The 113479-nt window shown below is 65.4% G+C and carries 105 protein-coding genes and 2 tRNA genes (2 of these 107 cut by a window edge); 53 read left to right on the top strand and 54 right to left on the bottom strand.

What is annotated here, in order from left to right:
* On the top strand, window positions 1–1925 hold the 3' portion of the coding sequence (locus EUV02_RS09740; RefSeq protein ID WP_135246034.1) for an nSTAND1 domain-containing NTPase. The gene continues 556 nt to the left of window position 1, outside the view; 1925 of the gene's 2481 nt are visible here — the last part of the coding sequence; its start codon lies beyond the left edge, outside the window; its stop codon occupies window positions 1923–1925.
* An 8-nt stretch (window positions 1926–1933) separates the two neighbouring features.
* Here EUV02_RS09740 and EUV02_RS09735 read toward each other — a convergent pair whose 3' ends face one another.
* Entirely contained in the window at window positions 1934–3925 is a 1992-nt protein-coding gene (locus EUV02_RS09735) for a TIGR03768 family metallophosphoesterase (RefSeq protein WP_135246033.1), read from the bottom strand.
* Window positions 3926–4024: 99 nt separating this feature from the next.
* Window positions 4025–4098, bottom strand: a tRNA-Cys gene (locus EUV02_RS09730).
* A 150-nt stretch (window positions 4099–4248) separates the two neighbouring features.
* On the opposite strand from EUV02_RS09730, the gene EUV02_RS09725 reads away from it, so the two are divergent.
* From EUV02_RS09725 to EUV02_RS09695, 7 genes are all read left to right on the top strand, one after another.
* Window positions 4249–4887, top strand: coding sequence for a protein-L-isoaspartate O-methyltransferase family protein (locus EUV02_RS09725; protein WP_243445848.1), 639 nt, complete (start codon window positions 4249–4251; stop codon window positions 4885–4887).
* Between the two features lie 19 nt (window positions 4888–4906).
* On the top strand, window positions 4907–6361 hold the full coding sequence (locus EUV02_RS09720) for a TolC family outer membrane protein (protein WP_135246032.1): 1455 nt from the start codon (window positions 4907–4909) through the stop codon (window positions 6359–6361).
* 3 nt (window positions 6362–6364) lie between these two features.
* Window positions 6365–6673, top strand: coding sequence for a DUF2497 domain-containing protein (locus EUV02_RS09715; RefSeq protein WP_135246031.1), 309 nt, complete (start codon window positions 6365–6367; stop codon window positions 6671–6673).
* Window positions 6674–6866: 193 nt separating this feature from the next.
* Window positions 6867–7070: a hypothetical protein gene (locus tag EUV02_RS09710; RefSeq protein ID WP_135246030.1), complete on the top strand. Its 204-nt coding sequence runs from the start codon at window positions 6867–6869 to the stop codon at window positions 7068–7070.
* Window positions 7048–7827 carry an ATPase gene (locus tag EUV02_RS09705; protein WP_135246029.1) on the top strand — a complete coding sequence of 260 codons (780 nt, stop codon included), beginning with the start codon at window positions 7048–7050 and terminating at the stop codon, window positions 7825–7827. Before EUV02_RS09710 ends, EUV02_RS09705 begins: the two co-directional genes overlap by 23 nt.
* On the top strand, window positions 7824–10517 hold the full coding sequence (locus tag EUV02_RS09700; protein WP_135246028.1) for a valine--tRNA ligase: 2694 nt from the start codon (window positions 7824–7826) through the stop codon (window positions 10515–10517). Before EUV02_RS09705 ends, EUV02_RS09700 begins: the two co-directional genes overlap by 4 nt.
* Before the next feature lie 766 nt (window positions 10518–11283).
* Entirely contained in the window at window positions 11284–11721 is a 438-nt protein-coding gene (locus EUV02_RS09695; protein ID WP_135246027.1) for a DUF1134 domain-containing protein, read from the top strand.
* A gap of 36 nt (window positions 11722–11757) precedes the next feature.
* On the opposite strand, the gene EUV02_RS09690 is transcribed toward EUV02_RS09695, so the two are convergent.
* Together EUV02_RS09690 and EUV02_RS09685 are read right to left on the bottom strand one after the other, a co-directional pair.
* Window positions 11758–14820 (bottom strand): efflux RND transporter permease subunit, encoded by a 3063-nt coding sequence (locus EUV02_RS09690; protein WP_135246026.1) that lies wholly within the window; start codon window positions 14818–14820, stop codon window positions 11758–11760.
* Window positions 14817–15851 carry an efflux RND transporter periplasmic adaptor subunit gene (locus tag EUV02_RS09685; RefSeq protein ID WP_166430586.1) on the bottom strand — a complete coding sequence of 345 codons (1035 nt, stop codon included), beginning with the start codon at window positions 15849–15851 and terminating at the stop codon, window positions 14817–14819. The genes EUV02_RS09690 and EUV02_RS09685 overlap by 4 nt, the downstream gene beginning before the upstream one ends.
* 93 nt (window positions 15852–15944) lie before the next feature.
* On the opposite strand from EUV02_RS09685, the gene EUV02_RS09680 reads away from it, so the two are divergent.
* Window positions 15945–16592, top strand: a complete 648-nt coding sequence (locus EUV02_RS09680) for a TetR/AcrR family transcriptional regulator (protein WP_135246024.1) — start codon at window positions 15945–15947, stop codon at window positions 16590–16592.
* 34 nt (window positions 16593–16626) lie between these two features.
* On the opposite strand, the gene EUV02_RS09675 is transcribed toward EUV02_RS09680, so the two are convergent.
* Together EUV02_RS09675 and EUV02_RS09670 are read right to left on the bottom strand one after the other, a co-directional pair.
* Complete coding sequence (locus tag EUV02_RS09675; protein WP_135246023.1) at window positions 16627–16893, bottom strand: hypothetical protein; 267 nt, start codon at window positions 16891–16893, stop codon at window positions 16627–16629.
* Window positions 16894–17024: 131 nt separating this feature from the next.
* A complete protein-coding gene (locus EUV02_RS09670) occupies window positions 17025–17222 on the bottom strand; it encodes a hypothetical protein (protein ID WP_135246022.1) in 198 nt (65 codons plus the stop codon).
* 128 nt (window positions 17223–17350) lie between these two features.
* Between EUV02_RS09670 and EUV02_RS09665 the strand changes: the two genes are divergently transcribed.
* Window positions 17351–18031 carry a S24 family peptidase gene (locus EUV02_RS09665; RefSeq protein ID WP_135246021.1) on the top strand — a complete coding sequence of 227 codons (681 nt, stop codon included), beginning with the start codon at window positions 17351–17353 and terminating at the stop codon, window positions 18029–18031.
* 4 nt (window positions 18032–18035) lie between these two features.
* On the opposite strand, the gene EUV02_RS09660 is transcribed toward EUV02_RS09665, so the two are convergent.
* Window positions 18036–18197, bottom strand: a complete 162-nt coding sequence (locus EUV02_RS09660; RefSeq protein WP_243445847.1) for a hypothetical protein — start codon at window positions 18195–18197, stop codon at window positions 18036–18038.
* 178 nt (window positions 18198–18375) lie between these two features.
* Between EUV02_RS09660 and EUV02_RS09655 the strand changes: the two genes are divergently transcribed.
* Both EUV02_RS09655 and EUV02_RS09650 read left to right on the top strand, forming a co-directional pair.
* Window positions 18376–20301 (top strand): autotransporter assembly complex protein TamA, encoded by a 1926-nt coding sequence (locus EUV02_RS09655; protein ID WP_166430585.1) that lies wholly within the window; start codon window positions 18376–18378, stop codon window positions 20299–20301.
* Window positions 20301–24512, top strand: a complete 4212-nt coding sequence (locus tag EUV02_RS09650; RefSeq protein WP_135246019.1) for a translocation/assembly module TamB domain-containing protein — start codon at window positions 20301–20303, stop codon at window positions 24510–24512. The genes EUV02_RS09655 and EUV02_RS09650 overlap by 1 nt, the downstream gene beginning before the upstream one ends.
* 58 nt (window positions 24513–24570) lie before the next feature.
* On the opposite strand, the gene EUV02_RS09645 is transcribed toward EUV02_RS09650, so the two are convergent.
* The 5 genes from EUV02_RS09645 to EUV02_RS09625 form a co-directional block, all read right to left on the bottom strand.
* Window positions 24571–25605, bottom strand: coding sequence for a Leu/Phe/Val dehydrogenase (locus EUV02_RS09645; protein ID WP_135246018.1), 1035 nt, complete (start codon window positions 25603–25605; stop codon window positions 24571–24573).
* A 207-nt stretch (window positions 25606–25812) separates the two neighbouring features.
* Window positions 25813–26595 carry a hypothetical protein gene (locus tag EUV02_RS09640; protein ID WP_135246017.1) on the bottom strand — a complete coding sequence of 261 codons (783 nt, stop codon included), beginning with the start codon at window positions 26593–26595 and terminating at the stop codon, window positions 25813–25815.
* A gap of 33 nt (window positions 26596–26628) precedes the next feature.
* A complete protein-coding gene (gene grxD, locus EUV02_RS09635; protein WP_135246016.1) occupies window positions 26629–26964 on the bottom strand; it encodes a Grx4 family monothiol glutaredoxin in 336 nt (111 codons plus the stop codon).
* On the bottom strand, window positions 26961–27209 hold the full coding sequence (locus EUV02_RS09630; RefSeq protein ID WP_135246015.1) for a BolA family protein: 249 nt from the start codon (window positions 27207–27209) through the stop codon (window positions 26961–26963). The genes grxD and EUV02_RS09630 overlap by 4 nt, the downstream gene beginning before the upstream one ends.
* A 25-nt stretch (window positions 27210–27234) precedes the next feature.
* Window positions 27235–27552: a DUF1476 domain-containing protein gene (locus tag EUV02_RS09625; RefSeq protein ID WP_135246014.1), complete on the bottom strand. Its 318-nt coding sequence runs from the start codon at window positions 27550–27552 to the stop codon at window positions 27235–27237.
* Window positions 27553–27819: 267 nt separating this feature from the next.
* Here EUV02_RS09625 and purC point away from each other — a divergent pair, with 267 nt between their 5' ends.
* Window positions 27820–28599: a phosphoribosylaminoimidazolesuccinocarboxamide synthase gene (purC, locus tag EUV02_RS09620; protein WP_135246013.1), complete on the top strand. Its 780-nt coding sequence runs from the start codon at window positions 27820–27822 to the stop codon at window positions 28597–28599.
* Between the two features lie 3 nt (window positions 28600–28602).
* On the opposite strand, the gene EUV02_RS09615 is transcribed toward purC, so the two are convergent.
* Complete coding sequence (locus EUV02_RS09615) at window positions 28603–29841, bottom strand: MFS transporter (protein ID WP_166430584.1); 1239 nt, start codon at window positions 29839–29841, stop codon at window positions 28603–28605.
* A 141-nt stretch (window positions 29842–29982) separates the two neighbouring features.
* On the opposite strand from EUV02_RS09615, the gene purS reads away from it, so the two are divergent.
* The 5 genes from purS to EUV02_RS09590 all read left to right on the top strand — a co-directional run bounded on the left by purS (window position 29983) and on the right by EUV02_RS09590 (window position 33201).
* Window positions 29983–30213, top strand: coding sequence for a phosphoribosylformylglycinamidine synthase subunit PurS (gene purS / locus EUV02_RS09610; RefSeq protein WP_135246011.1), 231 nt, complete (start codon window positions 29983–29985; stop codon window positions 30211–30213).
* Window positions 30210–30875 carry a phosphoribosylformylglycinamidine synthase subunit PurQ gene (gene purQ, locus EUV02_RS09605; RefSeq protein WP_135246010.1) on the top strand — a complete coding sequence of 222 codons (666 nt, stop codon included), beginning with the start codon at window positions 30210–30212 and terminating at the stop codon, window positions 30873–30875. The genes purS and purQ overlap by 4 nt, the downstream gene beginning before the upstream one ends.
* A 21-nt stretch (window positions 30876–30896) precedes the next feature.
* Window positions 30897–31670, top strand: coding sequence for a COG4705 family protein (locus tag EUV02_RS09600; RefSeq protein ID WP_135246009.1), 774 nt, complete (start codon window positions 30897–30899; stop codon window positions 31668–31670).
* 230 nt (window positions 31671–31900) lie between these two features.
* Complete coding sequence (locus EUV02_RS09595) at window positions 31901–33121, top strand: RtcB family protein (protein WP_135246008.1); 1221 nt, start codon at window positions 31901–31903, stop codon at window positions 33119–33121.
* A gap of 6 nt (window positions 33122–33127) precedes the next feature.
* Window positions 33128–33201 (top strand) — tRNA-Gln (locus tag EUV02_RS09590).
* 50 nt (window positions 33202–33251) lie between these two features.
* Here the strand turns inward: EUV02_RS09590 and EUV02_RS09585 are convergent.
* Window positions 33252–34313 carry a linear amide C-N hydrolase gene (locus tag EUV02_RS09585; protein ID WP_166430583.1) on the bottom strand — a complete coding sequence of 354 codons (1062 nt, stop codon included), beginning with the start codon at window positions 34311–34313 and terminating at the stop codon, window positions 33252–33254.
* A 243-nt stretch (window positions 34314–34556) separates the two neighbouring features.
* Here EUV02_RS09585 and EUV02_RS09580 point away from each other — a divergent pair, with 243 nt between their 5' ends.
* The gene (locus EUV02_RS09580) at window positions 34557–35402 is read left to right on the top strand and encodes a bestrophin-like domain (RefSeq protein WP_135246006.1); all 846 of its coding nucleotides are present in this window, start codon (window positions 34557–34559) and stop codon (window positions 35400–35402) included.
* Between the two features lie 8 nt (window positions 35403–35410).
* On the opposite strand, the gene EUV02_RS09575 is transcribed toward EUV02_RS09580, so the two are convergent.
* Window positions 35411–35875 (bottom strand): GNAT family N-acetyltransferase, encoded by a 465-nt coding sequence (locus tag EUV02_RS09575; RefSeq protein ID WP_135246005.1) that lies wholly within the window; start codon window positions 35873–35875, stop codon window positions 35411–35413.
* Between the two features lie 16 nt (window positions 35876–35891).
* Window positions 35892–36644: a queuosine precursor transporter gene (locus tag EUV02_RS09570; RefSeq protein WP_135246004.1), complete on the bottom strand. Its 753-nt coding sequence runs from the start codon at window positions 36642–36644 to the stop codon at window positions 35892–35894.
* Between the two features lie 76 nt (window positions 36645–36720).
* On the opposite strand from EUV02_RS09570, the gene EUV02_RS09565 reads away from it, so the two are divergent.
* From EUV02_RS09565 to EUV02_RS15920, 4 genes are all read left to right on the top strand, one after another.
* Window positions 36721–38016, top strand: coding sequence for a Y-family DNA polymerase (locus EUV02_RS09565; RefSeq protein WP_135246003.1), 1296 nt, complete (start codon window positions 36721–36723; stop codon window positions 38014–38016).
* 96 nt (window positions 38017–38112) lie between these two features.
* Window positions 38113–39354 (top strand): threonine ammonia-lyase, encoded by a 1242-nt coding sequence (locus EUV02_RS09560; protein ID WP_135246002.1) that lies wholly within the window; start codon window positions 38113–38115, stop codon window positions 39352–39354.
* 89 nt (window positions 39355–39443) lie between these two features.
* Window positions 39444–40178, top strand: coding sequence for an arginyltransferase (locus EUV02_RS15925; RefSeq protein ID WP_135246001.1), 735 nt, complete (start codon window positions 39444–39446; stop codon window positions 40176–40178).
* Window positions 40175–40588 carry a GNAT family acetyltransferase gene (locus EUV02_RS15920; protein ID WP_243445846.1) on the top strand — a complete coding sequence of 138 codons (414 nt, stop codon included), beginning with the start codon at window positions 40175–40177 and terminating at the stop codon, window positions 40586–40588. The genes EUV02_RS15925 and EUV02_RS15920 overlap by 4 nt, the downstream gene beginning before the upstream one ends.
* A 4-nt stretch (window positions 40589–40592) precedes the next feature.
* On the opposite strand, the gene metH is transcribed toward EUV02_RS15920, so the two are convergent.
* From metH to EUV02_RS09530, 4 genes are read right to left on the bottom strand one after another with little or no spacing between them, the layout of a single operon-like run.
* Complete coding sequence (gene metH, locus EUV02_RS09545) at window positions 40593–43217, bottom strand: methionine synthase (protein ID WP_135246000.1); 2625 nt, start codon at window positions 43215–43217, stop codon at window positions 40593–40595.
* 4 nt (window positions 43218–43221) lie between these two features.
* A complete protein-coding gene (locus EUV02_RS09540) occupies window positions 43222–44280 on the bottom strand; it encodes a homocysteine S-methyltransferase family protein (protein ID WP_135245999.1) in 1059 nt (352 codons plus the stop codon).
* Window positions 44277–45209, bottom strand: coding sequence for a methylenetetrahydrofolate reductase [NAD(P)H] (gene metF, locus EUV02_RS09535; protein ID WP_135245998.1), 933 nt, complete (start codon window positions 45207–45209; stop codon window positions 44277–44279). The genes EUV02_RS09540 and metF overlap by 4 nt, the downstream gene beginning before the upstream one ends.
* On the bottom strand, window positions 45206–46189 hold the full coding sequence (locus EUV02_RS09530) for an ArsR/SmtB family transcription factor (protein ID WP_135245997.1): 984 nt from the start codon (window positions 46187–46189) through the stop codon (window positions 45206–45208). The genes metF and EUV02_RS09530 overlap by 4 nt, the downstream gene beginning before the upstream one ends.
* Before the next feature lie 120 nt (window positions 46190–46309).
* Here EUV02_RS09530 and EUV02_RS09525 point away from each other — a divergent pair, with 120 nt between their 5' ends.
* Together EUV02_RS09525 and EUV02_RS15655 are read left to right on the top strand one after the other, a co-directional pair.
* Entirely contained in the window at window positions 46310–47128 is an 819-nt protein-coding gene (locus EUV02_RS09525; RefSeq protein ID WP_166430582.1) for an MlaA family lipoprotein, read from the top strand.
* 11 nt (window positions 47129–47139) lie between these two features.
* Window positions 47140–47316: a hypothetical protein gene (locus EUV02_RS15655; RefSeq protein WP_166430581.1), complete on the top strand. Its 177-nt coding sequence runs from the start codon at window positions 47140–47142 to the stop codon at window positions 47314–47316.
* 147 nt (window positions 47317–47463) lie between these two features.
* Here the strand turns inward: EUV02_RS15655 and groL are convergent, their stop codons facing one another.
* Both groL and EUV02_RS09515 read right to left on the bottom strand, forming a co-directional pair.
* The gene (gene groL, locus EUV02_RS09520; RefSeq protein ID WP_135245995.1) at window positions 47464–49122 is read right to left on the bottom strand and encodes a chaperonin GroEL; all 1659 of its coding nucleotides are present in this window, start codon (window positions 49120–49122) and stop codon (window positions 47464–47466) included.
* Window positions 49123–49182: 60 nt separating this feature from the next.
* Window positions 49183–49473 (bottom strand): co-chaperone GroES, encoded by a 291-nt coding sequence (locus tag EUV02_RS09515; RefSeq protein WP_135245994.1) that lies wholly within the window; start codon window positions 49471–49473, stop codon window positions 49183–49185.
* 306 nt (window positions 49474–49779) lie between these two features.
* Here EUV02_RS09515 and EUV02_RS15790 point away from each other — a divergent pair, with 306 nt between their 5' ends.
* Both EUV02_RS15790 and sppA read left to right on the top strand, forming a co-directional pair.
* Entirely contained in the window at window positions 49780–50736 is a 957-nt protein-coding gene (locus tag EUV02_RS15790; protein WP_207790152.1) for a DUF2853 family protein, read from the top strand.
* A 168-nt stretch (window positions 50737–50904) separates the two neighbouring features.
* On the top strand, window positions 50905–52797 hold the full coding sequence (gene sppA / locus EUV02_RS09495) for a signal peptide peptidase SppA (RefSeq protein WP_135245993.1): 1893 nt from the start codon (window positions 50905–50907) through the stop codon (window positions 52795–52797).
* Between the two features lie 44 nt (window positions 52798–52841).
* Here sppA and EUV02_RS09490 read toward each other — a convergent pair whose 3' ends face one another.
* The 9 genes from EUV02_RS09490 to mdh all read right to left on the bottom strand — a co-directional run bounded on the left by EUV02_RS09490 (window position 52842) and on the right by mdh (window position 63410).
* The gene (locus EUV02_RS09490; protein ID WP_135245992.1) at window positions 52842–53474 is read right to left on the bottom strand and encodes a trimeric intracellular cation channel family protein; all 633 of its coding nucleotides are present in this window, start codon (window positions 53472–53474) and stop codon (window positions 52842–52844) included.
* Window positions 53475–54185 carry a hypothetical protein gene (locus tag EUV02_RS09485; RefSeq protein ID WP_135245991.1) on the bottom strand — a complete coding sequence of 237 codons (711 nt, stop codon included), beginning with the start codon at window positions 54183–54185 and terminating at the stop codon, window positions 53475–53477.
* Window positions 54185–55594: a dihydrolipoyl dehydrogenase gene (gene lpdA, locus EUV02_RS09480; RefSeq protein WP_135245990.1), complete on the bottom strand. Its 1410-nt coding sequence runs from the start codon at window positions 55592–55594 to the stop codon at window positions 54185–54187. The genes EUV02_RS09485 and lpdA overlap by 1 nt, the downstream gene beginning before the upstream one ends.
* 11 nt (window positions 55595–55605) lie before the next feature.
* On the bottom strand, window positions 55606–56892 hold the full coding sequence (gene odhB / locus EUV02_RS09475) for a 2-oxoglutarate dehydrogenase complex dihydrolipoyllysine-residue succinyltransferase (RefSeq protein ID WP_135245989.1): 1287 nt from the start codon (window positions 56890–56892) through the stop codon (window positions 55606–55608).
* Window positions 56889–59732: a 2-oxoglutarate dehydrogenase E1 component gene (locus tag EUV02_RS09470; protein ID WP_135245988.1), complete on the bottom strand. Its 2844-nt coding sequence runs from the start codon at window positions 59730–59732 to the stop codon at window positions 56889–56891. The genes odhB and EUV02_RS09470 overlap by 4 nt, the downstream gene beginning before the upstream one ends.
* A 135-nt stretch (window positions 59733–59867) precedes the next feature.
* Window positions 59868–60269: a VOC family protein gene (locus EUV02_RS09465; RefSeq protein WP_135245987.1), complete on the bottom strand. Its 402-nt coding sequence runs from the start codon at window positions 60267–60269 to the stop codon at window positions 59868–59870.
* A 15-nt stretch (window positions 60270–60284) separates the two neighbouring features.
* A complete protein-coding gene (sucD, locus tag EUV02_RS09460; RefSeq protein ID WP_135245986.1) occupies window positions 60285–61160 on the bottom strand; it encodes a succinate--CoA ligase subunit alpha in 876 nt (291 codons plus the stop codon).
* Between the two features lie 3 nt (window positions 61161–61163).
* Window positions 61164–62363 (bottom strand): ADP-forming succinate--CoA ligase subunit beta, encoded by a 1200-nt coding sequence (gene sucC / locus EUV02_RS09455; RefSeq protein ID WP_135245985.1) that lies wholly within the window; start codon window positions 62361–62363, stop codon window positions 61164–61166.
* An 84-nt stretch (window positions 62364–62447) separates the two neighbouring features.
* Window positions 62448–63410: a malate dehydrogenase gene (mdh, locus tag EUV02_RS09450; RefSeq protein WP_135245984.1), complete on the bottom strand. Its 963-nt coding sequence runs from the start codon at window positions 63408–63410 to the stop codon at window positions 62448–62450.
* Window positions 63411–63560: 150 nt separating this feature from the next.
* On the opposite strand from mdh, the gene EUV02_RS09445 reads away from it, so the two are divergent.
* Window positions 63561–64256 carry a hypothetical protein gene (locus tag EUV02_RS09445; protein ID WP_135245983.1) on the top strand — a complete coding sequence of 232 codons (696 nt, stop codon included), beginning with the start codon at window positions 63561–63563 and terminating at the stop codon, window positions 64254–64256.
* On the opposite strand, the gene EUV02_RS09440 is transcribed toward EUV02_RS09445, so the two are convergent.
* From EUV02_RS09440 to EUV02_RS09425, 4 genes are read right to left on the bottom strand one after another with little or no spacing between them, the layout of a single operon-like run.
* Window positions 64207–65811, bottom strand: coding sequence for a DHA2 family efflux MFS transporter permease subunit (locus EUV02_RS09440; RefSeq protein WP_135245982.1), 1605 nt, complete (start codon window positions 65809–65811; stop codon window positions 64207–64209). The two genes, EUV02_RS09445 and EUV02_RS09440, sit on opposite strands and share 50 nt — an antisense overlap.
* Complete coding sequence (locus EUV02_RS09435; RefSeq protein ID WP_135245981.1) at window positions 65811–66893, bottom strand: HlyD family secretion protein; 1083 nt, start codon at window positions 66891–66893, stop codon at window positions 65811–65813. Before EUV02_RS09435 ends, EUV02_RS09440 begins: the two co-directional genes overlap by 1 nt.
* A 32-nt stretch (window positions 66894–66925) precedes the next feature.
* Window positions 66926–68053 carry a cell division protein ZapE gene (zapE, locus tag EUV02_RS09430; RefSeq protein ID WP_243445845.1) on the bottom strand — a complete coding sequence of 376 codons (1128 nt, stop codon included), beginning with the start codon at window positions 68051–68053 and terminating at the stop codon, window positions 66926–66928.
* Window positions 68050–68523 (bottom strand): PaaI family thioesterase, encoded by a 474-nt coding sequence (locus tag EUV02_RS09425; RefSeq protein WP_135245980.1) that lies wholly within the window; start codon window positions 68521–68523, stop codon window positions 68050–68052. Before EUV02_RS09425 ends, zapE begins: the two co-directional genes overlap by 4 nt.
* A 139-nt stretch (window positions 68524–68662) precedes the next feature.
* Here EUV02_RS09425 and EUV02_RS09420 point away from each other — a divergent pair, with 139 nt between their 5' ends.
* On the top strand, window positions 68663–69064 hold the full coding sequence (locus tag EUV02_RS09420) for a GatB/YqeY domain-containing protein (RefSeq protein WP_135245979.1): 402 nt from the start codon (window positions 68663–68665) through the stop codon (window positions 69062–69064).
* Between the two features lie 21 nt (window positions 69065–69085).
* Here EUV02_RS09420 and EUV02_RS09415 read toward each other — a convergent pair whose 3' ends face one another.
* Window positions 69086–69754 carry a glutathione S-transferase gene (locus EUV02_RS09415; protein WP_135245978.1) on the bottom strand — a complete coding sequence of 223 codons (669 nt, stop codon included), beginning with the start codon at window positions 69752–69754 and terminating at the stop codon, window positions 69086–69088.
* A gap of 165 nt (window positions 69755–69919) precedes the next feature.
* Here EUV02_RS09415 and EUV02_RS09410 point away from each other — a divergent pair, with 165 nt between their 5' ends.
* Window positions 69920–71137 (top strand): polyhydroxyalkanoate depolymerase, encoded by a 1218-nt coding sequence (locus EUV02_RS09410; protein WP_135245977.1) that lies wholly within the window; start codon window positions 69920–69922, stop codon window positions 71135–71137.
* Window positions 71138–71362: 225 nt separating this feature from the next.
* Here EUV02_RS09410 and EUV02_RS09405 read toward each other — a convergent pair whose 3' ends face one another.
* The 5 genes from EUV02_RS09405 to EUV02_RS09385 form a co-directional block, all read right to left on the bottom strand.
* Window positions 71363–72148, bottom strand: coding sequence for a succinate dehydrogenase iron-sulfur subunit (locus EUV02_RS09405; RefSeq protein ID WP_135245976.1), 786 nt, complete (start codon window positions 72146–72148; stop codon window positions 71363–71365).
* A gap of 10 nt (window positions 72149–72158) precedes the next feature.
* Window positions 72159–73946, bottom strand: coding sequence for a succinate dehydrogenase flavoprotein subunit (gene sdhA / locus EUV02_RS09400; protein ID WP_135245975.1), 1788 nt, complete (start codon window positions 73944–73946; stop codon window positions 72159–72161).
* 3 nt (window positions 73947–73949) lie between these two features.
* On the bottom strand, window positions 73950–74330 hold the full coding sequence (sdhD, locus tag EUV02_RS09395) for a succinate dehydrogenase, hydrophobic membrane anchor protein (RefSeq protein ID WP_135245974.1): 381 nt from the start codon (window positions 74328–74330) through the stop codon (window positions 73950–73952).
* Window positions 74331–74333: 3 nt separating this feature from the next.
* Window positions 74334–74738: a succinate dehydrogenase, cytochrome b556 subunit gene (gene sdhC / locus EUV02_RS09390; RefSeq protein ID WP_243445844.1), complete on the bottom strand. Its 405-nt coding sequence runs from the start codon at window positions 74736–74738 to the stop codon at window positions 74334–74336.
* Window positions 74739–74848: 110 nt separating this feature from the next.
* Entirely contained in the window at window positions 74849–75286 is a 438-nt protein-coding gene (locus EUV02_RS09385) for a DUF1330 domain-containing protein (RefSeq protein ID WP_135245972.1), read from the bottom strand.
* An 85-nt stretch (window positions 75287–75371) separates the two neighbouring features.
* Between EUV02_RS09385 and EUV02_RS09380 the strand changes: the two genes are divergently transcribed.
* From EUV02_RS09380 to EUV02_RS09360, 5 genes are all read left to right on the top strand, one after another.
* Window positions 75372–76616 (top strand): cytochrome P450, encoded by a 1245-nt coding sequence (locus tag EUV02_RS09380; protein WP_135245971.1) that lies wholly within the window; start codon window positions 75372–75374, stop codon window positions 76614–76616.
* 34 nt (window positions 76617–76650) lie between these two features.
* Complete coding sequence (locus tag EUV02_RS09375) at window positions 76651–77871, top strand: cytochrome P450 (protein WP_135245970.1); 1221 nt, start codon at window positions 76651–76653, stop codon at window positions 77869–77871.
* Complete coding sequence (locus EUV02_RS09370) at window positions 77871–78512, top strand: GNAT family N-acetyltransferase (RefSeq protein ID WP_135245969.1); 642 nt, start codon at window positions 77871–77873, stop codon at window positions 78510–78512. The genes EUV02_RS09375 and EUV02_RS09370 overlap by 1 nt, the downstream gene beginning before the upstream one ends.
* Before the next feature lie 114 nt (window positions 78513–78626).
* Window positions 78627–79160: a hypothetical protein gene (locus tag EUV02_RS09365; RefSeq protein WP_135245968.1), complete on the top strand. Its 534-nt coding sequence runs from the start codon at window positions 78627–78629 to the stop codon at window positions 79158–79160.
* Between the two features lie 256 nt (window positions 79161–79416).
* On the top strand, window positions 79417–79950 hold the full coding sequence (locus EUV02_RS09360; RefSeq protein WP_135245967.1) for a hypothetical protein: 534 nt from the start codon (window positions 79417–79419) through the stop codon (window positions 79948–79950).
* Between the two features lie 50 nt (window positions 79951–80000).
* Here EUV02_RS09360 and EUV02_RS09355 read toward each other — a convergent pair whose 3' ends face one another.
* Complete coding sequence (locus tag EUV02_RS09355; protein WP_166430580.1) at window positions 80001–82106, bottom strand: toll/interleukin-1 receptor domain-containing protein; 2106 nt, start codon at window positions 82104–82106, stop codon at window positions 80001–80003.
* 208 nt (window positions 82107–82314) lie between these two features.
* On the opposite strand from EUV02_RS09355, the gene EUV02_RS09350 reads away from it, so the two are divergent.
* The gene (locus EUV02_RS09350; protein ID WP_135245965.1) at window positions 82315–83460 is read left to right on the top strand and encodes a ribosomal protein uL16 3-hydroxylase; all 1146 of its coding nucleotides are present in this window, start codon (window positions 82315–82317) and stop codon (window positions 83458–83460) included.
* A 132-nt stretch (window positions 83461–83592) separates the two neighbouring features.
* Here the strand turns inward: EUV02_RS09350 and EUV02_RS09345 are convergent, their stop codons facing one another.
* Both EUV02_RS09345 and EUV02_RS09340 read right to left on the bottom strand, forming a co-directional pair.
* A complete protein-coding gene (locus tag EUV02_RS09345; RefSeq protein ID WP_243445843.1) occupies window positions 83593–85794 on the bottom strand; it encodes a penicillin acylase family protein in 2202 nt (733 codons plus the stop codon).
* The gene (locus tag EUV02_RS09340) at window positions 85761–87236 is read right to left on the bottom strand and encodes a M20 family peptidase (RefSeq protein ID WP_135245964.1); all 1476 of its coding nucleotides are present in this window, start codon (window positions 87234–87236) and stop codon (window positions 85761–85763) included. The genes EUV02_RS09345 and EUV02_RS09340 overlap by 34 nt, the downstream gene beginning before the upstream one ends.
* 189 nt (window positions 87237–87425) lie before the next feature.
* Here EUV02_RS09340 and EUV02_RS09335 point away from each other — a divergent pair, with 189 nt between their 5' ends.
* Window positions 87426–88922, top strand: a complete 1497-nt coding sequence (locus tag EUV02_RS09335; protein ID WP_243445842.1) for an MFS transporter — start codon at window positions 87426–87428, stop codon at window positions 88920–88922.
* Window positions 88923–89003: 81 nt separating this feature from the next.
* Here EUV02_RS09335 and EUV02_RS09330 read toward each other — a convergent pair whose 3' ends face one another.
* Complete coding sequence (locus tag EUV02_RS09330; protein ID WP_135245963.1) at window positions 89004–89552, bottom strand: pseudouridine synthase; 549 nt, start codon at window positions 89550–89552, stop codon at window positions 89004–89006.
* A gap of 104 nt (window positions 89553–89656) precedes the next feature.
* Between EUV02_RS09330 and EUV02_RS09325 the strand changes: the two genes are divergently transcribed.
* Window positions 89657–90346, top strand: a complete 690-nt coding sequence (locus tag EUV02_RS09325; RefSeq protein WP_135245962.1) for a DUF4336 domain-containing protein — start codon at window positions 89657–89659, stop codon at window positions 90344–90346.
* On the opposite strand, the gene EUV02_RS09320 is transcribed toward EUV02_RS09325, so the two are convergent.
* Together EUV02_RS09320 and EUV02_RS09315 are read right to left on the bottom strand one after the other, a co-directional pair.
* Entirely contained in the window at window positions 90343–90705 is a 363-nt protein-coding gene (locus EUV02_RS09320) for a DUF6285 domain-containing protein (protein ID WP_135245961.1), read from the bottom strand. The two genes, EUV02_RS09325 and EUV02_RS09320, sit on opposite strands and share 4 nt — an antisense overlap.
* Window positions 90705–91703, bottom strand: coding sequence for a phosphotransferase family protein (locus tag EUV02_RS09315; protein WP_135245960.1), 999 nt, complete (start codon window positions 91701–91703; stop codon window positions 90705–90707). Before EUV02_RS09315 ends, EUV02_RS09320 begins: the two co-directional genes overlap by 1 nt.
* A 192-nt stretch (window positions 91704–91895) precedes the next feature.
* Here EUV02_RS09315 and EUV02_RS09310 point away from each other — a divergent pair, with 192 nt between their 5' ends.
* The 6 genes from EUV02_RS09310 (at window position 91896) to EUV02_RS09285 (ending at window position 98654) form a co-directional block, all read left to right on the top strand.
* Complete coding sequence (locus EUV02_RS09310) at window positions 91896–93167, top strand: MFS transporter (RefSeq protein ID WP_135245959.1); 1272 nt, start codon at window positions 91896–91898, stop codon at window positions 93165–93167.
* Window positions 93168–93328: 161 nt separating this feature from the next.
* Window positions 93329–94156, top strand: a complete 828-nt coding sequence (mutM, locus tag EUV02_RS09305; protein ID WP_135245958.1) for a bifunctional DNA-formamidopyrimidine glycosylase/DNA-(apurinic or apyrimidinic site) lyase — start codon at window positions 93329–93331, stop codon at window positions 94154–94156.
* Between the two features lie 136 nt (window positions 94157–94292).
* Window positions 94293–94556, top strand: a complete 264-nt coding sequence (gene rpsT / locus EUV02_RS09300) for a 30S ribosomal protein S20 (protein WP_135245957.1) — start codon at window positions 94293–94295, stop codon at window positions 94554–94556.
* A gap of 786 nt (window positions 94557–95342) precedes the next feature.
* Complete coding sequence (dnaA, locus tag EUV02_RS09295; protein ID WP_243445889.1) at window positions 95343–96686, top strand: chromosomal replication initiator protein DnaA; 1344 nt, start codon at window positions 95343–95345, stop codon at window positions 96684–96686.
* A gap of 125 nt (window positions 96687–96811) precedes the next feature.
* The gene (locus EUV02_RS09290; protein ID WP_166430579.1) at window positions 96812–97723 is read left to right on the top strand and encodes a DMT family transporter; all 912 of its coding nucleotides are present in this window, start codon (window positions 96812–96814) and stop codon (window positions 97721–97723) included.
* A gap of 151 nt (window positions 97724–97874) precedes the next feature.
* Complete coding sequence (locus EUV02_RS09285; protein WP_135245954.1) at window positions 97875–98654, top strand: SDR family NAD(P)-dependent oxidoreductase; 780 nt, start codon at window positions 97875–97877, stop codon at window positions 98652–98654.
* 213 nt (window positions 98655–98867) lie between these two features.
* Here the strand turns inward: EUV02_RS09285 and EUV02_RS09280 are convergent, their stop codons facing one another.
* On the bottom strand, window positions 98868–99146 hold the full coding sequence (locus EUV02_RS09280; RefSeq protein ID WP_135245953.1) for a 4a-hydroxytetrahydrobiopterin dehydratase: 279 nt from the start codon (window positions 99144–99146) through the stop codon (window positions 98868–98870).
* A gap of 35 nt (window positions 99147–99181) precedes the next feature.
* On the opposite strand from EUV02_RS09280, the gene EUV02_RS09275 reads away from it, so the two are divergent.
* The gene (locus EUV02_RS09275; RefSeq protein WP_135245952.1) at window positions 99182–99580 is read left to right on the top strand and encodes a metallopeptidase family protein; all 399 of its coding nucleotides are present in this window, start codon (window positions 99182–99184) and stop codon (window positions 99578–99580) included.
* A gap of 13 nt (window positions 99581–99593) precedes the next feature.
* On the opposite strand, the gene EUV02_RS09270 is transcribed toward EUV02_RS09275, so the two are convergent.
* Entirely contained in the window at window positions 99594–100313 is a 720-nt protein-coding gene (locus tag EUV02_RS09270) for an NAD-dependent deacylase (RefSeq protein WP_135245951.1), read from the bottom strand.
* 41 nt (window positions 100314–100354) lie between these two features.
* Here EUV02_RS09270 and dapB point away from each other — a divergent pair, with 41 nt between their 5' ends.
* The gene (gene dapB, locus EUV02_RS09265) at window positions 100355–101137 is read left to right on the top strand and encodes a 4-hydroxy-tetrahydrodipicolinate reductase (protein ID WP_279379514.1); all 783 of its coding nucleotides are present in this window, start codon (window positions 100355–100357) and stop codon (window positions 101135–101137) included.
* 11 nt (window positions 101138–101148) lie between these two features.
* Here the strand turns inward: dapB and EUV02_RS09260 are convergent, their stop codons facing one another.
* Window positions 101149–101685: an SRPBCC family protein gene (locus EUV02_RS09260; protein WP_135245950.1), complete on the bottom strand. Its 537-nt coding sequence runs from the start codon at window positions 101683–101685 to the stop codon at window positions 101149–101151.
* Between the two features lie 188 nt (window positions 101686–101873).
* Here EUV02_RS09260 and EUV02_RS09255 point away from each other — a divergent pair, with 188 nt between their 5' ends.
* From EUV02_RS09255 to EUV02_RS09245, 3 genes are all read left to right on the top strand, one after another.
* Window positions 101874–102803, top strand: coding sequence for a LysR family transcriptional regulator (locus EUV02_RS09255; protein ID WP_135245949.1), 930 nt, complete (start codon window positions 101874–101876; stop codon window positions 102801–102803).
* A 186-nt stretch (window positions 102804–102989) separates the two neighbouring features.
* On the top strand, window positions 102990–104492 hold the full coding sequence (locus EUV02_RS09250; protein ID WP_135245948.1) for an arylsulfatase: 1503 nt from the start codon (window positions 102990–102992) through the stop codon (window positions 104490–104492).
* A gap of 219 nt (window positions 104493–104711) precedes the next feature.
* On the top strand, window positions 104712–105569 hold the full coding sequence (locus tag EUV02_RS09245; protein WP_135245947.1) for a bile acid:sodium symporter family protein: 858 nt from the start codon (window positions 104712–104714) through the stop codon (window positions 105567–105569).
* Window positions 105570–105579: 10 nt separating this feature from the next.
* Here the strand turns inward: EUV02_RS09245 and EUV02_RS09240 are convergent, their stop codons facing one another.
* Window positions 105580–105963: a DUF1622 domain-containing protein gene (locus EUV02_RS09240; protein WP_243445841.1), complete on the bottom strand. Its 384-nt coding sequence runs from the start codon at window positions 105961–105963 to the stop codon at window positions 105580–105582.
* Window positions 105964–106113: 150 nt separating this feature from the next.
* On the opposite strand from EUV02_RS09240, the gene EUV02_RS09235 reads away from it, so the two are divergent.
* On the top strand, window positions 106114–106572 hold the full coding sequence (locus tag EUV02_RS09235; protein WP_135245946.1) for a YidH family protein: 459 nt from the start codon (window positions 106114–106116) through the stop codon (window positions 106570–106572).
* A gap of 149 nt (window positions 106573–106721) precedes the next feature.
* Here EUV02_RS09235 and EUV02_RS09230 read toward each other — a convergent pair whose 3' ends face one another.
* Window positions 106722–107654, bottom strand: a complete 933-nt coding sequence (locus EUV02_RS09230) for a fatty acid desaturase family protein (RefSeq protein ID WP_207790151.1) — start codon at window positions 107652–107654, stop codon at window positions 106722–106724.
* Between the two features lie 173 nt (window positions 107655–107827).
* Entirely contained in the window at window positions 107828–108982 is a 1155-nt protein-coding gene (locus EUV02_RS09225; protein WP_135245945.1) for an acyl-CoA dehydrogenase family protein, read from the bottom strand.
* Window positions 108983–109151: 169 nt separating this feature from the next.
* On the opposite strand from EUV02_RS09225, the gene EUV02_RS09220 reads away from it, so the two are divergent.
* Together EUV02_RS09220 and EUV02_RS09215 are read left to right on the top strand one after the other, a co-directional pair.
* The gene (locus EUV02_RS09220; RefSeq protein ID WP_135245944.1) at window positions 109152–110405 is read left to right on the top strand and encodes an acetyl-CoA C-acetyltransferase; all 1254 of its coding nucleotides are present in this window, start codon (window positions 109152–109154) and stop codon (window positions 110403–110405) included.
* Window positions 110406–110409: 4 nt separating this feature from the next.
* Window positions 110410–111657: a metal-dependent hydrolase family protein gene (locus EUV02_RS09215; protein WP_135245943.1), complete on the top strand. Its 1248-nt coding sequence runs from the start codon at window positions 110410–110412 to the stop codon at window positions 111655–111657.
* 12 nt (window positions 111658–111669) lie between these two features.
* Here EUV02_RS09215 and EUV02_RS09210 read toward each other — a convergent pair whose 3' ends face one another.
* Window positions 111670–112848, bottom strand: coding sequence for a potassium channel family protein (locus tag EUV02_RS09210; RefSeq protein ID WP_243445840.1), 1179 nt, complete (start codon window positions 112846–112848; stop codon window positions 111670–111672).
* Window positions 112849–112874: 26 nt separating this feature from the next.
* Here EUV02_RS09210 and EUV02_RS09205 point away from each other — a divergent pair, with 26 nt between their 5' ends.
* Window positions 112875–113479, top strand: the 5' end (the start) of a protein-coding gene (locus EUV02_RS09205) for a TonB-dependent receptor (protein ID WP_135245942.1). The gene runs 1477 nt beyond the window's last position; the window shows 605 of its 2082 coding nt (coding positions 1–605); its start codon is at window positions 112875–112877; its stop codon lies beyond the right edge, outside the window.

Below are 113479 nucleotides of genomic sequence, written 5' to 3'. Positions count from 1 at the left end.
CCAGCGACTTTGTCGACCTGCTGCTGACGCTCGCCGACCAGCGCGAGCTGCCGGTCTATGTCGTGCTGACGATGCGCACCGACTTTCTGGGTGACTGCGACCTGTTCTTCGGACTGCCCGAAGCGCTCAACCGCGGCCGCTATCTGGTGCCGCGGATGACGCGCGAGCAATTGCGCGATGCGGTTGAATGTCCGGCGCTGCTGGCGGGTGCCGAAGTTGCGCCGCGGCTGCTCGACCATGTCCTCAACGCGCTCGGCGACCGCTTCGACCGACTACCGGTGCTCCAGCACGCACTGATGCGGACCTGGGACGCCTGGCTCGCCGAAGGCGCCACCGGCCCCGTCGACCTGCGCCATTTCGATAGCGCTGGCGGACTGGAAGGCGCGCTCAATAAGGACGCCGAGGCGGCGCTGGTCGGGCTCGACCTGGTCGCCGTCGAACGCATCTTCAAGCGCCTGACCGATACCGATTCGAGCGGCCGGCGCATCCGCAGCCCGGCGCGGACCAGCGAACTCGCCGCCGCCGCCGGCGTCGATCGCACCGCCGTCGAAGCCATCATGACGCGCTACGAAGCCGATGGCCGCAGTTTCGTCCACCCGTCGCCCGACGGCCGCCCCGACGATCCGCGCTACGACATTTCGCACGAAAGCCTGATCCGCCAATGGGTGCGGCTGCGCGACTGGGTAGATGAAGAACGCAAGTCGCGCGACAGCTATGTCGAACTCGTCGACCGCGCCGCACGCTATGCCCGCAAGGACGCCGACCCGCTGCAAGGCCCCGAATTGCGGCTGGCGCGCGATTGGAACAAAGCCGCCAAACCGTCCGAAGGCTGGGCCGCGCGCTATTCGAAACACGACGGCGATTTCGCGGCAGCGATGCGCTATCTCACGCGCAGCGTCAGGGGCATGTATGCGTGGCGCGCCGCCCGCGTCGGCCTGGTCGCCGGCACGGTGCTGTTCCTCAGCATTTCGGCGTACAAGCTTCAGGAAACCATCAAGAAGGCAACGACGCAGAACAGCGAGATGGTCGCATCGGTCTATCGCAAGCTCGATCCGATCGATGGCACCGCAGCCGCGCGCAAGGACCTGCTCAAGCGCACCAGCGATCTCAATCGCGATCTCGCCAATGGCAACCTCACCGACAGCAACAAATTCTGGCAAATGATCGTCACCGGCGATGACCATGGCAGCAACGCGATCGATAAAAACGCGGCAATTCTCGATGCGCAGACGGCAGCAGACGCCGATGCTGGCACAAACGAGCAAATCATCAAGCTGACCGATGAGATGCATGCCGAAACCAATCAGGCAGCCAAAAGCTATAGTGGCGCAGCCGATTTTGCGCGCGCCAGAGCAATTGAAACGCATGATTTTAGCTGGTTTGAAAATCTTGGCACGGCGCTCACCAAATACGCAGAGATTGCCGCATCCGACCGGGCCGACACGGTCTATCAGGCTGTAATCGCTGTCGATCGCTATCTCGTCGCGAAGCAGCCGGCCAACAAGAGCTACCTTTTCAACCTCGCCACAGGCTATCGGGCGTGGGGTGATTGGCTGTCTGCTGACCAGCCCGACGCACCTGAAAAGGCAAAAGCGAAGTACCAACTTGCCGAGTCGACGGCGCGACAGTTGCTCGCGAAAGATGCCAATAGCGTCGAAGCAATGTCGCTATACATCGATATTGCCACTGCGTTGTGGTCAGTCATCGATCCGGAGAAAGATGCCGAACTCGATAAGCGCATCACTGATGAAATGACGACCCAGGCCAATCGGCGTATCGCCGTTGACAAGATCAAGAAGCAGCAATGGACCGACGCGCGGGATGCGCTCTACGACATGCTGGGCATTGAAAAGCCCAAGGCAGAAGGGCGACCCGCCAAGCGTGGCTCGGGCGGTGCCGTACACATGGCCGAACCTATATCCTGATCCAGAATTTACGGCCCGACCGGAAATACCATTCTGAGGTGACTGACCATCGCCGGGCTGAGCGGCAGCACCAGTTCGACGTTGCACGATGCATGATACGGCACCGGCGGCGTCGCGGCCGATAAATCGACGAAGCGGTTGCTCGGGTCGGTGGCCTTGGGGTCATCGCTTTGCGGGCGTGTCGGATCCATGCTGGCGATGGGCAGCGTGCCGCGACCGCCGGCGGTCGCGAAATTCGGGCTGTTGAAGCGCAGGTCGTTGCCGATGATCTGCTGTGCGGCGACCGCATATTTGCGCGACTGCGCCGCCGGTGTACCCTCGGCCACCGCGATGTCGACATTGAGCGCCTCGACCGACACGCTGTAATCGCTGTTGAGGCTGATTTCGAACGTCCGGAACTGTTGCGGGAAGTCGCGCAGCGATGAGGTTTCGACCTGCCAGAACCCCTGCTCGGGCGGCTTGCCGGCGGCGGCGGGGAACGCCTTGACGGTGTTGAAATGGCGGTGCCCGGCAATCCACATCAGCAGGTTCGGCGTCGCCTGCAATGTCGCGACCAGCCCCGCCAGATCGACGGCATTTTCGAACCCGGGCTTCATGTCGGCGTCGCCCGCCCACCATTCCATCTTCGACCCGACCGGCGACACGCCGATGGGGACATGCGCGGCGATGATCATCAGCTGGTTGTCGGCCTGCCCGCGCGCCAGCTCGGCCTGCAGCCACGCCCAGCGCCGCGCATCGAGGTAGCCATGACCGTGGATATCGACCGACCCGTCGGCTTCGGATTGGGTGACATCGAGCACGATGATCTTCAGCGGCACCCCGGCCTTGGGCACGAAGCTGTAGCAGGTGAAACCGGCGTCCGCCCCGGCGCCGCGGTTGAAACCATGCCCGGCCGGGTGCGACTGGGTATCGAAGAAGCTGTTGACCCATTCGGCCCGCAGGATCGGCCGGCGCGCCGGATCAGGCGCAATGCGCGGCGTGCCACCCGCAAATGCCGGATCACTGGCGCTGCCGGCATGAATGATGTCGGCGTTCGCGCTGGCGCCGTCGAGCACGCCCGGAAAGTAACGCGGCGCAGCCCCGAGCTTCCGGTAGTCGAACATCGGCGGAAAGCTCGAAAAATCGGGCTTGAGCGCGTTGCCGACCGACCACACGCGGTCGGCGGTATAGGATTGCCGGAACCCCAGCGCCGGGTCGGCATCGAAGGGGAACGAGCCGATGAGGAAATGATCGTGGTTGCCCATCACCTGATACCAGGGGATGGACTTGTCGAGCCCGGCGGCCTGGAACGGCTTCTGGAAACCGATGCTGTCGGTACCGAGATGCGCGCCCGAGCTCGGCACGATGCGCTGGCCGTCGAGGACATCGACATACCAGCGGATTTCGTTGAACGCGGTGTTGTTGCAGGCGTCCCCGAGCATCAGGCCAAAATCGAACGGCGCGCGGCTGTGCAAGTCGTTGACCGTTTGCACTGCCGCATCGAGCACCTGCGTGGTGTAGGGCATCACCGGCGAATAGATCGACGTGTTGGTCGCCGCCGTCGGCTCGGTCTGCTGGAACAGGATCAGCTGGTTGGGGGCTTCCTTGTCGGTGATGTGGACATCGGAAAATGTGAAGAACCGCCCCATCCGGGCCTTGGCGCCGCCCGCGGGTCGCGCGTAGCCGGCGGGCATCAGGTCGAGCCGCTCCATAACCGGCAGACCGGCACCGAACGACCATTCGCCGTAGCCCAGCGCGTCGTAGCGCGAAATCTGGTTGAGTTCGGTTTTCGCAAGGCCGGGCGTCAGCTTCGCCGGAAACGTCAGCATCCGCTCGCGCGTGGTGACGGCAGGTGTGGCAATCGGGTAGCGCGCCAGTGCGCCTGCCCATGCCTGAGCAGGCAACACGCCGCCAGCTGCAGCAACCCCCAGCACTGCACCGGTCGAGCGCAGAAAAGCGCGCCGGCTCAGCCCGCCATGGCGCCGTTCAATTGACAGGTCGGAACTGACATCCTGCGGCATACGCAGAGGCTACTGCAAAACCGCTGCCGGGAGAAACGATCAATCGGTGAAGGCGCGGCGACTCGCACACACTTGCCGATTCAACAGGCTGGAAAGTCTTGGAGGCCCGACCGGGAATCGAACCCGGGTTCACGGATTTGCAGTCCGTTACGTCACCACTCCGCCATCGGGCCAAGCTGCCGCTGGCGCGACAGAGGCGCTCCCTTAGCAATGCCGCTTGGCGAGCGCAACCTAGACCGCTAATGCACTGTGACACGCGATATTTTGATTGCCGCTCAGCTGTATTACACGTATAAGTCACCTTCAGACAGACAGGACGCTCCGTGAACGCCGATTTTACCGCCCAGCGCAGTGCGATGATTGACAGCCAGATGCGCACCGTGGGCGTCAATGATCCCGACGTGCTTGCCGCTGTCGCTGCGGTGGCGCGCGAACGCTTCGTGCCGGCAGCCCGCGCCGCGCTCGCCTATGTCGACGGCGCCGTCGCGCTCGGCGGTGGCCGCAGCTTGGTCGAACCGATGATTCTGGGGCTGCTGCTGACGCACCTGCGCATTGCGCCCGGCGAGAAGGTGCTGATCGTCGGCGCTGCTACCGGCTACAGCGCCGCCGTGGTCGGCGAACTGACGTCGGATGTCACCGCGCTCGAATGCGACGCGGCGCTCGCCGCACACGCGCGCAGCGCCGGCATCAATGTCGTCGAAGGTCCGCTGGCGGCGGGCTGGGCGGCGGCTGCGCCGTATGACGTGCTGCTGATCGACGGTGCCGTGCCGGCGCTGTCGGCGGCGCTGATCGCGCAGCTGCGTGAAGGCGGCCGCGTCGGCATGGTGTTGATCGGCGAAGACGGCGTCGGCCGTGCGACGGTTGGCCGCGTTGCCGGCGGCCACTTTGGCGGGTCGAGCATCATCGAGACCGCTGCAACACCACTGCCGGGATTCGAAGCGCCCGCGCGCTTCATATTCTGATTTCCAGGGAAAAGACTCGATGAATTCCGAAATCGCCCGCCGTATCGCAACCCGTACCCTGCCGCTGGCCATGATTGCACTGGCGCTTGGCGGCACCCCGCTGCGCGCCGACACGCTGGCAGCGGCACTCGCCAGCGCCTACGAAACCAACCCCGAGCTGCAGGCGCAGCGCGCCGTGACGCGGCAGGTCGATGAAACCGTGCCGCAGGCGCTGTCGGGCTACCGCCCCGGCGTCGGCGCAACGGTCGGCTACAAGGCCAATGGTGACAATTTCAACGAGGCCGGCCAGGTCTTCACCGCCGGTGGCACCATCACCCAGCCGCTCTACACCGGCGGCCAGACCAAGGCCGCGGTCAGCGCCAGCGAAAACCTCGTGCTCGCGTCGCGCGCCCAGCTGCGCGCTGCCGAAAACACCGTGATGGTCAGTGTCGTCACCGCCTACGCCAATGTGCTGGCGCTCGAACGCGTCGTCGAACTCACCAAGAACCAGGTCAAGGTGCTGTCGCGCGAACTGCAGGCGAGCAAGGACCGCTTCGAAGTCGGCGACCTGACGCGCACCGACGTCGCGCAGTCCGAAGCCCGGCTGGCGCGGTCGCAGAGCCAGCTGATTGCCGCACAGGGTACGTTGACGCTGGCGCGCGAATCGTATCGCCGCGTCGTCGGTCGCCTGCCCGTCGACCTCGAACCGCTGCCGCCCTTGCCGACGCTGCCCGGCACGCCGGCGCAGGCTGTCGATATCGCCGACCGCAACAACCCGTCGCTGATCGCCGCGCGCTTCAACGAAGCCGCCGCGCGCTACACCGTGCGCCAGCTCGAAGGCCAGCGCCTGCCGAGCGTCGCCGCCAGCGCGGGCCTCGGCTATGCCAACTATACCGGCGCCGGTGGCGTCGTACCTAATGGCGATTATTTCACGCAGAACATCGGCGTCTCCGCGACGGTGCCGCTGTATCAGGCCGGCGCCGTCGGCTCGGTCATCCGCCAGGCGCAGGAAGTCCGCAGCCAGCGCCTTGAGCAGATTACCGCGACCGAACGCGTCGTCGTCGAAACCACGACCAATTCCTATTCGAACGTCCAGACCGCACGCGCCACCATCCAGTCCGCCGAAGTCGGGGTGAAGGCCAACACACTGGCACTCGAAGGCGTCAAGCAGGAAAACCAGGTCGGCAGCCGCACGCTGCTCGACGTCCTCAACGCCGAACAGGAACTGCTGACCGTGCAGGTCGATCTCGTGCAGGCCAAGCGCGACGAATATGTCGCGTCGTACCAGCTGCTCGCCAGCATGGGCCTTGCCGAAGCCACCGTGCTCGGCGCGCCGGTGACGCCGTACGATTCGACCGCCAACGGCAAGCGCGTCCGCGGCATCTGGAGCGACTGGGCGACCAACCCGAACCCGGCGGCGCAGCCGCTTCCGCAGCCGGTCGCGGCCAGCCAGTCGGTGTCGGACTTCGTGCCAGTACCCGTCGCACCGCGCTGAGCCATGGCGGGCGACAAGAACCTCGACGATATCCTCGCATCGATCCGCAAGATCGTCGTCGAGGATCCGGCCGCCGAGGCGCCCGCGACCGAACCCGATATCGATGACGCGCTGCTCGACCCCGATTTCGATTCGCTGCCGCTGACAGAGTTAGCCGAAGAGCCCGCCGCGCTGCCGACCGAGGCAGGCATCGACGCCACCGCACGCGCCCTGCTGCAGCCGATGTTGCAGGCGTGGCTCGACGCGAACTTGCCCGAAATTGTCGAGGCCGCTGTCGCCGCCGAAATCAAGCGGCTGACGGGGCACGGTTAAAGAGCCTCCGGCGGGCAGGGGCTTGCCCCTGCACCCGTAAATTTGCGGCGCGTGTCACGATCACCGCCGGCACCGCTTGGGCGCGACCAACATATGGGTGCAGGGGCAAGCCCCTGCCCGCCGGAGGCTCTCCCCGCTAATGGCCGTGCATCGCAGCGCGACATTTGCTACGGTAGCCCCCAAGGAGTTTTGCATGGCCACCAAAGCCGATGTTTCGCCCAGCAAGTTGAAAACCAAGCGCGTCCGCGCGCCCGACGGCAGCATCGTGCAGATGAAGGTCGTCCAGTCGGACAGCGCCACGCTTGAGCTCGACCTGCTTGCCGCTTTCCGTTCGAACGTCCGCCGCATCCGCGCCGAACAGCGAAAGCGCGCGCGTGCCGCCACAGACCCCGCGTAAGCCCGAACGCCCGGTTCTCTGGATCATCGCCGGCCCTAATGGCTCGGGAAAATCGTCGCTCTACAACCGTTCGGACATCGAAGGCTGGGGCGGCTCGGTGTGGATCATCAATCCCGACCTGCTGACGCAGCACATCGTCGAGCATGAAGCGCAAGAACTGCTCGCGGCGAACCTCGCGGCGGTCCAGCGCATCGAATCGTGGTTGCTGACGTCGCTCGATGTCTATCAGACGATCGGCGTCGAAACCGTGCTGTCATCGTCCAAATACCGCGCGCTGGTCGAAAAGGCGCGCGCGCAGGGCTTCGAGGTCCGCATGCTGTTCGTTCTGCTGCGCAACGCCCAGATGCAGATCGAGCGCGTCCGCATCCGCGTCGCCACCGGCGGGCATGATGTGCCCGAAGACAAGATCCGCGCGCGCCGCACGCGCTCGTTCGAACAGCTGGCGTGGTTTGCCGACCATGTCGACCTGCTGGCGATCTTCGACAATTCGGGCGGCAGTCCCGAACTGATGGCCGCCAAGCGCGGCGACAAGCCGATCGTCTGGCACCGCCAGCCCGGCAGCGCGCTGCGCGCCGAGCTTTTGGCGGCCGGGCTGACGGGTTTGCCGCAGCCGGTTGCCAAAACCCGGCGCAAGCCGGTAAAGCCGGCCGCCGACGCCACGCCGACCGCAAAAACGCCGCGTCCGCGCCGGCGCGGCCGCCGGACCCCGCGCAAAAACTTGCCCTCGCCGCCACTATCCGCAAAAGACCCCGCATGACGAATCCAGACACCACCTCCGCCAATATCATCGACAAGACCTTCGATCCCGCCGAGATCGAGGCGCGGCTGTACAGGCATTGGGAATCGACCGGCGCATTCCGCCCGGCGCGGCCCGACGCCAAGCCGTTCACCATCGTCATCCCGCCGCCCAACGTCACCGGCTCGCTGCACATCGGCCATGCGCTCGACAACACGCTGCAGGACGTGCTGATCCGCTATCACCGGCTGAAGGGCGAGGATGCGCTTTGGGTCGTCGGCACCGACCATGCCGGCATCGCGACGCAGATGGTGGTGGAGCGCCAGCTCGCCGAAAGCACCCAGGCCGTGACCCGCCAGGAGATGGGCCGCGCAGCGTTTTTGCGCACGGTGTGGGACTGGAAGGAAGTGTCGGGCGGCACCATCACGCGCCAGCTCCGCCGCCTCGGCGCCAGCTGCGACTGGTCGAACGAGCGCTTCACGATGGACGCCGGCTTCAGCGCCGCGGTCACCAAGGTGTTCGTGCGGCTGTACAACGAGAAATTGCTCTACCGCGACAAGCGCCTCGTCAACTGGGACCCGAAGTTCAAGACCGCGATCAGCGACCTCGAAGTCGAAACGCGCGAGGTGCAGGGGCATTTCTGGCACTTCCGCTACCCGCTGGCGGACGGCGTCAAATTGGCCGACGGCCGCGACCATATCGTGGTCGCCACGACGCGCCCCGAAACGATGCTCGGCGACATGGCGGTGGCGGTCAACGCCGCCGACGCGCGCTACGCCTCGGTCATCGGGAAATTCGTCGAGCTGCCGATCACCGACCGCCGCATCCCCATCATCGCCGATGACCATGCCGACCCCGAACTCGGCAGCGGCGCGGTCAAGATCACGCCCGGCCACGACTTCAACGACTTCGAAGTCGGCAAGCGCGCCGGCATTGCCGCCGCTGACATGCTCAACATCTTCGACGCCGAAGCGCGCGTTGCGGCGTGCGACGGTGTGCCCGCGCGGCTGGTCGGCATCGACCGCTTCGAAGCGCGCAAGACCATCGTCGCTGAAATGGAAGCGCTCGGCCTGCTCGACCGTGTCGAGGACAAGATCGTCCAGATGCCCTACGGCGACCGCTCGGGCGTCGTCATCGAACCGTGGCTGACCGACCAATGGTATGTCGATGCAGCCACGCTCGCCGCACCGGCGATTGCCGCGGTGCGCGAGGGCAAAACCAAATTTGTCCCCGCCAACTGGGATAAAACCTATTTCAACTGGATGGAAAACATCCAGCCGTGGTGCGTGTCGCGCCAATTGTGGTGGGGCCACCAGATTCCGGCATGGTACGCCGATGACGGCCGCGTGTTCGTTGCCGAGACCGAGGCCGAGGCGCAGGCCCAGGCCGGCAACATCGTGCTGCGCCGCGACGAGGACGTCCTCGACACCTGGTTCTCCTCCGCGCTCTGGCCGTTCGGCACGCTCGGCTGGCCCGAGCAAACCCCGCAACTGGCGCGTCACTATCCCGGCGACGTGCTCGTCACCGGCTTCGACATCATCTTCTTCTGGGTCGCCCGCATGATGATGCAGGGCATCCATTTCATGGACGATGTGCCGCCGTTCGCCACCGTCTACTGCCACGGCCTCGTCCGCGACGCCAAGGGCATCAAGATGTCGAAGTCGCGCGGCAATGTCGTCGATCCGCTGATCCTGATCGACAAGTACGGCGCCGACGCGCTGCGCTTCACGCTGACCGCGATGGAAAGCCAGGGCCGCGACATCAAGCTCGATGAAAAGCGCATCGAAGGCTACCGCAACTTCGCCACCAAGCTGTGGAACGCCGCGCGTTTCGCGCAGTCGAACGGCATCGTCGGCAGCACCTCGGCAATGCCACCCGCCGCGACCGCACCGGTCAACCGCTGGATCATCGGCGAAGTCGTCGAAACAGCGCGCGCGCTCGATGCCGCGATGACGGCGTTCCGCTTCGACGATTATGCCAGCACGATCTACCAGTTCGCGTGGAGCCGCTTCTGCGACTGGTATCTCGAACTGACCAAGCCGCTGCTCGCCGAGGGTGCCGACGCCGGCATCGCGGCCGAAACCCGCGCCGTCACCGGCTGGGCGCTCGACCAGATTCTCGTGCTGCTGCACCCGGTGATGCCGTTCCTGACCGAGGAGCTGTGGCACAAGCTGGGGAGCCGTGACCATGACCTGATCGTTGCGGCGTGGCCGGTCACCGATGCCAGGCTGGTCGACGCCGACACTGCTGCCGAAATCGACTGGCTGATCCGGCTGGTCAGCGAAATCCGTGGCGGGCGCGCCGAGCTCAACGTCTCGCCCGCCGCGAAACTGCCGCTGCACGTCCGTGACGCCGACGCGGCGACGCAAGCGCGCATCCGGCGCCAGACGCCGGCGCTCGAACGGCTGGCGCGCATTGCGGCGATCAGCTTCGAAGCTGCGCCCGCGGGTGGTGCGGCGCAGATCGTCGTCGATGCGGCAACCTACACGCTGCCCTTGGAAGGCGTCATCGACCTTGCCGCCGAGCGCGCCCGCCTCGAAAAGGCAGCAAGCGCGGCGGAGAAGGAAGCCGCTGCACTCAGCGGCCGCCTCGCCTCCCCCGGCTTCACCGAAAAGGCCAAGCCCGAGGCGGTCGAAAAGGCCCGCGAGGATCTGGCAGCACGCAGCAGCGAAGCGACACGCCTGCGCGCGGCACTGGCGCGACTGGGCTAAACCCCTCTCCCCACCGAGGAGAGGGCGCCGCGTACGTGATTTTACTTGACATTATGAACCGAATCGGTTAGTAGGTTCATCAAGGCGACGGGAAATGGGTGTTTCCCGTCCAACCTGTCCGGGCTCACGATCGCCACTTGCGTACCCGGACGTGTCGTTTCACCGCCGCGCTTTTCAGCCCCGCGCTCTGTCAGGTCGAGGACTTCAGCTCCAAGTGTTCCAAGGAGGGCACGTCTATCAAACGCGTACGTCAACCGCGTCAAACACGCGTCCAAACCGCGTATGCGGCCTAAGAAACCGCAAAAACGCCCTCCGCCCCCGGCTACCTCGACCAACGACACAAAGCCTGCCTCTTCCCGATGACCCAGCAACCTACCACGGAAGCCGTCATCGGGAAGAGGATTACATCTCCACCGTGGCGGTGGGGGTCAGTACCCAAGGACGATGGACCGGGGCGGGGATATCCGCTGGCCGGAAATTCGTCGTGCGTGCGCGCCATCGACTCCTGCCGTGCTGACAGGGGCGCAGAAAACAATCGGGTGCAGGGCTCAGCCCTGCCCCGCCGACAATGAGCGGGTCGAGCACGGCGTAAAGCGCCCGGCGCGGCCGAATCTCCCTCCACAGTGCAAACCTCGCGTCGCGGCAATTACGGGCATGCCTTGTGCGCGATTGCTTGCTACTTGTCGGGCCAAGCGGAATGGCCGTATGTGAGCCAGGGCTTGAGTCTGCGTTTGATTACCAACACAGTTTTTGAAAGGTTTTCCCCATGTTCAGCACCCGTTTCCTGGCACCCGTCGCAATCGCTTGCGCCATGGCCTTTGCCGCACCGATGTCTGCGGCAACGCTGCACCCCAGCGGCACCATTGCAATCGACGAAGCGCAATTCGGCTTTCTCGTTGGCGGCAGCACCGGCGGCGGCAAGCTCAACTTCAACGGCAAGACCTATGACTTCAAGATCGGCGGCCTGACGGTCGGCGACATCGGCGCATCGAAGGTCAAGGCGAGCGGCGAAGTCTATAACCTGACCAAGCTGTCGAACTTCCCCGGCACCTATTCGAAGATCGATGCCAGCGCGACGGCCGTCGTCGGCGCCGGTGCGATCCGCCTGAAGAACGAACATGGCGTCATCCTGCACCTGCAGACCAACTCGAAGGGCCTGCAGGCCAGCGCCGGCGCCGGCGGCGTCAAGATCACGATGAAGTAAGGACTGGTGCGGCGCCCGCCCCGCGGCGGGCGCCGATCAGGTTGCGGCCGCCGGTGCCACCACAGGCGCGACATGGCCGCGCACGATGAGCAGGTACATCACCGGCGTCACGACACGCGACAGTATCGTTGACGAGACCAGCCCGCCGATGATCACCCAGGCGAGCGGCGAATAGAGACCCGACCCCGAGAACGCCAGCGGCAGCAGGCCGCCGATCGCGGTGATCGACGTCAGCAGCACCGGCAGGAAGCGGATCTCGCCGGCACGTTCGATGGCCGGGCGCAGCGCCATGCCGTCGCGGCGCAACTGCGTGGTGAAATCGACCAGCAGGATCGAGTTCTTGATCTCGATACCGATCAGCGCGATGAAGCCGATGACCGCGGTGAAGCTGAATGAGTTGCCCGACAGATACAGCGCGACGATGCCGCCGAACATGCCGAGCGGGATGACGCCGGCGACCACGGCGGTTTCGCGGAAGCGGCCGAATTCGATGACGAGCACGCCGAGAATCCCGAACAGCCCGAACGCGATCACCGGCCCCAGCCCGCCGAAGCTTTCGGCCGCAGCTTCGGCTTCGCCACCCTGCTTGAAGCTGTAGCCGACGGGTAGCTTGATCTTGGCGAGTGCCGCGAACACGTCGGCATTGACCTTCGACGTCAGATAGCCCGGCTGCACCTGCGCCGAGATCGAGACGCTGCGCTGCTGGCGGTCGCGGCTGATTTCGGCGGGCGCAGATTCGAGATAGGGACGCGCAATCTGCAGCAACGGCACCGCGCCGCCATTGGTCGACGGCACATGGATGCGTTCGAGCGCCGAGATGTTCTGGCGGTCGGCCATCGGCAGCCGCACGACGACATTGTAGCTGTCGCCCTCATCGTCGCGGAAGCGCGCCGCCGGATCACCCGCCACCGCAAGGCGCACCGCACGCTGGGCTGCGCCGGGGGCGACGCCGAGCAGCGCCGCCTTGTCGGCATCGACGCCAAGTTCGAGGTGGATGCGGTCGACGGCGACGGGGTTCTTGACGTCGCGCGTACCCGGCGTGTTGCGCATGATTGCCTCGGTCTCGGCGGCGATGCGCTTCAGCACCGCGAGGTCGGGGCCGCGCACGAACACCGCGACCGGTGCGGAGACCGGCGGGCCATTCTGGAAGATCTTGATGACGATCTGCGCGTCGGTGTTGGTGGCGAAGCGCTGGCGCAGTCGCTCGACGAGCTTCGGCCCTTCGACCGAGTCCCAGGTGTCGAGCACCGCAACGGTGGTGCCGATGTTGCTGCGCTGGTCGGTCTCGCGGACGTTGTAGAAGACCTGCGGATTGCCGCGCCCGACGTTGGCGAGCACCTTCTTGATCAGCGGCTCCTTCTTGAGCTCGGCTTCGACAAAGCGCGTGGCACGGTCGGTCTGGGTGATGGCGGCGCCTTCTGGGGCGTTGACCTCGACAATGAAATACGAGGCATCGGCGGGCGNGATGCGGGGGATCAGCAGGAATGCCGAGAAGGTGACAACGGTGGCGATGCCGAGCGCGCGCCACGGCCGTTCGAGCGACCAGTGCAGCACCGGCGCATAGAAGCGGTGGATGCCGGTCTGGATGAGCTGCAGGAAGCGGTTGCCATGTTCGGGCGTATCGCGCGGCAGCAGCCGCGACGCGAGGAACGGCACGACGGTCAGCGACACCAGCAGCGATGCGGCAACAGTGCCGAGCACGGCAATCGGCAGCGAGCGCGTGAACTTGCCGGCGCCGCCGGGCAGGAACGCCAGCGGCAGGAACGCCAGCAGCAACACCGCGGTGCAGCCGATGACGGCGACGGCAATCTGGCGCGTGCCGGCGATGGCGGCGGCCTCGCGGTCTTCACCGCTGCGCAGGTGGCGGGCGATGTTTTCGGTGACGACAATCGAATCGTCGACGAGCAGCCCGAGCGCGATGATGAACCCCGATATCGCCAGTTGGTTGAGCGTGAAGCCGGCGAAGTTGAGCACCGCGACGCCCATCAACAGGCTCAGCGGCACCGACACCATGACCACCAGCGACGCGCGGAAACCCAGCGGCAGCAAGGTCAGCAGCACGATGGCGAGCGCAATCAGAAAGTCGCGTTGCAGATGCGCCAGCTTGACCGCGATGTCGCGCGACTGGTCGAAGCCGATCTCCAGCTTGACGTCGGGCGGCAGCGTCTTGGCATAGGCATCCGCGACCTTGAGCGCCGCCTTCTGGATATCGAGGACGTTGATATTGTCCTTCTGCGTCAGCGTTACCCAGATCGCGCGCTTGCCGTTGAAGCGCGTCAGCTGCGGCTGTTCTTCATAGTTCCAGCCGACCTGCGCCACGTCGCGGACACGCAGCACGCGGCCGGTACCATTGTCGGCGACGGCACGCACCGGCACGTCCGCCACGGCTTCGACCGAGCGATAGGCCCCGCCGGCTTCGATATTGAAGCGCTGGTCGCCGGCATGGACGGCGCCGGGCGGCAAGTCGGTGCCGCCGGCGCGCAGGGCATCGGTCAGCGCCGTTGCCGGCAGGCCAAGTTGCGCCATGCGGCCGCTGTCGATGGCGACGCGGACTTCGGGTGCGGGGATGCCCCAGGCGCGCGAGCCGCGTACGCCGGGGACCTGGTTGAGTTCTTCGCGCAGGCTCTTCGCGATCTTTTCGAGCCGGCGGTACGACGCGGTATCGCTGACCAGCGCGAACTGCACGACGGTGGTTTCGGTGGTGCGGGTCTTGCGGAATTCGAGCCGCTGCAACCCTGTCGGCAAGGTGCCACGAATGGCGCTGACGTCGCGCACCAGCTGGTCGTAATCCTTCTCGGGATCGCTCGACCAACTGAACTCGGCAGTGATGACCGCGGTGCCGTCGGTCGACCGCGACGAGGTGCGGACGATGTCATCGAGGCCTTGCAGCACATCCTCGATCGGCTTGGCGATCGTCTGCTCCATCTCGGCCGGATCGGCGCCGGGCTGCGTCGCCACGATGACGACGAACGGCGACGGGAAATGCGGATCGACCGAGCGGGGAATCGTCAGCAGCGCCGACAGGCCGATGGCGGCCATCAACGCGAACAGGACGAGCGTGATCTGCCAGCGTTTGACCGCGAAATCGATGAAGTTCATGCGCCGACCTGGACCTTGAGCCCGTCGCGCAACCGGTCGACGCCCGAGCGCACGACCTTGTCGCCCGCCGCCAGCCCCGAGACGATTTCGACGCCGTTGTCGCTGATGTTGCCGATGCCCACCATCCGCGCATGGACGGTGCTGGTCTTGGCATCGAAGACATAGACAAAGCCTTCGTCGGCGCGTGCCGCGAAGATCGCGGTGGCGGGCACCTTGAGCGTGCCGGCGGCGAGCGGCGCACCGCCGAGCATCGTGGCACGGCCGATCAGCCCCGAACGCAGGCCGGGCGTCGGCGGCAGTTTGACTTCGACCTGGAAGGTGCCGGTGCGATCATCGCTGCGCGCGCCGACTTCGCTGACGGTGGCGAATATCGGCTGCGGCGACAGCGCCAACAGCAAGACGCTGGCGCGTTGGCCGAGGTGGACACGCGCCATGTCGGTATCGGTCAGCGGCACGCGCAGCACATAGCCGCTGGCGATTTCGCCGATGGTCACCACCGGCTGCCCGGCGGCCACAACCTGGCCGGGTTCGAGGTGGCGCTTGAGCACAATGCCCGCCGTCGGCGCGACGATATGCCCGAAGCGAACGTCGAAGCCGGTCTGTTCGACACGGGCTCGGGCGGCCGCCGCAGCGGCCTCGGCAGCTTCGAGGCGCGGGCGGGTAATCCAGCCTTGCGCGGCGAGCTTGCGCAGGCGTTCAAGGTCGGCACTGGCGCGCGCCGCTTCGGCGCGTGCGGCGGCACTCGCGGCATCGAGTCCGGTCGGATCGAGCCGTGCCAATGGCTGGCCGGCGACCACGGCCTGGCCTTCGACGACATTGACCGCTGCGATGCGGCCGTTGGTGTTGAACGACAGCGCGGTTTCGCGCTTGAAGCGTACTGTACCGGTCGCGGAAAATTCGGAGGTCGCATTGGCTGCGCCGACCTGCGCCAGCGACACGGTGATGATCTGCTCGGCCGGCGCCTTGGTCTCGGCGGCAGGCTTTGAGCACGCCGACAACAGCGCCAGCGCCAGCAACGGTGCCCAAGTCATTCCAGTTCGCAACGCGCGCATCAGGCCCCCGAATTTGATTGCGACTCATATCTATAACTGGACTGGTGAGTTTACAAATCATATTTGCCGGACATGTCGCCGCAGCACACCACACTCCGCCCCGGCACGCGTGGCCGTCCGACCGACATGGCCAAGCACGCCGCGATCATGGCGGCAGCACAGACGCTGTTCATGGAAAATGGTTACGCAGCGACCAGCATGGAGCGCATCGCCGATGCCGCGCAGGTGTCAAAGCTAACGGTGTACCGGCATTTCCAGAGCAAGGACGCGCTGTTTGCCGAAGCCGTCGCGCGCAAGTGCCGTGCGATGCTCAACGACCTCGGCACCGAAGCGACGCGGGCACAGGAGCCGGCCGCGATGCTGCAGGCCGCCGGCGAAGCGTTTCTGGGCCTGATCCTGCACCCTGAAGCGCTGGCGATGCACCAGATCATCGTCAGCGAACGTCAACGCTCGCCCGAGCTTGGCGCGTTGTTTTTTAACAACGCAATTGCCTTTACCCAAGCGCAGGTGACCGCGCTGGTCGAAATTTTGGTAGAGCGTGGTGTGCTGGCGGGTGATGCCGCGGAGATTTCCGGCGACTATCTGGCGCTGTTGCGGCACCGGCCGGTCCTGCATCAGGAATTCGGCATACCGCCATTCGAAGGGACAACGCGCAGCGCCCATATCGCGCGCTGCGCCGGTGTTATCCTGCGCGCCTATGCCCCGGTATCGGCACCGTAGCGTTCCCCCGCGCCACGGTGCCGGACACGGGTGGTCAATCCTCGATCGTCAGGATCTCGAGCCGCAGATTGCATGACGTGATGCCGTCCGCGGCCGTCACTGGCAGTGCGGCCTCGACCGCGACATCGGCAACGATATGGCCGGCGACATCAAACTCGGCCTCGCCAAGCTCGGCTTCAAGGCGCCGGCAGGTTGCCGCTACTGCGTCGGCATGGCCCTCGAGCTGTAGTTGGATCCAGTGCGTCTGGCCGACAAAAGTGGCGCTGGCCCAGGGCTCGCTGCCGATCGATTCGACCAGCATCAGCGGCGGTGTCGCTGGTGACGGCGGAAGCGCATCGAGCTTCGCCGACAGCCCGACGACGGTGTCGCCCAGCCCGATAATCTAGCGTAGCGCCTGCATCAGCGGGCGGTGCGCATCGCGGGTCAGCGGCCTCACTGCGACACCTGCGGTGCCCGGGTGGCAATTTCGGCGATATAGGCAAGAACCTTGGCTTCGGTTTCGGCGCGTGGCTGGCGGCCACGGCGCAGATCGTAAACCAGTCGCGGATCGCGTGCCGCCTGGCGACCGAATCGCGAGGCGGGAAGTCGGTGGCTACGCAGACAACGCTCGACAGCGGACAATAGTGTCATATTGGATATACTCCCTAACCGAATCGGACCCATAAGCGACTATCCGTTGCAATTTCCTACTAGTCTAGGTAAAAAACTATTTGTAGTATATGTAGTGCCTTGGGATCGGGAGAGGAGGTTCCAGGCGAATGGATAACACCGCCATCCGCTTGCGGTTGAATGCGTTGATCACCGCGGCGGGCGAGGATTATGCCTCGTTGTCACGACTGCTCGGTCGCAATCCGACCTATATTCAACAGTTCGTCAAACGCGGCGTCCCGCGGCGTTTGAGCGAGGACGACCGTCGCCTGCTGGCGCAGCATTTCGGCATTGCCGAACGGCTGCTCGGCGGACCGGAGGAGCACGCCGGTCGCGCGGTGATGGCGCACGCCGGCACGTCGGCGGCGGCGAACGACTATGTGCTGATCCCTTACCTCAACATCGGCGCTTCGGCCGGCGCTGGCGCAGTGACCGAAACCGAAGTGCCGGTCGCGGTGTTGGCGTTCCAGTCGCAGTGGGTGCGTTCGATTGCCAGCGGTCGCCCCGAAGCGCTTTCGGTGATCCGCGTCGAGGGCGATTCAATGCTGCCGACGCTGGCGGACGGCGACAACATCCTTGTCGACACCGATGACCGCGAACGGCTGCGTGACGGCATCTATGTGCTGCGCACCGATGATGCGCTGCTGGTCAAGCGGCTCGGCGTCAATCCGGCGACCAAGCGCCTGATGATTCGCAGCGACAACGAAGCCTATCCGAGCTGGGACAATTGTGACCCCGCGGAGGTCAGTGTTATCGGCCGCGTAGTATGGGTCGGACGGCGACTGAACTAGGCCGCTATTTGCGCTGATCGTCGCGGCGCGCCATGAGCCAAGCCGCTGCCGCACCCGCAACCAGCCCGCCAACCATGCCCAGCGCGCCATTGCCCGCAAACAGCCCGACAACCGCGCCGATGATCAGCCCCAGGGCAATCAAAATGCCGCCACCACGTTCGACCATGCGTGCCTGTCTCCATGCAATCCGCGCCATTTGCCACGGCGTCGCGTGCGGCGCCAGAGCCACGCGCGCACCGCGACATGATGACGGAGCGAATTCGCGCCTTTGCGCGCACCGGCACCTCGGGTAGACGGGCACGATGGTCAATCGCGTTGTTGTATCCGGGACAGTCCTGGCGCTGATGCTGTACCCGGTTGCAGCAATGGCGGCGGCGCCGGTTGCGACCGCTGTGCCGACTACGGCCACGGTGCCTGAAACCCCGACGGCGCCAACCGAATCGCCGTTCTTCGATTCGATGGCACCGTTGCCCGGCAATGCGGTGCCATGGCCGACGCTTGAGAATACCGCCGCGCCTGCCGATGCTACACCGATCACCGACGCTGATGTCCGCTATGTTGTCGTCGTGACCGGGCTAAGCCAGCTCAACCTGATGGCGCGCTTCAATGAAACCTCGTTGCTCCACAAGGGCCGCAACGAGCCAAGCAACATTGCGCAGATCCGCCGACGCACTACTGCCGATGTCGCGCTGATCGACCAGTTGTTACGCTCGGTCGGCTATTACGGCGGTACCATTACCCCCAAGATCGTCCCGCCCGCTGCCGGCGGCACGTTGCGCGTCGAAATTACCGTCGAGCCCGGGCCGCTCTACAAATTCACGCAGATCGACATTATTTCGCCTACCCCGGCCGATGTCATCGTTGCAAGCAGCGCGCTCGGGCTGACGGCGGGCACTGTCGTTGCCGCCGCGCCGTTCGATGCGGCGCAAGCCGGTCTGCGCGGCCAGCTTGCGGCCAAGGGCCATCCGTTCCCCGAAATCGGCGACCCCGACATTGTCATTGATCATGCCGCGGCGGCAGCGCTCCTGACGCAGAAGATCGACCCTGGCCCGCTGGGTCGATTCGGTGCGGTCAAAAGCGAGGGCAGTGCGCAAATCACCACGCGCCATATGCAGCGCATGGTGCGGTTCAAGCCGGGCGAAGTCTATAGCGCCGCCGAAGTCGAGGATCTGCGGCGCGCGCTGATCGCGACCAACCTGTACGGCTCGGTGGTCATCAAGCCGGTCAACGCCGGCACCAACCCCGATGGCACGGCGATAGTCGACCTGATCGTCACCGGCGAAACTGCGCCGCTGCGCACCGTATCGGCGAGCGCCGGTTATTCGACGGGCGAAGGCTTCCGCGTCGCCGGCAGCTGGCAACACCGCAACCTGTTGCCGCCGCAGGGCCAGGTCACCTTCAGCGGCCTTCTCGCGCAGCGCGAAATCGGCCTTGGCGCCGAACTGCGCCGCCGCAACTGGCTCAAGCGCGACCGGACTCTCGTGCTCGCGGGTGCATTGACGACGCAGAACCAGGATGCGTTCGATGCAACGACGGCCACCATCGGCGGCCTCGTCGAGCTCGAGACCAACCTGATCTGGCAGAAGAAATGGTATTATTCGCTCGGCGTCGAGTTCGCCGCATCGAACGAAGCCGACCTCAGCGCCTCGACCGGCCCGAACACGCCGCGGACGATGTATTACATTCTGTCGGCCCCCTTGAGCCTGAGCTATGACGGCTCGAACGACCTGCTCAACCCTGAGCGCGGCTTCCGGATCAACATGCGCGCCTCGCCGCAGGTCTCGTTCGAAAGCGGCTCGTTCGCTTATGTCCGGGCCCAGCTCGAAGGCACCTACTACCAGCCGGTGGCGAGCAGCGTGACGCTCGCCGGACGGCTGCACTTTGGCTCGATCATCGGGGCATCGCGCGGCAACATCGCGCCAACGCGGCGCTTCTATGCCGGCGGCGGCGGCTCGGTGCGCGGCTACAACTTCCAGCAAGTCGGCCCCAAGGACGCCCAGGGTGTGCCGACCGGCGGCAACTCACTGACCGAAGTCAGCGTGGAGGCGCGCATCCGTTTCGGCGACTGGGGCGTCGTGCCGTTTGTCGACGCCGGTCAGGTGTTCACTGGTACCGTGCCCGACTTTTCGGGGATGAGTTTCGGCGCCGGCATCGGCGTGCGCTATTACACCAGCTTCGGGCCGGTGCGCGTCGATGTCGCGACGCCGCTCAACCCCGGCCCGAATGACCCCAAGGTCGCGTTCTACGTGTCGATCGGGCAGGCGTTCTGATGATCGATACGCCCAATCCCGCGACCGGCGCCTTGCGCAACCTGGCTGTGGCCGCCCGCAGCATCTGGCGGTTTATCGTGGCGCTGGTGCTGATTGTCGCGCTGCTGGTGGGCGCAGTGGTTTTGCTCGACCAGCCGGTCGGCCATCGCTTCCTGGTGTCGCAGTTGCACCGGTTGCGGCTCGACAACGGCATCGGCTTCAGCGTCGGGCGCGTCGAAGGCTCGCTGTTCAGCGACTTGCGTGTTCACGATCTCAAGCTCAGCGACACCAAGGGTGTGTTCCTCGAAGTGCCGGTTGCCGATTTCGACTGGCGGCCGCGCGACCTGATCACCAACCGGGTCACCGTGCGCAGCGCCGTCGCGCCCGATGTACGGCTGCTGCGGCTGCCCGACCTGCTGCCGACCTCCAACCCCAACATCCTGCCCGACATCGATATCTTCATCGGACGCCTGCAGATCGACCGGCTGAGCTTTGCCAAGGACGGCGCTGCAAATGGGCAGGTTTTACGCGTTGCCGGCAATGCGGACATCCATGATGGACGCGCGCTGGTCAATCTGACCGCGTTGTCCGAAGCCGGCGCCAACGGCAGCGGCGACAGGGTCCTGCTCAAGCTCGATATCGAGCCCGACCGCGACCGCTTTGATGTCGAGGCGACGGTCAATGCCGTCGCCGGCGGTGCGCTGCTGGCGCTCGCCGATTTCAAGCATCCGACTGACCTGCAATTGACCGGTGACGGCAGCTGGCGCAGCTGGTCGGGCAGCCTGCAGGCGAGTTCGCTGATCGCCAATCGGCGCACGTCGCTGGCCGATGTCAAACTGCAGGCGCGCAGCGGCAGCTTCACCGTCAACGGCAACGTCATGCCGGCGGCACTGCTCGACGGCGCGGGAGCGCGGCTGCTGGCGCCGGCTGTCGCGGTGACCGGCGAGCTGACCATGGCCGACAAACGCGGCGACACACAGTTGCGCCTGACCAGCCGCGCGCTCGACGTCGTGGCGGCCGGCGAGCTCGATTTCGCCGACGAGCTGTTCAAAGGATTCACCGTCGATGCCCGGCTACTACGCCCGCAGGACGCTGACCCCAAACTCGGCGGTCAGGACATCCGGTTGCGCGGCCGGCTGGCGGGCAAGTTCGCCGCACCATTGCTCGATTATCTGGTGACCGCCACCAGCCTGCGCTACGACAAGACCGTCATCACCACGCCGCGCGTTTCGGGCGTCGTGCAACTCGGCCGGTCGCCGCTGGTCGTGCCGGTCACCGCCAGCGCTAGCCGCATCAGCGGTGCGGGTGCGGCCACCGACGCGCTGCTGGGCAATCTGCACCTCGATACGCAAGTCGCGCTACTGCCCGACCGCATTGAAGCCCGCGCGCTCAACCTGCGCACCGACCGGCTGACGGCGCGCGGCAGTGCGGCACTCAACCGCAGGACCAACGCCTATACTGCGACCGTCGCCGCCGAACTGCCGCGCTACGCGTTGCAAGGCATCGGCGTCGCCGACGTCGCGGCCAATGTTACCGTCGCGGGGAACAGCGCCGGTGTGCGTGTCGGCGGCAATGCGCGCGCGACGATGACGCGGCTCGACAGCGCCGCAACGCGCGACTTCTTCGGCGGTCTGCCGGTGGTTGTGGCGAAATTCGACCTTGCCCCCGACGGTGCACTGGCATTGCATGACGTGCGCTTCACCGCCCCCGCGTTGACCTTGAACGGCAGCGGTGCCGTCGCCGCCAATGGCGCCGTGCGGCTGACCGGCGGTGGCAATTTACGCGACTATGGCCCGGTGACGTTCGCGGTCAACGGCCCTGCCGACCGACTGGTGTTCGACCTCAAGCTGCCGCAGCCGGGGTTGGCGGGCGACATTCGCAACATCGGCGCGCGCGTCGCCGCAACGCCGCGCGGCTGGAGCTTCGAGGCGACCGCCGATTCCAGCGCCGGGCCGATAGTCGCCAATGGGCTGGTGCTGACCGGCGAAGGGCCGCTGACGGTCGAACTCACCAAGCTTGCCGGCGCCGAAATGGTCGCGCATGGCCGCCTGGTGCAGACCCCGGCGGGGCCGTTTGCCGGGCGGCTTGATGTCGATGGCCGCGGTATCAATGGCGCGGCGTTGCTGAGCACCGTTGCCGGGGCGCAGCATGCCGAAATCAACCTCGACCTCAACAAGGCGACGCTGGCGCTGGCGACGCCGGTCACGGTCGCCCGCGGCAGCGCCACCGCCTCGATCCAGTTCGACAGCGGCTCCGGCCCCCCCGACGTGCGCGGCAGCTTCACGGTCACAGATCTCGAACGCGGCACTACACGCTTCAGCAGCGCGACCGGCAAGATCAATTATCTGAACGGGGTAGGCACCACCGAAGTCACTTTTGCCGGTGATGCGGGTGCACCGTTCGGCGGCACCATAGGCGCGCAACTGACCAGCGACCGCGTGACAATCTCGGCAGTCGGCAACCTCGGCAATGCCCCGCTCAAGCTCGACCATCCCGCCGTGCTCAACCGCGTCGATGGCAGCTGGAAACTGGCACCAACAGCCCTGCTCATCCGCAACGGCCGCATCGAAGCCAGCGGCAGCTTCGGCAAGGACATGGCGCTGCACCTGCAACTCGACCGCGTCAGCCTCGGGCTGGCACGCCTCGTCAACCCCAGCCTCGACCTGTCGGGCTATGTCTTTGGCGGCATCGACTTCCGCTACGGCCCGAATGACCAGTTACCCGAAGCGCGTGCCGACCTGCGCGTCAACGGCCTGTCGCGCGCCGGCGCCGGCACCGCATCGAACCGCATCGACCTTGGCATAAACGCCGTGATGTCGAACGGCAGCGCCAGCGCCCGCATGGTCATCGCGCGCGAAGGCCGCATCGAAGGCCGCGCGCAAGCGCAGCTCGCGGTCATCCCCGGCAGCCGCGCCGATCCGGTGCTGACCCGGTTGTTCGCTGCACCGCTGTTCGCGCAGTTACGCTGGGCCGGCCCCGCCGAAGCCATCTGGCCGCTGGCCGGCGTCGACCGCATCGACGTGCGCGGGCCGCTGACCATCGCCATCGACGGCAGCGGCGTGCTCGGCGATCCGCGCTTTGCCGGCGCCTTCAAAGCCAGTGGCGCGCGTATTGAAAGCACCGGCATCGGGCTGGTGCTCGACAAGGTCGAGCTCGACAGCCGCTTCGTCGAATCGCGGCTCGAGCTCAAATTCTTCACCGCCACCGCCGGCCGCGACGGTACGCTCAGCGCCAGCGGCGGCATCGACCTATCGGCGGTGCGTGGCTTTCCGATGGAGTTTGCGCTCGACCTGAAGAACGCCCAGTTGATCAACCGCGACGACCTGCGCGGCAGCGCCACCGGCAAGGTCCGCATCCACAAGGGCGACGACGGCGCGCTTATCAAGGGGCAGCTCCATATCGAGCAGGCGCGCATCAACCTCGGCACCACCTCGGTCGCCGATGTACCGGTCTTGCCGGTCACCGAAATCAATGGTGCCGCTGCGCACCGCCCCGTCGTGCGACCGGCCAAGCCGACGATCTGGCAGCTTGATCTGGGGGTCGAGGCTGACAACCGCATCGCGGTGCGCGGCATGGGGCTCGATTCGGAATGGAGCGCCAATGTCCGCGTCGCCGGCAGCATCGAAGCGCCGCGTGTCACCGGCAAGGTGTCGTTGGTGCGCGGCGACTATGACTTCGCCGGCAAGCGCTTCGCGCTGACCCGCGGCGATGTACGCTTCACCGGCAACTTCCCGCCCGACCCGATCATCAACATTACCGCCGAAAACTCGAGTTCCGACTTCACCGCGACGCTCAACATCACCGGCACTGCGCAGCGCCCGCAGATCAGCTTCAGTTCGGTCCCGGCACTCCCCGAAGATGAAGTGCTGTCGCGCGTGCTGTTCGGGTCATCGGTGACGAACCTGTCGGCACCCGAAGCGCTGCAACTGGCGGGCGCACTGGCGACGCTGCGTGGCGGCAACGGCGGGCTCAACCCGATCAACGCGGTGCGCAAGGGGCTGGGCATCGACCGGCTGCGCATCCTGCCCGCCGATGTGGCACGCGGCCGCAAGACCTCGATTGCCGCCGGGCAATACATCGGCGACCGCGTCTATGTCGAAGTCACCACCGACGCGCAGGGCTTCACCGCGACCAGCGTCGAGGTGTCGCTGACACGGTCGCTGTCGATCCTCAGCGAAATCGCGACGTTGGGCGGCACCAGCCTGAATGTGCGCTGGAAGCGCGACTATTAGCGGCGCACTAGAGGCAAGCTAGCCAGCCCCGGCGGCCCCTGCCTCAGCGGCCCCGGCCTCAGCGTCCAATAAGCGTCCGCGCCATTGCATCGGCTACAACGTCGGTGCTGCGGCCATCGGCGTCGGCGGTGGCGAAGATGTCGGCCAGTCGCGGTTCGATCTTCGCAATCGCCGCAGTCACCGAAGCTGCATCGCCGGCGCCGAGATATTCGGCAGCGACGTTGATGATGCCGCCGGCGTTGATGACATAGTCGGGCGCATAGAGGATGCCGCGCGCCTGGACGCGCGCACCATCGGCGGGCGTCGCGAGCTGGTTGTTCGCCGCACCGGCAACGATCGGCACATTGAGCGCCGCGATACTGGCTTCGTCGAGCACCGCACCCAGCGCGCACGGGCTGAGCACATCGGCCGTGGTCGCGAGAATCGCGCGGATATCGGCGACGTCCGCGCCAAGGTCGCGCGCCGCGCGTGCGGTGCGGTCCGGGTGTATATCGGCCACCGTCAGCTTGGCGCCCGCCGCGTGCAGACGTTCAGCCAATGCCATACCGACGCTGCCGAGGCCCTGAATCGCCACATGGACGCCGTTGAAATTGTCGCGGCTCAGCTTATGGCGGATCGCCGCGCGGATGCCGAGGAACACGCCCTCGGCGGTCGACGGACCGGGGTTACCACCCGCCGCCGCAGCGCTGACCGGCAAGCCCGACACATGGCGCGTCTTGCGTGCGATCACCGTCATGTCATGGTCGGTCATGCCGACATCCTCGGCGGTCACATATTTGCCGCTAAGCGACTCAATCGCACTGCCAAATGCTTCAAGCAACGCATCATCCTTGTGCTCGCGCTTCAGGATAACCGCCTTGCCGCCACCCAGCGGCAGCCCCGCCATGGCGTTCTTGTAGCTCATGCCGCGCGACAGCCGCAGCGCATCGGTCAGCGCCGCACCATCGCTCGCATAATCCCAGAACCGGCAACCACCCGCCGCCGGCCCGAGATGCGTCGAATGCACCGCAATAATCGCGCGCAGACCCGTCGCACGATCGGCAAACCAGTGGACTCCCTCGTGCGCGTCAAAGTCGGGTGCGTCGAACAACATGGCAGACCTCTGTAATAATAGAATGCACGCGCGCAATAATCTAATAACGACATATTGGGAAGGGGTGATTGCAAAGGGCCTCCGGCGGGCAGGGGCTTGCCCCTGCACCAAACAGTTGAGTCCGCGCTGCAACGAGCGGCGCCGGCTGATTGGACACCGTCATATTCATATGGGTGCCAGGGGCAAGCCCCTGCCCGCCGAAGGCCCTTAAGCCAGCGCCCGACCGCGTAACTGCAAATACACATGTGCCACCAGCACCGATGTCACCACCGACATCGCGGTCACAGCCGCCGCGGGCAACGCCAGTTGCACAAAGCGGCCCAGGCCGCCGCCGAACAATTGACCGAGGCCGCCGCCAACAACGCCGCCGAAGGCCGAGACGATCAATATTACCATACGCAGCACCAGTGCGACGCCGAACAGCCGCCAGCCGTTGCCGATGCCGAGTGCCCAACTGCGTTGCAGCGCATCGAACGGCGCGCGTGGTTCGACGCTGAGCAGCGGAATCAGCGGCAGCATCCGCGCCATCAGCACCAGCCCGATCGGCATCGCGATAAGTAGCGCTGCGGTCATGCCGAGCGGCGTTGCAAGAAGTGCCACACCCATGACGGCGATGAACAGCGACGCAAACGCCAGCAGCAACAGCGGCCAGGCGCGCAGTGCCAGCAGCAGCGCGGTGCGTGGCGGCGTGGCGCGACCATCGGCAGCGTCGATGACCAGGCGCGAGATCGTCAGGTCGGCAATCAGCCCGATGAACGCCGGCACCAGCAGGCTGAGCAGCAGCGGCCACGGCGTGGCGGTCAGCAGCTTCATCATGGCATCGGTGGTGGCCGGCATCTGCGCGCCGAACAGCATGGCGCCGAGTTGCGGCAGCAGCACGAACGCCCCGGCAATCGGCAGATAGATGCTGCCGTCGCGCGCCACCGATTCACGTGTCGCGTCGAGCGCGCGTGCCGGATCAAGCGCGGCAGGAACCGGCGGGGTCGTCATCGGCAGGCTTCAGGGCTGGAAATGCGCGCCGGATCAATCTTCGCGCGCGACGCCGAGCTCGTCGAGCATCGCGTCGAGTTCGCCGCTCGAATACATTTCCATCATGATGTCGGAACCACCGACGAATTCGCCCTTCACGTAGAGCTGCGGCACCGTTGGCCAGTCGGAGTAGGTCTTGATGCCAGCACGGACTTCGGGATCGCTCAGCACATCGACGCTTTCGTACTGGTTGACACCGAGCCGGTCGAGAATTTGCACCGCGGTCGATGAAAAGCCGCACTGCGGGAACAGCGGCGTGCCCTTCATGAACAGGACGACGTCGTTGTTGCCCACGAGGTGCGCGATACGGGCCTGGACGGGATCAGTCATGCCTTGTCTCCGGAAGCGGGGATTGACGTGGTCAGTTGCAGCGCGTGCAGCTCGCCGCCCATGCGGCCGCCGAGCGCGTTGTAGACCATCTGGTGCTGGCGCACGCGCGGCACGCCGGCGAACGCCGCGCTGGTCACGCGCGCTGCGTAATGGTCGCCGTCACCGGCGAGGTCGGTGATCACCACCTCGGCATCGGGTAGCGCGGCGCGAATCGCCGATTCGATGGCTTCGGCGGTCATCGCCATTCTGAAATTCCGGCGCCCTTCCGCCTCACGCCATGATCTGGCGTTTGGCGGTGTCGAGCAGCGCGTCCATCTGGGCGCGCACTTCATGTTCGGTGACCGGCACGCCGGCGGCGGTAATGTCGCCGAACACCTTGCGGAACACGTCTTCGTCGCCGACTTCCTCGAAATCGGCGGCGATCACCGACTTGGCATAGGCATCGGCTTCTTCGGGGGTGAGTTTCAGGCGTTCGGCCGCCCACATGCCGAGCAGCTTGTTGCGGCGTGCATTGACCTTGAACTGCATGTCCGCATCATGGGCGAACTTGTCCTCAAAGGCGCTTTCGCGCTTGTCGAAAGTGGTCATGGCGTCGGTCTCCGCTAAACTGATGGCCTGTAGATAGAGAGCGCGGGCGGTTCCTTCAACGCCCATGTGCGCGATTGTCGCGACGGGCTCGCAAAAGGCGTCTCGGACAGTGTCGGTGTTGCAGAATCATTGTCATTGTGCGGGCGTCGCGCTATGGTCGCCAGCGTCCGCCTCGGCCGCGCGCGATTTTCGCTGGCGTCCGGGGCGATTTGTCTTTTCGCGCGTCGCTTCGCTTGGCGGCGTGCCGCCCCGAAGGAGGCCAGAGCCATGACCCGCCGCCGCCAGATCTACGAAGGCAAGGCCAAGATTCTGTATGAGGGCCCCGAACCCGGCACCATCATCCAGTATTTCAAGGACGATGCGACAGCGTTCAACGCGCAGAAAAAGGGCACGATTTCGGGCAAGGGCGTGCTCAACAACCGCATCTCCGAACATTTGTTCACGCTGCTTGGCACCATCGGCATCCCGACGCACTTCATCCGCCGCCTCAACATGCGCGAGCAGCTGGTGCGCCAGGTCGAAATCGTGCCGATCGAAGTCGTCGTCCGCAATGTCGTGGCCGGTTCGCTGGCGAAGCGCTTCGGGCTGGAAGAAGGCGCGACGCTGCCGCGCACCATCCTCGAATATTATTACAAGGATGACGCGCTCGGCGATCCGCTGATCACCGACGAGCACATCTCGGCGTTCGGCTGGGCGACACAAGACGAAATGCACGACATCGCCGACATGGCGATCCGCATCAACGACTTCATGGCCGGCCTATTCGCCGGCGTCGGCATCCGCCTTGTCGACTTCAAGCTCGAGTTCGGCCGGTTGTTCGACGGCGACTTCAGCCGCATCATCCTGGCCGATGAAATCAGCCCCGACGGCTGCCGGTTGTGGGACCTGAAGACCGACGAAAAGCTCGACAAGGACCGCTTCCGCCGCGACCTCGGTGGCGAAGCCGAAGCCTATCAGGAAGTCGCGCGTCGCCTGGGCCTGCTGACCGATGGGACGGTATCGACCGTGCTCGACATGGACGAGCATCGGAAGTCGCGCGGCAAGTAAACGTCAGCCGCGCTTTCCCCATTTGATGGGTTCGATGCGCGGCACGCCAACGGCGAAGGCGATCACGCCGCCGATGATGATCGCGGCGGTCAGGTAGAATGCCGGGCCGTAGCCGGCCTTGTCGACGATCATGCCGGTGATGACCGGGCCGGTGATGCCTGCAAGGTTGCCGATGGCGCTTTGCACGCCGGTCCAACGGCCGGCCGATGCCGGGCCGGCGAGCATCTGTGCGACGCTGAACAGGAAGCCGGTGTTGGCGCCGTAGCACAGGCTGGTGAGCAGCAGCCAGAACACCAGCGCCGGCGTCGATTGCACTTGCCCGATGGCGATGACGCCGAACGCCGCGATCGTGTAGAGTATGATCATCGAGTAGCGCCGCACGTGCGACGGCGAGCGGCCTTTGGCGATGGCGCGGTCGGTGAGCACCCCTGCCATCACTGCAGCGAGCGTCTGCCCGGCATAGAACATCGAGGTCAGCAGCACCATGTCGGTAATCGAGTAGCCGCGCGCCTTGACGAGGAACAATGGCAGCCAGGCGATGACGAAATACAGCGCGTAGGTGCCGGTGAAATGGATTGCCGACATCGCCCATAGCGACGGCGTGCGCAGCACCTGGCCATAGGTTGCCGACACCGCGAGATGCTCGTCGGGCAGCGGCACATCGACCTGGTGGCGGATGCGGTACCACGGTAGCAGCCACAGCAACGTCACCGCGCCGAAGATGAAGAACATCGGGCGCCAGCCGAAGCTTTCCATGATCGCACCGCCCGCCAGCGTGCCGACCAGCGGGCCCATAGCGAGCCCACCGGCAATCGCGATATTGGCGACGCCGCGCCGCGCATCGGGGGCGCGCGCCATCAGTTTCGACGCGGCGGGGAAGGCGACGCCCTCGCCTACGCCCATTGCCAGCCGCATGATGACCAGCGACACCAGCCCGCCAGTGAAGCCGGTGAGCAACGTCGCCAGCGCCCAGATGCCGACGCCAGCGGCCATCAGCCAGTAAACCGAAATCTTGTCCGCCAGCCAGCCGGCGATCAACAACATCGGCACATAGGTCCAGAAAAACGCCGACACGGCATAGCCATAGCCGGTCGCCGACAGCCCCATTTCGTCCTTGATCAGCGGTGCCGCGATCGACACCGCGCCGCGATCGACATAGTTGAGCATGACCGCGACGCCGACCAGAACCGTCAGGCCGATCGAGAGCGTTGCTTGCAGGGGAGCGGGAGAATTTCGAGCCATGGCCGGAACTTGCAGTGAGGCTGCCAGAGTGTCAACCGGCGCGACGAAATGCATGGCTGCTTTGCGCCCGCCGCACTTGAGTTTGCGCGTGGCTTTGCGCATAAGCGCGCCCAGCAGACTCGCCGCCAGAAAGAGCCGCCCATGAAAGCCCGTGTTTACGTGACGTTGAAGCCCGGCGTGCTCGATCCGCAGGGTCGCGCCATCCAGCATGCGCTCGAAAATCTCGGCTTCGGCGGTGTCGAGGGCGTCCGCCAGGGCAAGTTCATCGAACTCGAGCTCGCCGACGGCACGCCGCGCGAAAGCATCGACGAGATGTGCCGCAAGTTGCTGGCGAACACCGTCATCGAAAACTTCAAGGTCGAAGTCGCGTGAAGTCGGCGGTCATCGTCTTCCCCGGTTCGAATTGCGACCGTGATCTTGCGGTGGCAATCCGCGACGTCACCGGCACTGCGCCGACGATGGTCTGGCACCGCGAAACCGCACTGCCCGAAGGCGTCGACCTGATCGCGCTGCCAGGCGGTTTTTCGTATGGCGACTATCTGCGCTCGGGCGCGATGAGTGCGCGCTCGCCGGTGATGGCCGAAGTCATCGCCGCCGCCGCCCGCGGTGTCGCGGTGCTCGGCGTCTGCAACGGCTTCCAGGTGCTGACCGAAGCGGGGCTGCTGCCCGGCGCGCTGATGCGCAACGCCGGTCTCGATTTCGTCTGCCGCGACGTCAAGCTGACCGTCGCCAACAGCCAGACGATGTTTTCCAGCCGCTATGACGCCGGCGCCACCATCACGATCCCGGTCGCGCACCATGACGGCAATTATTTCGCCGATGCCGAAACGCTCGACCGGCTCGAAGGCGAAGGCCGCGTCGTGTTCCGCTACGCCGAACCGGTCAACGGCTCGGCACGCGATATTGCTGGCGTCGTCAATGCGCAGGGCAATGTGCTCGGCTTGATGCCGCATCCGGAACGGCTTATCGAAGCCGAACAGGGCGGCACCGACGGGCGACGGATGTTCGAAGGGTTGCTCGCCGCGCTTGGTTAACCATCGTTTTCGGGGGGAAACATGACCGACAACATCGCGCTGACCTCGCCCTTCCGCAAAATCCCGAAGCTCGACGGCTATTATTGGCTGCTGCTGATTGCCGCGACGATCTTCGGCGAGACCGGCGGCGACATGCTGTCGATGGGGCTCAACCTCGGCTATCTGGCCGCCACCGCGATCTTCCTTGCGCTATTCGCCGTCGCGCTGTTCTTCCAAGTGCGCAGCCCCGGCGACCAGCCCGCCTATTACTGGGCGGTGATCATCGCCACCAGCACCACCGGCACGACGATCGCCGACGCCATGACGCGAACGTTCGAACTGGGCTATGCGTCGGGCTCGGCACTGCTGCTTGGCGTGCTGGCGCTGGTGTTCGCGGCGTGGAAGTTCAGCGGCAGCCGGCTGACCGAAACCGGGCGCCTGCCGAAGTCGTCCGAAGTGCTCTACTGGGTCGGCATTCTGGTCGCGAGCACGCTTGGCACGGCGTTCGGCGACTATATCGCCGACGAATCGGGGCTGGGCTTTGCCGGCTCTTCGGCGCTACTGGCGGTACTGCTGACGTTGGTCGCGGGGCTGCAGCGCTTCGCCCCCAACCAGAAGGAAATCTTCTACTGGGCGGCGATCGTCATCGTCCATCCGCTCGGGGCGACAGCGGGCGATTTCCTGACCAAAGAACAGGCGGAAGGCGGGCTCGGGCTGGGCACGTTTGTGGCCTCGGCCGGGCTCGGGCTGGTGTTTGTCATTGTCTATGCGCTGGTCCACCGCCGCCGCGGCAGCGAAAGCGTTGCGCGAAATTAACGCTTGCCAAGTCGGCGCGACGGGCATATTCGCCGCCGCCATGACTGCTTACTGCACCATATTGAGTCAAAAAAGGCCAACCACCTCGCGGCGGTAGCAGCCTTTGTGCTGCGCCCGTCGCACCGGGGCGCAGCGCAGCAGCAGACAGTTTGAACCGCGACCAGACACGCGGACTCCACCCTCTCCTACCGGCGACGCGCCCCTGATCCAGTCCATCAGGGAGACGACCCATGACCACCCAGCTTTATTCGCACCACCTGACCGCCGGCGCCCCGCTCAAGCTGTGGGACAGCCATCTGCCGTTCGAGCCGCAGGCCATGGACCAGCTGCGCAATGTCGCCAGCCTGCCGTTCATCCACGGCCATATCGCCGGCATGCCCGACGTCCACTGGGGCCAGGGCGCCACCATCGGCAGCGTCATCGCCACCAAGGGCGCGATCATTCCCGCCGCGGTCGGTGTCGACATCGGGTGCGGCATGATGGCGGTGCGCACCACCGCCCGCGCCGACCAGCTGCCCGACAACCTGCATGCGATGCGCACCGCCATCGAAAAGGCGGTACCGCACGGCCGCACCGACAACGGCGGCCGCGGCGACCGCGGCGCGTGGCACAATGTCCCCGAAGCGCAGGCGCAGGCGTGGCGCACGATGGCGGCCGAATATGACGCGATCATCGAAAAGCATCCGCGCGCCAAGGCATTTAACACCGCGAACCACCTCGGCTCGCTCGGCACCGGCAATCATTTCATCGAGGTCTGCCTCGATGAAAGCGACGCGCTATGGGTGATGCTGCATAGCGGCTCGCGCGGCGTCGGCAACCGCTTCGGCAGCTATTTCATCGAGCTGGCGAAGCAGGACATGCGCAAGTGGTTTATCAACCTGCCCGATGCCGACCTCGGCTATTTCCCCGAAGGCACCGACCATTTCGATGACTATTGGGCAGCCGTCAGCTGGGCGCAGCGCTATGCCCGCGTCAACCGCGAGCTGATGATGGCGGCGGTGCTGCGCGCCATCGCGCCGTTCCTGCCGGCGTTCGCGGTGACCGAGGAAGCCGTCAACTGCCACCACAATTACGTCAGCCGCGAAGCGCATTTCGGCGAAAATGTGCTGGTGACGCGCAAGGGCGCGGTACGGGCGCGGGTGGGCGACCTCGGCATCATTCCGGGCAGCATGGGCACCGGCTCGTTCATCGTCGAAGGGCTGGGCAATCCCGCCAGCTTCCAGTCGTGCAGCCATGGCGCGGGCCGCAAGATGTCGCGGGGCGCGGCCAAGAAGTCCATCAGCCTTGCCGACCATGCGGCGGCGATGACCGGCATCGAAGCGCGGCTTGACAAGGACGTCATCGATGAAAGCCCCGCCGCCTACAAGGACATTGGCGCGGTGATGGCCGCGCAAAGCGACCTGGTGACGATCCGCCACCGGCTGCGACAGGTCGTCAACGTCAAGGGCTGAGTCTTTTGCCCCGTGGTGCAGAGGCAGCACGCCGCGTTTTGGCCGCGGAGACCGAGGTTCGAACCCTCGCGGGGCATCCACCGGCGCAACTGCGCTTGCGCGCCGGCGGAGCGCCCGGCCAGCTAAGCGATCACTTCAGCAAAGGCAGGTTGGTCACAGTCTTGCCGTTCAGGTCGAAGCCCTTGAAGTCGAGCGTCATGATCTGCGGATTTTCGAACGAGCGGATGCTGTAGGTCTTGTTCTTCAAGTCGGCGACGACGGTCCATTCGGTGAATTCATAGGCATTGGCGCCGCCGCCATAGCCGCTCGACGCATCGAGGTAGATCGACCCGTACGGGATGTCGAAGTTGTTCAGGATATGCCAGACGCGGGCCTTCTGCACATCAGTGGTGGCATCGGTCGGCGTGTTGAGCACATACAATGACGCGCGCACGAAGCGGTCGGGGCTGAGCATGCTGCCGGGGATGCCGTGCAGGCCGTTGCCCGAGCTCGCCGGCGGGAACGTATGGCCGTTGACGGTGAGCGGCTTCTTGTCGAGCCCGCTGAGGTTGGCATAGTTACCGATGTTCGCCAGATGCCAGGTGAACGCCGGATCGTTGGTCATTACGCCGATGACATTGTCGTTGATCACTAGTTGCCCGCCGAGATATTCGACGACGATGCTGCCGCCGGCAGCGTCATGCAGCGTCATGTGGGCGCGCGGCACACCGCCCCATGCCTTCATCGGTGCGTTGCTGACGTACATCTTGCCGAGCGCCTCACGCACTTCGCCGACGGTGGCGAAATTGGTCAGCACATAGGTCAGCAGTTGCTGCGGCGCGATGCTGTTGGCTTCCTGCCCCGCCGGCACATCCTGGTACTGCGCGGTGTTCGGCGCGTTAAGCATGCCGCCGGCGAGCCCGGCTTCGTTCATGCCATCGACGTAGAACGGCATGCCGAAGACATTGGCACCAATGACCGCATATTTCGAGTTCCAGCTCTTGCCCTTGCCGGGCGTGCCATCGGGGCCGATGCCGACATTGGCAAAGCCGCGCGGCATCTTCATCGCCTGGGAGTGCAGCGGAATGCCGAACTCCATCGTCCGGCCATAGATGCGCCCGCCGTCGTTGGCGGCCAACACCAGCGAGGTGCACGCCAGCGCGGGCTGCGCGAGCAGCGCCAACCCGGTGGCGCACGCCAGGGCAGTTTGCACGAAGCTGCGCGTCAAAGTCCTACGAGTCATGGCAATCGTTCCGCTCTGCTGCTCTGCAATCAATCCGGAGCGTAGGTCACGAAGCCGGTTTGCAATATACGTAATGTCCGCACACGCGTTGTCCGGAATCAGAACGGCATGGAATCGAGGTTCTTAAGTATCGCCGCACGCAAATGCGGTTGCACGCCGCCGCCGTGCGACTAGCATGGCGGCGGGCATTGGCGCGGCAACGGGGAGCGCGGCATGACGGGTTTTGCAATCCTGCTGGAAAACACCAGCATCGTGCTGATGGGCAGCATCATCCTGGTGCTGATGGGACTTGCGGCCGTCGGTGCCAACCGGTTGCGCCAGCATCAGGACCGCCGCCGCAGCCGCCGCGACGACACGCCCACCGGTGTCGACGGCCAGGAAGGCTATATCACTTCCGCCGTGCTCGGGCTGCTGGCGCTGCTGATGGGCTTTACGTTTGCGCTGGCGGTCGACCGCTTCGAGGATCGGCGCGAGCTGGTCATCACCGAAGCCAATGCCATCGGCACCGCCTATCTGCGCACCCAGTTGCTACCAGAGCCGCATCGCGCGCGCATTTCAGGGCTGCTCAAAGCTTACACCGACCAGCGCATCATATTGGCCAGTGCGCCACCGGCGCGGGCGCGGACGATGCTTGCTGCAAATGACCAGCTGCTGACCGATTTGTGGACCGCTACCGTCGCGGCGTTTCCGACGATCAAGGGCCTCGACTTTTCGAGCGCCTACCTCGATTCGATCAACGCCGTCATCGACCTCGACGAGGAGCGCAAATCATCGCGGCAAGCCAAGGTGCCCGCCGAAGTGTTCGGCGTGCTGTTCATCTATATCATCGTGACCGCAGGATCGCTCGGCTATACTGTGTCGGGCCGGCGCGGTTTGATCGCCGCGGGCGTGCTGCTGATGTTGATCCTGATGTCGCTGATGATGACCGTCGACATCGACCGGCCGACCGGCGGCGGCATCGTTGAAAACCAGCTACCGATGCAGCGGCTGCAGGCGTCGATGGCGAACACGCCGCCGGGCACTTATGACCGCTGGCTCGAAAAGCCGGAAACCGAATAGCGCCGCGTTCAGACGCGCTGGCGCCGCAGCACCAGCCCCGATGCGGTAAAGCCTTCGTTGCCGGCCAGCCGCCCGTGGCTGTGTTCGATAACGGTGAAGCCTTCGGACAGATACAGCGCCAGCGCCGGCGCATTGCCGACCAGAACTTCGGTGTCGATCACCGGCCCGGCCTGCGCAATCGCATGGCGCAGCAGCGCCCGGCCATAGCCCTTGCCGTAGTGCGCGGGATGAACATAGAGCCACGTCAGCTCGGCCGGCGAAAACGCCACGAAGCCCGCCACCTCGCCGTCCGCAACGCCGACATCGACGCGCGCGGCAAACAGCGCTTCGTTTTCGTAGGTATCGGCGAGCGGCAGGTAGGCCGCTTCGCCGGCCGAATGGCGCAGTTCGTCATGGCGCGCGGCGTCATGGACAGCACAGATCGCGTCCCAGTCTTCGGCCGCATAGGGCCGGATCTTCAGTGCAGCTGGCATGGCGAACGGTGCTGCGTCAGACCTTGGTGCGGAAGGGCGTGAAGTCGGTGGTGGTGTCGTAAATGTCGAGGCCTTCGGCGCGTTTGAACCACGCAACAATCTTGTAGGTCAGCGGCGTCAGCACGATTTCCCACAGCACCTTGAGCAGATAGTTGGTGACCATCACCTGGATGACGAGACTTGTCTGCCAGACGCCGAGGAAGGCCAGCGGATAGAAGATCAGGCTGTCCACCCCTTGGCCTACCACCGTCGAGCCGATGGTGCGTGTCCACAGCCAGCGGCCCTTGGTCAGCACCTTCATCCGCGCCAGCACAAAGGCGTTGGCGATTTCGCCGGCCCAGAATGCCAGAATCGACGCGAGGAAGATGCGCGGCACTTGCCCGAACACCGCAGCGAGGGCGTCCTGCCCGGTCCAGTCGGGCGCCGGCGGCATCGTGACCACCGCCCACGCCATGAACGCCGCGAACAGTGACGCGCCAAAGCCCGCCCAAACGACGCGGCGGGCGCGCGCATAACCATAGACTTCGGTGAGCACGTCGCCGAGTACATAGCTCAGCGGGAAAAACAATATGCCGGCGCCGAACACGACGGGTCCGTACAGCGGCAGGTCGAGCGTCGCAGCCTTGCCCGCGCCGATCAGGTTCGAGCAGATCAGGATGGTGCAGAACGCTGCCATCGCGAAGTCATAGTAACGGAAGCGGTGGCCTTCGACCGTGCTCGCGTTGACAGCGCGGATACCCTCGGGTTCTTGTTCAGCTGAAAGTGTCATGACACCCACGCTAACAGGCGATTTGGCGGCGCGCAATCGTTCGCATTATGTTCGCGAATCGGTTATATTTGCTGGCATGAACGCCACCGGATCAGAGGATGCCAAGCCATTGCGCTGGCTCTATCTCGATCTCAATTCCTATTTCGCCAGTGTCGAGCAGCAGCTTGATCCGGCGCTGCGTGGGCGCCCCGTTGTGGTGTCGCCGGTGATGACCGACAGCACCAGCGCGATTGCCGCGAGCTATGAGGCGAAGGCGTTCGGCATCAAAACCGGCACGCCGATCTGGAGGGCCAAGGAACTGTGCCGCGACGTCGTCATCGTGCCGGCGCGCCACGGCGAATATGTGCGCTACCACCATGAAGTCATCGCCGAAGTCGAACGCCATGTGCCGGTCACCGCGGTGTGTTCGATCGACGAGGTCGCGTGCCGGTTGATGGACAATGAAAACAGCGTCGAGGCAGTGACTGCGCTGTCGGCGCGCATCAAGGCCGGGCTGGCGGCGAACGTCGGTGAATTCATCAAGGGCTCGATCGGCGTCGCACCCAACCGCTTCCTCGCCAAGATTGCCGCCGACATGAAGAAGCCCGACGGGCTGACCATATTGCCCGAAGCCGAACTCGCCGACCGGTTGCGGACGCTAAAGCCCGGCGACATTCCCGGCGTCGGCCGCAACATGGAAAAGCGGCTGGCGGCGGCGGGCATTGTCGATGTCGCGCGCATCCTGGCGCTCGACCCGCGCGAGGCGCGCTCGGTGTGGGGCAGCGTCTGGGGCGAGCGGCTGCACTGGCTGCTCAAGGGCCACGACCTGCCCGAAATCCCGACCGTCACGCGCAGCATCGGCCATAGCCATGTGCTGGCGCCTGACCTGCGCCCGCCCGATGCCGCGCGGCTGGTAGCGCGTCGCTTGCTGGTCAAGGCCGCAACCCGCCTGCGACGTATGGAACGCAGCACCGGCGCGCTGGTGCTGACAGTGCGCGCCGAAGTGCCGCGTGAGACGCGCAGCCGCGACGACAAATGGTCCGAGGGCAAGAAGCTGCTGCACGTGCAGGACAATTTCACGCTGCTCGCGGCGCTCGATGAATTGTGGACGCAGATGCGCAGCGAGTTCGTGGCACGGCGCTATGTCCAGGTCGCGGTGACCTTGCTCGACCTGGTGCCGGTCGGCGCGACGCAGATCGACCTGTTCGACGCTGAACCGGCGCCGCGTGCGACCGCCAAGCGCCTCGCGCTGAGCGAGGCGATGGACCGGATGAACAAACGCTTCGGCCGCGATGCGGTGACCGTCGGCCACGATGCGCGCGGCGGCACGAAGTCGAAGGGCCCGGCGATTGCCTTCACGCGAATCCCCGACCTAGCGGAGTTCAACGAGTAATTCGGCGCACGCATCGGCACCGCGATTCGCGCAAGGGGTAGGAAACGCGCGCCGCAACCGTTAAAGCCGCGAGCGACACTGACGAAAGACCAACCCATGACTGCGCTTGCCGAGGCCGTGACCAGCCTGCCGATCTGTTACGAAGATGTCGTTGCCGCGCGTGCGGCGATTGGCAGCAACGTCATCCGCACGCCGTGCCTGCGGTCGCAAACGCTGAGCGAACTGACCAATGCCGATGTCTGGCTGAAGTTCGAAAATCTGCAGTTCACCGCCGCCTACAAGGAGCGCGGTGCGCTTAACAAGCTGATGTCACTCAATGCCGAACAGCGGGCGCGCGGCGTCATTGCGGCGTCGGCGGGCAATCATGCGCAGGGGCTGTCGTATCACGCCAAGCGGCTGGGGATTCCCGCTACCATCGTCATGCCGCGTTTCGCGCCGGTGGTGAAGGTCAAGCAGACCGAAGGCCATGGCGCCATCGTGATCCTGCACGGCGAAAGCTTCGACGAAGCGAGTGCCTATGCGCACACCGTCGCGGCGCAGCGCAACCTGGTCTATGTGCCGCCGTTCGATGACGCGCTGGTGATGGCGGGCCAGGGCACCGTCGCGCTCGAAATGCTCGAGGACGCGCCCGAAATCGATACGCTGGTCGTGCCGATCGGCGGCGGCGGGCTGATCTCGGGCATGGCGACTGCGGCCAAGCACATAAACCCGGCGATCGAAGTCATCGGCGTGCAAGCCGAGCTCTACGCATCGATGTATGCCAAGCTGCGCGGCCAGAGCGCCGCCTGCGACGGCGACACGCTCGCCGAAGGCATCGCCGTCAAGGAGCCCGGCAAGCTGACGTTCGAAGTCGTCAAGGCGCTGGTCGATGACGTCGTGCTGGTCGGCGAACGCGACCTCGAAAAGGCGCTGGCGATGCTGCTCAACATCGAAAAGACCGTTGTCGAAGGTGCAGGCGCTGCCGGCCTTGCGGCGATGCTGGCGCACCCGCACCGCTTCCGCGGCCGCAAGGTCGGGCTGGTGCTATGCGGCGGCAATATCGATACGCGGTTGCTGGCGAACGTGCTGCTGCGCGACCTGGCGCGCTCGGGCCGGCTGGCGCGGCTGCGCATCCGCCTCAAGGACCGCCCCGGCCAGTTGTTCGAAGTCGCGCGGATTTTCGACCAGCAGCAGGTCAACATCCTCGAAGTCTACCATCAGCGGGTGTTCACTAACCTGCCGGCGAAGGGCCTGATCACCGACATCGAATGCGAAACGCGCGACCGTGATCATCTGGACCGGCTGGTCGAGGCGCTGCGTGGCGCGGGGTATGAAGTTCGGAATATGGAGCTCGACTAGGCCGGCCCATAGCCGCACTTGCTTGAACGCATCATTCGCGCCAAACTGTCGTTAACGTCCCTGACGCCAGTGCGAGGCCTGCGACTTACGTGACCGACCAGACTTTCCGTTTCCCGCGCTTCTTTGTGACCGCGCCGTCGCCCTGCCCCTACATACCGGGTCGGACCGAACGCAAGGTGTTCACCGAGCTGAAGGGCAATGACGGTGCCGCGATGCACGAGGCGCTGGCGCGCATCGGTTTCCGGCGCAGCCAGAACGTCGTTTACCGGCCGAGCTGCGACAATTGCAGCGCCTGCGTGTCGGTGCGCGTCATCGCCCCCGAATTCAAACTCAACGCCACCCAAAAACGCCTGATGAAGCGCCACGCCGATCTTGAAGTGAGCGCCTGCGCGCCATGGTCGACCGAGGAACAGTTCGCGCTGCTGCGGCGCTATCTCGGCGACCGCCACCCCGATGGCGGCATGGCCGAAATGGACGCGTTCGACTTCTCCGACATGATCGAACAGACGCCGGTGGATACCGTCGTCATCGAATACCGCGAGCCGTCGGTCGACGGCATGCCGGGCCGGCTGGTCGGCGCTTGCCTGACCGACAAGCAGAGCGACGGGCTGTCGATGGTCTACAGCTTCTATGCCACCGACATTCCCGAACGCCCGGGTCTCGGCACTTTCATCATCGCCGACCACATCACCCGCGCTGCCGCGGCGGGGCTGCCCTATGTCTACCTCGGCTATTGGATCGAGGGCTGTTCGCGGATGGATTACAAGACACGCTTCAAGCCGATCGAAAAGCTTACCGCCGGAGGCTGGCGGCGCGCGCAGTGAGTGCTGTCGAAGTGCTGGCCGCCGCTGATGCTGACGCGGCGGTGGCGCTGTGGCAGGCGGCGGGACTGACGCGACCTTGGAACGACACGCATGCCGATTTCGCCCGCGCGCTCGCCGGGCCGGCATCGGCGGTGCTTGGCCTGCGCGACGGTGGTGCGTTGGTCGCAACCGTGATGGTCGGCGACGATGGCCACCGCGGCTGGGTCTATTACCTCGCGGTCGACCCGGTGCGGCAGCGCGGCGGGCTGGGGCGCCTGATGATGGCGGCTGCCGAAGACTGGCTCGCCAGGCGCGGCTGCCCGAAACTCAACCTGATGGTGCGCGGCGACAACGCCCAGGCGCGCGGGTTTTACGCGCGCCTGGGCTACGAGTTGAACGACGTGGTGACGCTGGCGAAGCGGCTCGACTGACGCCCTAGTCTTCCAGATTCGGGCGTAGCCACGTCTCCGCTTGCTCGACCGACACGCCGCGCCGTGCGGCATAGTCCGCGACCTGATCGCTGCCGATGCGGGCGACGCCGAAATAGCTGCTTTCGGGATGCGCGAAATAATAGCCCGACACTGCCGCTGTCGGCGTCATCGCGAAGCTTTCGGTGAGCTCGATGCCGGTCTTTGCAGTGGCGTCGAGCAGGTCGAACAGCTGGCGCTTCGGGCTGTGATCTGGGCATGCCGGATAGCCCGGCGCAGGGCGGATGCCCTGGTATTTTTCGCGGATCAGGTCTTCGCTGGTCAACATTTCATCGGGGGCATAGCCCCAAAACTCCTTGCGCACGCGTTCGTGGAGATGTTCGGCGAAAGCTTCGGCCAGCCGGTCGGCGAGCGCCTTGAGCAATATGTCCGAATAGTCGTCATTGTCGGCCTTGAAGCGCGCCAGATGTGCATCGATGCCCTGCCCCGCGGTCACCGCGAAGCCGCCAAGCCAGTCGCCATCGGGCGAGACGAAATCGGCGAGACTGCGGTTGGGCACGCCGTCGCGCTTGACGACCTGCTGGCGCAGGAACGGCACGCGCGCCAGCTCGGTGGTGCGGCTTGCGTCGGTGAACAGCAGCACGTCGTCGCCGTCGCGTTTCGCCGGCCAGAAACCGAGCGCGGCGCGCGCGGTCAGCCACTTTTCGTCGACGATCTTCGTCAGCATCGCCTGCGCATCCTTGAACAGGCTCGTCGCGCTTTCGCCGACGACCGGATCGGTCAGGATGGCCGGATAGTTGCCCGCGAGTTCCCAGGCGCGGAAGAACGGCGTCCAGTCGATGTAGGGTACCAGTTCTTCAAGCGGATAGTCGTCGAGCGCCAGCGTGCCGAGCGTCTTGGGCGCTACCGGCGGGTGCTTGGCGAAATCGGGAGCGTAAGCGTTGGCACGCGCCGCCGCAATCGTCGCCAGCTTGGTGTCGCCCTTGTTGGCGCGCGCGACGCGGATGGCTTCATATTCGGCGACCGTGCGGTCGACGAGCTCGCTGCGGATCGCCGGCGAATCGGACACCAGCGCCCCCGCGACACCAACCGCACGGCTGGCATCGAGGACGTGGATGACCGGACCCTTGTAGGCCGGTTCGATGCGCAGCGCGGTGTGGACGCGACTGGTGGTGGCACCGCCGATGAGCAGCGGCATCGTCATGCCGGCGCGCTGCATTTCGGCCGCAACGGTCACCATCTCGTCGAGCGACGGCGTGATCAGCCCCGACAGGCCGATCATGTCGGCGCCGTGTTCGTTGGCGGCGGCGAGGATGGTCATCCACGGCACCATGACGCCGAGGTCGATGACTTCGAAATTGTTGCACTGGAGCACAACGCCGACGATGTTTTTGCCGATGTCGTGCACGTCGCCCTTAACAGTGGCCATGATGATCTTGCCCTTGGCCTGCGCGCCCTCGGCCTTTTCGGCTTCGATAAAGGGCAGCAGGTGCGCGACGGCCTTCTTCATGACGCGTGCCGATTTGACGACCTGCGGCAGGAACATCTTGCCGGCGCCGAACAGGTCGCCGACGACGTTCATGCCGTCCATCAACGGGCCTTCGATGACGTCGATCGGGCGCACGGCGACCAGCCGCGCTTCCTCGGTATCGGCGACGACATGCGCATCGAGACCCTTGATCAGTGCGTGCTCGAGACGCTTGGCGACCGGCAGCGAGCGCCATTCCTCGCTGGCCTTCTCAGCGACCGAGCCGTCACCCTTGAAGCGGTCGGCAATTTCGAGCAGCCGGTCGGTGGCATCAGCGCGCCGGTTGAGCACGACGTCCTCGCAGGCTTCGCGCAGTTCGGGGTCGATCGTGTCATAGACATCGAGCTGGCCGGCGTTGACGATCGCCATGTCGAGCCCGGCGGGGATCGCGTGGTAGAGGAAGATCGAGTGCATCGCGCGGCGCACCGGTTCGTTGCCGCGGAAGCTGAAGCTCAGGTTCGACAGCCCGCCCGAGATATGCGCGTGCGGGCAGCGGACGCGGATCTGCTTGCAGGCTTCGATGAAATCGACGCCATAATTGTTGTGCTCCTCGATTCCCGTCGCCACCGCGAAGATGTTCGGGTCGAAGATGATGTCTTCGGGCGGGAAGCCATTTTCGGTGAGCAATTTGTAGGCGCGTTCACAGATTTCGACCTTGCGCGCGCAGGTGTCTGCTTGGCCCATTTCGTCGAACGCCATCACGACCACGGCGGCACCGTAGCGCTGCACCTTTTTCGCGTGTTCGAGGAACGCCGCCTCGCCTTCCTTCATGCTGATCGAATTGACGATCGGCTTGCCCGAAACGCACTTCAGCCCGGCTTCAATGACGCTCCACTTCGAGCTGTCGACCATGATCGGAATCCGCGCGATATCAGGCTCGGCGGCGATCAGCTTGAGGAAGGTCGTCATCGCGAACTGCGCGTCGAGCAGGCCTTCGTCCATATTGACGTCGAGCACCTGCGCGCCGCTTTCAACCTGCTGGCGCGCGACTTCGACGGCCGACGTGTAATCGCCCGCCATGATCAGCTTCTTGAAGCGTGCCGAGCCGGTGACGTTGGTGCGCTCGCCGATGTTGACGAACGTCGCACTCGAAGTTGTGGTCATAGGTTCAGGCCGCCAGAATCATGGGGTCGAGACCGGCAAGCCGGGTCGCGACGGGAAGCGTCGGAACGACACGCGGCGGATAGCCGCGCACCGCATCGGCCATCGCCTTGATGTGCCCCGGCGTCGTGCCGCAGCAGCCGCCAATGACGTTGATCAGGCCTTCCTTCGCCCACTCCTCGACAAGGTGACCTGTGCGCGCCGGCAGTTCATCATACTGGCCGAGCTCGTTGGGCAGGCCGGCGTTGGGATAGGACATCAGCAGCGTGTCGGCGATACCCGACAGCAATTGTACGTGCGGGCGCAGCAAGTCGGCGCCGAACGAGCAATTGAGTCCGACGGTCAGCGGCTTGGCGTGGCGCACCGCCCACCAGAACGCATCGATGGCATGGCCTGAAAGGTTGCGGCCGGACATGTCGGTGATCGTCATCGAAATCATGATCGGGATTTCGACGCCGCGGCGGTCGCTTTCCTCTAGCACTGCCATGATCGCCGCCTTGGCATTGAGCGTATCGAAGATCGTTTCGATCAGGATGAAATCGACGCCGCCGTCGAGCAGCGCCTGGATCTGCTGCGTGTAGACGTCCTTGACCTGGTCGTAATCGACTTCGCGGAAGCCCGGATCGTTGACATCGGGCGACAGCGATAGCGTCTTGTTCGTCGGCCCGAGCGCGCCGGCGACAAAGCGCGGCCGGCCGTCCTTGGCCTGCGCCGCATCGGCGGCCCGGCGGGCAATGCCAGCAGCGGCGAGGTTGAGTTCGCGCACCAGATGCTCGGCGCCGTAGTCGGCCTGGCTAATCGTCGTCGACGAGAAGGTGTTGGTCGAGACGATGTCCGAGCCCGCATCGAGATAGCCCTGCGTAATCTTCTCGATGATATCCGGACGCGTCAGGCACAACATGTCGTTGTTGCCCTTCTGCTCATGGCTGAGCCCCAGCGTGCCGGCATAGTCGGCCTCGGCCAGCCCGAAGGTCTGTATCATTGTGCCCCAGGCGCCATCGGTAACGAGGATGCGCTTGGCGGCTTCGGCACGGAAACGCGCGGCGGCTTCGCTGGGCTTGTTCATTGGCCTTCACTCACTTTCGGGCGCACACCGAGCATGTGACTGATCGCATAGGCGAGCTCGGCGCGGTTTAGCGTGTAGAAATGGAACTGGCGGACGCCGCCGGCATAGAGCCGCCGGCACTGTTCGGCGGCAACGGTCGCAGCGACGAGCTGGCGCGCGGCGGGCTTGTCATCGAGCCCTTCGAACAGCCGCCCCATCCAGTCGGGGATGTGAGTGGCGCAGCTCGCCGCCATCTTCTTCAGCATGGCGAAGTTGCTGACCGGCAGGATGCCCGGCACCAGTTCGGCGGTGATGCCGGCGGCAGCGGCGGCGTCGCGGAAGCGGAAGAAGGTGTCGGGTTCGAAGAAGAACTGGCTGATGCCACGCACCGCACCAGCATCGATCTTGCGCTTCAAATTTTCAATGTCGGCGGTCGCGGTCGCGGCGTCGGGGTGGCGCTCGGGATAGGCGCTGACCGACAGTTCGAAGTCGGCGACGCGCTTCAGGCCTTCGACCAGTTCGGCTGCACTGGCATAGCCATCGGGACGCGCGACAAACTTTTCGCCGGCGCGCGGCGGGTCACCCCGCAGCGCCACGATGTGGCGGACGCCGGCATCCCAATAGCCGCGGGCAATCGCATCGATTTCTTCGCGCGACGCATCGACACAAGTCAGGTGTGCGGCGGGCTTGATGTCGGTTTCGCGCGCGATGCGTTCGACGGTGGCGTGCGTGCGCTCGCGCGTCGAGCCGCCGGCGCCGTAGGTTACCGAAACAAAGCGCGGGCTGAGCGGCGCCAGCGTCTGTACCGACTCCCATAGCGTCGTTTCCATCGCCGGCGTCTTGGGCGGGAAGAATTCGAAGCTGATATCGATGTCGCCGGGCAGATCGGCGAACAGCGGCGTACCGTGGGCGCGGGCCGCTTCGTATTTCTCGGCCTGGGTCAGCGTCATGCGGCGTCCTTTCGATCCTGATTACGGGGCTTGGTCGCGGTAGCCCCGGGCCGCTCGCCGAGCCACAGTGTCACTGTCAGTGCCTCGGTAGCCCCGCCGCGCAGATGTTCGACGACGCGCGGCGCCAGCCCCGCCGCCGCCATCCAGTCGCAGACCTGCGCGTCTTCAAAGCCGAGCCGGGCATGGGCGTGGCGGGTGCGCAGTTCCTCGCGGGCATGCGGGGCGAAATCAACGATGAGCAGCCGGCCGCCCGGCGACAGCACGCGCGCGGCTTCGGCCACCGCTAGCGCCGGCGTCTGCGCATAATGCAGCACCTGGTGCAGCACCACGGTATCGGCGGAGCCATCGGGACGCGGCAATGCATACATGTCGGCCTGGCGAACCTCGCAATCGGCGAGCCCGGCAGCTTCGAGCTTGCCACGCGCCAGTCGCAACATGTCGGGCGAGCGGTCGATGCCGATGGCGCTGGCGGCGCGCGTGCCGAACAGTTCGATGATGCGGCCGGTGCCGGTGCCGATATCGAGCAGCCGTCCGACCGGCCGGTCGCCGAGTGCGGCTTGCATCGCGCTTTCGACGACATCCTCGGCGATATGCAGCGAGCGGATGTCGTCCCATTGGTCGGCGTGCGCGGCAAAATAGGCGTTGGCGGCGGCGACGCGCTCGGCGCGCACTTCGGTCAGGCGAGCGCGGTCGGCGGCAGCGAAACTCCCGTCGCCAATCATCAATGCGTCAAGCGCCGTGCACACCGGCGCCGTCAGGGCTGCGTCGCCCAACCGCACGAAGACCCAGGCGCCTTCCTTGTAACGGCGCAGCAGCCCGGCATCGGCGAGGATGCGGACATGGCGCGACACGCGCGGCTGGCTCTGGCGCAGCACGGCAGCGAGTTCGCCCACCGACAGCTCCATGGCGCGCACCAGCAAAAGCATGCGCAACCGCGTCGGATCGGCTAAGGCACGGAATATGGCGAGCGCGGTTTGCATCGCGGCGGGATATAAACATATCTTTATATGCGGTCAATTGCGCATCACGCCGGCAGGGGTCGTACTTGCTGTTCCAGCGCGGCTGTGGCACCGCAGCATAAACGTTTCCAAAGGGTTTTGATGCGCCTGATTCCCGCCTCGATCGCCGCGCTCTCGCTGGTGCTGGTCGGCGCCTGCGCAACGCCGCGGCCGGGCAGCATGGCGCGTGCCGAGGCCGACCCGTGGGAATCGACGAACCGGCAGATCTACAAATTCAACAAGCGTGCCGACAAATACGCGTTCAAACCGCTGGCGCAGGGCTACCGCGCGGTCGTGCCGGCAGCAGCCCGGCGCGGCATCGGCAACGCCTATGACAACTATCTCGAACCGCTGTCGTTCGCCAACGCGGTGCTGCAGGGCAAGGTCAGCCAGGCGTTCCGCACGCTCGACCGGTTCATCATCAACAGCACCTTGGGCGTCGGTGGCCTCGCTGACCATGCCACCGACATGGGCCGCCCGCGCGAAAAGGAAGATTTCGGCCAAACCTTTGCCTATTGGGGCATCCCGTCGGGCCCGTACATGATGTTCCCGATTTTCGGGCCGCGCACGCTGCTCGATTTCGCCGGGCTCGGCGCCGACATCGTGCTCGACCCCGCCGACATGATCCGCAACGCGCTGAGCACGATCGGCCCGTACTGGACGATCGGCATCTTCGGCGCCAAGGCCACCGTCACCCGTGCCGAGCTGATCGAAGCCGGCGCCGACCAGGCGCTCGCCGACAGTCTCGATGAGTATGCGACGGTGCGTGCTGCCTATCTGTCGCGGCGCAAGGCACAGATCTGGAGCGGGATACCGATGCCCGATGACGAGGATGCGCCGGTCGAGGATGCACCGCTGGCGCCGGGCGCAACGCCGCAGCCCAAGCCCGTCGACGCGCCCAAACCGACCCAGCAGCCCTGAAGGACACGCGCATGAAGTTGCTGCCCGTTGCCACCGTCCTGTTGCTCGCGCTCGCTGGCTGCAACAAAGCCCCTGAACCCGGCTCGGTCGACGACAAATCCGCCGAGGGCGCGATGGTCCGCAAGGCCGTCGCCGATGTCGATGCCGCGCAGGCTGCCGCCGCGAGCAAGCCCGCAAAAGCGAAATAGTACCGGAATAGAAGGTCCTTCAAGGGCCGCCGGCGGGCAGGCGTGACGCCAGCACCCGATTGAATCAGTGTTGTCGTGCATTTCAAGAAAAAGGGCCGCGTTCCCGAAGGAACGCGGCCCGATTTGTAGGCGTGGGGTGTGCGGGACTTAGAAGTCCATCCCGCCCATGCCGCCCATGCCGCCGCCGCCCATGCCGCCCATGCCGCCGGCGCCGCCCTTGTCATCCGCCGGCAGCTCGCTGATCGCGGCTTCGGTGGTGATCAGCAGGCCGGCAACCGAAGCTGCGTCCTGAAGTGCGGTGCGAACAACCTTGGTCGGATCGATGACGCCCGAAGCGACGAGGTTTTCATAGACTTCGGTCTGGGCGTTGAAGCCGATCTTGTCGTCGTTGCCGTCGAGCAGCTTGCCCGAGACCACGGCGCCGTCATGGCCGGCGTTCGAGGCGATCTGGCGAACCGGGGCGAACAGCGCCTTGCGGATGATGTCGATACCGCGGGTCTGGTCGTCGTTGAGGCCCTTCATGCCGGCAAGCGCCTTGGTGGCGTACAGCAATGCCGTGCCGCCGCCGGGGACGATGCCTTCTTCGACGGCTGCGCGGGTCGCGTGCAGTGCGTCGTCGACGCGGTCCTTGCGTTCCTTGACTTCGACTTCGGTCGAACCGCCGACCTTGAGAACGGCGACGCCGCCCGCAAGCTTGGCAAGACGCTCCTGGAGCTTCTCCTTGTCATAGTCCGACGTGGTGATTTCGATCTGCGCGCGGATCTGTTCGACCCGGCCCTTGATCGCATCGGCCGAACCGGCGCCATCGACGATGGTGGTGTTGTCCTTGTCGATGGTGACGCGCTTGGCCTTGCCCAGCATGTCGAGCGTGACGTTTTCGAGCTTGATGCCAAGGTCTTCGCTGATCATCTGGCCTTCGGTCAGGATTGCGAGATCTTCGAGCATCGCCTTGCGACGGTCACCGAAGCCCGGCGCCTTGACGGCAGCAACCTTGAGGCCACCACGCAGCTTGTTGACGACCAGCGTTGCGAGTGCTTCGCCTTCGACGTCTTCGGCGATGATCAGCAGCGGGCGGCCCGACTGGACAACCGCTTCGAGCACCGGCAGCAGCGCCTGCAGGTTCGACAGCTTCTTTTCGTGGATCAGGATGTACGGCGCGTCGAGTTCGACGGCCATCTTTTCCGGGTTGGTGATGAAATAGGGGCTGAGATAGCCACGGTCGAACTGCATGCCTTCGACGACATCGAGTTCCGATGCCATACCCTTGGCTTCTTCGACGGTGATGACGCCTTCCTTGCCGACCTTTTCCATCGCCTTGGCGATCATTTCGCCGATTTCGGTCTCGCCGTTGGCCGAGATCGTGCCGACCTGGGCGATTTCCGACGTGCCGGCGACGGGCTTCGAGCGCGCCTTGAGGTCAGCGACGACAGCGGTGACCGCCATGTCGATGCCGCGCTTCAGATCCATCGGGTTCATGCCGGCGGCAACCGACTTCATGCCTTCGCGGACGATGGCCTGTGCCAGCACGGTGGCGGTGGTGGTGCCGTCACCGGCGATGTCGTTGGTCTTCGAAGCGACTTCGCGGACCATCTGCGCGCCGAGGTTTTCGAACTTGTCCTTGAGTTCGATTTCCTTGGCGACGGTGACGCCGTCCTTGGTGATGCGCGGTGCGCCGAACGACTTTTCGATGACGACGTTGCGGCCCTTCGGACCGAGCGTCACCTTGACGGCGTCAGCGAGAATGTCGACGCCGCGCAGGATGCGTTCGCGGGCGTCACGACCGAATTTTACGTCTTTGGCTGCCATGTTGTGTTCCTTGAATTGAGTTTGAATTGGTTCGGAAAGACCGTCTCAGGCGACGAAGGCTTAGCCTTCGATGATGCCGAGGACGTCGCTTTCCTTCATGATCAGCAGGTCTTCGCCGTCGACCTTGATCTCGGTGCCCGACCACTTGCCGAACAGGATCTTGTCGCCGGCCTTGACGTCGAGCGCGTTGACCTTGCCGTCATCGCCACGTGCGCCGGCACCGGCAGCGACGATCACGCCTTCCTGCGGCTTTTCCTTGGCGGTGTCGGGGATGATGATGCCGCCAGCGGTCTTGGCTTCGGCTTCGATGCGGCGAACGAGCACGCGGTCGTGCAGCGGACGGAATTTCATGTGAGCTTCCTCTTTGTGTTACGAATGGCTGCGTTAGCACTCAGCAACGGCGAGTGCTAACGACCCGGCGCATATGGTACCCGGCGTCGGAAGCGTCAAGGGCAGGATCGATGAATTTTCGATGTCAGCGCTACGCCTGGCAAATGCGCCGGCGGGCACGCCTGTCGGATAGCGCAAAACGCTTCTGCGTCGCAGTTGACGTTCTATCTTGTGCTTGCTGACTTTGCGGTTAACATGCGCTGGGCTTTTTCACGGGCGTCCCGCCGTAAAGGCGGTCTTCGCCAAATCAACAAGGGAGTGGCGATTATGGCTGAAGATTGGTCAATCGACGTCAAGAAATACGCACCGGATGCGGATGACAATGTCATCGCCGCCATCGTGCGCCATTGCGGCATTGCGCTGCGCAACCGCGACTCTTCGCTGGTGTCGTTCACCGACACTGCCGAAACCGACCTGGTGCGCGAAAGCTATTGCAAGAAGAAACTCGGCATCACCGATCCCGACTCGGTGATCGACGCCGCCATCGCCAAAGTCGGCGAGCGCATGAAGGCCGATCACACCAAGAACCGTGTGACGGTTTACTATCTGCTCGCCGAAGCCTTCGGCAAACTCGGCATCTTCGGTGCCGTTGCCGCACCGGTCGCAGCAGCCGTCGCAGCACCGGTTGCCGCCGCCGTTGCCGAGCCGGTCGCTGCACCGCGCGTCGCACCGCTCGCCGCCGTCCCCGAAGTCGCCGAAGCCGGCGGCAGCATGCGCTGGCTGTGGTGGTTGCTCGGCTTGCTGGCACTCGCCGGCCTGCTGTGGTGGCTGTTGCGTCCGAAGCCCGAGCCGGTCGTCGTGGCGGAAGTCACCGAAGCCGTGGTGCCGGCAGCGCCTGCAGCTGCACCGGTCGAAGCCGTCCCCGACGGCGCCGGCATTACGGCGCAGGAAGTCGAAGGCAAGCCGGAAGTTTCGGTGTATTTCGATACCGCCAAGACCGACATCTATCCCAACTTCGATGCACGCACCGAAGCCGTGCGCAAGTACGCGGCCGACCACGCCGGCAGCAAGCTGCAGGTATCGGGCTATAACGACCCGCGCGGCGACGCAGCGATGAACGCCGAGCTGTCGAAGAACCGCGCCTTCGCGGTCCGCGACGCGCTCGTCAAGCTGGGCGTGCCGGCAGACGCGATCGTGCTGGTCAAGCCGGTCGACACCACCGATGACACCGACTCGCTGGCCCGTGCCCGCCGCGTCGATATCACGGTTGTGGACGCACAATAGCGCTTAAGGCGGCAACGCCTGAGCAATGGACTGAAGCAATGGGTCGCGGCCGGGCAACCGGCCGCGACTTTTGTTTGTGGGGCCCCAGCTTCTTTGCAGAGCCAAGGTTGGCGCACTGTGGCGACGCCTGTATAGCTGCCTGATGATCCCCGACCCGAAAGCCCGACCATGAACGTGCTCCGCAAAATCTGGCACTTCCTTGTCGGCGTCAAAGATGCGCTGGCGCTGATCCTGCTGCTGGTCTTCTTTGCCGGTGTATGGGCGCTGATGCGCGGCGGCCCGCCCGCGACGGTGCCGACCGATGCGGCGCTGGTGCTGGCGCTCGACGGCCAGATTGTCGACCAGGCCAATGAACGCTCGCTGCTCGCCTCGATCGCCGGTGGCGGCGATGCGGCACGGCAGATCGAAGTCCGCAACGTACTGATGGCGCTCGACCGCGCCAAGACCGACACGCGCATCAAGGCGGTCGTGCTCGAACTTGATGCCTTCACTGGTGGCGGCCAGGCCAATCTGCAAGCCATCGGCCGCGCGCTGACCGCGCTGCGCGCCGCCGGCAAGCCAGTGGTCGCCTATTCGACCGCCTATACCGATGACAGCTATTACCTAGCGGCACACGCCAGCCAGATCTGGCTCAACCCGCTCGGCGGCGTACTGCTCACCGGCCCCGGCGGCACCAACCTGTATTTCAAAAAGGCGCTCGACAAGCTCGATGTCGATATCAACGTCTTCCGCGTCGGCACCTATAAATCTGCCGTCGAACCGTTCACGCGCAGCGAGGCCTCGCCCGAATCGAAGGCCGCGTCGCAGGCGCTCGTCGATACGCTGTGGACGAGCTACCGCGCCGATGTGTCGAAGGTCCGCCCCAAGGTCGACCTGCCGGCGCTGCTCGCCGACCTGCCGGCGCGGGTGAAAGCCGCCGGCGGCAGCCTGTCGCAGACGGCGCTTGCCGCCGGCCTCGTCGACCGCCTCGGCAGCCCCGAAGATTTCTACGGCACGCTGCGCAAGCAATACGGCGAGGGCGAAGACGACAGCATCGCCAGTTTCAACGGCATCTCGCTGTCGCGCTACCTGTCGGCGACCGCCGACCTGACCAAAAAGTCCGGCGACGCGGTCGGCATCGTCTATGTCGCGGGCGATATCGTCGACGGCTTCGCGCCCGCCGGCACCGCGGGCGGCGACACCATTGCCCGCCAAATCGACCGCGCGCTGAACGACACCGACATCAAGGCACTGGTCGTGCGCATCGACTCGCCTGGCGGCTCAGTCATGGCCTCCGAACGCATCCGCGAGGCGCTGCTGCAGGCGAAAGCCCGCAAGCTACCGATCGTCGCCAGCTTTGGGCCAGTCGCTGCCAGCGGCGGCTACTGGGTCGGCACCGCCGCCGACGAAATCATCGCCGAGCCTTCGACGATCACCGGCTCGATCGGCGTGTTCGCGGTGATCCCGAGCTTCAACCGCCTGCTCGACCGCGTCGGTATCGGCGCCGACGGCGTCAAATCGACGCCCTACACCGGCGCGCCCGACATCCTGCGCGGGCTGTCCCCCGACACCAAGCTGCTGCTGCAAGCCTCGGTCGAAGACATCTACCGCCGCTTCACCGGACTGGTGTCAGCCGCGCGCAAACTGCCCGTCGAACGCGTCGATGAAATCGGCCAGGGCCGCGTCTGGGCCGGCTCGACCGCCAAGGACCTGGGTCTCGTCGACAGCCTCGGCGGCCTCGATGCCGCGGTCGCTGCCGCCGCCCGCCGTGCGCAACTGCCCGCCGACGTCCGCACCGTCGATATCGAACGCCGGCCTTCATTGCCGTTCGAAATCCTGAGCAGCCTGTTCGGCGAGGAAGAAGAAGACATGAGCCAGCAAGCCGCAATCCGCGACCCGTACGCGCGGTTGGCACGCGTCGATCAGGCGCGCATCCTCGGCGGCCTCGCCCAGGCGCAAGCCGTCGCCAGCGGCCCGACGATGCAGGCCAGTTGCCTCGATTGCGCCGGCCTGATGCCGCCACGGGCGCTGGTGAAGGCGCCGTCGGGGTGGCTCGCAACAATTGCTGCGCTGGTAGACTAAGAGCCTCCGGCGGGCAGGGCCTAGGCCCTGCCCGCCGGAGGCTCTTACCGTCTGTATCCCGGCAACTTCAGATTGAACTTGATCGCCGCCGCGCGCAGCGCGAAGCCCGACAGCGCGCCGAGTATTCCGGCGGCGAGCAGCGGCACGCCCAGCACCGTCAACGCGACATAGACGGCGGCGCTGACGACCGCTGCCGAGATGTAGATTTCGGGGCCGAGCAGCATCGACGGCTCGCCGGCGAGTACGTCGCGGATGATGCCGCCGAAGGTTGCGGTCAGCACCCCCATGACGATGGCGACAAGCGGCGCCAGCCCGAAGCCGAGCGTTTTCGCCGCACCGACGACAGCGAATGCCGCCATGCCGATGGCATCGAGCCAGACGAGGGCGCGGCGCGGCCAGCGATCGGCGTGGATGACCCAGGCGAGTGCGGCGACGCCGAAGCACACCAGCAGATAGTCGGGCCGCCGCACCCAGAACACCGGCGCGCCGATCAGCAGGTCGCGCAGCGTGCCGCCGCCGATTCCGGTGATTGCCGCGAAAAAGGCGAAGGTGATGATCGTCTGCTTGGCGCGGGCGGCGGCGAGCGCGCCGGTCAATGCGAACACCGCGACGCCGGCGAAGTCGAGCAGCACCAGCGCCGGGCGCAGCTGTTCGATGGTGATTTCGACGGGGGCCATCTAGCGCCGCCGCCGCCGGCCGAAATAGACGAAGATCAGCACGATGCCGCTGATGACGCTGGTGGTGGACAACACTGCCGAGCCGATGAGCAGCGGGTGGTGGGTATCCTCGCGCGCGACCGGGTCAAGGATGTGCAGCCCCCAGAAGAAGTCATAGAAGCGCCACAGCCCGGTGCGGATCGACAGGATCGCACCATCGGCGCCGACGTAGACGCGGGTGCCATCGGCGAACGCAACGCGCCAGCCGGGCACGTTGCGGCGCAGTTCGAGCGGCGGGTTGGCGGGGTCGAGCAGGGTGACGGTGGCGGCACCGGTCAGCTTCGTGCCTGCATGCACCAGTGCCAGCGCATCGGGGGCGGTCAGCGGGCGCTGCGCCCCGCTGCGTGCATCGATCAGCCAGACGTCCTTGCCCTGTTGCAACCGGTAGACCGGCGCGCCGAGCAGGCTGACCAACGTGGCGCTGTCGACTGGCCGCGCGCTTGCGGCAACCAGTTGGTCGAGCGGCAGCAGGGGCCCCGCTCTCCGCAAATCGGGCGTGATCACCTCGCGGCGCAGAGGTTCCCCGCGGATGGTCTCAATCGGCCAGGCGGTCATTACCAGCCCGCTGACGGTCCACAGCAGCAACTGTAGCGCGACGAAAATGCCGAGCCACAGATGCGCGAAATAGAACCAGCCGCGCCAACTGCGACGGCGCGGCAGACCGATCTGCATCAGACGTGGATAGCCTTGCCGGTCACCGCCATCGCGGCTTCCTTGAGCGCTTCGGGGTGCGTCGGGTGGGCGTGGCATGTCGCGGCGATGTCCTCGCTCGACGCGCCGAATTCCATCGCCAGCGCGGCTTCGGCGATCATCGTGCCTGCCATGCTCCCGATGATATGGACGCCGAGCACGCGGTCGGTGGCAGCATCTGCCAGCACCTTGACGAAGCCTTCAGTGTCGCGATTGGTCTTGGCGCGGCTGTTGCCGGCGAACGGGAACTTACCCGATTTGTAGGCGATGCCCGCAGCCTTCAGCTCTTCCTCGGTCTTGCCGACGCTGGCGACTTCGGGGTGCGTGTAGACGACCGCCGGGATCACGTCATGGTTCACATGACCGTTCAAGCCGGCGATGTTGTCGGCGCAGGCAATGCCTTCGTCTTCGGCCTTGTGCGCGAGCATCGGGCCGGGCACGACATCGCCGATCGCCCATATGCCGGGCACCTTGGTCGAAAAATCGCCGTTAACCATGATGCGGCCACGGTTGGGGCCAGCGGCTTCGAGCGTCAGCCCGGTCGCTTCGATGTTGAGGCCGTCGGTATTCGGGCGGCGGCCGATCGACAGCAGTACGACATCGGCATCGATGGTCTCTGCCGCGCCGCCGGCGGCGGGTTCGACGGTGACGACGGCGCCCTTGCCCTTGCGGGTGACGGCGGTGACCTTGGTGGCGGTCTTGATCGTCATGCCCTGCTTCTTGAGCACGCGCGCGAAGGCGGTGGCGACTTCGATATCCATCGCCGGCACGATGCGGTCGGCGTATTCGACGACGGTGACCTTGCTGCCCAGCCGGCCCCACACCGAACCCATTTCCAGCCCGATATAGCCGCCGCCGATGACCACCAGATGCGCGGGCACCTTGGGCAGTGCCAGTGCCTCGGTCGAGGTGATGATGACGTCGCCGTCGGGTTCGATGCCCGGCAGGTTCGCCACTTCGGAGCCGGTAGCGATGATGAAGTTCTTCGCGGTGATCGTGCGGTCGCCGACCTTGACCGACTTGGCGTCGACAAAGCTGGCGGCGCCCTTGATCCATTCGACCTTGTTCTTCTTGAACAGGAAGGCGACGCCGTCGGTCAGTTCCTTGACGACCTTGTCCTTCTCGGCAAGCAGCTGCGGCAGGTCGAGTTCGACGGAGCCGAGCTTGACGCCGAACTTCGCCAGCCCGCCGCTATGCGCTTCCTCGTACAGCGCCGAACCGTTGAGCAGTGCTTTCGACGGGATGCAGCCAATGTTGAGGCAGACGCCGCCGAGCGTCTCGCGCTTTTCGATGCACGCGACCTTGAGCCCGTGCTGCGCCGCGCGGATGGCCGCGACATAGCCCCCGGGCCCGGCGCCGATGACGACGAGGTCGAAATCAAAATCAGCCATCTGGCGGCTCCTTACAGATCGATCAGCAGGCGCGCCGGGTCTTCGATGGCTTCCTTGACGCGGACCAGAAAGGTCACCGCCTCGCGGCCGTCGACCAGGCGGTGGTCATAGCTCAGCGCCAGATACATCATCGGCCGCGCGACGATCTGCCCGTCACGCACCACGGGGCGCTCCTCGATGCGGTGCAGCCCGAGCACGCCTGACTGCGGCGGGTTGAGGATCGGCGTCGACATCAGCGAGCCGAACACGCCGCCGTTGGTGATCGTGAAGGTGCCGCCGCTCATGTCGGCCAAGGTCAGCGTGCCGGCCTGCGCGCGCTTGCCGAAATCGCCGATGCTCTTTTCAATGTCGGCGAAGCTGCGGCTCTGCGCATCCTTCAGCACAGGCACGACCAGCCCGCCGGGCGACGATACCGCGATGCCGAGGTCGGCATAGTCGTGATAGACGATTTCATCGCCTTCGATGCGGGCGTTGACCGCGGGCACATCGCGCAGCGCCAGCACGGCGGCCTTGGCGAAGAACGACATGAAGCCGAGGCGGACGCCGTGCTTCTTCTCGAACAATTCCTTGTAGCGGGTGCGCGCTTCAATGACCGCGGTCATGTCGACGTCGTTGAACGTCGTCAGCATCGCGGCGGTGTTCTGCGCTTCTTTCAGACGACGCGCGATGGTCTGGCGAATCCGCGTCATGCGGACGCGTTCTTCGCGGCGCGCCGGGGCGGCGGCGGTGGCAGCGGTGGCAGGCGCGGCGCCGATGACCTTGGCAGTGCCGGCTTCGATCGCGGCGAGCACGTCGCCCTTGGTCAAGCGACCGTCGAGACCGGTGCCGGTGATGCTGGCAGCGTCGAGGTTATAGTCGCCGAGCAGCCGGCGCACGGCGGGTGCGATGGCTTCGGGTGCGGCGGCAGCGGGTGCAACTGCGGCGGGCGCTGCAACCGGTGCAGGTGCAGCAGCGACTGGCGCCGGCGTCGGCGCGACGGGCGCAGGTGCGGCAGCAGCCGGCGCGGCGGCAGGTGCAGCAGCAGGCGCAGCAGCGGCGGGCTTCGGTGCGGCACCGGCAGCACCGGCGTCGATCTGTGCAATGACCGCACCGACCGCCACGGTGTCGCCGACCTTGAACGCCTGTGCGGTCAGCACGCCAGCGACCGGCGACGGCACTTCGACCGCGACCTTGTCGGTTTCGAGGCTGACGATGGGCTCGTCGGCAGCGACTTGGTCACCGACATTCTTGAGCCACTGGCCAACGGTCGCCTCGGTGATCGATTCACCGAGCGCGGGGATAACAACATCGGACATCAGGCAGCCTTTGCTTTGGACTTGGTGGCAGCATCGCCACTGCTGGTCTGTTTGAACCCGGCGCGGATCGCCGCGGTGACACCGGCACGCGACGCACCCAGCGCTTCGGCGATGAGCTTGGCCTGTTCGGCGTTATGGCGGCGCATCAGCCCGGTCGCGGTCGACGCGGCCGCGGCACGGCCGGCATAGACCGGGCGCACACCCAGCGCGTCTTCGATTAGCGGGCTGACGAAGCTCCACGCGCCAGCGTTCTTCGGCTCTTCCTGCGCCCAGACCAGCGTCTTGAGGTTGGGGAATCGCGCCGCATAGCGCTTCACGACATCGGCGGGGAATGGATACAGCTGCTCGATGCGCAGCACATAGGTATCGGTCTGCCCCGACTTCTCGCGCGCTTCGAGCAAGTCGAAATAGACCTTGCCGGAACACAGCACCAGCCGCGTCACATCATCATCGACCAGCGCCAGCTTGTCTTCGAGGCAGCGGTGGAAGGTGTTGTCGTGGGTGAAATCCTCGATCTCCGACACCGCGCGCTTGTGGCGCAGCAGCGACTTGGGCGTCATGATGATCAGCGGCTTGCGGAACGGCCGCAGCATCTGGCGCCGCAGCGCGTGGAAATAGTTCGCCGGCGAGGTGATGTTGGCGACCTGGATATTGTCCTCGGCGCACAGCTGCAGGAAGCGTTCGAGGCGTGCCGAGCTGTGTTCCGGCCCCTGCCCCTCATAGCCATGCGGCAGCAGCATCACCAACCCGTTGGCGCGCAGCCACTTGCTTTCGCCGCTGACGATGAACTGGTCGATCATTGATTGCGCGCCGTTGACGAAGTCGCCGAACTGGCCTTCCCACAATGTCAGGCACATCGGGTCGGCGAGTGCATAGCCATATTCGAAACCGAGCACGCCGAATTCCGACAACGGGCTGTCGAGCACCTCGAAATTTTCGGACAGGCTGCGCAGTGGCACGTAGCGGCTGCCGTCGGTCTGGTTGATCCATACCGAATGGCGTTGCGAGAAGGTGCCGCGCCCCGAATCCTGCCCAGACAGGCGGACGCGGTAGCCTTCGACCAGCAGAGTCCCGAACGCCAGCGCTTCGGCGGTCGCCCAGTCGATATTGGTGCCGGTCTTGAGCGACTCGGCCTTGGCCTCGACGACACGCGCCAGCGTCTTGTGGATGTCGAAGCCTTCGGGAACCGTGGTCAGCGCCTTGCCGACCTGGGCGATTTCGGCGGCCGGCACGTCGGTGTCACCGGCGCGGCGCGCGGTTTCATCCTCGGTCGGCTTGCCGAGCCCGGCCCAGCGGCCTTCGAACCATTCGGCCTTGTTGGCCTTGAAGCTTGCAGCGTTTTCGAAATCGGTTTCGAGCCCGTCGACATAGGCGTCGATGGCGCCCTGCAACCAGCCCTTTTCGATGACGCCCTGCGCTTCGAGCCGCCCGGCATAAAGCTCGCTGACCGGCGGATGCTTGCGAATGACCGCGTACATCAGCGGCTGGGTGAAGCTCGGCTCGTCGCTTTCATTGTGGCCGAAGCGGCGGTAGCACCACATGTCGATGACGACATCGCGCTTGAACTTCTGGCGGAATTCGGTGGCGACCTTGGTCGCGAAGGTCACGGCTTCGGGATCGTCGCCGTTGACGTGGAAGATCGGCGCCTGGACGATCTTGCCCATGTCCGACGGATACGGCGACGAGCGCGCGAACTGCGGGCTGGTGGTGAAGCCGATCTGGTTGTTGACGATGAAGTGGATGGTGCCGCCGGTGTTGTAGCCGCGCAGCCCCGAAAAGCCGAAGCATTCGGCGACGATGCCTTGGCCGGCGAACGCCGCGTCGCCGTGCAGCAGCACCGGCATGACATGCTCGCGTTCGAAATCGCGCTTGATCGTCTGCGTCGCGCGGACCTTGCCGAGCACGACGGGGTCGACGGCCTCGAGGTGCGACGGGTTCGGCACCAGCGACAGATGCACTTTGTTGCCGTCGAATTCGCGGTCGGTCGAGGTGCCGAGGTGGTACTTCACGTCGCCCGAGCCGCCGATGTCGTCTGGGTTGGCCGAGCCGCCGGCGAATTCGTGGAAGATGACGCGGAACGGCTTCTGCATGACGTTGCCAAGCATGTTGAGCCGGCCGCGATGCGGCATGCCGAAGACGATTTCGTTGATGCCGAGGCTGCCGCCGACCTTGATGATCGATTCCATCGCCGGGATCATCGATTCACCGCCGTCGAGCCCGAAGCGCTTGGTGCCGACGTACTTACGGCCCAGGAACTTTTCGAACTGCTCGGCTTCGACGATCTTAGTCAGAATGGCCTTTTTGCCGTTCTGGGTGAACTGGATTTCCTTGTTGCGGCCTTCGAGCTTTTCCTGAAGGAAGCGGCGTTCCTCGACATCGTTGATGTGCATGTATTCGACGCCGACGTTGCCGCAGTAGTTGGCGCGCAGGATGCTGACGAGTTCCTTGACCGTCGCATACTCAAGCCCGAGCGGACCGCCGATGAAGACCTGGCGGTTTTGGTCGGCTTCGGTGACGAAGCCGTGATATTCAGGGGTCAAATCGGCGGGCAGCTCGCGCTTGGTCAGCCCGAGCGGATCGAGGTTGGCGGCCAGATGCCCGCGCACACGGTAGGTGCGGATCAGCATCAGCGCGTTGATCGAATCCTGCGCGGCACGCCGCACGGCGTCGGCATCGGGGGCTGCGGCCGGCGCGGCTGTCTTGGCGGCCTTGGGCGGCAAGGCGATACCGGCGGCATCAACCGCGCTGGTCAGCGCATCGGCGGGTACCGGCGGCCAGTCACGACGCGCCCAACTCGGGCCGGCAACATCGTCGGCTTGGGGCAACAGGCCTTCAAAATCCATCGCTCGGTCTTCCTGCAACACTCGCACGCAATCAGCCTGTGTATTAACCATGTGGCGCGCAGCGGTCTACCCGCGCCTTGTTGCATGGCTGCTATGTTTAACGACCGGAACGCCGGTAAGGATGCAGTCCCGGCGCTACTCGCGATAATTGAGTTCGAGCAGCACGCCATTGGGTTCATGCACGAACAGCTGGCGCAGGCCAATCGGCGCAATGTCGCGGGTGCGATACGCCAGCCCCAGACGTGCCAGCCGCGCCAACATCGCGTCATAGCCGTCACATTCGAACGCGACATGGTGGAGCACGCCGGTGTCGGGGCGCAGCGGCCGGTCGGCATCTTCGGCAAACGTCGCGCCGGGCCGGGTGATGTGGATGACCGGCCGGTCGGCGTGGTCGAACATCCACGTCACTTCTGCCATGTCCATGCCCGGAAATGGCGGTTTTGCGCTGAGTTCTAGGACGTCGGTGAAAAAGCCGGCGGTCTCGGCGACGGCCGTCGTCTGGATGTTGACGTGGTCGAGTGTCTTGACCGTCACCATCGCCGAGTCCCTTTGTTAGCCGTTGAGCAGCGCCAGCAGCGTCGTGCCGAGTTCGCTGGGCGAATCCGATACACGAATACCGGCGCGCTTCATCGCGTCGATCTTGTCCTCGGCGCCGCCCTTGCCACCGGCGACGATCGCGCCGGCGTGGCCCATGCGGCGCCCCGGGGGTGCCGTGCGGCCGGCGATAAAGCCGACGGTCGGCTTCTTGACCTTGTTGAGGCGCAGGAACTCGGCGGCTTCTTCTTCGGCACCGCCACCGATTTCGCCGATCATGATGATCGACTTGGTTTCGGGGTCGGCGAGATAGAGTTCGAGCATGTCGATGAAGTTGGTGCCGTTGACCGGATCGCCGCCGATGCCGACGGCCGAGGTCTGGCCGAGGCCGACCGCAGTGGTCTGGTGGACAGCTTCATAGGTCAGCGTGCCCGAACGCGACACGACGCCGACCGAGCCCTTCATGAAGATGTTGCCGGGCATGATGCCGATCTTGCATTCGTTCGGCGTCAGCACGCCGGGGCAGTTCGGGCCGATCAGGCGCGACTTCGAGCCCGAAAGCGCGCGCTTGACCTTTACCATGTCGAGCACCGGAATGCCTTCGGTGATGCAGACGATCAGCGGGATTTCGGCGTCGATGGCCTCCAGGATGGCGTCAGCAGCGCCCGGCGGCGGCACGTAGATCACCGAGGCATCGGCGCCGGTGCGTTCCTTGGCTTCGAGCACGGTGTTGAACACCGGCAGGCCGAGGTGCGTGGTGCCGCCCTTGCCCGGTGCGGTGCCGCCGACCATCTTGGTGCCATAGGCGATGGCGGCTTCGGAATGGAAGGTGCCCTGCTTGCCGGTGAAGCCCTGGCAGATGACCTTGGTGTTCTTGTTGACGAGAATGCTCATGGGTCAGGCTGCCTTCTTCACTTCGGCGACGATCTTGGCCGCCGCATCTCCGAGATTGTCGCCGCTGATGATCGGCAGACCGCTGTCGGCGAGGATCTTCTTGCCGAGTTCGACGTTGGTGCCCTCAAGGCGCACGACCAGCGGCACCGAAAGGTTCACTTCCTTCGCCGCGGCGATGATGCCCTCGGCGATGATGTCGCAGCGCATGATGCCGCCGAAGATGTTGACCAATATGCCCTTCACCGCCGGGTCCTTGAGGATCAGCTTGAAAGCATTGGTGACCTTCTCCTTGTCGGCGCCGCCGCCGACATCGAGGAAGTTCGCCGGCTCGGCGCCGTTCAGCTTGATGATATCCATCGTCGCCATCGCGAGGCCGGCGCCGTTGACGAGGCAGCCGATGTTGCCATCGAGCTTGATGAACGCCAGGTCGTACTTCGACGCTTCGACTTCGGCGGGGTCTTCTTCGGTCAGGTCGCGCAGCGCGACGAGATCGGGGTGGCGATACAGCGCGTTGCTATCGAAGCCGACCTTGGCATCGAGCACCAGCAGCTTGCCGTCCTTGGTGGTGGCGAGCGGGTTGATTTCAATCTGCGAGGCGTCGGTGGCGACGAACGCGTTGTAGAGCTGTTCGACGACCGAAATGCACTGCTTGTAAAGGTCGCCCGACAGGCCGAGCGCGAAGGCGACCGAGCGGCCATGGTGCGCCTGGATGCCGGCAGCCGGATCGATGATGAAGGTGTGGATGCGCTCGGGGGTGTCGTGCGCGACGGTCTCGATGTCCATGCCGCCTTCAGTCGAGGCGACCAGCGCGATGCGGCCCGAGCCACGGTCGACGAGCAGCGCGAGGTAGAATTCCTTTTCGATGTCGGCGCCGTCGGTGATGTACAGGCGGTTGACCTGCTTGCCGTGCTCGCCGGTCTGGATCGTCACCAGCGTGTTGCCGAGCATGTCCTTGGCGTGGGCGCGGACTTCATCCATCGAGAAGGCGAGGCGAACACCGCCCTTGGCGTCAGCGGGCAGCTCCTTGAACTTGCCCTTGCCGCGGCCGCCGGCGTGGATCTGCGACTTGACCACCCACAACGGCCCGGGCAGCTTGCCCGCCGCCGCGACGGCTTCGTCAACGGTGAACGCGGCATGCCCCGCGGGGATCGGAACGCCGAACTTGGCGAGCAATTCCTTGGCTTGGTATTCGTGGATGTTCATCGGGTCATCACCTTCTGTTCGGTGTCCCGGCGCGCGCCGGGACCCAGTCCTGTCGGCCGGCGCGCACGCCGGAAAGCCGGACGATTAGTTGAGCGACGGATCGATCGCCTTGCAGGCGACCAGCAGCTCGCGCACCGCGTCGCACGACTTCTGGAAGCCGGCCTTCGCCTTCGCATCGAGCGGGATTTCAACGATGCGCTCGACGCCGCCGGCACCAATCACGATCGGCACGCCGACGTATAGGTCATCGACGCCGTACTGGCCCGACAGATGCGCGGCGCACGGCAGCACGCGCTTGAAATCCTTGAGGTACGATTCGGCCATCGCGATGCCGCTGGTGGCGGGGGCGTAGAACGCCGAGCCGGTCTTGAGCAGGCCGACGATTTCGCCGCCGCCCGACGCGGTGCGCGCGACGATGGCGTCGATCTTTTCCTGCGTGCTCCAGCCCATCTTGATGAGGTCGGGGATCGGGATACCGGCAACAGTCGAATACTCAACGACCGGCACCATCGTGTCGCCGTGGCCGCCGAGCACGAACGCGGTGACGTCCTTGACCGAGACCTGGAACTCTTCGGCAAGGAAGTGGCGGAAGCGCGCCGAATCGAGCACGCCGGCCATGCCGCAGATCATGTGGTGCGGCACGCCCGAAAATTCGCGCAGCGCCCAGACCATCGCGTCGAGCGGGTTGGTGATGCAGATGACAAAGGCGTTCGGCGCGTGCGCCTTGATGCCTTCACCGACGGCCTTCATGACCTTCAGGTTGATGCCGAGCAGGTCGTCGCGGCTCATGCCGGGCTTGCGCGGCACACCGGCGGTGACGATGCAGACGTCGGCGCCGGCGATGTCGGCGTAGTCGTTGGTGCCCTTGAGATTGACGTCAAAGCCTTCGACGGGGCCTGACTGCGCCAGATCGAGCGCCTTGCCCTGCGGCGTGCCCTCGGCGATGTCGAACAGCACGACGTCGCCCAGTTCCTTCGCGGCGGCGAGATGCGCCAGCGTGCCACCGATCATGCCAGCGCCGATAAGCGCAATTTTGTTGCGTGCCATGGGGGTCTCTCTTGGGTCTAGAGTTGGATTGCGCCGTTCGGATAGACCGGTTGACGCGCCCGTGCAACCGGCAGAAAACGGCCATGGGCGGAATGACAGCGATAGCTGCAACCATCGTGACCATGACGCGCCCGATTGGGGGAATTCGCCATGACCGATTATCCTGTTGGCCGCAGCCGCCTCGTCTGGGTCGCCATCGTGGCCGGCCTGATGACGCTGGCCATCGCCAGCCTGTTTCCGGCGCGACCGTTCGTTTACTGCGAGGGTATCGGCAATCCGCTGCCCAATGCGGCGCTGAGCGCGTTCCAATTGGCGCGAACCCCCGAACAACTGGCGGTGGCGCTTGGCTGCCCTGAACGCGTGGCGATGCTCAACGGCATGAATACGCTCGATCTGGCGGCGTTCATCCCGGCGTATGGCGCTTTCCTGCTGTTCGGCGCGGCGGTGCTGGCGCACGGGCAGTTGCGGACACTGGCGTTCGTGCTGATTGGCGCCGGCGTCGTCGCCGACATTGTCGAAACCGCGACGCAGTTGTGGATCGGGGCGCGCTGGCCCGAGCTGTCGCCGGCGATGCTGCCGTTGCTCGCGGCGGGCAGCACGATCAAATTCGCCGGCCTCAGGCTTGGCGGTGCCGTGCTCGGGCTGGCGCTGCTGCGGCGGCGTGGCCTTATCTATAAGTTGCTCGGCGCCGTCATCGTCGTGACCAGCCTCGGTTCATTGCTGCTGTTTGCCGGCGTGCCGGGCACATCACTGGCGATTGGCGTGTCTTGGGTAGCGCTGCTGCTGGCGTTGATCCTCAGTGCGATTCGGCGGCCGCGACACTCGCCAGCGTCGGCGGGCGCTTGAGGAACATCGGTACGATCGCAAACACGACAAACAGCCACGACAGCACCGTGAAGCAATCGGCATAGGCCATCACCATCGCCTGCTCCATGACCTGATGGCCGATTTCGCGCATCGCCGCCGCCTCGGGGTCGGCTAGGCCCTTTTCGGTCGCCAGCGCGGTCAGCGCATCGACCTGCGCCTGCACTTCGGGGCGCCCCGGATTGACGCTTTCCGCCAGTCGCCCCCAGTGCAGATTGGTGCGCCACAGGATGATGGTATTGATCATCGCCAGCCCGATGGCGCCGCCGATGTTGCGCATCAGCGTGAACAGCCCGCCGGCGTCCTTGATATACTCCATCGGCAAGGTCGCGAACGAGGTGACGCTGATCGAGGTCAGGCAGGCAATCAACCCGACACCACGCACCACCTGCGGCAGGAACAACTGCGCGAAACGCCATTCGTCGGTGATGCCGCGCGTCAGCCAGGTCGATAGCGCCAGCATCAGAAAGCCGAACAACAGCACGCGGCGCGGGTCGCTACGCCGCGCCAGCATCCCCATCAACGGCGCGACAAACAGCATCGACAGCCCGGTCACCCATAAAGTCGCGCCGATCTGCCCGCTCGACAGCAGCGCGATGCGCGCCAGAAACACCGGATACAGATAGACCAGCCCGTAAAGCCCGATACCGACAATCGCGCCGAGCATCCCGCCGAACAGGAAGTTGGTGTTGGCGAAGACCTTGAGGTTGACCACCGGCTCGACGACGGTGAGCGAGCGCCAGAAGAAGATTACCGCCGCAACCGTCGCGATAACAAACACCGTGAACACCGTGCCGTCGGCAAACCAGTCGCGGCGCGCGCCTTCCTCGAGCACATAATCGAGCCCGCCGAGGAAGAATGCCATCGCCACCAGCCCGATCAGGTCGATGCGGCGCAGCAGCGGCAGATTGGGCCTATCGACATCGACCAGCGCCCACACGCCGAAAGTGATGATGACGCCGGGGATGATGTTGACGAGGAACAGCCAGTGCCAGGTGGCGACTTCCGAAATCCAGCCGCCGAGCGCCGGGCCGATCGTTGGCGCCATCGTCACGATCAGGCTGACCGCCACCGACACGCCCGACTGGCGGCCGCGCCCGAACATCAGGAACATCGCCGAATACATCGTCGGGATCATCGCGCCGCCGACAAAGCCCTGCAGCGACCGGTAGACGATCATCTCGTTGATCGAGGTGGCGGTCGAACACAGGATCGACGCGATGGTGAACCCAGCCGACGACAGCACGAACAGCCATTTCGTCGACAGCGCCCGCGCCAGAAACCCTGACAGCGGGATCATCACCACTTCGGACACGAGATAACTCGTCTGCACCCAGCTGATTTCATCCGCCGATGCAGCCAGCCCGGCCTGGATCTGCGTCAGCGACGCCGAGACGATCTGGATGTCGAGGATCGCCATGAACATGCCGAACGCCATCAGCAGGAAGCCGATGAGCTGCGGCCATGGCGGCAGTCCCGAAGTGGCGTCGGGCGTAACCGGAGCGTCGCCGTCAGCGGTGGCGGCGGCGCTCGCCATCAGCTGCCCGGCGTGCCGCGCACGTCGATTTCAGCTTCGACCGACATGCCCGGCACCAGCCGCAGCCCGGCCGGCAGCGGGTCGAGCGCAATCTTGACGGGTACGCGCTGGACGATCTTGGTGAAGTTGCCGGTGGCGTTTTCGGGCGGCAGCATCGAAAACCGCGAGCCGGCGGCGGGCGACACCGACAGGATGCGACCGGTGACATGCGCATCGGGGAAGGCATCGACGGTGATGTGCGCCACCTGCCCCGGCACCATCCGGCCGATCTGGGTTTCCTTGAAATTTGCCACGACATAGACCGATGCCAGCGGCACCAGCACCATGACCTGTTGGCCGACACGGACGAACTGCCCGACACGCACGGTGCGGTTGCCGATGACGCCGTCGAACGGCGCACGCACCACGGTATTGCCGAGGTCGAGCTCGGCCGAGTGCAGTGCCGCAGTCGCGCCGGCGCTCGCTGCACGGGCGCCGCCCGCGCCCGACATCGCGGCGGTGCGGTTGGCGCGCGCCGCGGCGACATTGGCCTGCGCCTGTGCGACCGCGGCCTCGCGGCTGGCGGCTTCGGCGACCTTTTGCTCATAGGTGGCGCGCGGCACCCAGCGTTCGGCGAGCAATTGCTCATAGCGCTTGCGGTCGGCTTCGGCGCGTTCGGCCTCGGCGCGCGCCGACGCCAGCGCAGCTTCGGCGGCAGCAATGGTCGCGCCCTGCGCGGCGGCGGTCGAGGTGGCGCTACCGATGGCAGCTTGCTGGCGCGTCACTTCGGTGACCAGCCGGTCGCGCGTTGCGCCATAATCGGCGGGGTCAAGTTCGAGCAGCGTGTCGCCACGCTTGACCGACTGGTTATCGGTGACCGGCACCTTGGCGACATAGCCCGAAATCTTCGGCGCGATGACCGCGATATCGGCTTCGACATAGGCGTTGTCGGTGTGCTGCAGATAGCGGCCGTTGGTGTACCAATAGATGCCGAAACCGATGCCGGCGAGCAGCAGTGCGGCGACGAGAATGATGAGAATGATCCGGCGCAACGGCGTGTCCCCAAAGGCCGACGCGTTTTGCGTCTGACTCAGTTGGGTCATTCTGTTGCGCTGTCAGCGGCGAAACGCAAGCCTCAGCCGTGGCCGAGCGCCAGATAGTCGGCCGATTGCATCTCCATTAGCCGCGACACAGTGCGTTCGAATTCGAAGGCGCCGTCGCCTTCGGGGTAGAGGTCGCGGGGCAGCGCGTCGGCGGCGATCAGCAGCTTGACCTTGTGTTCGTATAGCGCGTCGATCAGCGTCACGAAACGTGCCGCCTCGTTGCGCAACTCGCGGCTGAGTTTGGGCACGCCGACCAGAATCACCGTATGATAGTGGCGCGCGATCGCCAGATAATCCGCGGCGCCGAGCGGCTTGCGGCACAGCCGGCTGAAGCTGAACACCGCGACACCCTTCAATGCCTTGGGCACCAGCAGCGTCCGCCCGCCGCCGACATCAAGCGTTTCGGTCGGCACATGCGCGCGGTCTTCGACGGGAAAGTCGGTCAACCGGAAGAACGCCTCGCTGAGTGCTGCGGTCGCGGCGTCGCCGTTGGGGGTGTAATAGGTCGCCATGCCGCCGAGCCGGTCGAGCCGGTAATCGGTCGGGCCGTTCAACGTCATCACGTCGAGGCGCGCCTCGATCAGCGCGATGAACGGCAGGAACAACTGGCGGTTGAGCCCGTCCTTGTAGAGGTCGCGCGGCGGGCGATTCGAGGTCGCGACGATGACCACCCCTGCCTCGAACAGTGCCGTGAACAGCCGCGACAGGATCGCCGCATCCGCCACGTCACGCACCTGCAATTCATCGAAGCACAGCAGCTTCGCCGAGGCCGCGACCTGCGCGGCCACGACGGGAATCGGGTCATCGCCCGACTTTTCGCGGTGCGCGTGGATCGCCGCATGGATATCGAGCATGAATTCGTGGAAATGCACGCGGCGCTTGGGCGCCACCGCTGCCGCGCCATAGAACAGGTCCATCAGCATCGACTTGCCGCGCCCGACAGCGCCCCACAGATAGATGCCGCGCGGCACCGGCGGTGGTGCCGACTTGAACAATTTGCCGAGCAAACCGCTGCGCGCCGGCGGTGCGGCAAGCGCCGTCGCCAGCGCGTCAAGCCGCGCCGCAGCCGCCGCCTGTTCGGGATCGGGACGGAGTTCGTGGGCCGCGAGAAGGGCGCGATAGGCGCCGAGCACGCTGGTTGCGCCGGGGGCTTTGCTCACGCCGGACGCGTCGCCTTGAGCACGGGGACGCCGCTGGGCGGGCGCGGGATCTTGCGCATCGTGCCGGTGAACGAGCAGACGACCGCGTCACCCTGCTTGAGCAAGCCGCGCACGAAGATCATCTTGCCGGTTTCCTTGAGGATTTCGCCGGTCGCGTCTATCGGCTCACCGACAATGCCGGCGCCCAGGAAGTCGGTGGCGCAACTCAGCGTCACCGCGCCCGAATTTTCAAGCTGCGGCGCGATGAACGCGAACATCGCCATGTCGATGAACGACATCAGGAAGCCGCCGTGCAGATAGCCGAGGCCGTTGGAATGGCGCTTGTCGGTCGCCATCCGGCCCTGGATCGTGCGGTCGGGCAGGCGCCGGAAATAGAAATTGCCGAGCAGGTCGGAAAAACGGCCTTCGTTCTCGCGGTGCCAGATGTACCAGCCTTCGAACTCGCCTTCGGTGATGCGTATGGGGGGCATGGCGCGTTGATAGTCGGGCTTTGTATTGCAATGCAACAGAAACCGGCCGGTTCAGCCTGCGCGCGACGACCTTGGCGCGAGAGCTGGGGGCCGAAAGCAAGCATCTTGCCACAAGCTGCCGCCGACGCGAAAATGTTGAATGGACGAAAAAGCGAACCCTGCCATTTTCGAGGAGGATGCCGCCGAAGCGCTCAAACGGCGCGTCAGGGCCGACCTCGGTGTGGCCATCAAACAGCGCCACGCGGCCGCCATCAGCGCGCTGCGTTCGCTGATGGCGGCGCTCGACAATGCACAAGCAGTGCCCACCGACGCGCAGCATGTGCGCTATGTGCCGCGCGACTTTGCTGACCGGTCAGCGGAAGTTGCGCGCCTGAAGCTGACACCCGCCGACGTTGCGCGCTTGGTTGCGCACGAGGTCGAATCGCGGCACGCGGCCGCGGCACAGATGGCCGAGCATGGCAGATCCGACCACGCCGAGAAGCTGCTCGCCGAAGCTGCCGTGCTTAAAGTCTATGTCGAGGCTGATGTGCCGACGCTTTGACAGCCGCAACCCAACCAGGCCTCAGAATTCGACGTCGAGTTCTTCCATTTCCTCGGGCTCGGCGGCGGCCGCCTTGATCCATTCGCGCATCAGCGGCCAGGCGTCGATGGTCGCGCAATAGGCGGCACTGACCGGTGAAATCGCGACCGCATAGGTGATGAAGCGGCGGGTGACAGGGGCGAACATCGCGTCGGCTACGGTCGGCTTAGCGCCGAACAGGTACGGGCCGCCATAAGCCGAAAGGCATTCGGCCCAGATGGTTTCGACGCGGTCGATGTCGGGGCGGGCGCCGGCGAAGATGCGGAACTTGGCGTGCTTGGTGCGCAGATTCATCGGCAGCGCCGAGCGCAAATTGGCGAATCCCGAGTGGATTTCGCCCGAAATCGACCGGCAATGCGCGCGTGCGACACGGTCGGCGGGGAAAAGTCCGGCATCGGGGAAGATTTCGTTCAAATATTCGGCAATCGCCAGGGTGTCCCAGACGCTGACACCGTCGTGCGTCAGCCGCGGCACCAGCACCGACGGCGACAGCAGCAGCAGCTCGGCGCGATTGGTGGCGTCGTCGATCGCCACCTTGCGCTCGTCGATCTGCAGCCCGGCCATGCGGCACAGCAGCCAACCCCGCAGCGACCATGACGAGTAGTTTTTGCTCGACAGCGTCAGTTGCGCGCGTTCCGGGGCCTTGGCCATGTGACTCTCCTGGGCGGGGGCGGACGCCGGCCCCACAAAAAATAAACGCGCCGCTTGAAATATTTTATGACGCAGTGCAGCATTTTATGCACTAATCAATCGACAAGGGAAGTGGGCGCGATACGATTATTGCGATTCGCCCCGCCCGCGGAGGACTGCGCGCTGATGTTGTACCAGGTGTTCCAGACGTGGACCGATGCCATGACGCCGTACCGGCGGATGGCGGCGGCGGCATTGAAATGGCGCGACATGATGGGGCCGATGGCGCGCACGCCGATAGCCGACAGCATCTATGCACTGATCGACGTGACCGGCAATTCGAAGGTAACGCACGAACGCCCGCCGTTCGGCATCAAGACCGTCATCGACGGCAACCGCGAAGTTGCGGTGCGCGAGGAAATCACGCTGGCGCTGCCGTTCGGCAATCTGCTGCACTTCGCCAAGGATGACGTGCTGACGCCGCAGCCCAAGATGCTCGTCGTCGCGCCGCTGTCGGGGCATTTTTCGACGCTGCTGCGCAACACGGTGAAGACGCTGCTCGCCGACCATGACGTCTACATCACCGACTGGGTCAACGCCCGCGACGTGCCCGCCGACGCCGGCACCTTCGGACTCGAAGACTATACCGACTATGTCATCCGCTTCCTCGAGGAGCTCGGGCCGGCGTCGAACGTGCTCGCGGTGTGCCAGCCGTGCGTGCCGACGCTCGCCGCGGTCGCTATCATGTCGGAAGACCACAACCCGGCGGTACCGCGGACGATGACGCTGATGGGCGGCCCGATCGACACGCGCATCGCGCCGACGACGGTCAACGACCTCGCGATGGACAACCCGATCGAATGGTTCCGCGACAAGCTGATTTCGAAGGTGCCGGCGCGCTATGCCGGGCGCGGCCGCCGCGTCTATCCGGGCTTCCTGCAGTTGACCGCGTTCATGGCGATGAACCCCGATCGCCACACCGGCCAGCACCGCGCGCTCTACCAGCACCTCGCCAATGCCGAAATCGACAAGGCGACGGTGATCAAGGATTTCTACGAGGAATATTTCGCGGTGCTCGACCTGACCGCCGAGTTCTACCTCGAAACGGTCGAGAAGGTGTTCCAGCAGGCCGAGTTGGCGCGCGGTGAACTGATGCACCGTGGCCGCAAGGTGCGGCCGGGTGCGATTCACCGCACCGCACTGCTGACGGTCGAGGGCGAGCGCGACGATATCTGCTCGGTCGGGCAGACGTCAGCGGCGCATGATTTGTGCACGAGTTTGCGGCCGCATTTGAAACGCTATCACTTGCAACCGGGGGTCGGCCATTACGGGCTGTTTTCGGGGAAGAAGTGGGAGCAGCAGATTTACCCGCAGGTGCGCAACTTAGTCTTAGCTATGGCATAGCTGCCTGCGCGGCAGCGTCGCGCCCGGTCGTGGCAGAGCCACGCCGACGAGCGGCGGCGCCCGCTGAGTCGCTTTAGGTAAGCAAGGCAGGAAGATTGCGGGCAAAGCCCGCCCGTCGGCCGAGTTCAGCGGGCTTGTGCCCGCTGCCTCGCCGGCCGGGCTGTGTAGCGAGTCAGCTTCCAAGCCGAAATTCGCGAAGAGCAAATTTCGTCTTGGGCGCAGCCGCTAAACAGCCCTCTCAACCATCATCTTTTTAATTTCCGCAATCGCATGCGCCGGGTTCAACCCCTTCGGGCACACATTCGAGCAGTTCATGATCGTATGGCAACGATACAGCCGGAACGGATCTTCCAGCGCATCCAGCCGCTCGCCAGTCATTTCATCGCGGCTGTCGGCAAGCCAGCGGTAGGCTGCCAGCAGCACCGCAGGTCCGAGGAACTTGTCGCTGTTCCACCAATAGCTCGGGCACGACGTGCTGCAGCAGGCGCACAGGATGCACTCGTACATGCCGTCGAGCTTGGCGCGGTCTTCGACCGACTGCAGGCGTTCCTCGTTGGCAGGCGCCGGCGTCACGGTCTGCAGCCACGGCTTGATCGAGGCATATTGCGCGTAGAAATGCTTGAAGTCGGGGACCAGGTCCTTGATGACCTCCATGTGCGGCAGCGGCGTAATCTGCACCTCGCCCTTGATGTCGCCGATCGCCTGCGTGCAGGCCAGCGTGTTGGTGCCGTCGATGTTCATCGAGCATGACCCGCAGATGCCCTCGCGGCACGAGCGCCGGAAGGTCAGCGTCGGGTCGATCTCGCCCTTGATCTTGATCAGCGCGTCGAGAACCATCGGGCCGGTCTGGTCGAGGTCGAGCTCATAAGTGTCATAGCGCGGATTGGCACCGTCATCGGGGTTCCAGCGGTAGATCTTGAACGCCCGGACGTTCTTCGCGCCAGCCGGCGCCGGATAGCGCTTGCCCTTCGAAGAGATGACGCTGTTCGCGGGGAGAGAGAATTCTGCCATCGTCTTTTCCTCAGTAAACCCGCGCCTTGGGCTTGATGTAGCCAATCTCGTCGGTCAGCGTGTAGCTGTGCACCGGCCGCGTATCGAGCGCGACCTTGCCCTTGTCGAACCACGCGATGGTGTGTTTCATCCAATTCTCGTCGTCGCGGTTCGGGAAGTCCTCGTGCATGTGCGCGCCGCGACTTTCGTGGCGGTTGTAGGCGCCGTGCATCGTCAGCACCGCCTGCGGGATCATGTTGTCGAGTTCGAGCGTTTCGATCAGGTCGGTGTTGAACACCAGGCTGCGGTCGGCGATGCCGATGTCGCCCATGCGCGCGGCTACCGCGTCGATCTTGGCGCAGCCTTCGGCGAGCACTTCGGCGGTGCGGAACACGCCGGCGTTGGCCTGCATCGTCTTCTGCATCGCAAGGCGCACCGACGCCGTCGTCGAAGCACCGCTCGAGAAGCGGAAGCCGTCGAGGCGGCCGAGCGCGAAGTCGGCATGGTCCTTGGGCAGCGGTGCGTGCGCGGCGCCGGCCTTCTGGATGGCGCCGATGCGGTGCGCGGTCGCACGGCCGAACACCACGAGATCGATCAGCGAGTTCGAGCCGAGGCGGTTGGCGCCGTGCACCGAAACGCACGCCGCTTCACCGACCGCGAACAGCCCGGGCACGACGGCATCGGGATCGCCGTCCTTCAGCGTCACGACTTCGCCGTGATAGTTCGTCGGGATGCCGCCCATGTTGTAGTGCACCGTCGGCGTGACCGGGATCGGCTCGCGCGTCACGTCGACGCCGGCGAAGATCTTCGCGGTTTCCGAAATGCCCGGCAGGCGTTCGTGGAGCACCGCGGGGTCGATGTGGTTGAGGTGGAGGTTGATGTATTCGCCCTCGCTACCCACACCGCGGCCTTCGCGGATTTCCATCGCCATCGAGCGGCTGACGACGTCGCGCGACGCGAGGTCCTTGGCGCTCGGTGCATAGCGTTCCATGAAACGTTCGCCGGTCGAGTTGGTCAGGTAACCGCCCTCGCCGCGCGCGCCTTCGGTGATCAGCACGCCGGCGCCGTAGATGCCCGTCGGGTGGAACTGGACGAATTCCATGTCCTGCATGCCGATGCCGGCACGCACCGCCATGCCGCCGCCGTCACCGGTGCTGGTGTGCGCCGATGTCGCCGAGAAATAGCAGCGGCCATAGCCGCCGGTCGCCAGCACGGTGGCGTGGCTGCGAAAGCGGTGGATGCTGCCGTCTTCCATGTTGATGGCGATGACGCCCTTGCATTCACCGTTCACCATGATGAGGTCGATGGCGAAATATTCGATGTAGAAGTCGGTCGAGTACTTCAGGCTCTGTTGATACAGCGCGTGCAGCATCGCATGGCCGGTGCGGTCGGCAGCGGCGCAGGTGCGCTGGGCCGGCGGGCCGTTGCCCATATCCTGCGTCATGCCGCCGAACGCGCGCTGGTAGATGCGGCCTTCGTCGGTGCGGCTGAACGGCACGCCGTAATGTTCGAGTTCATAGACCGCAGCCGGCGCTTCGCGGCACAGATACTCGATCGCGTCCTGGTCGCCGAGCCAGTCGGAACCCTTGACGGTGTCGTACATGTGCCACGTCCAATGGTCGGGGCCCATGTTGCCGAGCGACGCGGCGATGCCGCCCTGCGCGGCGACGGTGTGCGAGCGCGTCGGGAACACCTTGGTGATGCACGCGGTCTTCAGGCCGGTTTCAGCAATGCCCATCGCGGCCCGCAGGCCCGAGCCACCGGCGCCGACGACGACGGCGTCATAGACGTGATCGATAATCTTGTAAGCTTCGGTCATGTCTTATGCCCCTAGAGCAATCTTGAGCACGGCAAAAACGCCTGCCGCGGCGCCCGCAAGCGCATAGAAATTGAGTGCCAGCAACGCCAGCAGCTTCGCGCCTTCATCATGGACATAATCCTCGATGAATACCTGGAAGCCGAGACGCAGGTGCCAGAATACGCTGGCAATGAGCAGCAGCATTGGCACCGCAGCGACAGGTTGCCGCAGCCACAGCAGCACCGACGCATGGTCGAGCCCCGGCAGCCGGACCAGGCTGATGACGAACCACAGCAGCAGCGCGACATTGGCGACAGCCGTTACGCGCTGCATCCACCAGTGATGCACGCCCGACTTGGCGCTGCCCAGACCGCGAACGCGGCCGAGTTCGGTTCCGTTACCCATGGCTCAAAGTCCCTTGGTCGAAAGAATGGCGACCCACAGCAGCACCGTCAGCAGCACTGCACCTGCAAACACCGCGACCGCGCTGCTGCGCGCTTCGGCGAGGCCGTAGCCGGCGCCGGTGTCCATATACAGATGCCGCAGTCCCGACAGCAGATGCTGGAAGAACACCCAGCTCAGCCCGACACCGACGAGAATCCCGATCGGCCCGCGCGCCACGCTGTAGAAGACTGCATAAGCATCCGGCCCGCTGGCGGCAGCGAGCAGCCACCACAGGAACAGCACGCCGCCGCCGAATGCCAGCGCCGTGCCGGTGGCACGGTGGATGATCGACACCGCCATCGTGAAGCGCCATTTGAACACCGACAGATGCGGTGAAATCGGTCGAGCAGTGGGACGGTTGGCTGCCACTTGGCGGCTCCTCATTCTAACTGGACGTGTTGAGCAGGTGGGACTCGTTGCGCGCCGTTTTAGGCATTCGGCGCGTGTGTGCAACCGTTCATCGTCGCATAGCAGCTAGTTCAACCCGCGCACTGCAACAAAACCGTCCGCTCCAGCCCGGCATAGCGGTGCACCAGCGACTTGCGATATTCGGCGTCGGCCATCATGCCGAGGAAGTGGCCGCGGCTCGGATAGCGCACCAGCAGCACTTTGTCCCAGTCGGTTTCGATGCTGCCCGCCATGCCGATGACGATGTTGTTGACCGGGCCATCGTAGAGAATTTCGGCCTGCGTCAGAGGCTTGAGCGCCTCCGAAAACGCCGTCTGGTAGCGCGCATACGCCGCAGCCCCGCTGCACGGCGGTTCGCCCGCCTCGGGCGGATATTGCGCGAGGTCGCGGAACTTGAGCAGGTTGAGCATCACCACCGGGCCTTCGGGGCCATTGTCGCGCAAGTTCCGCACTTGATCAGCGGTCGGGTCGATGCTGCGGTCGCCGCGCTCGCCGGTGAATTTGGTCATCTGATTCTCCCCTATGCAAATGGCGTGCAGTGCGTATCATGCCACATGCCAAGGGGAAAACCCCGGCACCTTGGGAGATCCGCACATGGCCACGCAGCTTAAACCGCACGACAATTCCGTCGATACACCGCTCGCGGTACTCGATGTCAGCGACCCGACGCTTTACAGTCAGGACCGCTGGCGGCCGGTATTTGCGCGGCTGCTCGCCGAGGCGCCGGTACATTATTGTGCCGACAGCCCGTTCGGCCCCTATTGGTCGATCTCCCGCCACGCCGACATCCAGGCTATCGAAGCGCATCCCGACGTCTATTCGTCGAGCTACGAACACGGCGGCATCACCATTCCCGATCTGGTCGGTGAATTCGCCCTGCCGCAGTTCATCGCAATGGACCGCCCGCGCCACGGCGAGCAGCGCCGCACCGTCAGCCCGGCGTTCGGCCCGAGCGAAATCGCCCGCATGGGCGTGTCGATCCGCCAGCGCACCAGCGAGTTGCTCGATACGCTGCCGGTCGGCGAAGAATTCGACTGGGTCGACAAGGTGTCGATCGAACTCACCACGCAGATGCTCGCCATCCTGTTCGACTTCCCGTGGGAAGACCGCCGGCTGCTGACGATGTGGAGCGACTGGGGCGGCGATATCGAAGCGGCGATCAACCCGGCGACCAAGGACATCCGCCAGCAGCACCTGATCGACATGACCAACTATTTCGACCGGCTGTTTGCCGAACGCAAGGCGCTGCCGCCGAGCGGCGACCTGATTTCGATGATGGCGCATTCGGAAGCCATGGGCGACATGCCGTTCCAGGAACGCACCGGTAATATCATCCTGCTCGTCGTCGGCGGCAATGACACGACGCGCAATTCCATGTCGGGCGCCATCGAGGCGTTCAACCTCTATCCCGACCAATGGGCGAAGCTGGCCGCCGACCCGTCGCTGATCCCCAACGCCGCGTCCGAAGTCATCCGCTGGCAGACGCCGCTGGCGCACATGCGCCGCACCGCGACGCAGGACACCGAGTTCGAGGGTCACAAGATCGCCAAGGGCGACAAGATCATCATGTGGTACATCGCCGCCAACCGCGACGAGAGCGTCTTCCCCGACGCCGAAAAGTTCGACGTCAGCCGCGCCAACGCCCGTCGCCACATGTCGTTCGGCTTCGGCGTTCACCGCTGCGTCGGTGCCCGGCTCGCAGAGCTGCAACTGCAGATCTTGTTCGAGGAAATGATCAAGCGCGGCATGACGGTGCGCATGACCGGCACCCCCGAACGCGTCGCGCAGTGCTTCGTGCACGGCTTCAAATCGATGCCGGTGGTGATCGACCGCAACTAACCCACTACTGCCACCGCTTACCGGAGCCTAGACCATGGCCACCCAGACCCGCGCGCCCGCCGGCGTTCCGCTTGGCGCAGACGTTACCGACCCCAACCTCTACGCCACCGACAGCTGGCGGCCGGTGTTCGACAAGATGCGCGCCGAAGCGCCGGTCAACTACTGCCCCGAAAGCCCGTTCGGGCCCTATTGGTCGATCACCCGCCACGCCGACATCCAGACCGTCGAGGCACATCCCGACATCTTCTCGTCGAGCTACGAGCATGGCGGCATCACCGTCGCCGACCTGCCCGACGCCAATTTCATCGCGATGGACCGCCCCAAGCATACCGACCAGCGCCGCGTCGTGTCGCCGGCGTTCGGCCCGGGTGAAATCGCGCGCATGGCCGGTGCCATCCGCCAGCGCACCGGCGAGCTGCTCGATACGTTGCCCATTGGCGAGGAATTCGACTGGGTCGACAAGGTCTCGGTCGAGCTCACCACGCAGATGCTGGCGATCCTGTTCGACTTCCCCTGGGAAGACCGCCGCAAGCTGACCTTCTGGTCCGACGTCGGCGGCGACATCGCCTCGACGTTCGAGCCCGCGGCGAACGCCATACGTAACGGCCATCTGGCCGACATGACGCACTATTTCGACCGGCTGTTTGCCGAGCGCAAAGCCTTGCCACCGTCGGGCGACCTGATTTCGATGATGGCGCATTCGGACGCGATGGGGAATATGGACTTCGCCGAACGCACCGGCAATTTGATCCTGCTCATCGTCGGCGGCAATGACACGACGCGCAACTCGATGTCAGGCGCGGTGGTGGCGTTCAACCGCTACCCCGAACAATGGGCGGCACTGCTCGCCGACCCCGCGAAAGCCGCCGCGGCCGCCCCCGAAATCATCCGCTGGCAGACCCCGCTCGCGCATATGCGCCGCACCTGCCTGACCGAAACGCAAGTCGGCGGCCAGACCATCCGCGCCGGCGACAAGGTGCTGATGTGGTACATCTCCGCCAACCGCGACGAAGCGGTTTTCCCCGATGCGGAGGCGTTCGACATCACCCGCGCCAACGCCCGCCGGCACCTGTCGTTCGGCTTCGGCGTCCACCGCTGCGTCGGCGCCCGGCTCGCCGAAATCCAGATCCAGATTTTGATCGAGGAAATGGTGGCCCGCCGCATGACCGCGCACATCACCGGCGAACCCGAACTCGCGGCGCAGAGCTTCGTCCACGGCTATATGCGGCTGCCGGTGACGCTGACGCGCGGCTGATGCCGGTGACAACGCGTCTCGCCCGCCCCGAAGCGGCGCTGCTGGCTGCCTATGTCGCAGCACTGCGCCGCGACTGGTCCCCAGACAATGTCCGCGGGCTGGTGACAACACGCGAGCATCTCGCCGCAATTGCCGCTGACAGCGACGCCTTCCTCGGCAGCCTTCACGACCCGGATGCCCGCGGCGCACCGATCACGCTGCCCGATGGCAGCACGCGGCCGCGGCTGCCGGGCTATGTGCGCTGGATCATCGACGATACCGGTAATTTCTGCGGGTCGATCGGGTTTCGCTGGCGGCCGGGTGGCTCGACGCTTCCCGATTGGGTGCCGGGCCATATCGGCTACGCCGTCGTGCCTTGGCAGCGGCGCCGCGGCCATGCGACGCGGGCACTGGCGCTTATGCTGGAGGAGGCCCGCGACCTCGGCCTCGCGCACGTCGACCTCACCGCCGAGGCCGACAATTTGCCGTCGCACGCTGTCATCATCGCCAATGGCGGCACAGTCGTCGACCGCTTCAACAAGCCCGAAACGATTGGCGGCGCCGAGACTTTGCGTTTCCGGATTATGCTTAAGGCGTCAGCGCCTCGGCAATCCGCGCAAAAAATTTCCATTCAATCCCACAACCATCTTGTTACATTGTAGTATTGTATATGTTATTATTTCCGTTTTTCACAAAGTGGATCGTGCAATGATCCGACTATAACTGTTTAGGTGGGGCGCGCACATGACAGGGGGGAAGCGATGACAGACAGGTCCATGAATGTTTTGGTTGAAATCAGCGGTCACCAAAATGCAAACTACACCGTCGATGCGACTGGTGTGACCCATAGGTTTTCGCTGATCGACACGACACCATCCGTGACCCCGTCCGGAACTATCATTGATCAATATGGGAACATTGATGCGACGAAATTTCCGTTCGTCGACGGCTATGGTCCCAACATCGACACGACATTTCGCATTGCTGGCGCGGTGCTTGGCAATGATGGCGCGCTTTATCCTGTGCGTTGGGCGACAGCGACCGAGTGTTCGGGCTCGGGCCCCAATGCCAATGTAGGCTATGGATGGTTCACTGACAGCGAGGCCCCGGGGTCGCCGAAAAAAGCAATTGCCGACATGTGGTTTACGCAGAGCGATTCAACGCACATCACGCTCGATGACAATCTGGAGGATGGTGCCCCCTATTGCTATTCGCTGGGCTTTGTCGTGCTGGATATTATGGGTCCCGGATCTGTCACCTACGTCACTATCGATCCGCGCATCGTCACGCCGCCACCGATCGGGCAATAGGCAAATCCGCACAGCAATGCGCCTGGCCGGCCGCCGACTCCGGCCGGCAATCAGCCCCCGCACGTCGTCATCACCGCCCACGGCGGCACCGTCATCGGGCGCTTCACCTAATCCGAAGCGCGCGGAATATCAGCAGGTCGCGTGACAATTCATGCTATGCTGCGAACCTGTCGCAGGCGAGGCCGCCCTCCACGCCTGAGGCAACGTCCGAACGGGGGGAGGGCAACTACAGGAGGCAGCAATGCCAGATAGAGCAATGACAGTCGAAGTTGGAATCGGTGGCCATCAAAATGCGGACGGAAGCGTCGGCGCGCCGGGCCTCACCTTAGGTTTCAGCCTTGTGAGCACGACACCTTCCGTCGCGCCAACCGGTCTCCTGATAGATGTAGCTGGCAACATCGACTCGGCCAAGTTCCCATCGGTTCCGGGCTACACGCAGAACATCGATATCACCTTCCGGATTTGCGGTGCCGTGCAGGGCAACGACGGCAACAGCTATCCGGTGCGCTGGGCTACGGCCACCGAGGGCTCGGGGAATGGGCCTGGGGACAACGTCGGCTATGGCTGGTTCACGGCAAGCGAGGCCCCGGGGGCACCGAAGATAACGATTGCCGGCATGTCGTTCACCCAGTCCGATCCGCATAACATTGTGCTCGATGACAACCTCGACGACGACAACGCCTATTATTATTCTTTGGGTTTCGTTGTTCCCGACATCGCTGGCGTCGGTTCCGCCTATTACATCACGATCGATCCGCGCATCGTGACGCCGCCGCCGGTCACCCAATAAGCTAGCCACTAGACACACGCGCTTGGCTGGCTGCCGGCTCCATCCGGCAATCAGCCAGGCGTTCGTGCCTGCGTATAAAGTGGGTGGCGGTAACCGCGCTTGTCGAGCGCTGCGGCAATGGCGCCGGCAGCAACCGGCTGGTCGAGGCGGTCCAGCGCGATATAGCGAACCGCAAGCATCCGCGATTCGACGTCGCCGCTATCGCCGGTCAACTGTCGTGCCTGCTGCCACGCGGCGCGCGCGTCGGCATCGTTGCCGCGCTTCTGGGCCAGCTCGCCCTGCAGCAGCAGCATCAATCCCATCGTGAAGTCGGCATCGGAATCAGCGGCGTAGGCTTGTTCGCCAGCATGGCGGATCGAAGCCGACAAGCGTTCGGCAGCCTCGGCATATTTGCGCTCATGTCGGAGTTGCTGCGCTTCGATATAGCCGAGCCGGCCGGGCAGCATCGCATTCCAGACATGGTTGTGCCGGTCCTTGGCCGTCAGAGTGTTGAGATAATAGCGGGCGCTCACAGTGGCCGACCGGCTGGCAGCAAGGTCATCGACATAAAGCAAAATCTCGGCAAGCGCCGTCCGGATGCGCACACGAAATTCGGTCCATTGGCTGTTCGACGGGTCGATGACGAGCAACTCGCCGACCGCATCGTCGGCGGCGCGATTGGCCGCCAGCGCTGCGGCGATGTCGCCCTGGGCCAGCAATACCGCGCCCGATGACGCCATCGCCACCAGCAGCCCGCGCTTGGCGGTCGCGTTCTTCGGGTCGGCGCCAAGCACCTTGCGATAAATCGCCGTTTCGCGTTCGAGTGCTGCACGCGCACCGGCCGGATCATCGCGCATGCGCCGTGTCAGCGCCAGCGGCGCCATCGACTCGGCAACCGCGAGTTGCCGGTCCATGTCGCGCGGTGTCTTGGCGGCCAAGGCGTCGACAATGGCGACTTCGGCAGCAAACGCCCGCTCGGCCTCTGCATAGCGCTTCTGGCCGAGCAGGAACGTTCCGAGGTTGCCCTCGGCATAGGACAATTCCATCTGCCAGTCGTCGTTGCCGGGGTCGAGTGCCACCAGCTGCTGCGCCAAGCGCTTGTAATCGCGGAAAGCCGGCTCGGCGATCGTGGATTCACCGCGTTGATACGCGACATACCCCACCCAATAGACGCTTTGGGCATGGTCAAAGATGCGCTGGCCGTCGCGGGGGTCGCGGGCCAACAGTTCCTGTGTTGTCGCGGCGGCCTGCTTGAAGGCGTTGAGCGCGCCCTCGCTGTCGCCGCGCAAGTCGCGGACTTCGCCGACCAGATGCAGCGCCCGCGCGCGGCGCCCGAGCGCATCGGCGTCGAGATCGCCAGTTGGCTGTTCGCCGTAATAGGTCAGCGCGCGCTTCCCCACGACATCGAGCGCATCGAGCCGGCCGACGGGTTCGAGTTTTTCGCGCAGGTCGGTGAGCATGAATTCGACCAGTCCATCGGCCGCGGCGCGCTGCTGCTGCGCCTCGTTGCGGGCCTGCACGGCGAACCACGCCAGCACCGCCATCACCGCCGCGAGTGCCAGTGACGCACTGGCGATGAGCCGCGCCCGCAACGCCCGGCGCCGCACGTCGCGGTTGACAAGCTCGTCGAGGCCGACGCCGAGCATCGCCGCCACAAGTTTGAGCTTGGCGTTGGTCTTGCCGTCACCGACCTTGCGCGCATCGGCGGCCAGAGGTGCATCGGCACGGGCATGCGTCACCGTCAGGTCAGCGTTGACGATGTGCGTCAGCGCCTTGGGAAAGCAGTCCTGCCCATGCGGCGCCGGGTGCAGCGCCGTGCCGGGTTCTCCGTCGACAATAAGCGCGAGAATGCGCGACGGATCACGGTGCGTCTTGAACCAGGCGATTTCATGATTGACCCATTTCGACGCGGCCGCACGCGGCGAGCAAATGACGATCAGAAATTCCGAACTGGCCAGCGCTTCATCGAGCGCGCTGCCGATACCCGCACTCGCGGGCTGCTCCTCGCGGTCCTTGAACAGCGGCCGCAGTCGCGCCGGTACGGGACCGTAGCGCCCCTCCTGTCCGACCAGCGCCGCCGGTGTGCGATAGGTCTCGATCGCGCCAAGCAGCCACTTGGCCCATTTGGCATCGGCCCAGCTGTAGCTGATGAACGCCTTGTAGCGGTATTCCGACACGCCCGCCCCCCTTCGGACGCCTGCCACCAGGTCCTGCACCGCAGAAACCCGACGCCATGCTGACCCGGTACCCAGTCTGCGCTGTCGCACGCGATTGCACAATGGCGCACCGTCGCAACATGCGACAGTGCGCTGTCAATTTGCCCGCCGCACTGCCAAAGGACATTCGACGGCGCGCCTGCCGTCGCCGTAGCGCTGCGAGCCTGTGATGCACCCCGACAAATTCGATGCCGCCGCCTTCCTGCGCGACCATTGGCAGAAGACGCCTTGCCTGATCCGCAACTCCTGGGCGCACTGGCAGAACCCGCTCGACCCCGACGACCTTGCCGGTCTCGCGTGCGAGGACGGCGTCGAGGCGCGGCTGGTGACGCGCAAGGCGGGCGACTGGAAGGTCGAGCACGGACCGTTTGCGCAAAAGCGCTTCGCCAAGACCGGGAAGCATCCGTGGACGCTGCTCGTGCAGGCGGTCGACCAGATCGTTCCCGACGTTGCCGCGCTTATCGAGCCGTTCCGCTTCGTGCCGAACTGGCGCATCGATGACGTCATGGTCAGCTACGCCAGCGACGGTGGCGGCGTCGGACCGCACTTCGACCAATATGACGTATTCCTGATCCAGGGCCTCGGCCGCCGGCGCTGGCAAGTCGGGCCAATCGCCGATGCCGACGCGGTGATGCTGCCCAACGATGAATTGCGCCTGCTCGCAAACTTCACTGCCACCGACGAATGGATTCTTGAGCCCGGCGACATCCTCTACCTGCCGCCGCGCTTCGCGCATGACGGCGTTGCCGTTGGCGATGACTGCATGACCTATTCGGTCGGCTTCCGCGCCCCGTCACGCGCAGAACTGATCGCGCACTGGTGCGACCATCTGCTGGCCGAACTCGCCGACGACGACCGCTACGGCGACCCCGACCTCGCCCCGCAAACCAACCCTGGCGAAATAGCGCCCGCCGCGCTCGATCGCCTGCACGCCATGGTCAGCGAAAAACTCAACGACCGCGCCGGCTTCGCGCGCTGGTTCGGCAGCTTCACCAGCACCCCCAAATACCCCGACGCCGACTACACCCCCGACGACACCACCAGCACCAAGGCGCTGCGCAAGGCCCTCGACCGCGGCGCCGCCCTCGAACGCAACCCCGCCAGCCGCTTCGCCTTCGTCCGCACCGGCGCCGACGCCCTGACGCTGTTCGTCGACGGCGATGGCATCGACTGCAGCGGCGAAACCGCCGCGCTGGCCGAACGGCTGTGCGCGCAGCCGCGCATCGCGGCTGACCCGGCGTTAGCGAAGTCTGCGGCGGCGGTGGAATTGCTCGAAGCGTTGATCAACCAAGGTAGTTTGGGGTTTGCAGATTAAGGGCCTCCGGCGGGCAGGCCGCAGGCCTGCACCTATAGTTTGGGGCGCGCACGACTAGCCGGCGTCAGTTCCTGCAGCACCACCCCAAACCTATGGTGCAGGCCTGCGGCCTGCCCGCCGGAGGCTCTTATCTCACTCCCCCGGCCGGTACCGCCGCGCGACATGTCCCGCCAGTTCGTCAGGGTAATAGTAAACCGCGCGCAGGTCGCCGGTGGTGTAACGCTGCGCTTGATCGTCGAAGTGGGGTGACCCGGGGTGGCCGCTCTGGCCGCCGGCGTTGACGGCGCGGGCCTTCACGCGCGGGCCGAATTCGACGACGGCGACGAAACTGTTGCCGCTGTTGCCATAGTAGCGTTTCGTTCCCGGCCAGGCGCGCGCATCGAAAGATGCCAACGATCCCCAGCGCCCCACGGTGAAGCCGACAGGCAGGCTGGGTTTGCTGTCATCGAAGTGCGGCGCGATGCTGTCATCAAGGCGTTGGAAGCGGTTGATTTCCCCCCACGGCGTCGCCCATTTGCCGAAGTCGCCTGACAGCCGCGCCACGGCCGTATCGAGCGCGCCGAGCTTCTGTGCCGGCGTCGTGCGCGACAGCACATCGTCAAAGATGCTCATGCCGACGCCCTGATACGGCGCAGACGTCAGGCGCCACATCTCCTCGGCCCAAAATACCGCGAGCGACGTCGGCACCGATGTCGTCGCCCAGCGCCGGTCCCAGCCACGCAGCGCGGCGATGGGGTCGGCGAGGCGCGCGCGCTGCGCGTCATTCGCGGGCAGCGCATCATAGGCCGCGAACAACGGCGGCAGCATCAGGTCGAACGCCGGCAGCGCCGGGTCGTAGGCCGCAGTCACCAGCCCGTTCAGCGACCAGCCGCGCTTGCCGTCGAACAGCCGCGTCGAGTGCACGCCGCGCGGGTTTTCGCCGACGCTGTCGATGTAGCGCGGGAAGCTGGCGCGCACCGGGCTGGCGCTGCCGGCGGCGCTCCACGGCCCGTTGTTCGAATTGGCGACCCAGCCGGTGGCGGGGTTGATGATCGCCGGGGTTTCGCTCAGCGGCAGCACGCCCTGCCAGTCGAGCGCGGCGTTGCTGCCGTCGACGGGCTTGGTGCGATCGACGCTGTCGGTGCGGCGCGGGATGAACTGCGGCGGCAGGAAGGCGATGGTGCCTTGCCTGTCGGCGAACACCGTGTTGTTGGTCGAATTGGCGCCGAGCTGCATGACCTTGGCAAAGTCGGCATAGTTCTGCGCCTTGGTGCGCAGGAACGACTGGCTGAGCGCCTCGACGGGCATGTGCATCAGGCTGGCGCTGATCCAGCGGTCGCCTTCGCGGCGGACGATCGGGCCGTGCAAGGTCGCCCAGGTGGTGAAGCTGCGCGGCTTGAGAGTGCCGTCGCTTTGTCGCACGTTCAGCGTAATCTGCTTCGTGATGATCGGCTGCAGCTTGCCGCCGTGCATGTAGCCGCTGGGCCCGGCGCCGGTAAGCGCCAGCGTTTCGGCGAACTCGTCGATGCTGTCGACGCTGCTGGTTGTGTGCATCCAGCCGGCGTGCGCGTTGAAGCCCTGGTAGACGAAGAATTGCCCCCAGGTCGCGGCGCCATAGGCGTTGAGTCCGGCATCGCTGGTGACCTGCTGTTCGGCACGGAAATAGAAGCTGGTGTGCGGGTTGATGAGCAGCAGCGCATGGCCGTCGGCGGTGTTGGCGGGCGCGATAGCGATGCCGTTCGAGCCGCTGGGTTCGACAAAATCCTTCGGGTTGGCAGATGCCACCTGCACGTCGGGTACATAGAGCTTGGCGACGCCAGCGAGGTTGATGCGTTCGATATCGCCGCCGATGCTGCCTTCGCTGAACGCCAGCGTCATCCATGGTTCGAAATGCGTCAGCGCGCGCGGTTTAACCTCCGGGTGCGTCGCCAGATAGAAATTGAGCGCATCGGCCCAGCTGACCGCCAGCGCCTTGAGCCACGCCGGCGCCTTGGCGTAGCGCGCCTGCAAATCGGCGGGGTCGATGAACAGCCGCGTCCGCAAATCCTGCGCCACTGCCGACGGCCCCTCGGCCTCCGCCAGCCGCCCGAGCGCCACCAGATAGTTGGTTTCGACGCGGTTGAAGTCGTCTTCGGCCTGCGCGTAGATCATCCCGAACACCGCATCGGCGTCGGTCTTGCCGTGGATATGCGCGATGCCCCAGTCGTCGCGGACGATATCGACCTTCGCCGCCTGTGCGCGCCAGCTCGCCGGATTGTCCGCCGCAGCGAGCGGCAGCGCCGCGAGTACCAGCCCCAGCGCTGCCCCGCCGCGCCACAGCCTCACTTCGCCGCGCTCGCGACAAGCTGCGTGCAATAGCTGATCGTACGTTGCAGATTGGCGAGCGTCATATGCTCGTTGGTGCCGTGGATCATCTTGGTCTCGACCATCGTCAGCTCGATCGGCTGGAAGCGGTAGACGTCGGCCGACACCTCGCTCATCGAGCGGCTGTCGGTGCCCGCAACCACCAGCGAAGGTGCCAGCGGATTGCCGGGGCTGGCCGCGGCCGCACTTGCCGCAACCCATTTCCAGCCTTCGGAATTGGTCGACGATACCGGCGACGGTTCACGCGGCGGCCGGTTCCACGCCAGCGTCACCGGGATGCTGCCCAGCGCCTTCTTGGTATGCGTCAGCACGTCCGCCGAGCTGTCCGACGGCGCGATGCGGTAGTTGATGCGCGCCAGTGCGGTCGCCGGCAGCACATTCTCCTTGGGGCTACCCTCCAGCATCGTCGGCGCGATTGTCGTGTGCAGCATCGCCGCTCCCGTCGGCGTGGCCGCCATCTGCTTGGTCAGCATGCCCGAAAACAGCCATTGGTTGGCGACCGCCATGCGCACCGGCCATTTCGCCGCCGGCGCCAGCGCTTCGAGCATCATCGCGCCGGGGCCGCTGAAGCGCAGCGGAAACGGGTTGCCGGTGATCGCGACGATTGCGTGCGCCAGCGTGCCGACCGCGGTTTCGGGCGGCGGCATCGATGAATGGCCGCCGGCGCCCTTGGCGGTCACTTCGAGCGTACCGTAGCCCTTCTCCGCAATGCCGATGAGAATCGCCGGCCCGCCGGTGACGGGGTTGTCCTTGACGATGGCGCTGCCCTCATCGAGCGTCAGCAACGCCTTGACGCCGCGCGCCTTGAGCGCCGCCGCCACCGCAACCGCGCCGCTGCCGCCGGCTTCCTCGTCATGCCCCGATACCAGTAGGATCGTCCGGCTCGGCACGAAACCGCTGTTCGCCAAAGTCTCGAACGCTTCGAACAGCCCGATCAGCGCGCCCTTGTCGTCGATGCTGCCGCGGCCCCAGACCGCGCCGTCAGCAACCACGCCCGAAAACGGCGGGTGCGTCCAGTCGCCTTCGGTGCCCTCGCTGACCGGCACGACATCCTGATGCGCCATCATGATCAGCGGCGGCAGCGACGCGTCGCTGCCCGGCCAGGTGTAGAGCAATGCATGGTCGGCAATGACCTCGCGGCGCATGACCTTGTGGACGGCGGGGTAGGTCGCCTGCAACCAGGCGTGCAGCGCGTCCCACTGCGTCAGGTCGTTGTCGGCCTTGTCCTGATGCGACACTGTCTGGAAGCGCACAGCCTCGCCCAGATGCGCGGCGGCGGCGTTGATGTCGAACTTCGGCACCGCGACCAGCGCCACCTTCGACAGATCGACTGCCGACGGTGGCGCATAGGTCAGCGTCCGCACCGCCACCACTGCCGCACCGATTGCCAGAACGCCGGCGCCCGCCAGCAACAGATTGCGCACCATCGCCATGTCATCTTCCCCGCAGAATTTCGCTGGCGGCACGCTAGCCCATGTCGCCGGGGTGCGGAACCCTGACCGGACGCAACAGGGTGCTTGTCGTTCCTGAAATGGCACACTAGCGTGTGACCCAATTGCAGTCGGCAAAAGCCGGCGCACGGAATTGGGGAGTACCAAACGCCATGATACCGCTGCACCCGCATGACTGAAATCGCTGCAACGGCTGACGCCGAGTTCGAGCCAAACGCTCCCGCCAAAACTGTACCCGTTCTGCCGATACCGTCGCGGCCCATGCGCATCGCCTATGGGCTGGGGTCGGTGGCGAGCGGCGTCAAGGACAATGGCTTCGGGTTTTTGCTGCTGCTGTTCTATTCGCAGGTCATCGGTGTCGATGCGCGGCTGGTCGGGCTGGCGATCACGCTCGGGCTGATTGTCGATGCGCTGATCGACCCGGTCGTCGGCTATTATTCGGACAATCTGCACAGCCGCTGGGGCCGTCGCCACCCGCTGATGTATGCCGCGGTGATTCCGGTGGCGGGGCTGTATTTCATGCTGTGGAACCCGCCGCACGGCTGGTCGGACATGGCGCTGTTCGGCTATCTGCTCGGGCTCAGCACGCTGATCCGCGTCGCCTTTTCATTCTACGAAATTCCCAGCAGCGCGCTCGCGCCCGAACTTACCGATGATTATGATGCGCGCAGTTCGCTGCTGTCGCTGCGTACATTTTTCGGCTGGGTCGGCGGCATATTGATTGCGGTGCTGCTGTTCGGCGCCATCTTCCCGGCATTTTCAACGCCGGCAGTCCCCAACGGCCAGTTCAACCGCGACGCCTACCGGCTCTATGGTATCGTCGCTTCGGTGGTGCTGTTCGTGGCCATTCTGGTTTGCGCGCTTGGCACGCACCGCCGCATTCCCATTCTCAAGTCACCCCCGCCGGCCCGCCAGCGCACGCTGCGGGTCATCTTCTCCGAAATCTTCGAAACGCTGTCGAACCGCTCGTTTTTTGCGCTGTTTGCGACCTCGGCATTCGGTCTGATTGCCGGCGGCGTGTCGGCATCGCTGTCAAACTACATCAGCATCTATTTCTGGGGCTTCAGTTCGCAGCAGATTGCGCTGCTGACATTCAGCCTGCTTCTGTCGGCCGTCGTTGGCGGGATTCTCGCGCCCGTTGCAACGCGCCGCATGGGCAAGCGCCGGGGCGCGCTGATCATCGGGCTGCTCGCGGTGCTTGGCGCGCCGTTGCCGATCTTCCTCCGCCTGATCGGGCTATTGCCGCCGGGCAATGTCGGCTGGGTCTATTGGTTCGTGCTGACGGCATCGGTGATCGACGTCGGGCTGATCATCGCCTTCCAGATCCTCGCCGCATCGATGATGGCCGACCTTGTCGAACAATCCGAACTCCAGACCGGGCGCCGTTCCGAAGGGCTGTTCGTGTCGTCGACAACCCTGCTCGGCAAGCTGGTCTCCGGGCTCGGCGTCACCATCGCCTCGTTCGTGCTGACCATTGCGGGCCTTAAAGCCGGCGCCGACCCGACACAGGTGTCGCCGGAAGCCATCTGGCGGCTCGGCGCGCTTTATGTGCCCGCCGTGCTGTCGTTCTGGCTCGCGATGATCTTCGCGCTGAGCTTCTACAAGCTGACGCGCAGCGACCATGAAGCCAACCTCGCGGCGCTCGCGGCGCGGCGGTTGCTGGATTGAGTTAGAGCCTCCGGCGGGCAGGCCTGAGGCCTGCACCCGATTGTCTGGGTGCAGGGGCAAGCCCCTGCCCGCCGGCGGCCCTTAAACCGTCACCTCGCGCCACTGCCCCGGCGCCAGCCCGTCGACGCACCACTCCCCCACCTGCCAGCGCACCAGCCGCAACGTCGGCAGCCCGGCGGCAGCGGTCATGCGGCGCACCTGGCGGTTGCGGCCTTCGCGGATGGTCAACCGCAGCCAGCCATCGGGGACGGTCTTGCGGAACCGCACCGGTGGCGTGCGGGGCCATAGGTCGGGGGCGTCAATGGCCTCGGCCAGCGCCGGCAAGGTCATGCCGTCATTCAACGCTACCCCGCGCCGCAACGGTTCGAGCGCGGTGTCGGTGACTTCGCCCTCGACCTGCACGAGATAGGTCTTCGCCAACTTGAAACGCGGGTCGGCGATACGCGCCTGCAACCGGCCGTCGTCGGTCAGCAACATCAGACCCTCGCTGTCGCGGTCGAGCCGGCCTGCCGGATACACACCGGGCACGTCGATAAAGTCCGACAACTTCGCGCGCGGCGTCGGGCTGCGCGCGTCGGTGAACTGCGACAGCACGTCATACGGCTTGTTGAACAGGATCAGCCGCGCCATCGCCCCGTGTCCCTCACCTCGGTCGCGCCGGTTTAGAATGTCGCCGCTGGCAGGTCACGCGATTCGGCTTGCCGCGTTCCCACCGCGATGCTTTGAACGCGGACATGCTGCACCGCTTCGGCCCGTCAATCTGGATCAGCGATGGCCCCGAGGCGGTCGTCGCGGGGTTCCGTTACCCGACGCGCATGGCGGTGATCCGGCTGTCGGACGGCACGCTGTTTATCTGGTCACCGGTGGCGCTGTCGGTCCCGTTGCGCGCTGCCGTCGATGCGCTGGGGCCGGTCGCGCATGTCGTAGCGCCCAACTCCCTCCATCATCTGCATCTCGGCGACTGGCAGGCCGCCTACCCCACCGCGCGGCTATACGCAGCGCCGGGACTCAGTAGAAAGCGCAAGGACATCGCGTTCGCTGCCGAAATCGGTGACACACCGCCGCCCGGCTGGGCCGGTGACATCGACCAGGTCGCGGTGCGCGGCAACCTGATCACCACCGAAGTCGTGTTCTTCCACCGGGCCAGCGCTACGGTCCTGTTCACCGACCTGCTCCAGCAGTTTCCGCACGGTTGGTTTGGCGGCTGGCGCGCGCTGGTGGCGCGGCTCGACGGCATGGTCGGCGACGAACCGCGCGTGCCCAACAAATTCCGCCGCGCTTTCGTCAATCGTGCGGCGGCGCGCGTGGCTGTCCGCCGTATCGTCGCATGGCCTGCCGAGCGACTGCTCGCCGCACATGCCCCGCCCGTCGGGTCGGGCGCGCAGGCGTTGATCGCCCGCGCTTTCGCGTGGCTGCGGCCCTAGGCGCCGGTAGCGCGCTTGAACGTTGCGTAGCGCGGGTTGTCGACGGCGACTTGCGCCACCGCCGCCGCGTACAACGCATCGACCAGCCCCGGCGTCTGGGCATTGGCGCGACCGTCGCGCAGCCGCTCGCACAGTTCGTGGCGCAGCTCGGCCGTCGGCCCGTCGTGCCCCGTCAGCGCCGTCAGCGCGGCGCGTTCGGCAGGTTCGGGTGATGCCGCCAGTTCGCGCGTCACGATCGCCAGCGCATTGCCCGCGACCTTGGCGTGGAACGCCAGACGCCCCGACAGCTCGGTTTCGGCTTCGGCAAGGAACAGTCGTACGGCGTCAACCAGCTGGCTGACCGAAGGCGTGCCGCTCATCAGATGCTCCCGTGCTTGAATAGATACAGCAGGTCGAGTTCGTTTTCGGAAATGCGGCGACCAATGGTGGCGCGCTCGACCGACGGCACGCGGCCCGACAGATGGTCGCTGACCAGCATCACGCACGACATGCCCCAGCGCAGCGTGCCCCAGACTTCCCATATGTGCACCGCGTCGCGGTCCACCTTGGCACCACCGGCGGCCTCATATGCCGCATACAGCGCCTCGCGCTCGCCGAAGCCGCCGACGGGCTTCTGCCAGTTGCCGAAGCGCCAGGCGTTGCCGCACAGCCAGCCCATATCCTCGAGCGGGTCGCCGAAATGGCCGAGTTCCCAGTCGAGAATCGCGCGCAGGCCGTCGGTGCCCACAATGAAATTGCCGCTGCGGAAGTCGCCATGCACCAGCGCCGTCGGCTCGGTATCGGGCAGCCGTTCCTTGAGCCAGGCGAACGCCAGATCATACGCCGGCAGCTCGATGCCGAAGTTGCGATAAGCGGCAAAGCTCTTCGCCAGCAGCGCCTGCGGCGAGCCGCCGGTCAGCGGCAGCCCGTCGAACGCCGAGCGCGGCAGTGCGTGCAACCGCGCCAGCGCGGTCGCGCACTGCGCCGTCATCGCTTCGCGCGCGGCGGCATATTCGGGCAGCCGCAGGTAGCGCGGCGCCAGACTCTCGCCGTCGATGCGCGTCATCACGAAGCCGTCGCCCAAGCCATCCTCGGCCTCCAGAATCGCCACGGTTTCGGCGACCGGAAGCCCGGCCTTGCGCGCCACTTCCTGCAACCGCGCCTGTGTGCGCTTGGCCATTGCGCCCGGCGCCGGTTCACCCGCGGCGCTGCACTGCATGATCAACGGCCAGTCGGCGCCGTCCTTGCTGGCCTTCACTGCAAACGTCGCCGATGACGCACCGCCCGACAGCGCATCGATGCGCGTCACCTGCACATCGGTGCCCGTGGTCCGCGCCAGCACCGCCGCCAGCGCATCGGGTTTGATATCAAGCGCCATGCTGGTTTCGTCCCTGGCCGTTCGCGGTCATCGATCAACTCCCCGGCGCCGATCCGGCGCGCTACTTCTCACGCCTTTGCGGCGCATTGCGGCGTCACCATTAGCCGCTGTTATCTGCAAGGGAAGCCCCCGTGTGCGGCAATTGCGCGAAACTGGCGCGTCGCGTAGCGTGATCGGCCACGGGGGATCACCATGCCAACTGCCAATGCCGGCGTCGCCAAGCGCCACATCCTTGTCGCCTTGTGCTTTGTCGCGGCGTTCACCTGCTACATCGACCGCGTCAACATTTCGGTAGCGATCATCCCGATGGCCGAACAGTTCGGCTGGTCGGCGACCACCAAGGGGCTGGTGCTGAGCTCGTTCTTCATCGGCTATCTGCTGGCGATGCTGCCGAGCGGCTGGGCGGCGAACCGCTGGGGCGGCAAGACGCTGCTCGGGCTGGCGCTGCTCGGCTGGTCGCTGTTCACCTTCCTGACGCCGGTCGCGGCGCTGACGTCGTTCGCCGCACTGATCGCGACGCGCATCCTGATGGGCATGGGCGAGGCCGCGACCTTCCCGGCGATTTTCAACCTCTACGCACGCTGGCTGCCCAAGGCCGAGCGCACCCGCGGCGTCGTGCTGGCCTACGCCGGCATCCCGCTGGGCACGGTGTTCGCGCTGTCGACCACCGGCATCCTCGTCACCAAATTCGGCTGGGAAAGCGTCTTCCACGTCTTCGGCGGCGCCGGGCTGGTGTTCGCCGTGGTGTGGATGCTGTTCATCCACGGCAGTCCCGCCAAGCACCCGCGCATCTCCGCCGGCGAACGCGAGCTGCTCGCCGAGTGCATCAGCGACGAAGGCCCGCGCGTTGCTATCCCCTGGGCACAACTGCTGCGCCACAGGGCGGTGTGGGCGCTGATCATCAACCACTTTACCTCGAACTGGCTGCTCTATCTGGCGCTCGCCTGGCTGCCGTCCTACTTCCGCGACGCCCAAGGCATGAACGTCACCAATGCCGGGCTGTTCGCCGTCGGACCGTGGCTCGCCTATTTCGCCGCCGGCAACATCGCCGCCTGGTTCGCCGACCGCGCCATCAAGCGCGGCACCCCCATCACCCGCGTCCGCAAGGTCGCGCAGATCTCCTCGATGCTCGTCAGCGCCGGCTTCCTGCTGCTCGCCAGCCAGGCGACGACGCCAGCCACCGCGCTCGCCACGCTATGCCTCGCACTCGCCGCACTCGGCGTGTCAGGGTCAGGCTTCGGCGGCAACCACCTCGATATCGCCCCGCAGCACGCCGACATCCTGTTCGGCATGTCGAACATCGGCGGCACCATCCCTGGCATCATCGGCGTCTATGCCACCGGCCTGCTGCTCGACCTGACCGGCACCTACGCCGCGACCTTCGCATTGACCGCCGGCATCAACGTGTTCGGGGCGGTCGTGTGGTATTTCTGGTCGAGCGGCGAGCCTATTTTAGACGAGTAGGGCCTCCGGCGGGCAGGGGCTTGCCCCTGCACCCATATATTGGGTGGGTGCCGCCTAAACCGACGTGGGTCGGTGTGGCGCCGGCAGCATATGGGTGCAGGCCTCAGGCCTGCCCGCCGGAGGCCCTTTACTGTCACCCCCCGACATGACAGGTGCACACGATGCCCGAGCTTCCCGAAGTCGAAACCGTCGTGCGCGGCCTGCGTGGTGTGCTGGAGGGCCGGCGTTTCGCGCATGTGGCGGTCAACCGGCCTGATCTGCGGCGGCCGTTGCCGGTTGATCTGGGGCAGCGGCTGACGGGGGCGCGGGTGACCGGGCTGGGGCGGCGCGCCAAATACGGCCTGATCGATACCGACCGCGGCGACACGGTGATTTTCCATCTCGGCATGTCGGGGCGGATGCGGCTTGATGCGCCGGCGCCGGAGAAGCACGACCATATCGTGTTCACCACCGATGACGGGCACACTGTCGCGTTCAACGATGCGCGACGGTTCGGCTCGCTTGATCTGGTGCCGACCGCCGACCTTGGCAGCCACCCGCTGCTCGCCGACATCGGCCCCGAGCCGCTGGGGGACGGGCTGACGGCGGCGCATCTGCGCGCGGCGTTCAAGGACCGTGTGGCACCGGTCAAGGCGCTGCTGCTCGACCAGACTGTCGTCGCGGGGCTCGGCAACATCTATGTCTGCGAGGCGCTTCACCTGACTGGGCTGCATCCGGCGCGCGCCGGCGGTGACATTCCGGCGGCGAAGTTCGGCCCGCTGGTCGACGCGATTCGCAGCGTGCTCAATGCTGCGATTGCCGCGGGCGGGTCGAGTTTGCGCGATTTCGTCCAGCTCGACGGCGAGCTTGGCTATTTCCAGAACGACTGGCGCGTCTATGGGCGCGAGGGCGCGGCGTGCCCGGTATGTGCGAAGCCGGTGGTGCGCATCGTCCAGAGCGGCCGCTCGAGCTTCTTCTGCCCGAGCTGCCAGAAACCGCCGCGTGCCTGAATTTGCCGTCGTGCCGCTTGTCTGTCTTGACCTGCGGCGCGGTCGTCTATAGGGAACGCGCTCTTCGCGGTGCCGGGCCTGCCTGACGCCGCACGCTGGTTTGCACCAGTGAACGAACCGAATTCTGAGGACAGACATGGCGAATACACCGCAAGCTGAAAAGCGCATCCGTCGCAACGACCGTCGCGCCGCGATCAACAAGGCGCGCGTCAGCCGCATCCGCACCTACGTCAAGAAGGTCGAATCGGCCATCGAAGCCGGCGTCCAGGCCGATGCCGCAGCAGCGCTGCAGGCGGCCCAGCCGGAGATGATGCGCGGCGTGTCGAAGGGTGTGCTCCACAAGAACACCGTGGCGCGCAAGATCGCCCGCCTCGCAAAGCGCGTGAAGGCGCTCGCCTGAAAATTTGAACGCTCCGGCGACGGCCTCAACGGGTCCCGCCAGACGCTGGAATGACATGAGGGTCGCCCGATTCGGGCGGCCCTTTTTGCATTGCCGGCAAGCACTTGCACGGCGTTGCAGGCGATTCGGTTGACATCGAAACGTCACAAATCGTTCCAATGATTTCAATAACTTATGACGCGCCCACGGAAAATCCAACGAAATCGTGTCAATCGAAATATTTCAGTTTTGTGTAATTTCTTGCCCTTGCTTGGGCGGCGCGGCGGTGGTTAGTAGCGGCTTCGGCCACACGTTCGGCCGGGTTGAAAATCGAACAGCAAATGCCGGCTCAAACCGGCCCACGGATGTACTGCACCCTGCAGCGCCGCCGCTGGAACTGTGCGCTTTGCCCGGGTGAATTTTGGGCCGGGACGACGTGACGGGAAACGCATCGCACCTAGCCGATCGAACGGGGGGCGTCAGGCGCAAGGTGTTCATCCGGCACGATTAAACGGGGAGGCGGCACTGGTTTTGACCTGGGCAGGCATCACCTCCGGATCATCGATCCGGCGGGCGCGGTTCATGTTGACGTTCAGTGCGAGTGGATTTCGGGGAGTTTGATCAACCAACATGGCAACACAGGCTTCCCCGACCGCCGCTCCAGCTTCAACGATTCCGGCTGCGCTGGCGCGCGCATCGACCCTGTTTTCAGTCGAATCGGGTACCGAATCGCTTATCCCGGCGGCTGTCGATTCGCGCGACGATTCGGTCGCGGCCGAGTCGCGCCTGCCCGCCGATGTCGGCGCCATGTGGGAGGCGATTCGCGCCACGCTGCGTGCCGAATGCGGCGCGCGCACCTTCGACAACTGGCTGCGCCCGATCGAATTCATCGCCGTCCAGGGTGACACCGTGCGGCTGGCGCTGCCGACGCACTTCCTCGCCGACTGGATTTCGAGCCACTATCTCGAACGCCTGCGCGTGCTGTGGGCAACGCATTGCCCGCAGGTCGGCCATGTCGTGCTCAGCGTCCAGCCCGCGATGCGCATGGCCGCGCCGCAAGCTGCACCCGCGGCAGCACCGGCCGCAGCCAGCGCGGTCACGCCGCCCGAAAGCTGCATCGGCCTGCCGCTCGAACCGCGCTACAGCTTCGACAGCTTCGTCGTCGGCAAATCGAACGAGCTCGCCTACAACGCCGCGCGCACGCTCGCCGAAGGCGGCCCCGTCAGCTTCAACCCGCTGTTCCTGCACGGCACCACCGGGCTCGGCAAAACCCATCTGATGCACGCCATCGGCGGCGAGCTGCGCGCCCGCAATCCGAACGCCAAGGTCGCGTACCTGTCGGCCGAAAAGTTCATGGTCGAATTCCTCGCCGCACTGCGCGCCAAGGACACCATCAGCTTCAAGCAGCGGCTGCGCTCGGTCGACCTGCTGATGATCGACGATGTCCAGTTCATCGCCGGCAAGGAATCGACGCAGGAAGAATTCTTCCACACGATGAACGAGATCATCAGCGCCGGTAAACGCCTCGTCATCACCGCTGACCGCTCCCCGCAGAACCTCGAAGGCATCCAGGACCGCATCCTCAGCCGCATGGCCTGGGGGCTGGTGGCGGACATCAACGCCGCCGACTATGAACTGCGGCTCAACATCCTGCACACCAAGGTTGCCGCAATGGCGGAGTCGATTGGCGCCACCGTGCCCGCCGATGTCATCGAATTCCTCGCACGCAAGATCACCTCGAACGTCCGCGAACTCGAAGGCGCCTTGAACCGCGTCGTCGCCTATGCGCGCCTCGTCGGCAAACCCGTCACGCTCGATTTCACCCGCGAAACGCTCGCCGACCTGCTGCGCGCGCACGAAAAGAAAGTCACCATCGACGAGATCCAGCGCAAGGTCGCCGAATATTACGCAATCAAGCTCAGCGACCTGCTGTCCGCCCGCCGCGCCCGCGAAGTCGCCCGCCCGCGCCAGGTCGCGATGTACCTCGCCAAGAAACTCACCCCGCGCTCGCTCCCCGAAATCGGCCGGCGCTTCGGTGGCCGCGACCACACCACCGTCATGCACGCGGTCAAGCGCATCGACGAACTCCGCGCCGGGGATCGCGAACTCGACGGTGACGTCGCGGCGTTGACGCGGTTGCTCGATAGCTAAGAGCCTCCGGCGGGCAGGCCTGAGGCCTGCACCCGATTGAAGCGCGCCAAACAATGGGTGCAGGGGTCACCCCTGCCCGCCGGAGGCTCTATTCTCCCCTTCCCCCTTGCTCTACACCCGCCCGCATGAACCGCCTGATCGACCGAATGCCCGCCGGCGCGCGCGGCCCTGCCTGGATGATCTTGTCGTGTTTTGCGTTTGCGACGATGTGGGGGCTGATCCGGCTGGCGAGCCGTGATCTCAGCCCGTTCGTACTGGTGTTTTACCGCAATGCGTTCGGGTTGCTGGCGCTGACGCCGATGCTGCTGCGCAATCCGGGGTTGATGGTGACGTCGCGGCTGCCGGTGCATGTGCGGCGCGCGACATCGGGGATCATCGCCACCTATTGCACCTTTTACGCGGTATCGAACGCGCCGATGGCGGTGGCGTTGGCGATCAACTACTCCGCGCCGCTGTTTGCGACGGTGGGCGCGGTGCTGTTCCTGGGCGAGAAGATCCACGGCCGGCGCATCGGAGCGGTGCTGGTCGGTTTCGCCGGGGTGCTGGTCGTGTTGCGGCCGGGGTCGATGCCGATGACGCCGGGTATTGCGGCGGCGATGATTTCGGCGGTGACGACGGCGTTCTCGCTGGTGGCGATCAAGCAGCTCGTCGGCAGCGACGACTCACGCAGCGTCACGGTGTGGAGCTTCGTGCTGATGCTGCCGGTGTCGGCGGCGGTAGCGCTGTTCTGGTGGAAATGGCCGGCGCCTGAAACCTGGCCACTGCTTGTCGCCATCGGCATCTGCGCCGCGGTCGGGCAGCTGTCGATGTCGCGCGCCTTCCAGCTTTCCGAGGCCACCGCGGTGATGCCGTATGATTTCGTGCGCTTCGGACTGGTGACGCTGATCGGCATTACTATGTTCGACGAACGGCTCGATGCCTTCACGCTGATCGGCGGCGCGCTGGTCATCGGCTCGACGATCTACCTCGCCTATCGCGAAGCGGTGGTGGCGCGGTCGCTGCGGCCCGCCAGCCAGGTTGCGGACAGAGCCTTATAGAGCCTCCGGCGGGCAGGGGTGACCCCTGCACCCGATTGTTGGGTGCAGGGGTCACCCCTGCCCGCCGGAGGCTCTTTGACTCTCTAGTTGCCGTAAACGTCAACTCTCCATAATGTCCGCCCGCGAATCACTAGAAAAGGGAATGGATCACATGAAACTCAGCGGATGTTCGGCAGTTGTCACCGGCGGTGCCTCGGGCCTGGGCGAAGCCACGGCGCGCGCGCTGGCGGCCGAAGGCGTCAAGGTCGCGATCTTCGACATGAACGCCGACAAGGGCGAGAAGGTCGCAGCCGAAATCGGCGGCGTGTTCTGCAACGTCAACGTCACCTCGGAAGAGTCGGTTGATGCCGGCTTCGCCAAGGCACGTGCTGCGATTGGCCAGGAACGCATCCTGATCAACTGCGCCGGCACCGGCAACGCGGTGAAGACCGCCAGCCGCAACAAGGCCGATAACACGATCAAGCATTTCCCGCTCGATGCCTTCAACCTGATCATCCAGATCAACCTGGTGGGCACCTTCCGCTGCATCGCCAAGTCGGCGGCCGGCATGCTGACGCTCGACCCGATGGAAGACGGCGAACGCGGCGCGATCGTCAACACCGCTTCGGTCGCCGCCGAAGACGGCCAGATCGGCCAGGCAGCGTATTCGGCATCGAAGGGCGGCGTCGTCGGCATGACCTTGCCGATCGCGCGCGATCTTTCGGGCGACGGTATCCGCGTCAACACCATCCTGCCCGGCATCTTCAACACGCCGCTGCTGCAGGCCGCCCCGCAGAACGTCAAGGATGCGCTCGGCGCGTCGGTGCCGTTCCCCAAGCGTCTCGGTGCGCCGCAGGAATATGCGTCGCTGGCGCTGGAAATGTGCCGGAACTCGTATTTCAACGGTGAAGATGTGCGTCTCGACGGTTCGATTCGTATGGCTCCGCGCTGACGCGCGGCCAGTAGATAACGCGAAAATTGCCCTTGCGATTTTCGCGTTAGCTGCGGACTCGCGCGAAGCCGGACGGCGGGGCGGCGGGAAGACCCGCCGAACCCGTCCGACGGCGTGGCTTTGCCACGACGCTCTTACTTTCTAAACAGAAGCACCCCTCACCCCGCCGCGCGAAGACGCGCGTGTCGCCCTCTCCCCCAAGGGGAGAGGGGATTACGCATCAATCGCCGTCGCCAGCGCCACATCCCGCGCGCTCAGCCCCCCGGCATCATGCGTCGTCAACCGCACATCCACCCGGTTATAGACATTGAACCACTCCGGATGATGGTCGGCCTTCTCCGCCAGCAGCGCCACCCGTGTCATGAACGCGAACGCATGCATAAAATCGGCGAACTTGTAGCTGCGCTCGATCCCCTCACTGACGCGGTTCCAGCCGGGCAGCGCCACCAGCGCCAGCTCAATTTCAGCATCGGTCAAACGAGGTATTGCCATTGCGCAGTCTCCGGTCGCGGCATTAGAAGCGCCGCATGATAGCGCAACTTCGTCCCCCGAGCCTCGACCAAATCGACGCGCTCGCACAAGCCGTGGTCGAACGCCTGCCGCCACTCTTCCGCGACCACCTGCGCAGCGTGCTGCTGCGCGTCGAGGACTTCCCCGATGACGAAGTCATGCGCGTCATGGAGCTCGAATCGCCATTCGACATTCTCGGCCTCTACTCAGGTCGGCATGTCGGGATGAAGGGCGATGAACCGACCGGCGCACTACCCGACACCATCTACCTCTACCGCCGCCCGATCCTCGACGCCTGGGCCGAATCGACCGACAGCCTCGAGGACTGGGTGACGCACGTGCTGATCCACGAAGTCGGCCACCACTTCGGGCTGAGCGATGACGACATCGAGGCGATCGAAGCCGCGCCGGAATAATCGGGTGCAGGGGTCACCCCTGCCCGCCGGAGGCCCTTAAAACCTCGTCAACCCAAGCCGGCACCAACACCCCCGCCGGCCCATGCCGCACCTCGTGAAACCGCGAGGCGCCGAGCGACGGTTCAAGGTTGATTTCCAGACAATGCGCCCCCGTCCGCCGCGCCAGTTCGACGAAGCCCGCCGCGGGATAGACGTTTCCCGACGTGCCGATCGACACAAAGGTGTCGCAGGCGACAAGCGCGGCTTCAATGGTGTCCATGTGGTACGGCATCTCGCCGAACCAGACGATGTCGGGGCGGAGCTGGCCCGCCGTGCCGCAGCCGGGGCATGGCGGATTGTCGCCGAGGTCGCCGTCCCAGCGGGCGGTGTCGCCGCATGCCAGGCACAGCGCGCTGAGCAACTGGCCGTGCATGTGGATGACCTCGGCCGCACCGCCGCGTTCGTGGAGGTCGTCGACGTTCTGCGTGACGATCATCACCGCACCGGGCAGTGCTGCCTGCAGTTTCGCCAGCGCGACATGCGCGGGGTTGGGGTGAACGCCTGCGAGCGCGGCGCGGCGCAAGTCATAGAAGCGCTGCACATCGGCCGGCGCCCGCGCGAACGCCTCGGGCGTGGCGACGTCCTCGACGCGGCGGCCTTCCCACAGCCCGTCGGGGCCGCGGAAGGTGGGCACGCCCGATTCGGCCGAGATTCCGGCGCCGGTGAGGATGACGATTGACCGCGGAGTGTGCATAATGGCCGCTATAGCGCCGATTGGCGGGAGGGAAAACGCGGGTGACGGTGAAGGTCGGGATTTTGGGTGCGGGCGGCCGCATGGGCGCGGCGTTGATCGCGGCGGTCGGCGCGACGCCCGAACTGCAGCTCGCGGGCCTTGCCGAACGTGCCGGACACCCGGCGGTCGGCACCAAGGTTGTCGACAAGCTCACTGTCTGCGCCAACGCGACGGCGATCGCGCATAGCTGCGACGTACTGATCGATTTCACCACCCCCGAAGCGCTGGCGGGCAATCTGGAAGCCGCGTGCGCGGGAAAGTGCGCGATTCTGGTCGGCACAACCGGGCTCGATGCCAGCCACCACGCCGCCATCGACCGCGCGGCGCAAAGCATTGCGGTGCTGCAGGCGGCGAACACCAGTCTGGGGGTGACGGTGATGGCCGCGCTGGTCGAACGCGCCGCGTCGCTGCTCGGCACCGACTGGGATATTGAAATCGCCGAACTCCACCACCGCCACAAGCGCGACGCGCCGTCGGGCACGGCGCTGGCGCTGGGGGTGGCGGCAGCATCGGGGCGCGGCGTCGCGCTGGCGAGCGTCGCCAAGCGTGGCCGTGACGGCATCGGCCCGGCACGCGTGGCCGGCGAAATCGGCTTTGCCTCGCTGCGTGGCGGCTCAGCGGCGGGCGACCACAGCGTGCTGTTCGCCGGTGAAGGCGAGCGGCTGATCATCAGCCACCACGCCGAAGGCCGCGAGCTGTTTGCCAGCGGTGCGGTACGCGCGGCGGCATGGCTCGGCGGCAAGCCCGCCGGGCGTTACACGATGGCGCAGGTGCTGGGGCTTTAGCCCGGCGCGCTTCAGCTCGGTTCGGTGCCTTCGACCACCAGCTTAAGATAGGTCAGCGCATCGTCGAGCTGGGTTTCGAGCGCGTCGGTATCAACACCCAATGGATGCCGCAGCCGCGTCCACAGGTCATGGTGGCCGGTATGTTTGACCGTCACGCGGGTGCCGTCATCGACCTTTGCCAGCCGGAACTCCATCGTCGCCTGTGTCACCAGCGGCCGGCGCTGGTCGACGGCAATGGTCAGCAAATCGGGCTGCTCGGCGATGATCGTCATGCGGCCCGCGCCTGCGACGCCGCCGGTCGACCAGTCATAGGTGGCGCCCGGCCCGCTGGCGCTGCCGCTGAACTGCGCGACAAGGCCGGGGTTCTGGCGCTCGGGCGGCCACCAGCCGGCCCAGCCGTGGAAATTGTCGAGATACGGCATGATATCCTTCGGCGCGGCTTCGATGACACGCGCGCTTTCGACCTGGAAATCACCCGATGACAGTGCCGCGCGGCCAAACAGCACCGCCAGCGCCAGTGCCACGACAACTGTGAGAATTCTGAACATGAGCCTCCCTGACCGAACCTGCCGCGCGCCGCAACGCCAACCTGCCGGTACAGCAGATTAACGGCAATCGCGGCAAATTGCGACTCTGTCGCACTGGCATGGACCAGCATTGCGCTTTGATATTAGACCCGCGCCGCATTCGCGCTATAAGCTGATGGAAGGTCCGTGATTACCTGGGGAAATAGCCGATGAATGCTGAGCGGCCGGGCTATGGAGCGCTGGGATCGCGTGACATTGCTCAACTGCTGGCGGTCGCCGATCACGGCAGCATCCGCCGCGCTGCCGACGCGCTCGGCATGACGCAGCCGGGGCTGAGCAAGAACATCCGGTTGATCGAGGACCGGCTCGGCATGGTGGTGTTCGAGCGTTCGACCACCGGCGCGGTGGCAACCGAAATCGGCACGCTGCTGCTGCGCCGCGGGCGCCAGATCCTGCTCGACCTGGAGGCCATCCACCGCGACCTGCGCGACGAGTTGCTGTCCGAAACCGGCCGCGTCCGCATCGGCGCCGGGCCGGTCGCGGCACCGATTATTGCGTCGCAGGTCATTGCCCGCTGCGCCCGCGACCATCCCGGCATCGCCATCGAGATGGACGTCGGCACGCCGTCCGAACAGTTCCCGCGGCTGGTGCGCGGCGACATCGACATGTTCATCGGCAATTGCGATGCCATCAGCTTGCCGGCCAACATCCAGGCGCGGGTCATCGACGAGGTGGAGCCGGTGTTTTTCGTGCGCAAGGGGCATCCGCTGGCGCTGCAGCCGCGCGTCGAGCTGCGCGACCTGCGGCCATGGAAAATCGCGCATGTCCGCCTCACCGCGCCGTTCGCGGCCTGGTATGGCAGTGCGGCCGGCGTCGGCGAACTCCACACCGGGTTCCAGTGCGACGATTTCGAGATGCTCGCCGAAGCCGTCGAGACGTCGGACATGGTCTCCTACGCGTCGCCGCAGATTCTGGCGCGGCTGCAGAAGCGCTATGCGATTGCCACGCTCGATATCCCGGGCATCGATTTTCGCCACCACATCCATTGCGCGCAGCCCGCCGGGCGGGCGCTGTCACGCCCGGGACAAAAGGTCGCGCAGTTGATCGAAGCCGCGTTCGCCGCCGCGGCGGCGCGGTAACTTCAGGTTATCGCGGTCAAACCGTTTCGGGACTAGGCGCGTCTGCACACGCGTGTAACTTGCATTAAGCATTGGCTTGATATCAAATTGCCGGCCCTTGGCGCGAAGACGCCGGAGTCGGTGTGTGTAATTACTGCACAGACCTGAAATTCGTGATGAACTGCAACAATAATCGAGGAGGAAACGATGCCAGGCGGAAAACCCAATATCCTGATCATGTGGGGTGACGATATCGGTCAGTCGAACCTGTCGATCTTCACCAAGGGCATGATGGGGTATCGCACCCCCAATATCGATTCGATTGGCGAACAGGGCATGCTGTTCACCGACTATTATGCCGAACAGAGCTGCACCGCTGGCCGCGCCAGCTTCATCACCGGCCAGAACGGCATGCGCACCGGCCTGACCAAGGTCGGCTTGCCCGGTGCCGAAGCCGGCATGAGCGACAAGGACCCGACGATTGCCCGCGTCATGAAGGGCCAAGGCTACAACACCGCGCAGTTCGGCAAGAACCATCTTGGCGACCGCGACGAGCATCTGCCGACGATGCACGGCTTCGACGAGTTCTTCGGCAACCTCTACCACCTCAATGCCGAGGAAGAGCCCGAGTTGCGCGACTATCCGCCGGCCAAGGACTTCCCGAACTTCCTCGAAAAGTTCGGCCCGCGCGGCGTGCTGCACTGCCATGCCGACGGCAAGGGCGGCCAGACCATCAAGAACACCGGCCCGCTGACCAAGAAGCGCATGGAAACCATCGACGAGGAAGCGCTCGCGCTCGCCGTCGACTTCATCAAGCGCCAGAACGCTGCGGGCATCCCGTTCTTCGTGTGGTTCAACACGACGCACATGCACTTCCGTACGCATGCCAAGCCCGAAAGCCTCGGCCAGTCGGGTCGCTGGCAGTCGGAATATCACGACGTCATGATCGACCATGACAAGACCATCGGCGTGCTGCTCAACCTGCTCGAGGAACTGGGCATCGTCGACGATACGTTCGTCATGTACTCGACCGACAACGGCCCGCACTGCAACAGCTGGCCCGATGCCGGTACGACGCCGTTCCGCAGCGAAAAGAACACCAACTGGGAAGGCGCCTACCGCGTTCCCTGCCTGGTGCGCTGGCCGGGCCACATCAAGCCGGGTTCGGTGTCGAACGACATCGTCGCCCACCTTGACTGGTTCCCGACGCTGGCTGCCATGGCCGGTGCGCCGAACATCAAGGAAGACCTGAAGAAGGGCACGACCATCGATGGCAAGCCCTACAAGGTCTACATCGACGGCATGAACCAGCTCGACCACATCACCGGCAAGAGCAAGAGCCCGCGCGAAGGCTTCCTCTACTGGACCGATGACGGCGAACTGTCGGGGCTGCGCGTCGACAACTGGAAGTTCGTGTTCATGGAACAGCGCATGCCGGGCACCTGCATGATCTGGGCCGAACCGCTGACGACCTTGCGTCTGCCCAAGATCTTCAACCTGCGCACCGATCCCTATGAGCATGCCGACATCACGTCGAACAGCTATTGGGACTGGATGTTCGACCACGTCTACCTGCTCGTGCCGGCGCAGATTCTGGTCGGCCAGGTGCTCGCCACCTTCGCCGAGTTCCCGCCGCGCCAAAAGGCCGCGTCGTTCAACCTGTCGGGCGTTCTCGAAAAGATGCACCAGGGCGCCACCGGCGGCGCCTGACGCATCAAGACGGGCGCCGCCAGTCCCGGCGGCGCCCGCACGGTTCATGGGGGACCGGTGTCGCTGGCCGGCACCGGCACATCATGAAGCTGCCCCCGGATATTGAGCCCATCCGGGGGCAGTACCCTGTCCGCAGCAGGGCTGTTTATCTGGCCTGCCGGCGATAAATTTGCAATCGTGCAGCGGGCCCGACGGGCGCGCTCGAACCGGGGAGTTGCCATGGATCCCGCCATGCTCGTCAAGCTGGTGCTGGTTGCCGGCATCGTGCTCATTGTCATTTCGATCGGCGTGCGGTCACGTCCCGAAGACACGCTGCAGCTGATCCGCAACCCGGGCCTCGGCGTGCGCGCCATGACCGCGATGTTCGTTGCGGTGCCGGCGTTCGTGCTGTTCATCACCTGGCTGATTCCGTTCGATGTACCGGTGCGCGCGGCGCTGCTGGCGCTGGCTGTATCACCGATGCCGCCGATCATCCCGCGCAAGGAAATGAACATCGGCGGCGACGCTAACTACGCCATCGGGCTGCAGGTGCTCGGCACGGTGTTTTCGATTGTCGCGGTGCCGTTCATGCTGATGGCGGTCGCGCTGGTGTTCGGCGTGTCGGGCGAATTCGATCCCTTCACCATGTCGAAGCTGCTGGTGGTGACCGTCGGCGCGCCGCTGGTCATCGGCATGGCCATTGGCCGCCTGCGCCCCGACTGGCGCGACGGGGTCGCGGTATGGGCGGGCAAGCTCGGCACCTGGGCGCTGCTCGCCGGCGCTGTCGTCGTTTTGTTCGGGACGTGGCAGACGATGCTCGCGCTGATCGGCGGCGGCGTGCTGGTTACCATCGTCGCGATCATCGGCTTTGCGCTGGCCGTCGGCCACTGGCTCGGCGGCCCGGATGAAGGCAACCGCGGCGCGCTCGCCGTTGCCTGCGCGGCGCGCCACCCCGGCGTCGCTATCGCGCTTTCGACCACTGTGTTCCCCGAACGCCAGGTCGAAATCACCGGCGCGGTGCTGCTGTTCCTGCTGGTAAATCTGGTGGTTACGGTGCCCTACATGAAATGGCGCCAGAAGGTCGTGGCGCACGGCTGAGCGCCGGGGTTCAGACCTCGGTGATACCGGACTTTTCGCCGCGCTCGCCACCCGACTTGCGCGTCGAATACTCCTCGATATCCTTCGCCAGGAACCAGTTGAGCCCGGTGCGGATCGCGGCAATCGCCCCCAGCTTGCCGACATCGTCCCAGCTCGGCGCAATCGCCGTGCGGATGATGTCGCTCGCCAGCGCGAATTCCAGCGCCAGCAGAATCCAGATGGCAAAGCGCAGCCAGATATCGCGGCGCCCCTCGTTCGACAGCCCGCCAGTGAAGATCAGCTGCACGGTCTTGAACAGCGCCTCGCCGGCGCCGATCGCGACGATCAGCACCACCGCCGCCTCGACCGCCAGCGCAATCGCCGCAGCAAATTCGCGAAAATAGACTTCAATCACCGATTTTCCCCGTCACCAGTGTCGAACCACTGTCGCATCATACACATAGCGGTCACCCTGTAACGCTATATCCTTGCGCTAGACCGCTATGCCGCAGCGTTGCATTGTCTGGCGCGCGCGCATGGTGCAAAACGACCGCGGAGGTAGCGCATGAGTTTCGAAGACCTGAGCCCCGGCGACAAGATGGCATCGATGCGCACGTCGATGGCGTTCCAGCGCACCCGCATGGCCGCCGAACGCACGATGATGGCGATCCTGCGCACGTCGCTGTCGATGATCGGCTTCGGCTTCACCATCTACACCTTCTTCACCAACTTCCTGAACCGCTCGGACGCGCGCGGGCTGCTCGCGGCGCAGGCCCCCAGCCGCTTCGGCATGGCACTCATCGCACTCGGCATCCTGCTGATGGCACTCGGGATCGCCAACCACTACCGCTACATGCAAACGCTGCGCGGCATGCGCGAGGACTTCAAACGCCGCGGCTTCCTGCAAGGCGGCGACGGCTTCCCGGTATCGCTGACGCTGATCGTGTCGTTCCTGATGGTGCTGCTCGGGCTGTGGGCGCTGCTCAGCATCGGCCTGCGCGCGGTCGCGAGCGGCGTGCTTTAGGGTCAAGCGAAAGAGCCTCCGGCGGGCAGGCCTGAGGCCTGCACCCATTAGTTTTAGGCGGCCCACAACTTCCGACGTCTGCTTCTGATGCACTGCCCCAACATTTGGGTGCAGGGGCAAGCCCCTGCCCGCCGGAGGCCCTTCAACCGTCAGGCCGGCGCCGCCATCCGCAGCACTGCGGCATAACCCGGCAGCGTTTCGAGCTTGGGCTTCAGCCCCTTGGCGTCGAGCAGCCGGTGCATCAGCGGCAGCCGATAACAGGGCACGTAGAGCATGATGTGATGTTCGGCGTGGTAGTTGACGTAATAGGGCGCGATGAACGCGCGGCCGAGCCAGTTGGCGTGCGTGGTGCGCGCGATGCGCCACGGGTCGGCGTCGTGGACCATCGCATGTTCGGCGATGTTGCGGATGCGCGTGACCAGCATGTGCCAGGTCAGCAGCGGCACGATCCACAGCAGCGGGTAGAGCCACCAATAGCCCAGCGCTGCCAGCCCTGCCGCCATCGCGATGTTGACGGCAAAGGCGCGTCCGAGCTTGGCGCCGAACAGCCGGACGCGGTCTCCCATCGCCATGTCGGGGGTGCCGAGCGCTGCCATGAATTGCGCGCGGCGCTGCTTGAAACCGGTCTGGCCGGTCAGGTCGCGGATAATCTTGCGCTTGATGCTGGCGCGCGTCGTCGGGAACGGCGCCGACAGCGACAGGTCGGGATCCTCGCGCATCTGCGTCAGCCGGTGGTGCTTCATGTGATAGCGCCGGTACGCCAGCGTCTCCGAAAACGTCGGATAGGCGCACAGCCACTGGCTCAGCCACAGGTTGAGCTTCTCGTTGGTCGCCAGCCCGCCATGCGCGCCCTCATGCACCAGAATCGCCAGCCCGAGCTGCCGCGTGCCGATGATCGCAATCGCCAGCAAAATCGTCAGCGGGTTGGGCAGCCACGCCACCAGCGCCATCGCCGCGGCAATCACCGCCCAGCAATGGACGATCATGAACACCCCCCACGCCGTCGAGCGTTCGGTCACCGCACGCATTTCGGCGCGGTCGAAATAGGTGTTCATGTTGATCCGGGCGGGGGTGTCGCGCATGGCCGTGATTCTGCGCCCTGGGTGCCGTTTACGTCAAGTGATTGCAGGGCATCTGGCGGGCAGGGGCTTGCCCCTGCACCCATCAGTTACCAGTGCTCCATCAACCGACGTCGGCTATGATTGCGCCCACCCGACATATGGGTGCAGGGGCAAGCCCCTGCCCGCCGGAGGCCCTAATAACTCCGCGGCATCCCCAACACATGTTCCGCCACATACGACAGGATCAGGTTCGTCGAGATCGGCGCCACCTGATACAGCCGCGTCTCGCGGAACTTGCGTTCGATGTCGTATTCGGCGGCGAAGCCGAAGCCGCCGTGCGTCTGGATGCAGGCTTCGCCGGCGGCCCAGCTGGCTTCGGCGGCGAGCATCTTTGCCATGTTGGCTTCGGCGCCGGCGTTTTCGCCGGCTTCATATTGGCGGATGGCGTCGTGGACCATCAGCTCGGCGGCGCGCATCTGGGCATAGGCGCGGGCGATGGGGAACTGGATGCCCTGGTTCTGGCCGATGGGGCGGCCGAAGACCTGGCGCTCCTTGGCATAGGCGCTGGCCTTGTCGATGAACCATTTGGCGTCGCCGATGCATTCGGCCGCAATCAATATGCGTTCGGCGTTCATGCCCGACAGGATGTAGCGGAACCCCTGCCCCTCGGTGCCGATGAGGTTGGCGGCGGGGACGCGCAGGTTGTCGAAGAACACCTCGGTCGTCGCGTGGTTCATCATCGTGTCGATCGGGCGGATGGTCAGCCCGTTGCCGACCGCGGCGCGCATATCCACCAGCAGCACCGACAGCCCGTCGGTGCGTTTGGCGACCTGGTCGCGTGGGCTGGTGCGCGCCAGCAGCAACATCAGGTCCGAATGTTCGGCGCGACTCGTCCAGATTTTCTGGCCGTTGACGACATAGTCATCGCCGTCGCGCACCGCCGTGGTTTTCAGCGCCAACGTGTCGGTACCGCTGGTCGGCTCGGTGACGCCGAAAGCCTGCAGCCGCAGCTCGCCGGTGGCGATGCGCGGCAGGTACTGCGCCTTTTGCGCGTCGGAGCCGTGGCGCAGCAGCGTCCCCATGATGTACATTTGCGCGTGGCAGGCGCCGCCGTTGCCGCCCTGGCGCTGGATTTCCTCGAGGATCGCCGCCGCCCCCGACAGCGGCAGCCCGGCGCCGCCATATTCCTCGGGGATCAGCGCCGCGAGATAGCCGGCCTCGGTCAGCGCCGCGACGAATTCGCCGGGATAGGCGCGGTCGCGGTCCTTGGCGCGCCAGTATTCGCCGGGGAACTGCTGGCACAGCTTGGCGACTTCCTCGCGGATCGCGGTATGGGATTCGGTCATCATGGCCTCGGTTGCCGACGTGCGTGCAACGCCAGCGGATTGGAATAATGTTGCAGCGCGCCATAAGCCACCACGCGCAAAGTTGCACAAGTGTATTGCACAAGGCGGCATTCGTCTGCCACAGACGCCCGGTTCCGAGTCTGTATCAAGTCAATTCTGAAAGGATACCCCCATGGCTGACGCTTATATCATCGACGCAGTCCGCACCCCCCGCGGCATCGGCAAGCCCGGCAAGGGCGCGCTGTCGCACCTGCACCCGCAGCACCTCGCCGCCACCGTGCTGAAGGCGCTCAAGGAGCGCAACCACCTCGACACCGCGACCGTCGATGACATCATCTGGTCGACGAGCACGCAAAAGGGCAAGCAGGGCGGCGACCTCGGTCGCATGGCCGCGCTCGATGCCGGCTATGACATCAAGGCCAGCGGCATGACGCTCGACCGCTTCTGCGGCGGCGGCATCACCAGCGTCAACCTCGCGACCGCTTCGGTCATGTCGGGCATGGAAGATTGCGTCATCGCCGGCGGCACCGAAATGATGTCGTACACCACCGCCATCGGCGCCGAAGAAATGGCTGCCGGCTTGAAGCCGCTCGGCATGGGGTCGGGCAACGCCCATCTGCAGAAGATCCACCCGCAGTCGCACCAGGGCGTTTGCGGCGACGCGATTGCCGCGATGGAAGGCATCACGCGCGAAGACCTCGATGCGCTGGGCCTCGAATCGCAGCGCCGCGCCGACATCGCCATCAAGGAAGGCCGCTTCGACAAGAGCCTGATCACCGTCTACAACGAAGACGGCTCGGTCGCGCTTGACCATGAAGAATTCCCGCGCCCGCAGACGACCGCCGAAGGCCTCGCCGGTCTGAAGGCCTCGTTCGATGTCGTCGCCGACATGTCGGTGCAGCCCGACGGCCAGACCTTCCGCCAGGCGATCAACGCCAAGTACCCCGATGTGAAGTTCCACAGCGTCCACCACGCCGGCAACAGCTCGGGCGTCGTCGATGGCGCCGCTGCCATCCTCATCACCTCGAAGGAATATGCCGACAAACACGGCCTCAAGCCGCGCGCCCGCATCGTGGCGACTGCCAACATGGGTGACTGCCCGACGCTGATGCTCAACGCACCGGTGCCGGCCGCCCGCAAGGTGCTCGCCAAGGCTGGGCTCACTGTCGATGATATCGACCTGTGGGAAGTCAACGAAGCCTTCGCCGTCGTCGCTGAAAAGTTCATCCGCGACCTCAAGCTCGACCGCAACAAGGTCAACGTCAACGGCGGTGCCTGCGCACTCGGTCACCCGATCGGCGCCACCGGTTCGATCCTGATCGGCACGGTGCTCGACGAACTCGAACGCCGTGGTCTCAAGCGCGGGCTGGTCACCATGTGCGCCGCCGGCGGCATGGCCCCCGCGATCATCATCGAGCGCGTCTAAGCCGATGCGTGCGCTGCTGGCGCTGCTGCTGATACTGGCAGCGCCGGCAGTCGCCGCGCCGACGTTGCTGCGCCCGGCGCAAGTCTGGGACGGTAACTCCATGCACCGCGACTGGGCGGTGCTGATCGACGGCGAGCGCATTGTCGCCGCCGGTCCGGCGCTCGCCGCGCCTGCGGGCGCCACCACCCTCGACTTGCCCGGCCAGACCTTGATGCCCGGCATGATCGAAGGCCATGCGCATCTGTTCCTGCACCCCTACAACGAAACCAGTTGGAACGATCAGGTTCTCCACGAACCGCTGGCGCTGCGTACCGTGCGCGCCACCAATGCCGCGCGCGTCACGTTGGAGGCCGGCTTCACCACCGTTCGCGACCTTGGCACCGAGGGTGCGGGTTATGCCGATGTCGGGCTGAAGGCCGCCATCGATCAAGGCCTGACCCCCGGCCCGCGCCTGCTCATCGCCACCCGCGCGCTGGTCGCCACCGGCAGCTATGGCCCCAAGGGCTTCGACCCCGGCGTCGATGTCCCGCAGGGTGCCGAAGAAGCCGACGGCGAAGCCTTGGTCACCGCCGCACGCAGCCAAATCGGCCGCGGTGCCGACGTCGTCAAACTCTATGCCGACTACCGCTGGCAGCCCGGCGAGCCGAGCCGTCCGACGTTTTCACAGGCCGAAATGGCCGCCGTTGTCGCTGCCGCGCATGATGCCGGCCGCAAGGTCGCCGCCCACGCCTACACCGCCGAAGCGATGCGCCGTGCGACGCTCGCCGGTGTCGACAGCATCGAGCATGGCGGCAACGGCACGCCGGAAGTCTTCAAGCTGATGGCGGCACACAATGTCACCTTCTGCCCGACGCTCGCGGCGTCCGACGCGGTGGCGCGCTACAAGGGCTGGAACGGCGCCGAACCCGCCCCCGACGCCGTCCGCGAAGCCCGCGCCGCACTCACCGCCGCGCGCGCCGCCGGTGTCACCATCTGCGTCGGCGGCGATGTCGGCGTTTACGCGCACGGAACCAACGCCCGCGAAGTCGAACTTCTGGTCGCGGCCGGGATGCCCACGCGCGACGCGCTGCACGCCGTCACCGCCGGCAACGCCGCCAGCTTCGGCGTTGGCGATAAGGTCGGCAGTATCGTGCCCGGCATGCTCGCCGATCTGGTCGCGGTCGAAGGCGACCCCACCACCGACATCACCGCGCTGCGACGCGTCCAGCTGGTCTACAAGGGCGGCATGCGCGTGCCGTTGCCGACGCGCTGAATCGCTCCGGCGTTACCGGCCCGGCTTGAACGTCGAACGCCCTGACCGGATCGCTTCAGGAATCACATCGAACAGTGCGCGGATGGCGGCGCCGTTGCCGCGCGCGATGTAGCCGATGCCGTCGCCGGCTTCGATGCGCGTGCCCGGATCGGGGCGGGTGATGACGCCGCCGCCCTTGCGTTCGATCTGCACGATGAAGAAGCTGCCGGCACCGCGGCGTTCGGCATCGGCGACGCGGGCACCGGTCAGTCCGCCGCCCTTGGGCACGGTGAGCATCTCGAATTCGAGGCCCATCGACTGCAGCAGCCGCTCGTTTTCGGCCATCGTGTCATTGCCGCGCACCAGCCCGCTGCTCGCCGCATACAGGATCATCTCGGCGATGCGTTCGGCGCCGATATGCGTCGGCAGCACGACGCGGTCGGCGCCGGCGTGGCGCAGTTTGCCCTCGGTCGTCGGCGCCTCGCCGCGCGCGATGATCTGGACGCGCGGGTTGAGGCTGCGCGCGCTCAGCGTGATGAAGACGTTCGCGGCGTCGTCGGGCAGCACCGTCGCCAGGACCTGCGCGCGGTTGATGCCTGCCGTCACCAGCGCCGCCTCGTCGGTAGCATCGGCAGCAATGCACAAATGCCCCGCTGCCTCGGCCTCGGCAATCTTGGCGGGGCTGCGCTCGATGACCACCAGGTCACGGCCGGCGGTCTTGAGCTCGTGCGCCAGCATCACCCCGATGCGGCCATAACCGGCGATGATGACATGCGCGTCGAGCGCCGCGATCGCGTTCTGCATGCGTCCTACTCCGAATAATGCGCGCAACTGCAGCGCGGTGAAAACCTGGATGAGCACGCTGGTGAGCAAGATCATGCCGGTGCAGCCGAACACCATCGTCGCCATCGTGACCGCGTGGAGATATTGCGTGTCGATCGGCCGGACCTCGCCGTAGCCGACGGTATAGATGGTCAGCACGACCATGTAGCTCGCGTCGGCAAGGCTCCAGCCGGCGTGCATATAGCCCAAGGTCGACGCGACCATGACGACCGCAACGAACCCCAGGATCACGACTAGGTTGCGGACGGGCGAACCGAGCGCATCCGCCGCATTGCTCGACATCGGGCGCATCACGGCTTTTTGCACTGCAGCATAAGCGCTGTCCAGTGCGGCGATGTATCGCTGGCGTTCGCGACCCGTAGCCAGCACGCCGCGAACCGGCTAGCACCGCGCGCATGACCTTGCCGACCGCCCGTTTCATGCTGTTCGCCGCCCTCACCGCCGCCGTGCCGGCGCACGCGTCGTCCGAACCCGATACCGCCCCTGACACCATCATCGTCACCGGCCGCGGCCTCGCCGCGCCCGCCGGTGCCGCCGCCTATGCCAGTGTCACCATCGGCCGCGAGCGGCTGGCCAATGACGCCAGCGCGCGGCTCGAGGACGTGCTGCGCGACGTCGCCGGCTTCCAGCAATTCCGCCGCACCGACAGTCGCTCGGCGAACCCGACCAGCCAGGGCGCGACGCTGCGGTCGATCGGCGGCAACGCCTCGTCGCGGGCGCTGGTGCTTTTGGACGGCGTGCCCGTCGCCGACCCGTTCGCCAGCTTCATCCCATGGAGCGCGCTGGCGCCTGCGGGCCTAAGCGCGGTGCGCGTCACCCGCGGCGGCGGCGCCGGGCCGTTCGGCGCCGGCGCCGTCGCCGGCACCATCGAACTGTTCAGCGCCGGGCCGGGCGAGCTGCCGGGCTTCGCCGCCAATTTCGCCTATGGCAGCTACGGTGCCACCGAACTCAGCGCGCAGGCCGCATCGAACCTCGGCGAAGGCTTCGCCAGCATCGCCGC

Source organism: Glacieibacterium arshaanense (genome assembly GCF_004681125.1).
Lineage (GTDB): Bacteria > Pseudomonadota > Alphaproteobacteria > Sphingomonadales > Sphingomonadaceae > Polymorphobacter_A > Polymorphobacter_A arshaanense.
This window is presented reverse-complemented; position numbering and strand designations above follow the sequence as displayed.

Coding starts and splice junctions, on each gene's coding strand:
- EUV02_RS09735 (WP_135246033.1), bottom strand. CDS start 3,925: ATGCCGCAGGATGTCAGTTCCGACCTGTCAATTGAACGGCGCCATGGC.
- EUV02_RS09720 (WP_135246032.1), top strand. CDS start 4,907: ATGAATTCCGAAATCGCCCGCCGTATCGCAACCCGTACCCTGCCGCTG.
- EUV02_RS09715 (WP_135246031.1), top strand. CDS start 6,365: ATGGCGGGCGACAAGAACCTCGACGATATCCTCGCATCGATCCGCAAG.
- EUV02_RS09710 (WP_135246030.1), top strand. CDS start 6,867: ATGGCCACCAAAGCCGATGTTTCGCCCAGCAAGTTGAAAACCAAGCGC.
- EUV02_RS09700 (WP_135246028.1), top strand. CDS start 7,824: ATGACGAATCCAGACACCACCTCCGCCAATATCATCGACAAGACCTTC.
- EUV02_RS09695 (WP_135246027.1), top strand. CDS start 11,284: ATGTTCAGCACCCGTTTCCTGGCACCCGTCGCAATCGCTTGCGCCATG.
- EUV02_RS09685 (WP_166430586.1), bottom strand. CDS start 15,851: ATGACTTGGGCACCGTTGCTGGCGCTGGCGCTGTTGTCGGCGTGCTCA.
- EUV02_RS09680 (WP_135246024.1), top strand. CDS start 15,945: ATGTCGCCGCAGCACACCACACTCCGCCCCGGCACGCGTGGCCGTCCG.
- EUV02_RS09675 (WP_135246023.1), bottom strand. CDS start 16,893: ATGCTGGTCGAATCGATCGGCAGCGAGCCCTGGGCCAGCGCCACTTTT.
- EUV02_RS09670 (WP_135246022.1), bottom strand. CDS start 17,222: ATGACACTATTGTCCGCTGTCGAGCGTTGTCTGCGTAGCCACCGACTT.
- EUV02_RS09665 (WP_135246021.1), top strand. CDS start 17,351: ATGGATAACACCGCCATCCGCTTGCGGTTGAATGCGTTGATCACCGCG.
- EUV02_RS09660 (WP_243445847.1), bottom strand. CDS start 18,197: ATGGTCGAACGTGGTGGCGGCATTTTGATTGCCCTGGGGCTGATCATC.
- EUV02_RS09655 (WP_166430585.1), top strand. CDS start 18,376: ATGCTGTACCCGGTTGCAGCAATGGCGGCGGCGCCGGTTGCGACCGCT.
- EUV02_RS09650 (WP_135246019.1), top strand. CDS start 20,301: ATGATCGATACGCCCAATCCCGCGACCGGCGCCTTGCGCAACCTGGCT.
- EUV02_RS09645 (WP_135246018.1), bottom strand. CDS start 25,605: ATGTTGTTCGACGCACCCGACTTTGACGCGCACGAGGGAGTCCACTGG.
- EUV02_RS09640 (WP_135246017.1), bottom strand. CDS start 26,595: ATGACGACCCCGCCGGTTCCTGCCGCGCTTGATCCGGCACGCGCGCTC.
- grxD (WP_135246016.1), bottom strand. CDS start 26,964: ATGACTGATCCCGTCCAGGCCCGTATCGCGCACCTCGTGGGCAACAAC.
- EUV02_RS09630 (WP_135246015.1), bottom strand. CDS start 27,209: ATGGCGATGACCGCCGAAGCCATCGAATCGGCGATTCGCGCCGCGCTA.
- EUV02_RS09625 (WP_135246014.1), bottom strand. CDS start 27,552: ATGACCACTTTCGACAAGCGCGAAAGCGCCTTTGAGGACAAGTTCGCC.
- purC (WP_135246013.1), top strand. CDS start 27,820: ATGACCCGCCGCCGCCAGATCTACGAAGGCAAGGCCAAGATTCTGTAT.
- EUV02_RS09615 (WP_166430584.1), bottom strand. CDS start 29,841: ATGGCTCGAAATTCTCCCGCTCCCCTGCAAGCAACGCTCTCGATCGGC.
- purS (WP_135246011.1), top strand. CDS start 29,983: ATGAAAGCCCGTGTTTACGTGACGTTGAAGCCCGGCGTGCTCGATCCG.
- EUV02_RS09600 (WP_135246009.1), top strand. CDS start 30,897: ATGACCGACAACATCGCGCTGACCTCGCCCTTCCGCAAAATCCCGAAG.
- EUV02_RS09595 (WP_135246008.1), top strand. CDS start 31,901: ATGACCACCCAGCTTTATTCGCACCACCTGACCGCCGGCGCCCCGCTC.
- EUV02_RS09580 (WP_135246006.1), top strand. CDS start 34,557: ATGACGGGTTTTGCAATCCTGCTGGAAAACACCAGCATCGTGCTGATG.
- EUV02_RS09575 (WP_135246005.1), bottom strand. CDS start 35,875: ATGCCAGCTGCACTGAAGATCCGGCCCTATGCGGCCGAAGACTGGGAC.
- EUV02_RS09570 (WP_135246004.1), bottom strand. CDS start 36,644: ATGACACTTTCAGCTGAACAAGAACCCGAGGGTATCCGCGCTGTCAAC.
- EUV02_RS09565 (WP_135246003.1), top strand. CDS start 36,721: ATGAACGCCACCGGATCAGAGGATGCCAAGCCATTGCGCTGGCTCTAT.
- EUV02_RS09560 (WP_135246002.1), top strand. CDS start 38,113: ATGACTGCGCTTGCCGAGGCCGTGACCAGCCTGCCGATCTGTTACGAA.
- metH (WP_135246000.1), bottom strand. CDS start 43,217: ATGACCACAACTTCGAGTGCGACGTTCGTCAACATCGGCGAGCGCACC.
- EUV02_RS09540 (WP_135245999.1), bottom strand. CDS start 44,280: ATGAACAAGCCCAGCGAAGCCGCCGCGCGTTTCCGTGCCGAAGCCGCC.
- metF (WP_135245998.1), bottom strand. CDS start 45,209: ATGACGCTGACCCAGGCCGAGAAATACGAAGCGGCCCGCGCCCACGGT.
- EUV02_RS09530 (WP_135245997.1), bottom strand. CDS start 46,189: ATGCAAACCGCGCTCGCCATATTCCGTGCCTTAGCCGATCCGACGCGG.
- EUV02_RS09525 (WP_166430582.1), top strand. CDS start 46,310: ATGCGCCTGATTCCCGCCTCGATCGCCGCGCTCTCGCTGGTGCTGGTC.
- EUV02_RS15655 (WP_166430581.1), top strand. CDS start 47,140: ATGAAGTTGCTGCCCGTTGCCACCGTCCTGTTGCTCGCGCTCGCTGGC.
- groL (WP_135245995.1), bottom strand. CDS start 49,122: ATGGCAGCCAAAGACGTAAAATTCGGTCGTGACGCCCGCGAACGCATC.
- EUV02_RS09515 (WP_135245994.1), bottom strand. CDS start 49,473: ATGAAATTCCGTCCGCTGCACGACCGCGTGCTCGTTCGCCGCATCGAA.
- EUV02_RS15790 (WP_207790152.1), top strand. CDS start 49,780: ATGGCTGAAGATTGGTCAATCGACGTCAAGAAATACGCACCGGATGCG.
- sppA (WP_135245993.1), top strand. CDS start 50,905: ATGAACGTGCTCCGCAAAATCTGGCACTTCCTTGTCGGCGTCAAAGAT.
- EUV02_RS09490 (WP_135245992.1), bottom strand. CDS start 53,474: ATGGCCCCCGTCGAAATCACCATCGAACAGCTGCGCCCGGCGCTGGTG.
- EUV02_RS09485 (WP_135245991.1), bottom strand. CDS start 54,185: ATGCAGATCGGTCTGCCGCGCCGTCGCAGTTGGCGCGGCTGGTTCTAT.
- lpdA (WP_135245990.1), bottom strand. CDS start 55,594: ATGGCTGATTTTGATTTCGACCTCGTCGTCATCGGCGCCGGGCCCGGG.
- EUV02_RS09470 (WP_135245988.1), bottom strand. CDS start 59,732: ATGGATTTTGAAGGCCTGTTGCCCCAAGCCGACGATGTTGCCGGCCCG.
- EUV02_RS09465 (WP_135245987.1), bottom strand. CDS start 60,269: ATGGTGACGGTCAAGACACTCGACCACGTCAACATCCAGACGACGGCC.
- sucD (WP_135245986.1), bottom strand. CDS start 61,160: ATGAGCATTCTCGTCAACAAGAACACCAAGGTCATCTGCCAGGGCTTC.
- sucC (WP_135245985.1), bottom strand. CDS start 62,363: ATGAACATCCACGAATACCAAGCCAAGGAATTGCTCGCCAAGTTCGGC.
- mdh (WP_135245984.1), bottom strand. CDS start 63,410: ATGGCACGCAACAAAATTGCGCTTATCGGCGCTGGCATGATCGGTGGC.
- EUV02_RS09445 (WP_135245983.1), top strand. CDS start 63,561: ATGACCGATTATCCTGTTGGCCGCAGCCGCCTCGTCTGGGTCGCCATC.
- EUV02_RS09440 (WP_135245982.1), bottom strand. CDS start 65,811: ATGGCGAGCGCCGCCGCCACCGCTGACGGCGACGCTCCGGTTACGCCC.
- EUV02_RS09435 (WP_135245981.1), bottom strand. CDS start 66,893: ATGACCCAACTGAGTCAGACGCAAAACGCGTCGGCCTTTGGGGACACG.
- EUV02_RS09425 (WP_135245980.1), bottom strand. CDS start 68,523: ATGCCCCCCATACGCATCACCGAAGGCGAGTTCGAAGGCTGGTACATC.
- EUV02_RS09420 (WP_135245979.1), top strand. CDS start 68,663: ATGGACGAAAAAGCGAACCCTGCCATTTTCGAGGAGGATGCCGCCGAA.
- EUV02_RS09415 (WP_135245978.1), bottom strand. CDS start 69,754: ATGGCCAAGGCCCCGGAACGCGCGCAACTGACGCTGTCGAGCAAAAAC.
- EUV02_RS09410 (WP_135245977.1), top strand. CDS start 69,920: ATGTTGTACCAGGTGTTCCAGACGTGGACCGATGCCATGACGCCGTAC.
- EUV02_RS09405 (WP_135245976.1), bottom strand. CDS start 72,148: ATGGCAGAATTCTCTCTCCCCGCGAACAGCGTCATCTCTTCGAAGGGC.
- sdhA (WP_135245975.1), bottom strand. CDS start 73,946: ATGACCGAAGCTTACAAGATTATCGATCACGTCTATGACGCCGTCGTC.
- sdhD (WP_135245974.1), bottom strand. CDS start 74,330: ATGGGTAACGGAACCGAACTCGGCCGCGTTCGCGGTCTGGGCAGCGCC.
- EUV02_RS09385 (WP_135245972.1), bottom strand. CDS start 75,286: ATGACCAAATTCACCGGCGAGCGCGGCGACCGCAGCATCGACCCGACC.
- EUV02_RS09380 (WP_135245971.1), top strand. CDS start 75,372: ATGGCCACGCAGCTTAAACCGCACGACAATTCCGTCGATACACCGCTC.
- EUV02_RS09375 (WP_135245970.1), top strand. CDS start 76,651: ATGGCCACCCAGACCCGCGCGCCCGCCGGCGTTCCGCTTGGCGCAGAC.
- EUV02_RS09370 (WP_135245969.1), top strand. CDS start 77,871: ATGCCGGTGACAACGCGTCTCGCCCGCCCCGAAGCGGCGCTGCTGGCT.
- EUV02_RS09365 (WP_135245968.1), top strand. CDS start 78,627: ATGAATGTTTTGGTTGAAATCAGCGGTCACCAAAATGCAAACTACACC.
- EUV02_RS09360 (WP_135245967.1), top strand. CDS start 79,417: ATGACAGTCGAAGTTGGAATCGGTGGCCATCAAAATGCGGACGGAAGC.
- EUV02_RS09350 (WP_135245965.1), top strand. CDS start 82,315: ATGCACCCCGACAAATTCGATGCCGCCGCCTTCCTGCGCGACCATTGG.
- EUV02_RS09340 (WP_135245964.1), bottom strand. CDS start 87,236: ATGGCGATGGTGCGCAATCTGTTGCTGGCGGGCGCCGGCGTTCTGGCA.
- EUV02_RS09335 (WP_243445842.1), top strand. CDS start 87,426: ATGACTGAAATCGCTGCAACGGCTGACGCCGAGTTCGAGCCAAACGCT.
- EUV02_RS09330 (WP_135245963.1), bottom strand. CDS start 89,552: ATGGCGCGGCTGATCCTGTTCAACAAGCCGTATGACGTGCTGTCGCAG.
- EUV02_RS09325 (WP_135245962.1), top strand. CDS start 89,657: ATGCTGCACCGCTTCGGCCCGTCAATCTGGATCAGCGATGGCCCCGAG.
- EUV02_RS09320 (WP_135245961.1), bottom strand. CDS start 90,705: ATGAGCGGCACGCCTTCGGTCAGCCAGCTGGTTGACGCCGTACGACTG.
- EUV02_RS09315 (WP_135245960.1), bottom strand. CDS start 91,703: ATGGCGCTTGATATCAAACCCGATGCGCTGGCGGCGGTGCTGGCGCGG.
- EUV02_RS09310 (WP_135245959.1), top strand. CDS start 91,896: ATGCCAACTGCCAATGCCGGCGTCGCCAAGCGCCACATCCTTGTCGCC.
- mutM (WP_135245958.1), top strand. CDS start 93,329: ATGCCCGAGCTTCCCGAAGTCGAAACCGTCGTGCGCGGCCTGCGTGGT.
- rpsT (WP_135245957.1), top strand. CDS start 94,293: ATGGCGAATACACCGCAAGCTGAAAAGCGCATCCGTCGCAACGACCGT.
- dnaA (WP_243445889.1), top strand. CDS start 95,343: ATGTGGGAGGCGATTCGCGCCACGCTGCGTGCCGAATGCGGCGCGCGC.
- EUV02_RS09290 (WP_166430579.1), top strand. CDS start 96,812: ATGAACCGCCTGATCGACCGAATGCCCGCCGGCGCGCGCGGCCCTGCC.
- EUV02_RS09285 (WP_135245954.1), top strand. CDS start 97,875: ATGAAACTCAGCGGATGTTCGGCAGTTGTCACCGGCGGTGCCTCGGGC.
- EUV02_RS09280 (WP_135245953.1), bottom strand. CDS start 99,146: ATGGCAATACCTCGTTTGACCGATGCTGAAATTGAGCTGGCGCTGGTG.
- EUV02_RS09275 (WP_135245952.1), top strand. CDS start 99,182: ATGATAGCGCAACTTCGTCCCCCGAGCCTCGACCAAATCGACGCGCTC.
- EUV02_RS09270 (WP_135245951.1), bottom strand. CDS start 100,313: ATGCACACTCCGCGGTCAATCGTCATCCTCACCGGCGCCGGAATCTCG.
- EUV02_RS09260 (WP_135245950.1), bottom strand. CDS start 101,685: ATGTTCAGAATTCTCACAGTTGTCGTGGCACTGGCGCTGGCGGTGCTG.
- EUV02_RS09255 (WP_135245949.1), top strand. CDS start 101,874: ATGAATGCTGAGCGGCCGGGCTATGGAGCGCTGGGATCGCGTGACATT.
- EUV02_RS09250 (WP_135245948.1), top strand. CDS start 102,990: ATGCCAGGCGGAAAACCCAATATCCTGATCATGTGGGGTGACGATATC.
- EUV02_RS09245 (WP_135245947.1), top strand. CDS start 104,712: ATGGATCCCGCCATGCTCGTCAAGCTGGTGCTGGTTGCCGGCATCGTG.
- EUV02_RS09235 (WP_135245946.1), top strand. CDS start 106,114: ATGAGTTTCGAAGACCTGAGCCCCGGCGACAAGATGGCATCGATGCGC.
- EUV02_RS09230 (WP_207790151.1), bottom strand. CDS start 107,654: ATGCGCGACACCCCCGCCCGGATCAACATGAACACCTATTTCGACCGC.
- EUV02_RS09225 (WP_135245945.1), bottom strand. CDS start 108,982: ATGATGACCGAATCCCATACCGCGATCCGCGAGGAAGTCGCCAAGCTG.
- EUV02_RS09220 (WP_135245944.1), top strand. CDS start 109,152: ATGGCTGACGCTTATATCATCGACGCAGTCCGCACCCCCCGCGGCATC.
- EUV02_RS09215 (WP_135245943.1), top strand. CDS start 110,410: ATGCGTGCGCTGCTGGCGCTGCTGCTGATACTGGCAGCGCCGGCAGTC.